This is a genomic window from Duganella levis (genome assembly GCF_009857605.1).
GTDB lineage: Bacteria > Pseudomonadota > Gammaproteobacteria > Burkholderiales > Burkholderiaceae_D > Rugamonas > Rugamonas levis.
Genome location: NZ_WWCT01000011.1, coordinates 1 through 112505, shown reverse-complemented (window position 1 = coordinate 112505; position 112505 = coordinate 1). Strand labels below are relative to the sequence as shown.

The window sequence follows — 112505 nt, the reverse complement described above, 5'->3', positions numbered from 1 at the left end:
CGCCGGTCTTGCGGTCGCGGCCTTCAAAGCTATCCGCCGCCGCCGAAGTGGCATTCCACACGGTGCCCATGTCGAGCAGGTTGACGAAGAAGTCGTTGCTCAGCACGCCGGGGTTGGCGGTGAACACGCCAGCCGCAGATGATGGCGCGTTGGCGCCGAGTACGCGCAGGCCGCCCACCAGCACCGTCATTTCCGGCGCGGTCAGCGTCAGCAGTTGTGCGCGCTCCACCAGCAAGGCTTCGGCCGGCACGGCGTAGCGGGTTTTCTGGAAATTGCGGAAACCATCGGCGTACGGCTCCAGGAACTCAAACGACGCCACGTCGGTTTGCTCCTGCGTGGCGTCCGTGCGGCCAGGCGTGAACGGCACCGTCAGCGTATGGCCGGCCGCCTTTTCAATGCCCACTGCGCCGCCCAGCACGATCAGGTCCGCCAGCGAAACTTGCTTGCCGCCCTGGTTGAAGGCGCTTTGCACTTCCTCCAGCTTGGCCAGCACCTTGCTCAACTGCTGCGGCTGATTGGCGGCCCAGTCCTTCTGCGGCGCCAGGCGAATGCGCGCGCCGTTGGCGCCGCCGCGCAGGTCGGATCCGCGATAGGTGGAGGCTGACGCCCAGGCGATGGTGACCAGTTCCGCCACGCTCAGGCCGGTGGCCTGGATGCTGGCCTTCAGCGCCGCGATGTCCGCTGCGTCGATCACGGGATGGGCTAGCGGCGGCACCGGGTCTTGCCAGATGAAATCTTCGGCCGGCACATCCGGACCCAGGTAGCGCGTTTTCGGTCCCATGTCGCGGTGGGTCAGCTTGAACCAGGCGCGCGCGAAGGCTTTGGTGAACTTGTCCGGATTGGCCAGGAAGTCACGCGAAATGCCTTCGTAGACGGGATCGACACGCAAGGCCAGATCGGTGGTCAGCATGCTCGGCCGCTGTTTTCCCGTACCTTGCGCGTGCGGAATGACGTCGCCCGCATCCTTGGCGAACCACTGGTGCGCGCCGGCCGGGCTCTTGCCGAGTTCCCATTCGTAACCGAACAGATGCTCGAAGAAATCATGGCTGAATTGAACCGGCGTCTTGGTCCAGGTCACTTCCAACCCGCTGCTGATGGTGTCGTTGCCGTGTCCGCTGCCGAACTTGTTGTGCCAGCCCAGGCCCGAGGCATCGATGCCGGCCGCTTCCGGCTCCGGGCCGACGTTGGTGGCCGGCGCAGCGCCGTGGGTTTTGCCAAAGCTGTGGCCGCCGGCGATCAGCGCCACGGTTTCCTCGTCGTCCATGCCCATGCGGCCGAAGACGTCGCGGATGTCGTAGGCGGCCTTTAACGGATCGGGATTGCCATCCGGGCCTTCCGGATTCACGTAGATCAGGCCCATCTGTACTGCTGCCAGCGGGTTTTCCAGAATGCGGCTGTGGATATCGCCGTCAGCCTTGTCGTCGGACACCAGCACGGCGCCTTCCTTCTCCACGCCGGGGCTGCCGTGGGCGTAGCGCAGGTCGCCGCCCAGCCAGGTCTTTTCACGGCCCCAGTAGACGTCCTGGTCCGGTTCCCAGGTATCGACGCGGCCGCCGCCGAAACCCAGCGTCTTGAAGCCCATGCTGTCCAGTGCGACCGTGCCGGTCAAAATGATCAGATCGGCCCACGAGATTTTGCGGCCGTATTTCTGCTTGATCGGCCAGATCAGGCGGCGTGCCTTGTCCAGGTTGACGTTGTCGGGCCAGCTGTTGAGCGGGGCGAAGCGTTGCTGGCCACGGCGCGCGCCGCCGCGGCCGTCACCACTGCGGTAGGTGCCGGCGCTGTGCCACGCCATGCGCACGAACAGGCCGCCGTAGTGGCCGAAATCGGCCGGCCACCAGTCCTGCGAGTCGGTCATCAATGCAGCCAGGTCGCGCTTGACGGCGGCCAGGTCGAGGCTGTTGAATTCCTTGGCATAGTCGAATGCCGTTCCCATCGGATCGGATTTGTCGGAGTGTTGATGCAACAGATCCAAGCGAAGTTGATCGGGCCACCAGTCACGGTTGGTGGTGCCGGCGCCGTTGGCCTGGGTGAACGGGCATTTGGCCGCACTGTCGTTGTTGCTCATCGCTTGCTCCTGGAAGTGGTAAGGGGAAACCCCCATGCTAACCAGTTCCGCAGCCTCGTCATACCCACTTAGGATGAGTACCCGACATACCCAATTAGGGGGCTAGCGCGCAAATCGCTGGAACAACAGCCGCACCGGTTCCAGCAGCGCCATGCCGAGGAATATGCCGGCCAGGCGCTCGATGCCCAGCGCCGCATCGGGGCCGCCGTCCGGCACCAGCACTACCAGGAAGGCCAGCGCGAACTGCGTGCCGGCGTAGGTGATCGGCAACTTGCCGTTTTCGATGTGGCGGCCGACCATGACGCCGATGCAGGCGGCCAGCGTCATGATCAGCGGCGACGCGTGGCTCAGCAGCAGCACGGCCGTGGCCAGCAGACCGCCGATGCCGGCGCCGACCAAGCGATGGCGCAGCCGGGTCGCCGCCGGCGCTGCCAGCGCGGCCAGGTCCGCCATCGGCACCATCATCACGGCCATGATGGTGATGCTGCTCTGGCTGAGCGCTTGCAGGTGGAAAACGCGCCATACCCACGGAATCAGCGCCAGCGCGACGCCACCTTGCAACGCATGCAGGAAAGCAGCTTGACGGCATTCCAGCGCGATAGGCTCCGGCGTTGGAGGTTGCGTTGTGCGCGGTAGCGCCAGCATGGCCAGCGCGCTGACCAGCACCGCCGCGCCAGTGCCAACGCAGACTTCCAGCAAACGCGCTTGCGCAAACTGGCCCAGCGACTGGTCCGGGTGCTGCATGCCGTCCACCAGCACCATGGCAAACGACAGCCCGGCGATCAGCCAGCCATACCCGCGCCGGTCCAGCAACGCCAGATACAACGTGATGGCGCCACCCAGCGCCAGCGCGATGCTGAGCAGGGCGGTGGCGCGCATCAGTTGCGGCGCCAGCAGCCAGGCCAATGCCACGCCAGCCGCCGTGCCCAGCACGCGCAGGCCGCCGCGCCACAGGCTGTCTGCGAACGAGGTACGGATCACCATGTAGGCGCTGAACGCGGCCCAGCCGACATTGCCAACGCCCAGCAGATGCGACCAGAAGATCGCCAGCAACACCGACGCCAGGCAGATGATTTCGTCGGCCAGGCGCAGACTCACCGCAGGCCATGGCGCGAAATCTCGCCACAGCTCGGCAAGCAGCGCGCGCGGGCCAGTGTCGGGCTGATGGCGGTGCGGATGGTGCGGCTGCATGCTGGCCTCGCTGTCAGTCGGCTGCGGCCATGCTGGCCGCCATGGCCGGCCAATCCGAATAACCGGTGGCGTCGCCGCCGTACCAGTATTGCTTGGGCGCTTCCGCCAGTGGCGCGCCGCTACCCAGGCGCTGGATCAGGTCTGGATTGGCGATGAACGGCCGGCCGATGCTGAACAGGTCGGCATCGCCCGCCGCCAGCGTCTGCTCGGCCAGCGCCAGCGTGTACTGGTTGTTGGCGATGTAGGCGCCGCTGAAGCGCTGGCGCAACTCCGCAAAGCTGATGCCGTCATCGGCTTCGCGGCTCAGCTGCGTAACGCCTTCGATGTCGTGGATGTACAGCAGCCCCAGCCCGGACAGCGCATCGACATAGGCGCCAAACGTGGCCATGGTGTCGCTGTCGAGCGGCGTATTGCCGGGCGTGGTGGTCACCGGCGAGATGCGGATGCCGACTCGCTCCGCACCCCAGACCTCGACCACGGCGCGCACCACCTCCAGCGGCAAGCGCAGGCGGTTTTCCAGCGAGCCGCCATATTGATCGGTGCGGTGGTTGGTACTGTCGCGAACGAATTGCTCCAGCAGATAGTTATTGGCCGAATGGATCTCGACACCGTCGAAACCGGCCGCCTTGGCGTTGACGGCGGCGTGGCGATAATCGTCCACGATACCGGCGATCTCGGCGGTTTCCAGCGCACGCGGCGTGACGAAATCCTTCATGCCGTCATGCACGCGGATCTGGCCTTCCGGCCGGATCGCCGACGGCGCCACCGGCAGCGCGCCGGCCAGCATGTCCGGGTGCGACATGCGACCGGTGTGCCACAGTTGCAGGAAGATCTTGCCGTCGCGGCGATGCACCGCTGCGGTCACGCGCTGCCATGCGGCCACTTGCGCATCGGTCCAGATGCCCGGCGTGCGCGGATAGCCGCGTGCCTGCGCCGAAATGTTGGTGGCTTCGGTGATGATCAAGCCGGCGTCGGCGCGCTGCGCGTAGTAATCGGCCGCGTAGTCGGGCGGCACGCCGGCCTCGTCGGCGCGGCTGCGCGTCATCGGCGCCATGACGATACGGTTTTTCAGGCGCAGGCCGCCAAGGGTGACGGGCTGAAGAATAGGACTGATGGTTTTCATGAGGTCTGCTCCTGTTCAATCGACGATCTTGGCCCACACGGCCTGGGCGTTGGTGAATTCACGCAAGCCGAAGTGCGACAGCTCGCGTCCATAACCGCTTTTCTTCACGCCGCCGACCGGAATGCGGGCATTGGTGGCGGGATAGCCGTTGATGAACACGCCACCGGTTTCCAAACGGCGGGCGATGCGCTGCGCGCGTGCCACATCGCTGGTCCACAGGCTGCCGCCGAGGCCGTAGTCGCTGGTGTTGGCCAGTTCGATCGCGTGTTCGGCATTGGCAGCGACGGTGATGGCGGCGACCGGGCCGAAGGTCTCTTCATCAAACGCGGCCATGCCGGGCTGTACATCGGTCAGCACGGTCGGCTGGTAGAAATTGCCGGGACCGTCAACGATGTTGCCACCCAGCGCCAGCTTGGCGCCGGCTGCGATGGTGCGTTCGACCTGCTGGTGCAGCTCGGCGCGCAGATCGTTGCGCGCCATCGGGCCGATGGTGCTGGCTGGATCGAGCGGATCGCCGGCTCTAATCATCTTGGCGGCGGCGATGAATTTGCGGGTGAACTCTTCCGCAATCGGCTCTTCGAGAATGAAGCGCTTGGCCGCCAGGCACACCTGGCCGGCGTTCTGGAAGCGTGCTTCGATACCGGCTTTGACGGCCAGATCGATATTGGCGTCGGCCAGCACGATAAAGGCATCGGCGCCGCCCAGTTCCAGCAGGCTGCGCTTGAGCGCCTTACCGGCGGTGGCGGCCACGGCGGAACCGGCGCGCATGCTGCCGGTCAACGTGACGCCGGCGATGCGGGGATCTTCAATCACGCGCGCCACCGTGTCGTTGTCGGCAACCAGATTCGCGAACAGGCCCGGCGGGAAGCCGGCATCGTCATACGCCTGTTGCAACGCGTAGGCCGAGCCCATGACGTTCGGCGCATGCTTGAGCAGGAAGCCGTTACCGGACAACATGATCGGGCCGGAGGCGCGCACTACTTGCCACAACGGGAAATTCCACGGCATCACGGCCAGCACGGTACCAATCGGCAGATAAGACACATGCACCTGATCGTCGCCCTCGACGGCGACCGGCTCGTCGGCCAGGATGGCCGGGCCGTTATCGGCGATCCAGTCAATGGTGGCGGCGCATTTCTCCACCTCGCCGCGCGCGGCGCCGATGGTCTTGCCCATTTCGGCGGTGGTGATGGCGGCCAGCACGTCCTTGCGCTCGCGCAACGTGGTCGCCAGGCGGCGGTAAGCGGCGACGCGCTCGCGCATCGGCGTGGCGCGCCACAGGCGGAAGGCGGCGGCGTTGGCGGTCAGCAGACGCTCGACTTCGCTGGCGGTCTGGTATGCGTAGGTGGCGATCAGTTCGCCGGTGGCCGGATTGCGCGAAGTGGCGACGGCTGGGATTTGTTGGTTGGACATCGTGACTACTCCTGACGGTTAGGGCAGCACAATTGCTGCGATGACAGTCAGTGTAGGCAGGTCCGACGGGGGCAAGAAGGCGTGTTGTTATCCTATGACTGCGGGTCACTGGCAGCGTGACGGGGGATGTAAGTCACCAGCGACAGGTCCGGCCGGCCCTCCGGCGTCAGCGCCACGTAGGTGAAATCGATGTGCCCGCTGGTAGGGTGCTTGAGGCGCTTGCTGCCCTCGTCGAAGCCCTTGACCTCGGTATCCGGCCACCAGGCGCGGAACTCCGGACTCAGCTCCGACAGCTCTTCGATCAGGCGGTCGAACGGCGCCTTGTCCTGCGCCTGCGCGCGGGAGGCGCGGAACGTGTGGATCATGCCGCGCGCCATCTGCTCCCAGTCGAGGATCAACGTGCGGTAGGGGATGTAGAGAAACAGCAGCCGCAGCGTATTGCGCTCATGCGGCTGCAAGGAGCCGTAATCGACAAACAATTCGGCAATCGCATCATTCCAGGCCAGGATGTCGAGCTGGGCATTACGGACGTAGGCTGGAATCGGATTGATGGCGCGCACCAGCATTTCCAGGCCGGGACTGATGCCAGCGGCGGGAGCGGCGGCAGGCATTTCCAGGCCGCACAGCGCATACAAATGGGCCGACTCCACCCGGTCCAGCTTGAGCACTTTGCTGATGCGCCGCAGCGCGTCGGCGGAAGGCTGAATGTCGCGGCCCTGTTCCAGCCAGGTATACCAGCTGACGCTGACGCCAGCCAGCACCGCCACCTCTTCGCGCCGCAAGCCCGGCGTGCGGCGCGGCCCCTCGGGAAGACCGAACTCCGCCGGCTGCAAGCGCGCGCGGCGGCTGGACAGGAAACTGCCAAATTCATGCCGCTGTTCAGATGTGGGTCTGCTGCTCATGCTAGCGAAACTCAGGCTTCCATTGCCGCGCTAAGCTCGGCGATGGTGGCGCGCAGCTGGTCGCGGAACCGCAGCATCGAGTCGTCTTGTTCTTCGTTGGTGTTGAAATTTGTCCACCAGTCTTCCTCGCGCGCGGCATCCGAGACCGCGTCGGCGTGACCGCTGTTACGCTTGAACTTTTCGTAATACTCGCGGCTCTGGCAGACATAGTGGTTGAAACGAAACTGCTCATAACTCGGCAGATTGTCCTTCAGATAACCCACATTGATCGGGCGCATCTGCTCATCAACCGTGCCATGCGGCGTCTTGAACACATTGCTGCAAAAGCTGACCGCGATTTTCTGCCGGCCCTTGACGATGCTTTTGACACGGCGGTGCGCCAGGAATCCTTCGATGTTGGCGCGGCGCGTGTAGTTTTCGGTGATCAGGCCTTCCGGTTCCGTCAGGTGGCCGGCGCTGCCGAAGTTGACGTTGTAGGCGGCGACGGCCGACATCGGCTGGTAGTTATAGGGCCACAGCGCTTCCTGCATGGTGTTGTGCTGGGTCGGGAAGATGAATTCGTCGCCATCAATGAAGGCCATCCAGTCGACGTCGTTCATGTAGTTGTCGCATGTGTGCTGGAACGCCATCAGCTGCACCCGATCGGCCTGGTCGTTGACCGCGACGGCGGTGATGTCGAGCCGCTTCTGGAGCTTGAGAATGATCTCCTCGGTGTTGTCGTCGCACAGATGGGCGTAGAAATAGAACTTGCGAAAGCCGATCATGTAGTGGAACGCAAACCATTCCAGCAACCAGGGACCGCGATTCCGCTGGATGCTTACCAAGCCCAATATCATTTGCGATTCCCTTGTCAACGTTACGGTGTAGTTGGGCAATTATAGTGGGAATCGCCTGTTCCAGGTATCAAGGCAACATCGCCTGTCACTTACTCCACCGTCACCGACTTGGCCAGGTTGCGCGGCTTGTCGACATCGGTGCCGCGTGCCACTGCTGTGTGGTAAGCCAGCAATTGCAGCGACACCACGTGCAGGATCGGCGACAGCAGGCCGTAGTGTTCCGGCAGGCGGATCACGTGGACGCCTTCGCCCGAGGTGATGCGCGAGTCGACGTCGGCGAAGACGTACAGCTGGCCGCCGCGCGCGCGCACTTCCTGCATGTTGGACTTCAGTTTTTCGATCAGCGCATCGTTCGGCGCCACCGTCACCACCGGCATTTCTTCCGTCACCAGCGCCAGCGGGCCATGCTTCAGTTCGCCCGCTGGATAGGCTTCGGCGTGGATGTAGGAAATCTCTTTCAGCTTGAGCGCGCCTTCCAGGGCGATCGGGTAGTGCATGCCGCGGCCGAGGAACAGGGCGTTTTCCTTGCGCGCGAAATCTTCGGCCCAGGCGATGATCTGCGGTTCCAGCGCCAGCACCGAGGCGATCGCCACTGGCAGGTGACGCATCGATTTCAGGTGCTCGGCTTCTTCGGCGTCGGTCAGGCGGCCGTTGATTTGCGCCAGCGCCAGCGTCAGCAGGAACAGGCCGGCCAGCTGGGTGGTGAAGGCTTTGGTCGAGGCCACGCCCACTTCAACGCCGGCGCGGGTGATGTAGGCCAGTTTGCATTCGCGCACCATGGCGCTGGTGGCGACGTTGCAGATGGTCAGCGTGTGTTCCATGCCCAGGCTGCGCGCGTGCTTGAGCGCGGCCAGGGTGTCGGCGGTTTCGCCGCTTTGCGAGATGGTGACCACCAGCGAGTTCGGGTGCGGCACGCTGTCGCGGTAGCGGTATTCCGAGGCGATTTCGACGTTGACCGGGATCCTGGCCACCGATTCGATCCAGTATTTGGCGGTCAGGCCCGAGTAGTAGCTGGTGCCGCAGGCCAGGATCAGCACGCGGTCGATCTGCTTGAAGACGTTGTAGGCGCCGTCGCCGAACAGCTCGGGCATGATGCCGGTGACGCCTTCCAGCGTGTCGCCGATGACGCGCGGCTGCTCGAAGATTTCTTTCTGCATGTAGTGACGGTACGGGCCCAGCTCGGCCGCGCCGGTGTGCGCCTGCACGGTTTTAACGTCGCGCTGCGCCGGCTTGCCGTTGCTGTCGACGATCCACACGCGGCCCAGTTGCAGGTCGACCACGTCGCCTTCTTCCAGGTAGATGATCTGGTCGGTGGTGCCGGCCAGCGCCATGGCGTCCGAGGCGACGAAGTTTTCGCCCTGGCCGACGCCGACGATTAGCGGCGAACCCTGGCGCGCGGCCACCACGCGGTGCGGTTCTTCGCGGTGGAACACGGCGATCGCATAGGCGCCGGTCAGGCGTTTGACGGCTTGCTGCACGGTGTCGAACAGGTCGCCGTTGTACATGTCGTCAACCAGGTGGGCGATGACTTCGGTGTCGGTCTGGCTCTGGAAGACGTAGCCGAGCGCGGTCAGTTCGGCGCGCAGTTCGTCGTGGTTTTCAATAATGCCGTTGTGGACCAGGGCGATGCGCGCCAGGTCGGCCGACGGCGAAAAGTGCGGGTGGGCATTGTGCGAAGCCGGCGCGCCGTGCGTGGCCCAGCGGGTGTGGGCGATGCCGGTGAAGCCTTTCAGGTGTGCTTCTTCGATTTGCTGTTCGAGGTCGGTCACGCGCGAGGTGCTGCGCGAGCGTTGCAACTGGCCATCCACGTGCAGGGCGACGCCGCAGGAATCGTAACCACGGTATTCCAGGCGCTTCAGGCCTTCCAGCAGGATGGGAGTGATATTACGTTGCGCTACCGCGCCGACGATGCCGCACATGGGGAACCTCTTCAATTAAGTCAGGAAACCATCGTAGAACAGCGGCGATGAAATAAGCTTTCTAATTACCGCCATATTTGGCATAAAATTTCATCGTCCACATTGAGTGAAATATTCTTTCAATAAATCATGATAGATGAAATAGATCGTCGCATTCTGAATGCGCTGCAAGTTGATGCTTCTCAAACCAACGCTGAATTAGCGGCGGCCGTGCACGTCTCGCCGCCTACCTGCTTGCGGCGGGTCAAGCAATTGCGCGAAGCGGGTGTGATCCAGCGCCAGGTGGCGATTGTGGCGCCGGAAAAAGTCGGCCCCAGCCTGACCGCGCTTGTGGAAATCTCATTAGATATCCAGGCTGCCCAGCGCATGGCGGAGTTTGAAGCGCTGGTCGCCGCCGAGGCGGCCGTGCTGCAATGCTACCGCGTGGCGCCGGGGCCGGATTTTGTGCTGGTGGTGCAGGTGGCGGATATGCCGGCGTATCACGCGCTGGCACACCGCCTGTTCGCCAGCCACGCCAATGTGCGGAATGTGAAGGCGTATTTCTCCACTTTCCGCAGCAAGTTCGAGACCCGCGTTGCCCTGTGAACAAAGTTATACAGGCTTATCCCAAGGATAAATACAGCCTATCCAAAGGCTTATACAGGGCTTTTCCTCAGCTTATGCACTCGCTTATCCATGGGCTGTTCACAGATTTAGTCACAAGCTTATCCACAGGTGTTTTCAGAACTTCGCCGTCAGCGAAAGGCTGATGTTGCGCGGTTCTCCCCAGAATACGCCGTCGTAAAAGCCGATGTTGCGGTAATACTTTTTGTCGGTCAGGTTGCTGATGTTCAGCTGGGCGTGCAGGTTGCGGTTGATTTCGTAGCCCGCCATCACGCTCAACAGCGCATAGCCGCCCTGAGTCAGGCGCGCCAGCGGTGCCCCGGCCGGCGCTTGTGGACGGCCGTACCAGGATTCGCTCCAGATCGCACTTTGCGCCTGCACGCTGCCGCCCACTTTCAGGCCGGGCAGCACGCTGTCCAGTTTGTAGGCGCTGGACAGGCGCAGCAGGTGACGCGGCTGGGTAGGCTCGCCGCGCAGGCCATCGGCCGTCGCTACGTCCAGGTAGGTGTAGCCGCCGCTCAGGTTCCAGTTGGCCGAGAGCTGGCCGGACAGGTCGAACTCGATGCCGCGCGCGGTCAGACCGTCGCCATCGGCCACGTAGGCCATGCTGCCGTCCGGCAGCAGGAAGCCGCTCGGCACGCTGCGGTCCAGCAGCGCCAGGTTTTTCTTCAGCGTACGGAACACGGCGGCCGAGGCGTTCAGGCGCTTGTCGAAGAATTCTCCCTTGATGCCGATTTCGCTGTTGGTACCGGTTTCCGGCGCCAGCAGGTGGTTGTTCTTGTCCTTGCGCGTTTGCGGGTTGAACAGCGACGTGTAGCTGGCGTACAGCGACAGCTGGTGATTCAGGTCGTAGACCAGGCCGGCATACGGCGTGGTTTCGTTCCTGGTTTCCTGCAGGTTGCTGCAGCCGGTGAATTTGCCGCTGGTGTCGAAGGCCGAGTCCTCGGTGCGGTAGTTGCTCAGGCGCGCGCCGGCGATCAAAGTCAGCGGCTCGGTCAGGCTGAAGCGGCCGGCGATGTAGGCGCCGCCCAGTTTGGTTTCGGTCTCGGTATGTGAGCCGTCCGGCGTGAAGGTCGGCTTGGGGATGTTGCCGGTCCAGCTGCGGTAGTCGGGAATCGCGGCTGGATACAGGACGTTGGCCGTGCCGCCCTGGCTGCTGCTGACCTGCTTGCCGCCGTTCCAGCCGGTGATCAGCGTGTGCTGGCGGCCCAACAGCGTGAACGGGCCGGTGGCGTACAGGTCGTAGTTGTCGTTGATGGCCTTGCCTTCGCCCCAGACGCCGCTCCACAAGCTCATGCCGCCGCCGGTGACGGTGTTGGGATGGCCGGAGCCGCCGTAGGCCACGGTGGTGTTGTTGCGGCTGTCGGTGCGAGCGTAGCCCAGGTGCAGTTTCCAGCCGGCGCCGAAGCGCTGGTCGAGCGAGGCGAAGGCGGTTTGCTGCTTGTTGGCCCAGGTGCTCCACGGCGTAGTCAGCGTGAAGTTGCGCGGCATATTGGCCAGCGTGCCATCGGCGTTCCAGTAGGGCACGGCACCCCAGGTGGCGCCGGTCGGCGTGTTGCGCTGGAAGTCGATGCCGGCGGTCAGCAGCGTGCCCGGCGTCAGATCGGCTTCGACGATCGCCATGCCGACGGTTTTGCGCTCGTGATACAGGTCGATGTAGGAATCGCGGTCTTCATGGGCGATGGCGACGCGGCCGCGCACCTTGCCGTCCGCGCTCAGTGGCGAGCTCAGGTCGACCTCGGCGCGTTGATCGTCCCAGCGGCGCAGGATGACGCTGGCGCTGCCTTGCAGCGTGCGGCCGGGGCGCTTGCGCACCATGTTGACGGCGGCCGACGGGTCGCCGGTGCCGCCCATCAGGCCGGTGGCGCCGCGCACCACTTCGATGCGGTCGTACAGGATGGTGTCCGACAGCGGCGAATTCGAGCCCATCGGCATGCCGTCCACCTGGATGTTGGTGATGCTGAAGCCGCGCGCGTAGAAGCTGGTGCGTTCGCTATCCTGCTGGCCGATCATGACGCCGGTGGTCAGGCCCAGCGCTTCGTCCAGGCGATTGATGCCGAAATCGTCCATCAGCGCGCGGCTGATCACGCTGACCGATTGCGGCGTGTCGCGGATCGACATTTCCATGCGGGTGGAAGTGTGGGCCGAGCCGGCCGAGTAGGAATCATCGCTGCTGTTCTGGCCTTTGACCTCGACTTTGGTGATCGGATCTTCTTCGGCGGCCAGCGCAGGGTAGGCGGCGCTCAGCGCCAGTGCCAGTGCGGTGATGTGCAACTTGTGATTCATCTTACATTCCCATTTTGTTGTGATTGGTACTAGTAAGACCGGCGATCACAAAAAAGGGGACACGCTTTATGCGGCCGCCATCAGGCATTGCATGAATGCCGCCGCCATGTAGCGCTTGACGGTGCGCACGGTGACGCCGAGGCGCTGGCCGATGTCGCTATAGCCCAGCCCTTCCAGCTGCGACAGCAGGAAGGCTTCGCGCGTCTTGGGCGGCAGGCCGTCCAGCATGCGGTCGATTTCGTGCAGGGATTCGAGGATCAGCAGCCGTTCTTCCGGCGACGGCGCCTGGCACGGCGGCAGCTGGACCAGCACTTCGAGATAGGCGCGTTCCAGCGACTGCCGTTCGGCGTAGTTGATCAGCAGGCGCTGCGCCACCGTGGCCAGATAAGCGCGCGGTTGGCGCATGCCGGTGCAGCAGTGCTCAGGCTGGCACAGGATGCGAACGAAGGTTTCCTGCGCCAGGTCGGCCGCGTAATCGGCGCCGTTGGCCTTGCGGCGCAGCCAGCCGAGCAGCCAGCGGTGGTGGTCTGCGTACAAATTGCCTACGTCGGAGCGGGGTGCGATCGGGTGCACAACGGCCTACATTGAATGAGAATTATTCTCATCGTAGCATTTTTAGTATGGTTTGGCCAACACGGCTGATTTATCCCATGGTTATCCGAGGGATATTCCATCTATTCTCCACAGCTTTATGCACAGCGATATTGCGTTGGAAAAAGTTATCCTGTACTTATCCGGGTCTTATCCAGCACTTGCTCCAGTGCTTACGCACAGAGTTATGCACATTTGCTGAAAAACCGGGCTGGGTGGTGGTGAGTACGGCAACATGCAAGCCTTGTATACCTCGCTTGCAAATAAATGGTGTACTTGCCCACCTGTTTTCCCGTGCTTAATCAGCCCTTACTCACAACGTTATCCACAATAAAAAACGGCGCCCGCAGGCGCCGCTTGGCATAACTGGGCTCAGCCCGCTTATTTTTTGATCTTGACCGGACGGGTCCAGTTTTCGATGGTCACCTGGCGCGGACGCGAGACCGTCAGCTTGCCGGCCGGCGCGTCCTTGGTCAGCGTGGTGCCGGCGCCGAGCGTCGCGCCTTTGCCGACGGTGACCGGGGCCACCAGCTGGCTGTCGCTGCCGATGAAGCAGTCGTCTTCGATGACGGTGCGGAATTTGTTGGCGCCGTCGTAGTTGCAGGTGATGACGCCGGCGCCGATGTTGACGCGCGAGCCGATGGTGGCGTCGCCGATGTAGGCCAGGTGGTTGGCCTTGCTGTGCGCGGCCACCTGGCCGTTTTTGATTTCGACGAAGTTACCCACATGCACGTCCTCGGCCAGCACGGTGCCGGGACGCAGGCGCGCATACGGACCGATCAGCGAGGCTTCGCCGACCACCGCTTCCTCGATGTGGCAGAACGGCTTGATCTGGGCGCCGGCCAGGATGCGGGCGTTGACCAGCACGCTGTGGGCGGCGATGTGCACGCCGTCGCCCAGCTCAACCTTGCCCTCGAACACGCAGCCGACGTCGATGGTGACATCGCGGCCGCAGATCAGCTCGCCACGCACATCGATGCGCGACGGGTCCATCAGCGTCACGCCCTGTTCCAACAGGCGGTTGGCGATGTTGCGCTGGTGGATGCGTTCCAGCTCGGCCAGCTGGACCTTGCTGTTGACGCCGGCGACTTCCCACTGCGCCGACGGCTGGGCCGATACCACCGGCACGCCATCCGCCACGGCCAGCGCGACGATGTCGGTCAGGTAATACTCGCCCTGGGCGTTTTCGTTCTTGATCGCGCCCAGCCATTTCTTCAGCAGTGGAGTAGGCGCGACCATGATGCCGCTGTTGATCTCTTTGATGGCACGTTCGGCCTCGTTGGCGTCTTTTTGCTCGACGATGCGCACTATGTGCCCATCCACACGGACGATTCTGCCCAAACCTGTAGGATCAGCTTGTTCAACCGTCAGAATACCAAGCTTGTCGTTACCGGCGGCGGACACCAGCGCCTGCAGCGAAGCGGTGGTGGTCAGCGGCACGTCGCCGTACAGGATCAGGGTTGGGACCTTGTCGTCCAGCTCCGGCAGCGCCTGGATCACGGCGTGGCCGGTGCCCAGTTGCTGCTCCTGCAACGCGGTGGCGATCTGCTCCGGCTGCTTGGCCAGCAGCGCCTGCACGGCTGCGCCGCCATGCCCGTAGATCACGCATAATCGGCTGGCGGACAGGCTGCGTGCCGTATCCAGCACGTGCTGCAACAGCGGCTTGCCCGCCAAAGGATGCAAAACTTTCGGCAGCGCGGATTGCATGCGCTTGCCCATGCCGGCGGCGAGGATAACGACGTTCATAGAGGTGCCAAATCGAGAGAGTGTCAAATGCAAAAGTCTAACATGCCCCTGCCGGCCCGCCGGACGCTATACAGCCTGTTCCTGATCGCGCTCATGGCCGCGCTGGCCGCCTGCAGTTCGCTGCGCCTGGCCTATAACAATGGCGACACGCTGCTGTACTGGTGGATCGACGGCTATGTCGACCTGACCTCGGAGCAGAAGAGCGCGGTCAAGGAAGATATCGACAAGCTGTTCCACTGGCATCGCAAGACCCAGCTGAACGACTACGCGCAGATCCTGCAAACCGCGCAGCGCCAGCTGGCCGCCGGCGCCACCCAGGCCGACTTGCAAACGGATTTCGACGACATCAAGAAACGCACCGAGGCGCTGCTGCTGAAGGCCACGCCGGAACTGGCCGAGCTGGCGCGCTCGCTGCAACCGGAACAGATCGCTACGCTGGAGCGCAAGTTCGCCGCCAACAATGCCGATTTCCGCAAGAAAAACATGCGCGGCGACCGCGAGGCGCAACAGCGCTTCCGCTACAAGAAATCGATGGAGCAGTTCGAGCTGTGGTTTGGCAGCTTTAGCTCCGAGCAGGAAGTGGCGATCCGCAAGGCGTCCGATGCGCGTCCACTCAACAATGAGATCTGGCTGGATGAACGCACCCGCCGTCAAAACAACATCCTGGCGGCGGTACGCAAGGTGCAGAGCGAGAAGCTGAGCCAGGAAGCCACGCAGACGCTGATCCAGGGCCTGATCAAGGATGGCTTCCAGCGCCTGGAAACCTCCGACCGCAAAGCCTTCTTCGACAGCTACGAGGCGGCCAACCTGCAACTGGTGCTGACGGTGATCAACCTGGCGACGCCGGCGCAGAAAGCCCATGCACAGCGCCGCATGCAGGGCTGGATCGACGACTTCCGGACCTTGGCGGCGGATCAGCGATAAGCGCTGCTGTGGTATCATGGCCTGTTGAATCAATGACTTAGAACAGCGTCACATGCCAAAGAAGCCCTCTAGCAAGCCCGCCAAACCAGCCAAGGTGCCGGTCCACGGTCCGCAGCACGCCAATCAAGTGCGCATTATCGGTGGCCAGTGGAAACGCACGCCGCTGCCAGTGCTCAGCGCGCTGGGCCTGCGGCCGACGCCTGACCGCGTGCGCGAAACCGCATTCAACTGGATCAACCACCAGCGCGACGCCAACTGGGCCAACGCGCAGGTGCTGGATCTGTTCGCCGGCAGCGGCGCTTTGGGCTTTGAGGCGGCCAGCCGTGGCGCGCAGTCCGTGACCATGATCGACAGCAATGCGCAAGTCACGCGCCAGCTGGAAGAAATCAAGCTGAAGCTGAAGGCCGAGAACGTGCAGATCATGCGCGGCGACGCGCTGTCGGTGGCGCAATCGGCCGCCGCGCGCGGTCAGCGCTACGATCTGATCTTCCTCGATCCGCCGTACCAGCAGAGCTTGCTGGAGAAAACCCTGCCGCTGTGCAGCAAACTGCTGAAAGAGGGCGGCCTGGTGTACGCCGAGTCCGGGCTGGCGCTGGAGTTCGCCGAAGGCGAGACGCCGGAGTGGCTGGCGGACTGGGAAATCATTCGGGCTGACAAAGCCGGAATGGTGTTCTATCATTTATTAAAATACAAATCCTAATCGGCTGTATTTCCTGCTAAAACCGCCCCAAATTAAGGCAATTTTAAGCAAAAGCCGATTTTCAGGCATAATGCGCGTTCTATATTGGTGCACTGCAGGGAGCCGCAATGGTAGTAGCTGTTTATCCAGGAACTTTCGATCCGCTGACCCGTGGTCACGAAGATCTGGTGCGTCGCGCATCCGGTCTGTTCGACACGCTGGTGGTTGGCGTGGCCGACAGCAAGAACAAGAAGCCTTTCTTCTCGCTGGATGAACGCCTGGAAATTGCCAATGAAGTGCTGGGCCATTATCCGAACGTGCGGGTGGAGAGTTTCTCCGGCCTGCTGAAAGATTTCGTGCGCGAGCACGATGCGCGCGTGATCGTGCGCGGCCTGCGCGCCGTGTCCGACTTCGAGTACGAGTTTCAAATGGCGGGCATGAACCGCTACCTGCTGCCGGACGTCGAGACCATGTTCCTGACGCCGTCCGACCAGTATCAATTCATCTCCGGCACCATCGTGCGCGAAATCGCCATGCTGGGCGGGGATGTCTCCAAGTTTGTATTCCCATCGGTGGACCGTTGGCTGAAGAAGAAAATCGCCGACAACCCCACCGACCAGGCAAAGTAAGCGAGTTCTGTCATGGCATTAATGATCACCGACGACTGTATTAATTGCGACGTATGCGAGCCCGAGTGCCCGAACGACGCCATTTACATGGGCGCGGAAATTTACGAAATCAATCCGGATAAATGCACCGAATGCGTCGGCCACTTCGATGAGCCGCAATGCCAGCAGGTGTGCCCGGTCAGCTGCATCCCGTTCAATCCGGATGTGCGCGAAACCAAAGACCAGCTGTTCGCCAAGTTCGAGCTGCTGCAGATCGCCAAGGCCTGAGAAGCCAAAAATCTACAAAAAGCATGACCGTGCGGCCAGACGCGCCGCCACGTCTCTACGGTGGTATAGTCCGATCACACCTATCACGGAGACATTCATGAACCGTAGAACCATTCTGCATACCCTGATGGCCGTTGCGATCGCTGCGGCGCTGCCTTCCTTCGCCTTTGCCGCCGTCGATGTGGCCGGCGTCAAATTCGACGACACCGTCACCGTGGCCGGCCAGCCGCTCAAGCTGAACGGCGCCGGCCTGCGCACCAAGGTCATCTTCAAGGTCTATGCGGCCGGTTTATATCTGACGGACAAGAAATCCACCGTGCCGGACGTGCTGGCCGTGCCGGGCCCGCGCCGGGTGGCCATCACCATGCTGCGCGAAGTCAGCTCGGAAGAGTTCGGCAAAGCCTTCACGGACGGCCTCAACGCCAATACCGGCAAGGATGAGCGCAACAAGATCCTGCCGCAAATCATGAAGTTTGGTGAAGTGTTCGCGCAGACGCCGGTGCTGAAGAAGGGCGACCAGCTGTCGCTGGACTGGACCCCGAACGAGGGCACCCAGTGCTATTTGAATGGCAAGAAAATCGGGGAGTTGATGCCGGACCTGGCGTTCTATAACGCCGTGCTGCGTATCTGGCTGGGTGATAAGCCGGTGGACAGTTCGTTGAAACCGGCGCTGCTCGGCGAAAAGTAATGCTGCGTCGCAGTATCAGGCACGCGTCGCCAGCTGGCGGCGCTGCAGGCGTTGTTCGCGCGTCAGCTTCGGCTTGACCACCAGCACGGCGGCGCGCGCGCAGCCCAGCAGCAGTGGCTTGAACAGCACCACCAGACCACCACTCACGGCGACCAGCAGCGCCAGCTTGATAGCTGCGAACAGAGAAAAATCTTGTATTGCGGAAATCATGATGGACACAGTTTGGCGGTAGCTTTAGAATCTGATGTAACTATAGTGCGCCGCAACATAGTTATCCAATTTCCTTTCGCGATAACAATTATTCGATTGGTGAATGGACTGTGCTATCGTTATTTCTCCAACATCTACTCCCCTGAGCCGCCATGAGCTTTCTGACGCTGGACCTGAACCTGCTGCGTGTTTTCGACGCCGTGATGACAGAGCAAAATCTGACACGCGCCGCCGGCCATCTGGCCATGACCCAGCCGGCGGTATCCAACGCCATCAAGCGCCTGCGCGAAAGCCTGGGCGATGAATTGCTGATCCGCACCGCCTACGGCGTCAAGCCGACGCCGCGCGCCGAAGCGCTGTGGCCGTCCGTGCGCGGCGCGCTGGCCAGCCTGGAAGCGGCGGTGGCGCCGGAGACCTTCGACGTCTCGGCCGCCCACGCTACTTTCCGTATGGCGATGGCCGATGCGACCGCCGCCATGTGGCTGCCGTCGCTGATGCGCTCGATCGAGAGCGAAGCGCCCGGCATCAACGTGCGCATGGTGCCGCTGACCACGCGCGAGCCGCGGCCGATGCTGCTGCGCGGCGATATCGACCTGGCGGTGGGCTTCTTCCCCGGCGTGGCGGCGCAGCTGTCGTATGAGACCGGTTCGCCGATCCGCCACGAGCGTCTGTATTCCGGTAAATATGTGTGCGTGATGCGGCGCGACCATCCGCTGGCCAAGGTCGAACTGAACCTGGACAACTATTGCGCCGCCAACCACTTGCTGGTGAGTTTCTCCGGCCGCGCGCATGGCCTGGTCGACGAAGCGCTGGCCCAGCTGCAACGCGAACGCCGCATCCTGCTGACGGTGAATCAGTTCTTCACCGCCGGCCGCGTGGTGGCCAATTCGGACCTGGTGACGGTGCTGCCGCGCCACCTGATCGCCGCCACCGGCATGACCGACGCGCTGGCGCACAAGGAATTGCCGTTCCAGTTGCCGGCGGTCCACCTGGACATGCTGTGGCACGAACGCGATGCGCGCAGCCCGGCGCACAAATGGCTGCGCACCCATCTGGAAAAGATGAACACCCAGACCCAGCGCGCGGTCAACACCCTGCCAACGCCAACCCAGGCGCCGGCTTCTTCCCGTTAATGACTGGAGCGGTATCCAATGCGGAAACCGCCCCAGTGCTTGCCATCCACATAAATCGGCGCCGACAGGTCATGCATGACCTCGCCGGTATCGCGCTTGTACGTCTGTAGCAGGAACGGCTTGGTATTCGAGCCGCAGCGCTTGCCCGTGCGGTCGCTGAAGATGCGTTTCGTCCGATTGTTGACGATGTCGATATCGTAGTTGCCGGTCAGTGGCTGCGAAAACTTCTTGTTATGGGTGGGGAAATAGCCGTTGTTATCCACAGTGCCGGCGTAGGCCAGTTGCGGCATGGCTTGCAGCAAGCCTTCCTGCAAGGACGGCAGCACGCGGTCAGTGAAATCGTCGAACTTGGTCTTGTGCTTGGGCGGATCGGTGTTCGGAATCGGCGTGTAGTGACGGTCCCACAGCGCCTCGCGCTTGATCTGGCCGCTGGCGATGGCGCGTTCGAAAATCTTGCCCACTTCCGCCGCCGCCCGCTGCGCCGCCTCGCGGATCGCATCGTGCGAGGTGACGATCGACGATTCACCCAGCGCGCCGGTGATGATTTCCGCCCGTTCCGCCAACGCCATGGCCGAGCTGGCCGCGCGCGGCAATTCCTTCTCGGTGGACAACAGGCTGTCGCGGATGCTGGCGATGGCGTGGGCGATTTCCTCGGTGGTCACAACGTGCTCACGCGACGCCCGGGCGATCTGGCCGATTTCATCTTCCGACACGCCCGACGACTGCTCGATATTGCCCAGCAGCCCGTGCACGGTTTCCACATTGCCGGCCGCCTCACTGACTTTGATCGCCAGCGAATTCATGCCGGTAGCGGCCTTTTCCGCCTGCTGGTTAATCTCGCGCACCATGGCGCTGATTTCATCGGTGGCTTCCTTGGTGCGCAGCGCCAGCTGGCGCACTTCGCTGGCCACCACAGCAAAGCCACGGCCCTGTTCGCCGGCGCGCGCAGCCTCGATGGCGGCATTCAGCGCCAGCAGGTTGGTGCGGGCGGAGATTTCGCTGATGGCCTCGGTAAAGCCGTAGATTTTGCGGGAATTGGATTGCAGCGCCGTCATCACGGCGGCGGCGGTTTGCGCGTCCTCGCGGGCGGTGCGGATGCGTTGCAGGCCATGGTCGGCCTCGGCGCGTCCGGCTACGGTTTCGCCGCGCACCTGGGCGGCGATTTTGGCGGCGCGCTCGGCGTTGGCGGCGATGCGCTCGGTGGTGTCGGCGTTCAGGCTGGAGCTTTGGACGATGCTGCCGGCGGTGCTGACGTCCAGTTCGATCTTCTTCTTGACCGAGTCGACGAAATACGAGGTTTCCGCCGCGCCGATCATGATGGCGTCGATTTCCTCGCCGACGGTCTGGGCGAAATGCCGCACGCCGCCCTCGTCGCTATTCTGGCGCGCGGCCCACCACGCGACGGCGGCCCCGCCCAGCGCGGCGGGAATGGCCGCCGTGATGGGGCCGGCGCCCGCCAGGTTGAACAAATAGGCGAGGCAGGTACCGCCTGCCGTCGCTCCCAAAATCCACAATCCACGTTGCACCAACTTATGCTGCAAAAGCTTCATCTGTCCCCCGTTGTTCAACAGGCGCCTTGGGCGTCTCCAAATTTTATTTCTTTGATGCTATTTTATGGGCAACTTGGTGGTATTCTTGACTTCTTCCATCACGGCGTAGGTGTGGGTTTCACGGACGCCTTTCTGGAGCAGGGTTTTACCCAGGAATTCGCGGTAGGCAGCCATGTCCTTGACGCGCGCTTTGACCAGGTAGTCGAAGCCGCCGGCAACCATGTGGCATTCCAGCACTTCCGGGATGACCTGCACGCTGTGTTTGAAGGCGTCGAAGACTTCGGGTGTGGTGCGGTCCAGCACGACCTCGATAAAGACCAGCAGGGAGACATCCAGCAGTTGCGGGTTTAACTGGGCGGTGTAGCCCATGATATACCCGGACTCGTGCAGCTTGCGCACACGTTCCAGGCAAGCGGCGGGAGACAGATTCACCCGCGCAGCCAGCTCCACATTGGAGATGCGACCGTCGCTCTGCAATTCCATCAAGATTTTTTTGCTGATCTTGTCTAACATTTCCGGGAACTCCCAAATAAATATTATTTGGTTAAATTGTCTCACTAAAAACAATCTATTGCTAGCCCCCCGCATTACCAGAATTAATCCAGAAGAATTACCACTACAATCGAATCATAAGCAGTTCACTTTAAATCACGCTCGCCGGCTTCGCTGACGGGCGTGTTTTTGTACGTGGACCGGCTCCCGATTCTTCTTCTGAGAGTACCCCATGCAAGCAGCAGTCTCCTCCGGTTTTACCCCGTTTGCCGCCCTCCAGGCCGAAATCCTGCGCGACCCGATTCCCCTGCGCGCCGCAGTGACGGCCGCCTATAGAAAAGACGAAATCAGCGCGGTTGAATGGCTGGTCGGCCAGCTCAGCAATCACGACGATATCAGCCTCCAGCAGGCGCAGCAATTGGCCCATAAACTGGTCAGTTCGGTGCGCGCGGAACGCACCCGCGCGTCGGGTGTGGACGCGCTGATGCACGAGTTTTCGCTGTCGTCGGACGAGGGTGTGGCGCTGATGTGTCTGGCTGAAGCACTGTTGCGTATTCCCGACAATGCCACCGCCGATCGCCTGATTGCCGACAAAATCAGCAAGGGCGACTGGCGCAAGCACCTGGGCGAGTCGCCGTCGCTGTTCGTCAACGCCGCCACCTGGGGTCTGCTGATTACCGGCAAGCTGGTCTCGACCAATAGCGAAACCGGCCTCGGCTCGGCGCTGACCAAGCTGATTTCCAAGGGCGGCGAGCCGCTAATCCGCAAAGGCGTGGATCTGGCGATGCGCATGCTGGGCAACCAGTTCGTCACCGGCCAGACCATCGACGAGGCGATCAAGAACGGCCAGGCCAACGAGGCGCGCGGCTACCGTTATTCCTACGACATGCTGGGCGAAGCCGCGCTGACCGAAGCCGACGCCAGGAATTACTATGCCTCCTACGAAACCGCGATCCACGCGATCGGCAAGGCCTCGAACGGCCGTGGCATCCGCAACGGTCCCGGCATTTCGGTGAAACTGTCGGCGCTGCACCCGCGCTACAGCCGTGCCCAGCACCAACGCGTGATGGAAGAACTGCTGCCGCGCGTACGCGCGCTGGTGCTGCTGGCCAAGCAATACAACATCGGCCTGAATATCGATGCGGAAGAGGCCGATCGCCTGGAATTGTCGCTGGATCTGATGGAAGCCCTGGCGCACGATCCGGACCTGGCCGGTTTCGAGGGCATCGGCTTCGTGGTGCAGGCGTACCAGAAGCGCTGCCCGTTCGTCATCGACTACCTGATCGACCTGGCCAAGCGCAGCGGCCGCAAATTCATGGTGCGCCTGGTCAAGGGCGCTTACTGGGATGCGGAAATCAAGCGCGCCCAGGTGGACGGCATGAGCGGCTATCCGGTCTACACCCGCAAGGTCTACACCGACGTCTCCTACTTGGTGTGCGCGCAGAAACTGCTCGGTGCACAAGGCCTGATCTATCCACAATTTGCTACCCACAACGCGCAAACCCTGTCGACCATCTACACCTGGGCCAAGCGCGACGGTGTGAACGACTATGAATTCCAGTGCCTGCACGGCATGGGCGAGTCGCTGTACGACCAGGTGGTGGGCAAGGACAACCTGGACAAGGCCTGCCGCATCTACGCGCCGGTCGGCACCCACGAAACGCTGCTGGCCTACCTGGTGCGCCGCCTGCTGGAAAACGGCGCCAACTCGTCGTTCGTCAACCAGATCGTCGACGAAGCGATCCCGATCGAGTCGCTGCTGCGCGATCCGGTTGCGGCCGCGCGCGAACAGGGCGGCCTGCCGCATCCTGGCATCGCCCTGCCGCTGGATATGTTTGGCGACCGCAAGAACTCGGCCGGTTTCGACCTGGCCAACGAAAACGTGCTGCGCGATATTTCGGCCGCGCTGGCCGAACCACGCAGCTGGCACGCCGCGCCGTTGCTGGCGGGTGGCGTCAGCGCCGGTCAGCCGGTGCAAAACATCACCAATCCCGCGCAACGTGGCGACATCGTCGGCCAACTGGTCGAAGCCAGCGCCACCGACGTGGAAGTCGCGCTGACCAGCGCCAGCAACTTCGCCATGGACTGGCAAACCACCGAACCGGCCGTGCGCGCCGCCGCGTTGCTGAACGCCGCCGACCTGTTCGAAGCCAATGCCGTCGAACTGATGACGCTGGCTATCCGCGAAGCCGGCAAATCGCTGCCGAACGCAATTGCCGAAATCCGCGAAGCGGTCGACTTTCTGCGCTACTACGCCGGCGAAGTCAGCGGCGCGACCAACACCCTGGCGCTGGGCCCAGTTACCTGCATCAGCCCGTGGAACTTCCCGCTGGCGATCTTCACCGGCCAGGTGGCGGCCTCGCTGGCGGCCGGTAACGTGGTGCTGGCCAAGCCGGCCGAGCAAACGCCGCTGATCGCCCACCGCGCAGTCGAGCTGCTGCACGAAGCCGGCATTCCGCGCGCCGCGCTGCAATTCCTGCCGGGCCGCGGCGAAGTGGTCGGCGCCGCGCTGACTGCCGACAGCCGCGTCAAGGGCGTGATCTTCACCGGCTCGACCGAAGTGGCGCAACTGATCAACCGCACGCTGGCCAAGCGCGCCACCGCTGAAAACGCCGATATCCCGCTGATCGCCGAAACCGGCGGCCAGAACGCCATGATCGTCGACTCGTCGGCGCTGCCGGAGCAGGTGGTGCAGGATGCGATCTCGTCGGCCTTCGACAGCGCAGGCCAGCGTTGCTCGGCGCTGCGTGTGCTGTTCCTGCAGGAAGATATTGCCGACAAGACCATCAAAATGCTCAAAGGCGCGATGCAAGAGCTGAAAGTCGGCTCGCCGGACCGCCTGGTGACCGATATCGGCCCGGTGATCGATGCCGAAGCACAGCACAACCTGCTGGCCCACATCAACAAGCTGAAAGCGACTGCAGTCGATTACTACTCGCTGGACTTGCCGTCGGAAGTGACCACGGCCGGCACCTTTGTGCCGCCAACCGTGCTGGAAATCCGCTCGCTGGCCGAGCTGACGCAGGAAGTGTTCGGCCCGGTCATGCACGTGATCCGCTACAAGCGTTCGGAATTGCCGAAAGTGGTCGAGCAAATCAACGCCAGCGGCTTCGGCTTGACCTTGGGCGTGCATTCGCGCATTGATGAAACCATCGACTACATCACCAGCCGCGCACACGTCGGCAATATCTACGTCAACCGCAACATCGTTGGCGCAGTGGTGGGTGTGCAGCCATTCGGCGGCGAAGGCAAATCGGGCACCGGCCCGAAAGCCGGCGGTCCGCTGTACCTGAAACGCCTGCAGCGCGGCGCCAGCACGGCGCCGGTGCATGCCCGCGTCGGCACGCCGGCGCTGGATGCGTTGGCAGGCTGGGCCAAGCAACACGGCTACGAGCGCGCTTCCAGCCTGGCGGAGCAATACAGCCGCTCGACCATGCTGGGCAGCCTGACCACGTTGCCTGGCCCGACTGGCGAGCGCAACACGCTGGCGCTGGTGTCCCGCGGCACGGTGGCCTGCATGGCCGGCACGCTGGAAGGCTTGCTGAACCAGCTGGCGGCAGTGCTGGCAACCGGCAACACTGCGGTGGTGTCGGGCGCTACCGCACATCTGGTGCCGGCGGACTTGCCGGTAGCCGTCAAAGACCGCATCCAGACCGTTACCGACCTGGAAAACTGCGATTTCCAGATCGCGCTGGTGGAATCGATGATGGCCAAGAGCCAGCACAACGCTTTGGCGGCCCGTAGCGGGGCGCTGGTGGGCCTGATCAGCACGAATGAGGAGAGCAGCATCCCTCTGTGGCGTTTGCTCGCTGAGCGCGCTCTGTGCGTGAATACGACGGCAGCCGGCGGCAATGCCAGCCTGATGACGCTCGAAACCGCGTAAAACGCCAAATTTGGGGTCAGTTCTGCCAAATGTACATGAGCTCGTGTGCACTTGGCAGAACTGACCCCGGGTTTTATGTCTTGCAGAAGTTCTGGATCACATCAAACGCGTAGCGCGAGGCGACGGTTTTGATGAAATGCATGAAATCTACCGCCGCGTCATCGTTGGCGTTGTCTGAGATCGTTCTGATCACGGCAAACGGTATTCCCAGCTCAAAACACACTTGGGCAACCGCTGCGCCTTCCATTTCCACTGCCAATAAATCAGGCAATGCTGCTTTCAGCGCCTGGATCTGACCCAATTTGCCTATAAATTGATCACCGCTGGCGATCAATCCGCGATGTACACGCGTGATTGTCGATGCAGCGCCAGCCAATCTGTCCGTCAAAGCGACGTCCGTGGCAAAGCTGGACAAGCCGGTCAGCGGAATTTCAAATCTTGGAAACAGCGGGCTGGCATCAAAATCGTGCTGGATCAAACTATCGGCCACCACGATATCGCCGACTTTCACGTTTTTATCCCCGCTTCCAGCGACGCCGGTGAAGACGATGTGCGTAACTCCGAACTTCTCCACAAGGATTGCAGCTGTCATTGCCGCAGCAACCTTGCCTATACGCGATAAAACGCACACAGCGTCGATTTCCCAGAGTTTCCCGGCCGTGTACTCCCTCATGCCGTGAACGTGCTTGGCGGGGCTCTGAAGGGCCTCTATCAGCCCCTGCTGTTCTTCAGCCAACGCACTGATGATGCCTAAACGCATGCTTTTCCTTCAAATTTTGAGTTATCGCTGTGGAGATCCAAGGCTTTTTCCACAACGCGTAGCGAAAAAAAGTGAATTTTAAGGCGTTTCTTGTGGTCTGTAGGGCTTTCAAACGTCAAACAGGCGTCCTATTCCGCCTGCGGCTTTTCCGACGTTATGCTTTTAGTTGTTTACAAAAGGTTTATATAAACATAGTGGTAGTAGTAAACGTGCATATAACTGTGGATAAGTCATGTATACGTTTACAAATCATCTGTTTACAGCGTAAACAACATGCTGCATAAGCGCTGTATCAGCTCAGGAACAGTTTTTGGATAAAATAGTGGCCTGTGGTTAAAAGAGGTGCTTAGCCACATCTCATCCTGTGGATATCCAATCACTTATACACAGTCTCGGTGGTTTTTTCGCCTGAATTGGCATAATTGCAGCGATTTCGGCCCTTTTGCTTGGCGCCATACATCGCTTTGTCCGCGCTTTTCATCAAACTGTCGGCATCCGCACCGTCATGCGGGTACAAAGCGATGCCGATGCTGCTCGAAATATGGGCAATGTCTTCGCCAAGCTGGAACGGCGTACTCATTTTCTTGAGAATTTCCTGCGCAGTGCGCTCGACGTCGGCCGGTTTGCGCAATTCGCTGAGAATCACGGTGAACTCATCCCCACCCAGCCTGGCCACGATATCGCTGGTGCGCACGCAGCTGAGCAGGCGATTTGCCACTTGTTTGAGCAGCACGTCGCCTTTGTCGTGGCCAAGCGTGTCGTTAATTTCCTTGAAGTAGTCGAGATCGACGAACACCAGCGCCATCGGCAGCTGCGAACGGTCGGTTTTTTTCATTTCCTGGCGTAGATGCTCGTACAGCATGTTCCGATTCGGCAAGCCGGTGAGGGTGTCGAAGTTGGCCTGGCGCCAGATCAGCTCCTCGGAAGCTTTTTTCTGCGTGATGTCGCTCAGCAAAGCAACATAGCGGAAGGGATTGCCTTGCTCATCGTAGACGGCGTTGACCACCATCGATGCTAGGAATTCTTCGCCGTCCTTGCTTTGTTGCCACAATTCACCGTTCCAGTGGCCGGTACTCCTCACACACGCAAAAATATCATCGAAAAACTCCTGGTCATGGCGATGAGAGGCTAGTTCGTAGGCACGATGACCGATTAATTTTTTCTCCGTGTACCCGCTCAGCAGCGAAAACGCCGGATTGATGGTCAGGATCTGGCCATTGGCGTCGACCACCATCATGCCTTCGCCGCTGTTTTGGAACAGTAGCGACGCCAGTTTCATCGATTCTTCGTTGACCAGCAGCTGGCGTTCCATTTCACGGCTGGCGCTGTACAGCGTGCGGTAGCGCAATTCGCGTTCTTCCTGGCGCCTGTAGGTGCGCAGTGAAAAATGGCCGGCACTGATCATCAGCAGTAGCAAAATCGCCAGTCCAGCACCGGCCGTGAGGTAGTTTTGTTGCAGTAGACGGTTGGTTTCCGAGTCATTGCTTCCCACCACGATGATCAACGGTAGGCCGTCAATCACGCGATAGCTGAAAATCCGGTTCAGATCGTCGATCACGCTGTGAGTTTTGTAGGTGCCAGCGTTAGCTTTACGAACACCCTCGAACAAGGCGGTCCCACTCAGATCCCGGCCGAACGCTTGGTCAAAATTGGGCACGCGGGCAATGACTTTGCCGCCAGCGTGAACCAGCGTGATCGAGATATCCGCATTGAAGCGCGAGTTTTCAAACACCTTGACGTAACGATCAACGTTGACTGGCGCTGCAACCACGCCCAGGAACTCGCCTGTGGCCGTTTCTACACGGCGACTCAGGAAAAACAGCCGTTTTTTGCTGATTTTGCCAACGGCAGGTCCGCCAATGAACAGCTTGTCCTTGTAGCTATTGCCCAAATGGATTTTGAAATAGTCGCGGTCTGCATATGAGGCGCCGATGACGCTGTTGCCAATCGAAGTGGCGATCGCGTTGCCTTTTGGATCGATAAAAGTGATCCAGTAATCGCTGTTGACACTGGCTCCACGTGAAGAAAGCAGGTCCGTCATTGTTTCTGGTGAACGACTTTGCTTTGCAGACAGCACTTTGATGGCGTTGGCAAAGCTGATCAGCGACAAATCCACCGATTGAATCGAGTACAGCACGTGCGCTTCCATCGCTTTGACGTAATGCTCGGTTTGGGTTCGGACGGCGAGTTCGCGTTCCAGGTAGGCAGTGCGGAATTGGCTGATGACCACAGCAATGGCAAGTGCTGCCATCGACAACAGGCCAGCGATCAGGCGTCGTCGAAATCGCAGATAAGCAGGCGACCTGGAGTTTGTGTGTGGTGAGAACAAAACATCTCCGATTGAAGCTGTTTGTTTGGCAAGTCCAGTATATCGGAGGTTTTATGGTTTACTCTAAAGATGTAATATAAAAATAGTGATAGTTGTTAACACCGACACTTTTCTGTGGATAACTGCTCATTTTGGATTAAAATCAGCCGTTTACGAGCTTTATAAACAGTCGCGTAAACCTTGTATGAGCGAAGAACTGTTTTGGGATAAAAAAAGTCGTCCAGAACATTCGTTTGTTTACTCACATTTGGCACCTGTGGATATCCATATGCTTATCCACAGCCGTAAACAGGGGAATTGATGTCATTAACATCTGTTTTTCCGCATCCGATCGTCCAGGGACCGACCGCTGGCGGTTTCAATACGCCCGCGCAGGTTGCCGCTGTCTCCAACGCCGGTGCGCTGGGTTCGCTGGCCTGTTCCTTGTTGTCGCCGGACGTGATTCGCGACCAAACTGCGCAGATCCGCGCGCTCACCGATCGGCCTTTTTGCCTGAATTTTTTTGTCCAGGAGACACCAAATCCATCTGCGGACGAGGTGGAACGGGCCAAAGAATGGCTGAAACCGGCCTGGTCTTCGCTGGGCTGGACGAAGTTGCCGACGCCTGCCAAATGGTGCGAGGATTTCGCGCCGCAATTTGAAATGCTGATCGCCTTGCGGCCGGCCGTGGCCAGTTTTACCTTCGGCATCCTGAGCGTGGAGCAAATCCAGCGCTTGCATGAGGCCGGCATTTTCGTGATCGGCACCGTGACGCACGTCGATGAAGCGCTGGCCTGGGAAAGCCGGGGCGCCGATGCGGTGATTGCGTCCGGCGTGGAGTCGGGCGGACATCGCGGCACCTTCATCGGCGCACAGGAAAATGCCACGCTAGGAACGTTTGAATTGCTGCCCGCCGTGGTGGCGGCCGTGAATATTCCGGTGATTGCCGCCGGCGGCATCATGGATGGCGCCGATATCCGCCGCGCGCTGGCGGCCGGCGCGCAAGCTGTGCAGATGGGAACGGCTTTCCTGATCTGTGACGAATCCTCGATCGGCGCGGCCTACAAGCAGCGCTTGCTCACGGCCGGCGACCACCCTACCAAATTGACGCGCACTTTTTCCGGCCGCTATGCACGCGGCCTGGAAAACCGCTTCATGCAGCAAATGGCAGTTAACGAACGTTTACTACCGTTATATCCTATTCAAAATGCATTAACGTCACCAATAAGAGCGGAAGCGGCCAGGCGTGGCGAGACCGAACTGATGTCGCTCTGGTGCGGCACTGGCGTATCCCGTGCGCGGGCCATGCCGGCGGCGAAACTGGTGGAAACTTTGCTGGCGGAGATCAGCGCGCAATAAAACGAGGAGACCGTTTTTGGAATCAGCAGGCAGCTACGATTACATCATCATCGGCGCTGGCTCGGCTGGCTGCGTTCTGGCCAACCGGCTCAGCGCAGACAAAGACACCGAAGTCCTGCTGATCGAGGCGGGCGGCCGTGACGATTATGTGTGGATCCACATTCCGGTCGGCTATTTGCATTGCATCGACAATCCCCGCACCGACTGGAAATTCCGCACCGAAGCCGATCCCGGCCTGGGCGGCCGCAGCCTGTTGTACCCGCGCGGCAAAGTGCTCGGCGGCAGCTCCTCGATCAACGGCATGATCTATATGCGTGGCCAGGCCAACGACTACGACCGCTGGGCCGCAATCACCGGCGACGCCAGCTGGCGCTGGGAGTCTGTGCTGCCGCTGTTCAAGAAGAGCGAGGATTACCACGGCGGCGCGTCGGAATTCCACGGCAAGGGCGGTTTGTGGCGCGTGGAAAAACAGCGTTTGTCCTGGCGGATACTGGACGCGTTTCGCGACGCCGCCGAACAGACAGGTATCCAGAAAGTCGACGATTTCAACCGAGGCGACAACGCCGGCTGCGGCTATTTCGACGTCAATCAAAAACGCGGCATCCGCTGGAACACCGCCAAAGCCTTCCTGAGGCCGGCGGCGCAGCGTCCCAATCTGACCATCATGACCGGGTGTCACGTGGAACGTTTGCAGATCGAAAACGGCGCCTGCACCGGCGTGATTTTTACCGGTGCCGGCACACAGTTTACTGCCGGCGCGCGCAAGGAAACCCTGCTGGCGGCTGGCGCCGTTGGCAGTCCGCAAATTTTGCAATGTTCCGGCATCGGTCCGGCGGCGCGCTTGCATGAGCTGGGCATTACGCCGCTGGTCGACCTGCCAGGCGTCGGCGAAAACCTGCAAGACCATCTGCAACTGCGGATGATTTACAAGCTGGGCGGCAGCGCGCGCACCTTGAATACCATGGCCTCCAACTGGTTCGGCAAGATGCGCATCGGCCTCGAATATGCGATGTTCCAGAGCGGGCCGATGTCGATGGCGCCGTCGCAGCTGGGGGCGTTTGCGCGTTCCAGCGCCAACGAGGCGACGCCGAATTTGCAGTACCACGTGCAGCCGCTGTCGCTGGAAAAGTTCGGCGATCCTCTGCACACTTTCCCTGCCTTCACGGCCAGCGTGTGCAATCTGCGGCCGACGTCGCGCGGCCATGTGCGGATCGCCAGCGCCGATCCGTATGCGCCGCCGAAGATTTCGCCGATGTATTTGAGCACGCCGGAAGACCGCAAGGTGGCGGCGGAGGCGCTCACGCTGACCCGCAAAATCGTCGCCGCGCCGGCGCTGAAACAGTACGCGCCGGAAGAGTACAAGCCCGGCATCCACTACCGCACCGAGCAAGAACTGGCCGAAGCCGCCAGTATCATCGGCACCACAATTTTCCATCCGGTCGGCAGCTGCAAGATGGGCCGCGCGGACGATCCGACAGCGGTGGTCGACAGTCAAATGCGCGTAAAAGGCGTCAGCGGATTGCGGGTTGTGGATGCGTCCGTCATGCCTTTCATCACCTCCGGAAACACCAATTCCCCGACGATCATGATTGCGGAAAAAGCTGCCCAGCTAATCCGCGCCGCCTGAATCTAGATCAAAAATTCATCGTATTTATACTGTATTGTTAGCTAATTTGTTACTGTGTATGATCTAGAAAAAATTGGTACTTTGAAAAGAATAACAGGGAGACAGGATGTCCGACGTTATCTTGGAAACAAAGCATTTGACCAAGGAATTCAAGGGTTTTACTGCGGTCAATGACGTCAATCTGAAGGTCCAGCGCGGCCACATCCACGCGCTGATTGGCCCTAACGGGGCAGGCAAAACCACATGCTTCAATTTGCTGACCAAGTTCCTGGTGCCGACCTCGGGCCAGATCCTGTTCAACGGCAATGACATCACGGCCGCCCGGCCGGCGCAGATCGCACGCATGGGCGTGATCCGTTCGTTCCAGATTTCCGCCGTGTTTCCGCACCTGACGGTGTTGCAGAATGTCCGCATAGGCTTGCAGCGCCAGCTCGGCACCAGCTTCTTTTTCTGGCAAAGCGAACGGGCGCTGGACCGGCTCAACGAGCGCGCCATGCAGCTGCTGGCGGAAGTCGATCTGACCGAGTTCGCCGACACCATCACGGTCGATATGCCTTACGGCCGCAAGCGCGCGCTGGAAATCGCCACTACGCTGGCGATGGAACCGGAGCTGATGCTGCTGGATGAGCCGACGCAGGGCATGGGCCATGAAGACGTTCACCGCGTTACCGAGCTGATCAAAAAAGTCTCGGCCGGCCGCACTATTTTGATGGTCGAACACAATATGAAAGTGGTGTCCGGCATCTGCGACAAGATCTCGGTATTGCAGCGCGGCGCCATGCTGGCGGAAGGCTCGTATGCCGAGGTGGCCAGCAACGCGCAGGTGATGGAAGCCTACATGGGCACGGAAGCCGCCGTGCTGGAAGGAGCGCACTGATGACGGCCGCTCTGGAAATCGCCAACCTGCAGGCCTGGTACGGCGAATCGCACATCCTGCACAACGTCAATATGTCGGTGCAGCCGGGTGAGGTGGTGACGCTGCTCGGCCGTAACGGCGCCGGCCGCACCACCACGCTGCGCGCCATCATGGGCCTGACCGGCGCGCGCAAAGGCTCGATCAAGGTCAACGGCGCGGAAGCGATCGGCTTGCAGACGCATAAGATTGCCCACCTCGGCATCGGCTATTGCCCGGAAGAGCGCGGCATTTTTTCGTCGCTGTCGACCGAGGAAAACCTGATGCTGCCGCCGCAGTTGAACGGCGCGGACAAGGGCATGTCGGTGGCGGAAATCTATGCCATGTTTCCCAATCTGGAGGAACGCAAACACAGCCAGGGCACGCGGCTTTCCGGCGGCGAGCAGCAGATGCTGGCCGTCGCCCGCATCCTGCGCACCGGCGCGCGCCTGCTGCTGCTGGATGAAATCTCGGAAGGCCTGGCGCCGGTGATTGTGCAGGGGCTGGCGCGCATGATTACCACGCTCAAATCCAAGGGCTACACGATCGTGATGGTGGAACAGAATTTCCGGTTTGCCGCACCGCTGGCGGACCGGTTTTATGTGATGGAACATGGGCAGATTGTGGAGACCTTTGTTGCATCGGAGTTGAACGCCAAGATGCCGGTGTTGAACGAGCTTCTCGGTGTTTAAAAATAACAACCACGGTAGGAGACGAACAATGAAAATCAAAGCCATCACCCTTGCAGCCGCCGCGTGCGTATCGTCCATCGCATGCTTCTCCGCCCAGGCGCAGATTTCCAATGACACCATCAAGATCGGCCTTATCACCGACATGTCCGGCCTGTACACCGACATCGACGGCGCCGGCGGCGCTGAAGCCATCAAGATGGCAATTGCCGATGCGGGCGGCAACATCAACGGCAAGAAGATCGAATTCATTTCTGCCGACCACCAGAACAAGGCCGACATTGCCGCCTCCAAGGCGCGCGAGTGGTTCGACCAGCAGGGCGTCGATATGCTGATCGGCGGCACCAATTCCGGCGCCAACCTGGCCATGGCCAAGGTGGCGGCCGAGAAGAAAAAAATCTTCATCTCGATCGGTGCCGGCTCGGCCCGCTTGACCAACGAAGAGTGCTCGCCGTACACGGTGCATTACGCCTACGACACCATCGCGCTGGCGCGCGGCACCGGCGGCGCCATCGTCAAGCAGGGTGGCAAGAACTGGTATTTCATGACCGCCGACTATGCCTTCGGCCAGTCGCTGGAAAAAGATACGTCCGAGGTGGTGAAGGCGGCCGGCGGCAAGGTGCTGGGCTCGGTCAAGCATCCGCTGTCGGCGTCGGACTTCTCGTCCTTCCTGTTGCAGGCGCAGTCGTCGGGCGCGCAGATTCTCGGCCTGGCCAATGCCGGCGGCGATGCGATCAATTCCATCAAGGCGGCCAACGAATTCGGCATCACCAAGAAGATGAAGCTGGCCGGCCTGCTGATCTTCATTAACGACGTGCACTCGCTGGGCCTGAACCTGACGCAGGGCATGTACCTGACCGACGGCTGGTACTGGGACCAGAATCCGGAAACGCGCGCCTGGTCCAAGCGTTACTTTGACAAGATGAAGAAGGAGCCGTCGATGCTGCAGGCCGCCGATTACTCGGCCGCCGGCAACTACCTGAAAGCGGTGAAGGCGGTCGGCACCGATGATTCGGACAAGGTGATGGCTTACCTGAAGGCGAACAAGATCAACGACATGTTCACCAAGAACGGCGTGATCCGTCCGGACGGCCGCATGGTGCACGATATGTACCTGATGGAAGTGAAGAAGCCGGCGGAATCGAAGTATCCATGGGATTACTACAAGGTCGTGGCCACCATTCCGGGCGACCAGGCGTACGCCACCAAGGCGGAGACCAAGTGCAGCCTGTGGAAATAAGCTGAGTTATCCACCTTCGCTCCCGCACTCGCGGGAGCCACTATTTTCAGGGTTCCCATGGAAATTTTAGGCCGTCCCTTGCCCGTGATTATGAGCCAGCTGTCGCTGGGCCTGGTCAACGGATCGTTCTACGCGATGCTGTCGCTTGGCCTGGCTGTCATCTTCGGCCTGCTCAATGTGATTAACTTTTCCCACGGCGCGCTGTACATGATGGGCGCGTTCCTGGCATGGATGGGCATTGAATACTGCGGGCTCAACTACTGGGCGGTGCTGGTGCTGGCGCCGCTACTGGTGGGCGTGTTCGGCATCGTCATCGAAAGGACCATGCTGCGTCATTTGTACCAGCTGGACCACCTGTATGGCCTGCTGCTGACCTTCGGTATCACGCTGCTGGTGGAAGGCGTGTTCCGCTCGTTCTACGGCGTCTCCGGCCAGCCGTTCCAGGTGCCGGAAGCGCTGGCCGGATCCACTGACCTCGGCTTCATGGCGATGCCGAATTACCGCAGCTGGGTGGTGGTGGCATCGCTGGTGGTGTGCCTGTCGACCTGGTTCGTGATCGAGAAGACCAAACTGGGTGCTTACCTGCGCGCCGGTACCGAGAATCCCAAGCTGGTGGAAGCGTTCGGCATCAACGTGCCGCTGATGGTGACGCTGACCTACGGCTTCGGCGTCGCTTTGGCGGGCTTTGCAGGCGTTCTGGCGGCCCCAATCATCCAGGTGCAGCCCCTGATGGGGCAGAACCTGATTATCGTCGTATTCGCCGTTGTAGTGATCGGCGGCATGGGGTCGATCATGGGCTCGATCCTGACCGGGCTTGGCCTGGGTGTTATCGAAGGCCTGACCAAAGTGTTCTATCCGGAGTTTTCATCCACGGTGGTGTTCCTGGTGATGGTGGTGGTATTGCTGCTGCGTCCAGCCGGCTTGTTCGGGAAGGAAAAATGATGAACAAGAAAATCGGCTACCTGATCGCCTTTGCGATCGCCGTGGCGGCGCCGTTTATCGGCTACCCGGTGTTCCTGTCCAAGCTGCTGTGCTTTGCGCTGTTTGCCTGCGCCTTCAACCTGCTGATCGGCTTTACCGGTTTGCTGTCGTTCGGCCACGCGGCTTTCTTCGGCGCCGCCGGCTACGTCGCCGGCAATGCGCTGAAGAACTGGGGCCTGCCGTTTGAGCTGGGCCTGCTGGCCGGCGTCGTGGCTGGCGCGCTGATCGGGCTGGTGATGGGCGCGCTGGCGATCCGCCGCCAAGGCATCTACTTCTCGATGATTACGCTGGCGCTGGCGCAGATGGTGTATTTCGGCGCGCTGCGGGCAGGGGAGTTCACCGGCGGCGAGGATGGCCTGCAAGGTGTTCCACGTGGACGATTCCTCGGCGTGCTCGACCTCGGCAACGACACCAACCTTTACTTCGTGGTGCTAGGCATCTGCGTGCTGGCGTTTGCGCTGATCCTGCGCACAGTGCATTCGCCGTTCGGTCAGGTGTTGAAGGCGATCAAGGAAAACGAGCCGCGCGCCATCTCGCTCGGCTACGACGTCGACAAGTACAAGCTGCTGGCCTTCGTGCTGTCGGCCGCGCTGGCGGGGCTGGCGGGCGCCACCAAGACGGTGGTGCTGGGCTTCGAAACCTTGACCGATGTCCATTGGACGATGTCTGGTTTGGTTATCCTGATGACGCTAGTCGGCGGCATGGGGACGCTGGCCGGTCCGATGCTCGGCGCGATCATCATCGTCATGCTGGAAAACAAACTGGGCGACTGGGGCACGCTGCTGGCCAACGTCACCGGCATCGAGTGGTTTAACACCATCGGCGAAGCGGTCAACATGGTGGTTGGCCTGATCTTCATTATTTGTGTGCTGTTGTTCCGGCGCGGGATTATTGGTGAGTTCATTGCGCTGGCCGGAAAGAAGAAACCAGTGTGAGGAAACCATGCAAAGCAAAACGATTGTGTTGGCGCTGGCCAGCATCGCAGTCACCGCCTGCGGTTCGCACCATCATCACGATGAGCGCGAAGACCTGAACACCAAGCCGAGTTATCTCGGCGCCATCAGCAGCATCAACTACGACGGCGTCAGCGACGATTTGCTGACCGCTGGCCTCGGCAAGACAGGATTGGCCGGCGCCACGCCGGCCTATGCCGACCCCAATAATCCCACCGCCCCGGAACTGCGCCGTAACGCCATCTACGCCAATTACCGGGCGGTGCTGGATATCGCCGCCAATAGCGGCTACGGCACGCTGTACGGCCCCAACGTCGACGCCAAGGGCGTGGTGGTGGGCGGCGAGGGCAAGGTCGCTGGTGCCGAATACATCGCCTACGCCGACGATGGCAGCGGCAACCAGAACGTGACCTTGATGGTGCAGGTGCCGGTGGGGTTCGATGTGAAAAATCCCTGCATCGTCACCGGCACATCGAGTGGCTCGCGCGGCATCTACGGCGCCATCGGCAGCTCGGGCGAGTGGGGGCTGAAGAACAACTGCGCCGTGGCCTATGCCGACAAGGGCAGCGGCACCGGCCTGTACACCTTCGACGACGACAGCGTGAACTTGCAGAACGGTGTGCGCGCCACACGCGCTGCGGCCGGCAAGAACGCCAGCTTCGCGCCGGTGCTGACGGATGCCGAGCGGGCGGCGTTTGCGGCGGCGTATCCGGGACGCGTGGCGTTCAAGCACGCGCACTCGCAGCAGAATCCGGAAAAGGACTGGGGCAAGTTCACCTTGCAGGCGGTGGAGTTTGCCTTCTACGTGCTCAACGAAAAGTACGGCGCGCTGGCGCGGGATAACACCAGCCATGTTGTGATGCTGACGCCGAAGAATACGATCACGATCGCCTCCAGCATTTCCAATGGGGCAGGCTCGGCGTTGCTGGCGGCGGAGCAGGACAGCAAGGGATTGATCACCGGCGTGGCCGCCAGCGAGCCGCAGATCCAGCCCAAGTCCGGCAGCGGCTACACGGTACGGCAGGGCGCTGCGGCGGTGACGGGGCAGGGCAAGGCGCTGTTCGATTACTCGACCTATGCCGCGCTGTACCAGCCCTGCATCGCCTCCACAGCGGCGGCGCCGGGACGCTGCACGGCCCTGGTGGCGCGCGGCCTGTTGAGCGGCGCCGATCTGACGGCGCAGCAGACCGACGCCAAGGCACGGCTTAAGGCGTATGGCTGGCTGCCGGATTCCGATGTGCTGCAAGCGGCGCATGCGGGTACTAACATCCTGGTGGCGGTGACCTACGCTTACGCCTACGGAAAATTTTCTGTGACGGATAAAGTCTGCGGTTTCACATTTGCGCCGACCGATGCGAGCGGCGTGCCGGTGGCTTTTACTGCAGCGCAGAAGGCCAGCAGTTTTGCCACGCAGAACGGAATCATCGGCAGCGTGGTGTATGAGGATTCGGTGGGCGGTGCGAAGGCGTATAACTTTGGCGTGTCGCCGGTGAGCGGGATTGCGGATCAGTCGCTGGATGGCTTCCTGTGTTTGCGTTCGCTGGCAACGGGGACGGATGCGGTGACCGGCGCGCCGCTGAGCGGGACGTTGGCGGCGCAGAGTACACGCGTGCGCGCTGGTGTGGCAGAGGTGGCCGCCAGCGGCAATCTGAAGGGCAAGCCGGCCATCATCGTGCAGGGACGCAGCGATACGCTGATACCGGTGAACTTCGCTTCACGTGCGTATGTGGGACTGAATGCGTCGGTGGAGGGCAGTGCGAGCAAGCTGCGCTATATCGAGGTGACCAATGCCAATCACTTCGATTCGTTTGCCAATGCGCTGCCGGCGAACATCGTGCCGCTGCATGTGTACCTGTTCCGGGCGCTGGATGCGATGCTGGCCAACTTGCGCAGCAGCGCGACGGCCTTGCCGCCATCGCAGGTGGTGCGGACGGTGACGCGGGCGGATAACACCACCGCGATTACCGTCGCCAATGTGCCGCCGTTCGCCGCAACCCCAACGGCGGCGAACTCGATCGCTATCAGTGGCACGACAATTACAGTGCCTGATTGAGCGGCGCAGCCGACCCCGGTAGGTCGGGGTCAGACCCCGTACGGGGTCTGACCCCTGCGGCTCGCCGTGCGGGGTAAATGTTACAGCGCCGATGCATAGATAGCGCGCGCATCCTCCCGCGTCATGAGGCGGGGGTTATTGCCGAGTAACCGGGTCTGAAGCATGGCGTCATCCGCCAGCCGATCCAGATCCGTTTCTTTGATGCCGACCTGTTGCAACGTCCGCTCAATTCCCGTCACGGTGGCGATTTGTTGCATAGCAACAGCCAGCGCCTCCGCCCTCGCCTCGGCCGAGCCGCTTGCCGCCGGCACCACAATCTCCGCCAGCTCCGCATATAGCCCGGCCGCCTCCGGCGCATTGAAGCGCAGCACATGAGGCAGCACCAGCGAATTCGACAGCCCGTGTGGCACGTGGAATATCCCGCCGATCGGATACGCCAGCGCGTGCACCGCCGCCACCGGCGCGTTGGAAAACGCCTGCCCCGCCAGCATCGCTCCCAGCAACATGGCCTGCCGCGCCGCCAGGTTCTTGCCGTCCTCGCACGCCGTAATCAGGTTGGCAGACAGCAGCCCCAGCGCCTTACGCGCCAGCACATCGGACAGCGGATTCTTTTTATGCCGGGTGGTGTATGCCTCGATGGCATGCACCATGGCATCAATGCCGGTGGCCGCAGTTACCTGCGGCGGCAGCCCCAGTGTCAGCTCCGCATCCAACAATGCCAAATCGGCATAGAGTTGCGGCGCGACTACGCCCATCTTTGTGGTAGCCCCGGTCGTCACAATCGCGATGTTGGTCACCTCCGAACCGGTGCCGGCGGTGGTGGGAATTTGCACCAGCGGCAGCCGTGTTCCCTTCACATTACCGATGCCGTAGATCGCCTCGATGGGCTGCTCGCTGTCGGTCAGCACCGCAATCAGCTTGGCTACGTCCATCGAACTGCCACCACCCAGGCCGATGACGATGTCAGCCCGGAACGCCCGTGCCGCGCCAACAGCCTCCAGCACCACCACCTCCGGTGGGTCCGCCACCACCTTGGAATACACCTCGACCGCCAGTCCAGCAGCCCGTAAGCTGGCCGCCGGTGCATCCACCAGCCCGGTCTTCAGGAAGCCCGGATCGGTGACCAGCAGCGCGCGCCGGGCGTCGGGAAAGCGCTGGGCGATGTGCTCGCCGAGGCGCGCAGCGGCGCCCAACTCGGAAACGATATGGGCCACGGTGCTGAAAGAAAAGGCAGGGAAATCAGTCATGACGGCGTCCGTTCAGTAGTGAATTCGTCGTCTAGCTTACTCCAAGCCATGCCGCATGCGCATAAGCTGGCGCAGATTTCTTCCGTACAATAGAGCCTTTGCACGTTACGGATGGCGGGATCATGGTGGACTTCTGGGTGTTAGGTATTGCTGCGTTTGGCGCAGGACTGGTCGATGCGGTGGTTGGGGGAGGCGGGCTGATCCAGCTGCCGACCATGTTCACGGTGTTCCCCAACATGGCGCCGGCCACGCTGATCGGCACCAACAAGCTGGCCAGCATCTTTGGCACCAGCGTGGCGGCGGTCAGCTATGCGCGCCGGGTGGCGATTGCCTGGTCGGTAGCGACGCCGGCCGCGATGGCGGCGCTGGTGTTTGCCTTCTTCGGCGCCTACACCGTTACCCATGTCTCGGCTGACTTCATGCGCACCGCGCTGCCGGTGGTACTGGTGCTGGTGGCGATCTACACCTTCGCCAAGAAAGACTTCGGCAGCGTGCACGCACCAATCCACTCGGGCGCCAAGGAACAGTCGTTGGCGCTGGTGGTCGGCGCCGCCATTGGTTTCTATGATGGCTTCTTCGGTCCGGGCACCGGCAGCTTCCTGGTGTTCCTGTTCGTGCGCGTGTTCGGCTTCGACTTCCTGGGTGCGTCCGCGGTAGCCAAGGTGGTTAATGTGGCGTGCAACTTCGCCGGCCTGGTGTGGTTCGGCTACGCCGGCCACCTGATCTGGCAACTGGGCTTGACCATGGCCGTGTGCCAGATTGCCGGTTCCCTGATCGGTTCGCGCATGGCGATGAAGCACGGCAGCGGCTTCGTCCGCAAGCTGTTCCTGGTGGTGGTATCGGTGCTGATTGTCAAAACTGGTTACGACGCATGGCTGCGGTGGTGATACCTTGGTGACACTGTTCCACGTGAAACAATAGAAAAAGGGCACTTGGCAACTCACCAAGTGCCCTTTTTTTATTGTTTCACGTGGAACACAGCCAACAATATTTTTGCCTAAAAAAGTCGCAGCACCAAAAAAACTCTATAATCTGACCTTGATCCCCTTCGCTTTAAATTCTCCACCATGCTATTTCCTACGAAATTCGACGTCATCGTTGTCGGCGGTGGTCATGCCGGTACCGAAGCTGCACTCGCTTCTGCCCGCATGGGCCAGAAGACGCTGCTGCTCACCCACAACATTGAGACGCTGGGTCAGATGTCGTGCAATCCCTCCATCGGCGGTATCGGCAAAGGCCATCTGGTCAAAGAAGTCGATGCGCTGGGCGGCGCCATGGCGATCGCTACCGATGAATCGGGTATCCAGTTCCGCATCTTGAATTCCTCCAAAGGTCCGGCCGTACGCGCCACGCGCGCGCAAGCCGACCGCATCCTGTACAAGGCCGCCATTCGTGAGCGCCTGGAAAACCAACCTAACCTGTGGCTGTTCCAGCAGGCGGTGGACGACCTGATCGTGGAAGGCGACCGCGTGGTCGGCGCCGTTACCCAGATCGGCCTGAAGTTCCTGGCGCCAGCCGTGGTGCTGACCGCCGGCACTTTCCTCGACGGTAAGATCCACGTTGGCCTCAACAGCTATTCGGGTGGCCGTGCCGGCGATCCGCCAGCCGTGTCGCTGTCCGCGCGGCTGAAAGAACTGAAGCTGCCGCAAGGCCGCCTGAAGACCGGCACGCCGCCGCGCATCGACGGCCGCAGCATCGACTTCACGCAGATGACCGAGCAGCCAGGCGACCTCGATCCAGTACCGGTGTTCTCGGTGATGGGCAATGCTGCCATGCACCCTGAGCAAATGCCGTGCTGGATCACGCACACCAACCAGCAAACCCACGACATCATCCGTGGCGGTCTGGACCGTAGCCCGATGTACACCGGCGTGATCGAAGGCGTCGGCCCGCGTTATTGCCCGTCGATCGAAGACAAGATTCACCGCTTCGCCTCCAAGGAATCGCACCAGATTTTCCTGGAGCCGGAAGGCCTGACCACGCACGAATTCTATCCAAACGGCATCTCAACCAGCCTGCCGTTCGACGTGCAGATCGCGCTGGTGCGCTCGATGAAAGGCCTGGAAAACGCCCATATCTTGCGTCCTGGCTATGCTATTGAGTACGATTATTTCGACCCGCGCGGCCTGAAAGCGTCGCTGGAAACCAAGGCCATCAACGGCCTGTTCTTCGCCGGCCAGATCAACGGCACCACCGGTTACGAAGAGGCGGCGGCGCAAGGGCTGCTGGCTGGCGTCAACGCCGCGCTGCAAACCCAGGGCCGTGAAGCCTGGACGCCAGCCCGTTCGGAAGCCTATCTGGGTGTGATGGTGGACGACCTCGTTACGCAAGGCGTGATGGAGCCGTACCGCATGTTCACCAGCCGTGCCGAGTATCGCCTGAGTCTGCGCGAAGACAACGCGGACATGCGCCTGACCGAAATCGGCCGCAAGCTGGGCGTGATCGGCGATGCGCAGTGGGAAGCCTTCGACCGCAAGCGCGAGTCGGTTGGCCGCGAACTGGAGCGGCTGCGCTCCACGTGGGTGAACCCGCGCATCCTGGAAGCGGCTGAGTCCGAGCGCGTGATTGGCCAGGCCATCGAGCGCGAGTATTCGCTGGCCGATTTGCTGCGCCGTCCGGGCGTTGCCTACGACACGCTGATGACGCTCAAAGGCATCGATGGCCGCGAGCTCGCAGGTCCGGGCGAGACCGATGCAGCAGTCAAGGAACAGATCGAAATCCAGCTTAAATATTCGGGCTATATCGACCGCCAGACCAAGGAAGTCGAGCGCCACGAGCACTACGAAAACCTGAAATTGCCGGAAGGTTTCAGCTACCTGGACATCACCGCGCTGTCGGTGGAAGTGCGCCAGAAGTTGCACGCGCAGCGTCCGGAAACGCTGGGTCAGGCATCGCGTATTTCCGGTGTGACGCCGGCGGCGATTTCGCTACTGCTGGTGCACCTGAAGAAGGCCGGTTTCGGCGGTTTTTTGAATAAAGAAGAGGCAGCTTAATGAAGGTGTTTGACCGCAACGTAGTAGCGGATGTTTTGAAACAAGGCATCAAACAGCTGCCCTTGCAGCTGAGCGAGGAACAGGTAGAAAAGCTGCTGGACTACCTGGCCCTGCTGAACAAGTGGAATTCGGTCTACAACCTGACCTCGGTGCGCGACCCCATGGAAATGGTCAAGCTGCACCTGCTGGACTCGCTGACGGCGGTATCGGCCTTTGCCGGCGCCGCCAACGTGCTGGACGTTGGGGCAGGGGGCGGCTTGCCGGGCATGGTGCTGGCGATCAGCCGTCCGGACATGAAAGTGTCGATGATCGACACGGTGCACAAGAAGACCGCCTTCCTCAATCAGGTGAAGGCGGAGCTGGAACTGGGCAATGTAACGGTGTACACCAAGAAGGTGCAGGAACTGGAAGTGAAGACCAAGTTCGACGTCATTACCTCCAGGGCCTTCGCAGACCTGTCGGACTTCGTCAACTGGTCCGGGCACCTGCTGGCGGAGGGCGGCCAATTCATCGCCTTGAAAGGCACGGCGCCGGCAGAGGAGCGAGAGCGACTGCCAGCACCATGGAAAGTGCAGAAACTGGAGCCTTTGGCCGTGCCGGGGCTGGACGCAGAACGCCACCTGGTATTCATCCAGGCTGATGAAAACGCAGAAACAGAGTAAACGGTTTATACGGTATAAATGGTTTATATCATATAAATAGTATAAATCGTTTATATCGTTTATACCGTATAAATCAAAGCAACAACACACATAAGAAATACATGGCAAAAATTTTTTGCGTAGCAAATCAAAAGGGCGGCGTAGGCAAGACCACCACCACAGTCAATCTGGCCGCCGGTTTGGCAAAACTGGATCAGCGCGTATTGCTGGTCGACCTAGACCCGCAGGGCAATGCCACCATGGGCGCCGGCATCAACAAGGCGGGCCTGCCTTCATCGACGTATGAAGTGTTGCTCGGCACCGCCGACGTGGCCACCGCGCGCCAGCGTTCGGAGCCGGGCCACTTCGACGTGCTGCCGTCCAACCGCGAGCTGGCCGGCGCCGAAGTCGAGATGGTGGAACTGGACAACCGCGAACGCCGCCTGAAGGAAGCGCTGGCGGCTGTGGATAAGGAGTACGATTTCATTCTGATCGACTGCCCGCCGGCGCTGTCGATGCTGACGCTGAACGGCCTGTGCGCCGCGCACGGCGTGATCATCCCGATGCAGTGCGAGTACTACGCGCTGGAAGGGCTGTCCGACCTGGTCAACACCATCAAGAAGGTGCACGCCAATCTGAACCCGGACCTGAAGATCATCGGCCTGCTGCGCGTGATGTTCGATCCGCGCATGACGCTGTCGCAGCAGGTGTCGGCGCAGCTGGAGCAGCACTTCGGCGACAAAGTCTTCAAGACCATCATCCCGCGCAACGTGCGTCTGGCGGAAGCGCCGTCTTACGGCGTACCGGGCGTCACCTTCGATCCGACCTCCAAGGGTGCGCAGGCGTATATCGCCTTCGGCGCCGAGATGGTCAAGCGCATCAAGAAAATGTAAGGCATAGGTAGGCACATACATGGCAACTAAAAAATTCAAAGGCCTGGGTCGCGGCCTGGACGCGCTGCTTGGCGGCGATAGCGACTTGACCACGGCGGACGCCAACACGCCGTCCGAACTGCCAGTGAGCAAAATGCAGGCTGGTAAATATCAGCCGCGTACCCGCATGGACGAAGGTGGCCTGCAGGAGCTGGCCGCCTCGATCAAAACCCAGGGCATCATGCAGCCTATCCTGGTGCGTCCGGTTGGCAAGGACAAATACGAGATCATCGCCGGCGAGCGCCGCTTCCGCGCCGCCCAGCTGGCCGGACTGGACATGCTGCCGGTCTTGGTGCGCGATGTCGACGACCAGGCCGCCGCCGCGATGGCGCTGATCGAGAACATGCAGCGCGAGGATCTGAATCCGCTGGAAGAGGCGCAGGGCATCCACCGCCTGATCACCGACTTCAGCTTCACCCACGAGCAGGCGGCCACGGCGGTCGGCCGCTCGCGCAGCGCGGTGTCCAACCTGCTGCGCCTGATGAACCTGGCGTCGCCGGTGCAAACCATGCTGATGGCCGGCGATATCGACATGGGCCATGCGCGCGCGCTGTTGTCGGTCGATGCTGCCACCCAGATCAACCTTGCCAACATGGTGGTTGCCAAAAGGTTATCGGTGCGCGAAACCGAGAAACTGGTGTCCAAAACCTTGGAAGAACTGCAAGCTTCGCCAAAAGAAGCGCGCGTCAAGGAAAAGTCCGGCGACATCTCGCGCCTGGAAGAAGAGCTGTCCGACAAGCTGGCCACGCCGGTGGTCTTCAAGATGGGCGCCAAAGGCCGCGGCCAGATGATCATCGACTTTGCCGATCTCGACATCCTCGACGGCGTGCTGGCCCGCCTGCGCGCCTAAGTCCACTCCGGGGTCAGGTCCGGCACTTGGACACGAGCTCATGTCCAAGTGCCGGACCTGACCCCGGAGTTCTAACTTGGTGCAATGACAGCGGAAATGTTTCTAAAAGCGTCTCATTCGTGCACTAAATGCTCTGCTGCGGTGCAGCATGTTTGACGCGATACATGAAAGACACATATAATCACGCGTCTTTGGGGTTTAATCGGTTTTTAAGGAGGCTCGCAGTGAGTAATTCGACGAGCATTTCCAAGCCGGTGTTCCGAGTCGTCGCCCTCCAGTTGGCTATCGCCACTGGATTCGCCTTGCTCACCTGGAATATAGGTGGCGTACACAAAGCTTGGTCGGCCGCCTATGGCGGAGCAATCGCAGTCATCGGGAGTCTGATGTACGCGATGATTGTTGCGGGCGGAACAAATGACGCCAAAAAAGCCTTCCGCGCGCATGTGCGCGCCGAAGTGACAAAGATTTTTATCACGGTAGTGCTGTTTATTGTCGCGCTAGCGTTGTTTCAGTCGGCCTCATGGTTATGGCTGATCTTGGGTTTCGCGGTGTCAACTTTCGCTTACTGGCTGGCATTGCTCGCAATTTAATCACCAAAATCTTATATTTTTTATGACCACTGAACACGTAGGGCACGAAGCGCCCACCAATATTGAGTACATTCAGCACCACTTGAGCCACCTGAAATCGGCCGATGGCACGTTTAACCTGGACACGTTCTGGGTTTCGGCCATTCTGGGTCTGGTTTTCCTGGGGGTGTTCTACATGGCTGGCCGCCGCGCCACCGCCGGGGTGCCGGGCAAGCTGCAAAACTTCGTCGAGGCCGTGATGGAACTGGTCAACGAAGTGGTCAACTCGGCCTTCCACGCCAAGAGCAAGGTCATCGCCCCGCTGGCGATCACCATCTTCTGCTGGGTTTGGCTGATGAACGCCATGGACTTCCTGCCGGTCGACCTGCTGCCTAAGCTGCTGTCGTTCGTCGGCGTCCACAAGCTGCGCGTCGTGCCTACCGCCGACGTCAACCACACCTTCGGCATGTCGTTCGGCGTCATGCTGTGCATTATTGGTTTCTCGATCAAATCCAAGGGCCTCGGCGGCTGGGGTAAAGAGCTGCTGACCGCGCCGTTCCACGCACATGGCTTCATGGCCGTGGTGCTGGCGCCGGTCAACCTGGCCTTCCAGTTGATCGAGTTGCTGGCCAAGCCACTGTCGCTGTCGCTGCGTTTGTTCGGCAATATGTATGCCGGCGAACTGCTGTTCATTCTGATCGCTCTGCTGCCATGGTGGGCACAGTGGCTGCTCGGTGGTCCGTGGGTGATCTTCCACATTCTGGTGGTGACCCTGCAAGCGTTTGTGTTCATGGCGCTGACGGTTGTGTATCTGGCCATTGCGGTTGAGAAGCACTAAATTTTCGTTTTTAACTTTTTAGTATCTGTAGTCTTTTTTAAATCTTAGGAGAAATTTCAATGCAAGCTCTGATCGCACAAGTACAAAGCATGACCGTTCTGGCAGCCGCTATCATCATCGGCCTGGCCGCTATCGGTACCGCTCTGGGTTTCGCCATTCTGGGCGGTAAATTCCTGGAAGCGTCGGCCCGTCAACCAGAACTGATGCCACAACTGCAAACCAAGCTGTTCGTTATCGCTGGTCTGCTGGATGCGATCTCGATGATCGGCGTTGGTGTTGCTCTGCTGTACACCTTCAGCAACCCATTCCTGGCCGCTCTGCAAACCGTCGCTCAGTAATCTGCTCCACCCTAGGAGAAACTTTTAGTTAGGAGCAAAGGTATGGACATCAATATGTCTCTCATCGGTCAGATGATCACCTTCGCGGTGCTGGTCTGGGTGTCGATGAAGTTCGTATTTCCATCGCTGAATGCAGCGTTGGATGAGCGTGCCAAGCGTATCGCTGATGGTCTGGCCGCTGCCGACCAAGGTCAGCAAGCAATGGTGGTCGCGGAAAAACGCGCTGCTGAAGCGCTGACCGGTGCACGCGAAGAAGCTTCGCAACGCGTTGCCGACGCTGAAAAGCGCGCGCAACTGGTAGCCGAAGAAATCAAAGCGAATGCACAAGCTGAAGCGGACCGCATCATTGCGCAAGCCAAGGCTGAAGCCGAGCAGCAACTGGCCAAGGCGCGCGAAGCGCTGCGCGCTCAGGTGGCTGACCTGGCTGTGAAGGGCGCCGAGCAAATCCTCAAGCGCGAAGTCAACGCCTCGGCTCACGCCGATCTGTTGTCGCGCCTGGCTGTCGAGCTGTAATCATGGCAGAAAACGCAACCGTCGCCCGTCCCTACGCGGAAGCTTTGTTCCGCGTAGCCCAAGCAGGTAAGGAATCGTTCAACCTCGCGGCGTGGGCCGAACTGGTGGCCGAACTGGCCCAGATCGCATCCCACCCCGAGGTGCAAGCATTCGCCCGCAACCCGAAAGCGTCGGACAGCGATATCGTCGCCGCCTTCAAGGCCCTGGTGAAAACCCCGGTCAACACGGAAGCCAGTAACTTCCTGACGATGCTGGTGGAAAATGGCCGTATCAGTCTGCTGCCGGAAATCGGCACGCAATTCCTGGCGTTGAAAAACGCCGCGGAAGGCGCCGCAGACGCCGAGATCACCAGCGCCTTCGAACTGGACGCCGCGCAAGTGAGCACGCTGATCGCAACGCTGGAAAAGAAATTCAGCCGCAAGCTGAACCCGGTCGTGACCGTGGACCCAGCCCTGATCGGCGGTGTACGCGTGGTGGTCGGTGACGAAGTGCTGGACACTTCGGTGCGCGCCAAGCTGCAGCAAATGCGTGTTGCACTGGTCGCTTGAGTTAACCCTCGGCGGCCGGCTTAGAACAGATTCTTCATCTCGCGCAAGCTGAGAGAAACACTTTTAGGAGTTAGTATGCAACTCAACCCATCTGAAATCAGCGAGCTGATCAAGAGCCGTATCGAAGGCCTTGATGGTGGCGCTGAAGTACGTAACCAAGGCACGGTTATTTCCGTCGCCGACGGTATCGTCCGTATCCACGGCCTGTCGGACGTGATGCAAGGCGAGATGCTGGAATTCCCAGGCAACACCTTCGGCCTGGCCATGAATCTGGAACGTGATTCGGTCGGTTCCGTGATCCTGGGTGCTTACGAGCACATCTCGGAAGGCGACACCGTCAAAACCACCGGCCGTATTCTGGAAGTGCCAGTCGGTCCGGAACTGCGTGGCCGCGTGGTCAACGCCCTGGGCCAGCCGATCGACGGCAAAGGCGCCGTTGGCGCCAAGCTGACCTCGCCAATCGAAAAGATTGCACCAGGCGTGATCGCCCGCGAGTCCGTCTCGCAGCCAATGCAGACCGGCCTGAAATCGATCGATGCGATGGTACCAATCGGCCGTGGCCAGCGCGAGCTGATCATTGGTGACCGCCAGACCGGTAAATCGGCTGTGGCGGTGGATGCGATCATCAACCAAAAAGGCCAGGGCATGACGTGTATCTACGTCGCCATCGGTCAAAAAGCCTCGACCATCAAGAACATCGTGCGCTCGCTGGAAGAGCACGGCGCGCTGGAGTACACCATCGTGGTGGCCGCTTCGGCATCGGAATCGGCTGCCATGCAGTACATTTCGGCCTACTCGGGTTGCACCATGGGCGAATACTTCCGCGACCGCGGTGAAGATGCGCTGATCGTCTACGATGACCTGTCGAAGCAAGCTGTTGCTTACCGTCAGATCTCGCTGCTGCTGCGCCGTCCACCAGGCCGCGAAGCCTACCCAGGCGACGTGTTCTACCTGCACAGCCGTCTGCTGGAACGCGCAGCCCGCGTCAACGCCGACTACGTCGAAGCCTTCACCAACGGTGAAGTCAAAGGCAAAACCGGTTCGCTGACCGCGCTGCCAATTATCGAAACCCAGGCGGGTGACGTGTCGGCCTTCGTGCCAACCAACGTGATTTCGATTACCGACGGCCAGATCTTCCTGGAAACCTCGCTGTTCAACGCCGGTATCCGTCCTGCGATTAACGCCGGTATCTCGGTGTCGCGCGTCGGTGGTGCTGCTCAGACCAAGGTCATCAAAAACCTGTCGGGCGGTATCCGTACCGACTTGGCCCAGTACCGTGAACTGGCTGCGTTCGCGCAGTTCGCTTCGGACCTGGATGAGTCGACCCGTAAGCAGCTGGACCGCGGTGCCCGCGTGACCGAACTGCTGAAACAGAAACAGTACTCGCCACTGTCGATCTCCCTGATGGCCGCTTCGCTGTTCGCAGTGAACAAGGGCTACCTGGATGATGTCGAAGTCAAGAAAGTGCTGTCGTTCGAAGCCGGCCTGCATGCGTACCTGAAGACCAAACAAGCTGACCTGCTGTCGAAGATTGAATCGTCGAAGCAACTGGACAAAGACGGCGAAGCAACGCTGTCGGCCGCCATTGCCGACTTCAAGAAATCCGGCGCATTTTAAGGTGCTTGGCGCTCCCCCGGGAGCGCCTTCAGCGCAGAAGGAGTAAGGACTCATGGCAGTAGGCAAAGAGATACGTGGCAAGATCAAAAGCGTAGAAAATACGAAGAAGATCACCAAGGCGATGGAAATGGTTGCCGCATCGAAAATGCGCAAAGCGCAGGATCGTATGCGCGCCGCCCGTCCCTACAGTGAGAAAGTTCGTAACATCGCTGCAAATCTGGCCAACGCAAACCCAGAGTACACGCACCCGTTCCTGGCCGATGAAGCCAAGGAAACGGCGAAGGCGATTGGTTTCATCGTGGTCACGACCGACAAAGGTCTGTGCGGCGGCATGAACACCAATATCCTGCGTCTGGTGACGAACAAATCGCGTGAGCTGGAAGCCGCTGGCAACAAGATTGCTGCAGTGGCGATTGGTAATAAAGGTTTGGGTTTCCTGAATCGCGTCGGCGTGCCGGTGGTTGCGCAAGTCACCCAGATCGGCGACACCCCGCACCTGGAAAAACTGATCGGCCCGGTAAAAGTCATGCTGGAGAAATTCCAGAATGGCGAGGTCGATGCGGTTTACCTGTGCTACACCAAGTTCATCAACACGATGAAACAGGAACCGGTGGTCCAGCAACTGCTGCCCCTGCCGGCTGCAACCAAGCAGGCTGACGAAGGTAATCACAACTGGGATTACATCTACGAGCCGGATGCAGCAACTGTGATCGACGAACTGCTGGAGCGCTATGTAGAAGCGCTGGTGTACCAGTCGGTGGCGGAAAACCTGGCGTCCGAGCAATCGGCGCGGATGGTGGCGATGAAGGCGGCCAGCGACAACGCGGGTAGCGTGATCGGCGAATTGAAGCTGATCTACAACAAGACCCGCCAGGCTGCAATTACCAAAGAACTCTCCGAAATCGTCGCCGGTGCGGCAGCGGTTTAAACGAATTTAACTATATTTGAAGGAACGAACATGGCTGATGGCAAAATCGTTCAGTGTATCGGCGCGGTGGTTGACGTTGAGTTTCCACGCAACGCAATGCCCAAGGTATTTGATGCCTTGAAGATGGAAGGCTCCGAGCTGACGCTGGAAGTACAACAACAACTGGGTGACGGCATCGTGCGTACCATTGCACTGGGTACGTCGGATGGTCTGCGTCGCGGCATGCAAATCCAGAACACCGGCAAACCAATCATGGTGCCAGTGGGTAAAGCGACCCTGGGTCGCATCATGGACGTGCTGGGTAACCCGATCGACGAATGCGGCCCGGTCGCGCACGACCAGATCGCCTCGATCCACCGCGCTCCTCCTGCCTACGACGAACTGTCGCCATCGCAGGACCTGCTGGAAACCGGTATTAAAGTGATTGACCTGGTCTGCCCGTTCGCCAAAGGCGGTAAGGTCGGTCTGTTCGGTGGCGCCGGCGTCGGCAAGACCGTGAACATGATGGAACTGATCAACAACATCGCTAAAGCACACTCGGGTCTGTCCGTGTTTGCTGGCGTGGGCGAGCGTACCCGCGAAGGTAACGACTTCTACCACGAGATGGCCGATGCGAAAGTGGTCGATCTGGAAAACCCAGAGAACTCCAAAGTCGCGATGGTCTACGGTCAGATGAATGAACCACCAGGCAACCGTCTGCGCGTCGCGCTGACCGGTCTGACCATGGCGGAAGCGTTCCGTGATGAAGGCAAGGACGTTCTGTTCTTCGTCGACAACATCTACCGCTTCACCCTGGCCGGTACCGAAGTATCCGCACTGCTGGGCCGTATGCCTTCCGCAGTGGGTTACCAGCCTACCCTGGCCGAAGAGATGGGCCGTCTGCAAGAGCGCATCACCTCGACCAAAACCGGTTCGATCACCTCGATCCAGGCCGTGTACGTTCCAGCGGATGACTTGACCGACCCGTCGCCAGCGACCACCTTCGGTCACCTGGATTCGACCGTGGTGCTGTCGCGTGACATCGCCTCGCTGGGTATCTACCCTGCGGTGGACCCACTGGATTCGACCTCGCGTCAGTTGGATCCGCTGGTTGTTGGCCAGGACCACTACGACACCGCCCGCGCCGTGCAGGGTACCCTGCAGCGCTACAAAGAACTGCGTGACATCATCGCGATTCTGGGTATGGACGAACTGGCGCCGGAAGACAAACTGCTGGTCTCGCGCGCACGTAAGATGCAGCGTTTCCTGTCGCAGCCGTTCCACGTTGCTGAAGTGTTTACCGGCGCGCCGGGTAAATACGTTTCGCTGAAAGACACGATCAAGGGCTTCAAAATGATCGCGTCGGGCGAACTCGATCACCTGCCAGAGCAAGCGTTCTACATGGTTGGCACGATCGAAGAAGCCATCGAAAAAGCCAAGAAACTCAACTAATTGTTTGAGTTGTTCGCCTCCGCTGTAAAGCGGGGGCGTTCTACCCGATAGGACACACATGGCAAACACTATTCACGTTGACGTGGTTTCGGCAGAGGAGTTGATCTACTCTGGCGAAGCCGAATTCGTCGCGTTGCCGGGTGAGCAGGGCGAGCTGGGTATCTACCCGAAGCACACGCCGCTGATTACCCGCATCCGTCCGGGCGCGGTGCGCATCCAGGTTCCAGGCCAGGCTGAAGAAGAATTCGTCTTCGTCGCCGGCGGCCTGCTGGAAGTGCAGCCTGGCGCGGTGACGGTGCTGGCGGATACCGCGATTCGCGGCAAGGATCTGGACGAAGCCAAAGCATCGGCCGCCAAGAAACGCGCCGAAGAAACGCTGGCCAACAACAGCTCCGGCATCGACTACGCGAAAGCGCAAGCCGAACTGGCAGCGGCCATCGGCCAGCTGGCAGCCATCGCCAAACTGCGCGCGAAGCACTAAGCAACGCAACCCAGCAGTATCAGTAACATCAGCAAAAAAGGCAGCCTCGGCTGCCTTTTTTTATACCTGGACGTGACGCCACCTCGTGACAATTGGTTAGTTTTATAAGCATGTCGATATGCAATAATTGCCGAAAATAATTAGTGTCTGCTGGAAATTTTGACTATTCTGAAATTTTCTTGCTGCAGAGCTGCATTTCGGAGAGTCTTCTTGTCCCATCGCCGTGTCGTTGTCTATCGTGCCTGCCTGGCCTTCCTGGTTTCGTTCACCGCGCTGATGTCCGCTTCCGTGCTGGCGCAAACCATCACCTTTGCCGGCTTTTCCTTTGCCGGCGACTACGCCACCGTGGCCGAACGCTTCCCCAACGCCGCCCGCATCGAACGCGCCATGAAGGCCGCCGATCCGGCGCAGTCGCTGTCGCGCATCGCCATCGATCGCGCTTACGCCGCCGATCACCCATCACTGGAGTACGCACCGCGTGACACGCTGGTCAACCTGAAAGGCGCCGACCAGGCGCTGATGGCGGTGCTGCTGCTGACCGGCGAAACCGTCTCTACCGAACATATCGGCAACTACTACAAGACCTTTGTCAGCCTGCGCGCCGACACCCTGATCTTCGACTACAAGAGCAAGAGCGTGGTGCGCAGCTACCCGGTCAGCGTGGTGATCTTCGACGCCACCGCCCAGCCGCCGACGCCGTCCATGATCGAGGCCTATGTCAAGGACTTGCTGGTGCGGACCGACAACGGCGGCCTGCTGACACAATTCACCCGCCGCCTGGCGGCGGCCAGCCTGCCGGCGCCCGGCACCAAGACGATCCAGGTGCGCCGCGCCAAGCTGACGCCGGAAGCGATGAGCGTGATGCCGGCCGCCATACGCGGCAACCCGGAGCTGGCCGGACAGATGGTGTCGGACGCCTTCGGTTCCATCCTGACGGCGCGCCTGGGCGTGTCGTTGCTGCCGACCGGCATGGGTCAGGCCCTTGGTTCCATGTCGTTCCGTCTCGATAACGGCGATGCGCTGGACTTGAAGGTCGGCGAAGGCGACTACCTGTTCGATGTCGCGCTGAACAAGTTCGCCAAAATCAAGACCGGCGAAAACAATGTCGGCGCGTCCTATGTCTATGGCGTGTACGGCAATATCCGCTTCTTCGAACCGGCGCTGAATACCGACTTCGTGCATTCCGATCTGAAAAACGGCGAGGTCAAAGTGGTGCCCGCCAACCAGCTCGACCTGGACGATTTTCCCGCATATGAAGCGGCACTGCGCGGCTTGTTCCTGAAGTTTTCCGACACACTTGGCCAGGGCGACCTGAAATGGATCACCACTGCGGCTGCCGCCAAGGACATTACCAAGCAAGTTGAAGCATCCCGTGCAATTTTGAAGGCTACCAAATAATGAAAAAAATTCTGCTGTTGCTGGTTACCGCGCTGTTGTCGGTCACCGCCTTGCCTTCGCTGGCACAAGTAGTCAACGCCAAGGGCGTGGGCACGGTCAGCTATGCCACCATCGTCAGCCAGGCCGACAAGGACCGCGCCTACCGCGCCGCGCAAGTGGCGTCGATCGAACGCTATTTTGCTGAAGCGGGCGAAGCCGAAGCGGAAAACTTCGACGCCATCCAGCCTAAGATCGAAGAAAACCTCGACAAGTTCATCATGAGCACCACGGTGCTCAACGAACAGGACCAGCCTGGCATGCGCAAATATTCGGTGGCGGTGCGTACCGAATTGAACGTGACCAAGTTGCGCATCGCGTTGCGTGGCGCCAGCAAGGCGGGTCAGGCGGGACCCGCCGGCAATTCGCCGATGGTGTACGTGTTCCTGGGGCGCGAGGTGGCAGCCGTCAAATCGTTCGATGACCGCGTGGTCAAACGCGCCGAGATGAAGCTCGACAGCGATGTCAAAGCCAGCGGCACCACGCGCGGTAGTGAAGGTGAAAATATCCAGGGCAATAACATCGCCACCACCGCATCGAAGCAGAAGACCAGCAAGGTCTCGGTCAACCAGAGCATCAATGTGGAGACCGGCGGCAGCACCAACCGCAAGTCGGATGAAACCTCGTACCGCATGTTGTCGATGGCCAGTCACAAGACGGCGGTGACCAGCGTGTTCTCGCAATCGGGCTTCCAGGTCGCCGATCCCGATTTCGTGCTGGCCGATGGCGACATGAAGTCGGTCAACGCCGACTTTTCCAAGGGCAGCGACCTGACGCCGTCGACCATGCGCGCGCTGGTGTTATCGCTGCGCAAGGCTGGCGTGCCGCTGTTCGTGGTGGCGACCTTTGACGTTGGCGTGGCGACGCAAGATCCCGCCAGCGGCCTGCAGCGCGTGGCGGTCACCGTGACCGGTCGCGTGCTCGATGTCAGCGGCGCGCTGCCGCGCGAGGTGGCCTCAGTACCGCCGGTGCAATATTTCGCCGTGGCGCCGGACAACGCTATTGCCACGACCAAGGCGCTCAAAGATGCCTCGCTGCTGGCCGCCAAGGAAATCGTCAGCCGTCTGAACGCCAGCGGCATTCACTAACTACTTACTGTTACGGGTCGCCGACCGTCGATACGTTACCCGCTCGTTTGATCGACATTATTCCTGATTAAAGAAAAGGCACTCGTTTATGAAAAGTTCTTACGTCAAAGCCATCGCTGGCGTTGCTCTGGTATTGGTATCCGGTATTGCATCGGCTCAACTGGGCGGCTTTGCCAAAAGTCTGACCGGCGGCGGCGGCAGTGTGACCGCGGAGCAGATCGTCGCCAAGTATGTTGGCGGCACCCAGAGCGTGATGCGCGCCGATGCCAACATGTTGGCGGCGGTCGGTCTGAAAGATGAAGCGGAAAAAGCTTCGGTGCAAGCGAAAAATTTGACTGAAGGCGCCACCAAGAACTCGTTGGAAGAGGCCGCTGCCGTGCAGACCGCCAGCAGCAAGGCGCTGGAAGAAAAACTGGCAGGCAAGAAAATCGAGATGGACGCCGCCAGCAAGAAGCAGTTTGCGGACGGTCTGATCGACTTGGGCAAAGGCATGGTGCAGTACGTCGGCATGAGCAAGGACGTCTCCGGCTTCAAGCCGGGCATGTCGTCGATCGGCAATGCGGCTGGTTCCGCGCTGTATGTCGCCAAAGGCCTGCCGGATTCGATCAAGGGTCTGGGCCATACGCTGAAAATGGCCATCGACTTTGCCAAAGCCAATAATATCCCGGTACCGAAAGAAGCCAACGACGCCACTGCGCTGCTGTAAGCGCAGGCCAGACGGGAGCAAGGCGCTTGCGTCTTGCTCCTTTTTTTTTGTTTTGAGAAAGCATACTGCCGATGAAAAAATTAGCGATGGTGAGCCTGTTGTGCCTGGGTCTGGTGGCATGCGGCAAAAAAGAAGAAGCAGCGCCGGTCAAGGAAACGCCGGCGGCCGGTCCCAACCTGACCCAGCAGCCGGACGTGGGCCAGGTCGAGCAGGTGGACGTCAGCGCCAGCGGCAGCGGCATGACGCCGGGTGCGGCGATCAACGATGCGCTGAAGACGGCGATCATGCAAGTCAACGGTACCAAGGTCAACGCCAGTTCGGCCAACCTGAATACCTTTTCGCAGGTGACTGCCAACCTGGACGTCGAGACCTCCGAGGGCAGCGACAGCCTGAAGGCCACGGCCACCGTGCAAGGCAGCCATTTTGCCGAGCAGATCGTGACGCAGTCGAAGGGCCTGGTATCGTCCTTCAAGGTGGTCAAGGTAACGGCGCCAGCCGGCAAGGGCGGGCTGTACATGGTGGATATCGCCGCCAAGATCGCCAAGTTCAAGGCGCCGGCCGATAGCGGCAAGATCAAGATCGTGGTGGCGCCGCTGCGTTCCGACCGCAGCAGCTTCGACATCGGCGGCCGCAATGTACCGGCGGCCGAAGTGCTGAATGGCCTGCGCCAGCAGATCATCGACTCGCTGTCGCAAAGCGGCCGCTTCACGGTGCTGGACCGCCAATTCGAGGGAGAGCTGCAAAACGAACTGGACATGATCAGCTCCGGCCAGACGGTGAATACCGATTTCGCCAAGCTGGGCCAGGCGCTGAGCGCGGACCTGGTGTGGATGGGCGTGGTGAACAACCTGAGCTACGAGAAGCATGCACGCAAGTTGCAGACGTCGGACCGCGAGCTGGTCAGCTATTCCGGTGGCTGGTCGGTATCGCAGCGCATGATCAACCTGGCCACGCGCCAGATTGTGCAATCGGCGACGCTGCAGGGAACGGCGCCATCGGTTGCGCCGACGACTTTGAGTCAAGGCATCGATGAAGGCGCGACCTTGCGCACTATGCAGGGCGAGATCGTGAAGCGTGCATCGGAGGCCATTCTGCTGCAGACTTTCCCGATCAGCGTGGTGCAACGTGACGGTATGGCTGTCGTGTTGAGTCAGGGTGGCAGTTCGGTGGTGGAAGGCGCGCGCTACAAGATCTACTTGCAGGGCAAGGAGATCAAAGATCCGCAGACCGGTCAATCGCTGGGTAATATGGAATCCGTCTGCTGCGAAGTGGTCATCAATCGCGTGACGCCGAAGCTGTCGTACGGCACCCTGGAAAACGTTACCGCCAAGCTGGACGGGGTAGTGCCGGGCGCCTTGCAATTGCGTGAAGCAGTCACGGCCAAACCGGCGCCAGCCAAGGATGAGGGCGCTACTGCAACGACAGCATCGGCGGCCGAAAAGCCAAAGGCCGAGCGCAAGGCCGCCGCCAAAGCCGCACCAGCGACCAGTGGCGAGCCGAAAAAAGAGGACTGGTAAGTTACCCCGTCGAATACGGCGGGGTTTATGTCAAAGCGGCATGCACTCCGACCTCAGCTGGCGTTGCAGCTGAGGCGGTAGTCGGAAGGCGGCTTGCCGACCAGTTTTTCGAAATCCGTGGTGAAATGCGCCTGGTCGTAATAGCCCAGTTGCTGGGCTAGCTCGGCCAGGCTGATGGCGCTGCCCTGGGCCAGCAGGTCGGCGGCGTCCAGCAGGCGCTTGCGGCGGATGATCCACTTGGGGCTGGCGCCAATGTAGTCCTTGAACAGCAGCTGCAGCTTGCGCACGCTGAGCCCAGTATGATCGGCCAGCTGCTGCACTTGCGTGATGTCGGCATTGCCATCGATCACCTGCAGGATGGCGGCGATGCGCTCCACCACCGGGTCCGGCGCCGGCAGCGCCCGGCGCAGGAAGGCGCTGGCGGCGGCGACCATGCCAGCATCGTCGGCCGCATCCAGCACGCTGCGCTCGGTCTGCGCGTCGTCGCACGCAAACACGGCGGACAACGGCAGCTGGCGATCGGTGATCGACTGCACCTCGGCTTGCAGGAAGGCGCGAAACGCGCCGGGCCGGAAGCTGATGCCCAACACCCGGCCGCTGCCTTGCAGCGTGTATTCAAACGATCCCGTCATCACGCCGAAGATCGCCGTGCGGCCCTCGTCAAACACCAGGTGGATGGCGTGGCGGGGAAGGGTGCGCTGCACGTGCGTCACGCCGTCCGGCAGCGTCCACGCCACCAGCCAGAAGTGTTCGACAAACGGCGCCAGCTCGGCGTCCGGCAGGTAGCGCTCCAGCCGGAAAACTTTTTCGCCGGCCGCCGGATTCACCACACCGCGGGTCGGACGCGGTACACTTTGCAGCGTTGTCATATTGCGTTCGCGTTTTTACAAGACCCCCATCTTAGCAAGAGTTATCGTGAGTTTTCACCCAACCGAAGGAGAAAATCATGGCACCGCAACTGACCCTGTACCACTGCCCGCAATCGCGCTCGACCGGCGTGCTGACCTTGCTGGAAGAACTGCACGCGCCGTACGAACTGCATGTGATGAACATGAAAAAGGGCGAGAACCGCGAAGCTGACTACCTGGCCATCAACCCCATGGGCAAGGTGCCGGCGATTCGCCATGGTGACGCCATCGTCACCGAACAGGTAGCGATCTACCTCTATCTGGCCGACTTGTTCCCGGACGCCAAACTGGCGCCGCCGCTGGGCGATCCGCTGCGCGGCCCCTACCTGCGCTGGATGGCGTTCTACGGCAGTTGCTTCGAGCCGGCGATTGTCGACCAGTGGCTGAAGAACAAGCCGGCTGACAAGCAAGCCTGCCACTACGGCGATTTCGACACCATGTTCAACACGCTGATCGAGCAACTGGGCAAAGGCCCGTACCTGCTGGGCGAACAATTCAGCGCGCTGGACGTGCTGTGGGGCACGGCCTTCGGCTGGATGGTGATGTTCGGCCTGGTGCCCAAGCTGCCCGTCATCGAACAGTACATCGCGCGCGTCAGCCAGCGTCCGGCTGCGCTGGCCGCGCGTGAAAAAGACGCGGCGCTGGTCGCCGAGCAAGCGGTGGCATGAGCGATCTCTCCGTCACCGCCATCATCGGCGTGGTGCTGGCGCTCGGCCTGCCGACGCTGTTCTCTTTCCTGTACTGCGACAGCCAGGGCCAGCCGATGAACATCCGGCGCCATCTGCTGACGACGTGGGGCTGTTGCCTGACCGTGCTGGCGTGGCTGCTGCTGTGGGAACAGCGTCCGCCGTCCAGCATCGGCCTCGTCTGGGGCAACTACCTGGCCTGGCTGATCGGCGCCGCGCTGGGGCTGACAGTATTGTCGACGTCGGTGATGTCGGTGATTCAGGCCAGCAAGGCTGGCAAGGCGGCGGTGCCGGAAGGCTCGGAAGCGGGATTGACGCGGCTGCTGTCGACGCCGGCGTGGTTCCGCTGGGCGGTGGTGATCACCGCCGGCGTCACCGAAGAAATCATGTTCCGCGGCTACCCGATCGAGCGTCTCCATGAAATGACCGGCAGCCTGTGGCCAGCGGCGCTGATACCGCTGGCGGTGTTCACGCTGGCACACCTGGGCGGCTGGTCGTGGAGCCATTTGGTTGGCGTGCTGTTCGGCGGCGGCCTGCTGACCGGTCTCTACCTGTGGCAGCGCGACCTGGTCGCCTGCATCATCGCCCACGCGCTGATCGATTCGCTGATTATCTTCCTGCCGGCGTTGCTGAAAAAACTGGCAGCGCGCCAGCCGGTACAGCCTACGTCATTGAACGCTGGATAGCTTGCACTTTGCGCGACTGCGGCTGCAGCGCATTTTCGATGAGAGCAAGCGCTAACTCCGGCTGCGCGCTGCCGCACATGAAGATGTCGGCGGCGGCGAAGCCGCATTCGGGCCAGGTGTGAATGGTGATGTGGGACTCGGCCAGCAGCACCACGCCGGTCACGCCCTGGCCGTCGCCGAAGGCGTGGAAGTGGCTGAACAGGATGTGCGCGCCGGCCGCTTCGGCAGCCTGGCGCAGCAGCGTTTCCAGCCCGGCGCAGTCGCTCAGTTTGTCGGCGGCGATGCCGTTCAGGTCGGCCAGCACGTGGGTGCCGGACGCCACGTGCGTCGCCGCCGGTAGCGCTTCGCGCTTCACTTGTGGCCTCCGCCGCCGGAACCGCCACCCCAGCTGCCGCCGCCACCGCCGGTATGCGAACTCCACGAGCTGCCGCCGGCGCTGCGGCCCGAACCACCGCTCACCATGCGCGTCCAGCTACTACCGGCGCTGAACAGCACGACGACGATCGCGTAGATAAAAAATTTGCTCATGTTTTCTCGTTATCGTCCAGGAAGACAGCAGGCAGGTAAATGGCGATCGCGGCGATCGCTGTCATGAACCAGGTGCCGGAGAAGTTGAACAGCAGCGGCACCGCATTCACCACCAGCATGAACCAGATGATGTACTTGGCCGTGGTGCGATAGCGGTTGTTGCCGAACGGCTTAGCCTTCGACGGCGCTTTCACCTTGCCCTTGAAGCCTGTGCCGAACCACATCGCCAGCTGGTCGGCCGACACCGGTGAAGAGCGCGACCACGTCATCTCGCTGTCGGTGGTTTCGGCGGCCAGCCGCAGCTGGCCGGCCTGGAACTCCGCCACCTGCGCCTTGTCGCCGACAGACACGCGCCAGTTGAAAGCGCCCACCGCATAAGTCACTTTCGCCTCGTAGCTGTACAAGGCGGAAAACTGCACCTTATCCACAGCCACATTGCCGGCGCCGGGCATGTACGACATCGGCCACGACGACAGCACATTGGCGCCGGACCAGCCGTCTTCCGTCAGCACCAACCACGAGAAGCCGGCGCGCGGGCCGTACATCAGGTATTCGTCCCATTCGCTGCCTTCATCGTCGGCGCGCCGCATCATGCCGATGATGGTGAAGTCCTGGTTGTTGATCTTGGCGGTGGCGCCCAGTTCCAGCATCAGCGGCACGGCTTCCACCCGTTCGCCGGCGGCTACCACCTGCGCTTTCGGACTGGAGGCGTCGATCTGCGTGGCGCAGGCCGGGCACACCAGGTTGGCGGTAATGCCGGGCAGATATTTGATCGGCGTGCCGCACGATGGGCAGTCCAGCGCCGTGAGCTTGCCGCGATAACGGCCGGCCGCGCGCTGGATGGTGTCGTCGTCGCGCAGTAGCTGGCATTGCAGGCTGTCCAGCGTGACGGCGAGGCCGGTGTAGACCACCGGCTGTGGCCCATCGGAGTAATCGAGCGTAATGAATTCCTGGCCGCGGCGGAAGTCGGCCACCTTGGCCTGGTAGCCGTCGCCTACCTTGAACGGTAGCTCGCCCTGGCCGCCGATGCAATCGGCCACGCGGATTTCGGCCGCCGTGTACAAGCCGCCGCCGATGCCGTAGGTACGGCCAGGCACCAGCTCCTCGAAAGCCTGTGTTTGCGTCTCGCCCTGGTATTCGGCGGTGATGGTGTACATGCCGGACGAATCGCCCAACCACGAGGTTTTGCCGTCGTCGAACAGCAGATACCACTCGTTCCACATGCCGGCCGAATAGCGCAGCTGGATGCGGCCGACCACGGTGAACGGCCGGCCACCGAGCACGCCGGCGGTGCCGATCTGGATCGGCGAGTAGTCCTCCAGCACGGACGACATCTTGCCCAGGTCTTTGACTGAGTCGGCGTCCTTGAGCACACGCGTGCTGCAATACTCGCAGACCGCCATGACCGAGGCGTGCGAGCGGAATTTAACTTCCGCGCCGCAGCTGGGACAGGAAACGATTTGCATGCAGTATTAGCCGATCAGTTTTTTCAGCAGCTCGGCCTTGGTGCTGTCGTAGTCGGCGGCCGAGATCAGGCCTTTGTCGAGCAGGCCCTTGAGCTTTCCCAGACGGTCTTCGATCGAGTCTTCGGCCGCAGCTGCCGGAGCCGCAGGTACAGCTGCCGCGGCTTGCGGCGCCAGCGTGCTGCCCATGGTCTGGCCGATCACCTGGCCCACCGACAGCCCGGCGCCGAGACCTGCGCCGATGCCGGCCAGGCCGCCCTCATTGCCGGCCGCCAGCGGAATCGAACTGGCCACCTGGTACTTGGTAAAGCCGGCCAGCTTGTCGGCGCTCATGCCGCCTTTCATGCCGGCCGAAATGCGTTCGTCCAGCGCCGCTTGCAGTTCTTCCGGCAGGCTGACGCTGGCCACGTTGAATTCATCCAGCGCGATGCCGTAGCGCGCAAACGCCGTGGTCAGGTCGCCCTTGACCTGCTGCGCCATCAGCGCCTGGTTGGCCGCCATGTCGAGGAACGGCACTTGCGACGCGCCGAGCGAACTGGCCATGCTGGCCATCAGGATGCCGCGCAGCTGGTCTTCCACCTCGTCGCGGGTGTACACCTCGCGGGTGCCGCTGATCTCCGAGAAGAAGGCGCGGGCGTTGGTCACGCGGTACGAGTACATGCCGAAGGCGCGCACGCGCACCATGTCGAAGTCCTTGTCGCGGATGGTGATCGGCTGCGGCGTGCCCCATTTGCGGCCGGTCTGCACCCGGGTGCTGAAGAAGTACACGTCCGACTTGAACGGCGACTCAAACAGCTTGTCCCAGTTTTTCAGGTTGGTCAGCACCGGCAGCGTGCGCGTGGTCAGCATGTGGGTGCCGGGACCGAAGACGTCGGCCACCTGGCCTTCGTTGACGAACACCGCCACCTGCGATTCGCGCACCACTAGCTGGCCGCCGTTTTGGATCTCCTGGTCGGCCATCGGATAACGCCACGCCAGCACGCCTTCGGTGTCCTCGTTCCATTGCAGTACATCGATAAACTGCTTCTTGATAAAGCTGCCGATACCCATGATGGTCCTCGCTTCGAAATTAGGAAATGCCGGCGCCGTTGATCACGCCGATGGAAATGGAAATCGCGCCGAGCAGGCCGCCGAACGCCGTGTTGTTCGCCTCAATCTGGTCTTTCGACATATTCAGCACCCGCGTGGTGATGGCGTAGGCCAGCATCTGGATCAGCATTGCGCCGAGGGCCCAGGCGAAAAACTGCTGGTAGTCGAGAGTATGCATCAGCGCCGAACCGATGGTGATTGAAAAACCGATCAGCGCCCCGCCCAGCGATAGCGCCGCCGCCTGATTGCCTTCGCGGATCAGCTTTACCTCGTCGAAAGGCGTCATCCAGGTGTAGGCCTTGAAGAACACAGCCAGCAGCAAAGCGGCCAGCAACAGGTGAATCAGATAGTTTAGGATGGCGGGCACGGCACACCTTCAGGTAAAGTATTACTTGATAATAATGCAAATGAGCAGAAATGACCAAAAAGATTCTGATTTTGTCCGTCTTCGTCGTTGCGTCCTGCGGGCTGGCGTATGAGCTGATTGCCGGTGCGCTGTCCAGTTATCTGCTGGGCGATTCGGTGTTGCAGTTCTCAACGATTATCGGATGCTACCTGTTTGCGATGGGCGTCGGCGCGCACTTCTCCAAGTACGTCAAAGACGAGGATGTGCTGGCGCGTTTTGTCGATATCGAGCTGGCGGTGGGACTGATCGGCGGCGTGTCGGCGGCGGTGCTGTTCCTGACCTTCTCGTGGATGGCGGCGCCGTTCCGCACGCTGTTGTACACCATGGTGTTTCTGGTCGGCGCGTTTGTCGGCATGGAGGTGCCGCTGGTGATGCGCGCGCTGAATGCGCGCCAGACTGAGTTCAATGAACTGGTCAGCCGCGTGCTGACCTTCGACTATCTGGGGGCGCTGGCGGTGTCGCTGCTGTTCCCGCTGGTGCTGGCGCCGTATCTGGGTCTGGTGCGCACCGGTTTCTTGTTCGGCATGCTGAATGTCGGCGTGGCCCTGTGGACAATCAAGGCGTTTTCCACAGAGCTGAAAAACGTCACCGGCCGTTTGCTGCGCGCCAGCGCGGTGTTGTGCGCTTTGGTATTCGGTTTTGCCTTCGCCGACAAGATGACCTACTGGGGTGAACATGGCCTGTTCGGCGACGAAATCGTGTTTGCCACCACCACGCCGTATCAGCGTCTGGTGATCACCAAGTGGAAGGACGATACGCGCCTGTACATCAACGGCAATCTGCAGTTCTCGTCGCGCGACGAATACCGTTATCACGAAGCGCTGGTGCATCCGGTGCTGCAACCGCTGCCGTGGGCCAGGCGCGTGCTGGTGCTGGGCGGCGGCGACGGCCTGGCGCTGCGCGAGATCCTGCGCTACCAGAACATTGAGCATGTGACGCTGGTCGACCTCGACCCGGCCATGACCGGCGCCTTCACGCACCGCGAGGAACTGGTCAAGCTCAATCACGCTTCCTTCAGCGACAAGCGCGTGAAGGTGGTAAATGCCGACGCGGCCATCTGGCTACAGCATAACGACGATATGTTCGACGCCGTGATCGTCGACTTCCCCGATCCCTCCAGCTTCGCGCTGGGCAAGCTATATTCGGTGCCGTTCTACGGCATGGTGCGCAAGCATCTGGCGGCCAATGGGCTGATGGTGGTGCAATCGACGTCGCCGTTCTTCGCGCCGCACGCTTACTGGACCATCGACTCGACGCTGCGTGAAGTGGGCCTGAAAACCTATCCGTATCACGCCTACGTGCCGTCGTTCGGCGAGTGGGGCTTCATCCTGGCGACGCCGCAGGCCAACTACACACCGCCCACCAGCTACCGCCTGCCGATGCGCTACCTGAACGCCGATACCACACGCGAGATGTTCATCTTCCCGCCCGATATGAAGCCGCTGCCGATGGAGCCAAATCGTCTCAACACCCAGTCGCTCGTGCATGAATTCGAGCAGGACTGGCGCCGGGTGATCCGCTGATGCAGCGTCGTTCTTTTCTCGTGTGGGCTGGCGCTTCCGGCCTGGCCGTCACCGGCAGCGGGCTGGCGTTCCAGCGCTGGCAGGAGATTACGCCGGCCGTGCATTACGTCGGCCGCGACGAGGGCCACTTCCTGCGCGACCGCCGCGCCATTCCGCCGCCCTCGCAAGTTATCCACACCGATGTGGTGATACTCGGCTCGGGCGTGTCTGGCCTGACCGCCGCGTGGAAGCTGAAAAAGCTCGGCAAGACCGATGTGCTGATGATCGACGGGCCGCAGCCCTACGGTAACGCGGCCGGCGGCGCGTTCGGCGAATACGAATATCCGACCGGTGCGCACTATCTGCCGCTGCCATCGCCGGAGTCCACGCACGTGCGCGAAATCCTGGCGGATCTCGGCATCATCCAGAAGGACGCCTTTGCGGAGAAGCCTTACTACGACGAGCGCTTCATCCTGCACGCGCCGGAAGAGCGCTTGCTGTTCAACGGCCACTGGCAGGACGGCTTCATTCCCACCGACGGCGTACCGAAGTGGGAACTGGATGAGCACAAGCGCTTCTTCGATGAAGTGCATCGGCTGCGCCAGCTGCATGGCGCCGATGGCCGCCGCGTGTTCGTGTTCCCGACCGTGATGTCGTCGGAAGATCCCGAGTGGCAGGCGCTGGACCGCATCTCGCTCAAGCAGTGGATGGAGCAGAACGGCTACAAGTCGCCGACGCTGCACTGGTATTTGAATTACTGCTGCCGCGACGATTACGGCACGCGCTATGACAAGGTATCGGCATGGGCCGGCCTGCATTACTACTGCAGCCGCTGGGGCCAGGCCGCCAATGCCGGCAACGGCGCGTGGCTGACATGGCCGGGCGGATTGCAGCCGCTGGTGTCCGGCATCGAGCGCGCGGCGGAGGTCAAGCGCATGGCGGGGACGGCGATATCGCTGAAGAAGACCGCCGATGGCGTCGAGGCCTTGTGCTTCAAGCTGGAAAACGGCCAGGCCACCAGTTATCTGGTGCGCGCGCGCAAAGCTATCTGCGCGATGCCGACCTATGTGGCGGCGCGGGTTGTGGATAACATCGGCGAATACGGTTTCGACGCGGCCAGGCATGTACCGGAATACGCGCCGTGGATGGTGGCGAACTTCCTGCTCAAGCGCTTTCCCGACGAACTCCAGGGCGGGCCAAACCCGCAACCGCTGTCCTGGGATAACGTGGTGTACAGCGAGCCGGGACTGGGCTTCGTGGTGTCCACCCACCAGGACATCCGCGTGCAGCCGCCGGAAAAAACCGTGTTCAGTTCCTATGTCGCGCTATCCGACCGCAAGGCCAGCACGGCGCGCCACTGGATGGCGTCGGCCACGCCGGAAGAGCTGCTGGCGCTGGCCAGCGCCGATCTCAAAACTGCCTACGGCGCGCAATTCGCCTCCTGTGTGGAGCGGGTCGATATCACCCTGAGGGGGCATGCGATGGCTGTGCCTTGGCCCGGTTTCCGCAACAACGCCGGCATGAGAGCATTGCGTGAAGTAGATGGTCCGATTTTATTTGCCCATGCCGACCTGTCAGGCTTTTCCGTTTTCGAGGAAGCCGCCTGGTGGGGATATCGCGCGGCACAGCTTGCCGCTAAATGATAAGCTCAATTCATGACACACAATGCCCGCCAGCGCTTTCGCGCACCGCCTAAATTCAAGCTTCGCGACGAAGACGCCGACGATGCCGCCTTCTCCAGCCGTGCCGCCAATCCCAAACTTGGCAAGTCCAAGGCCAAGGCGCTCGACCTGGAACGCACCGACGCGCTGATCGACCGCATCGCCGCATTGCAGGACAAGCTGTACGCGCAGCACAAGCAGAAAGTGCTGCTGGTCCTGCAAGGCACCGACACCGGCGGCAAGGACGGCACCGTGCGCGCACTGTTCAAGGGCATTAGCCCGATGGGCTTGCGCGCCGTGGCCTTCAAATCGCCGACCGACGCCGAACTGGCGCACGATTATCTGTGGCGCGTGCACCAGTACGTGCCGGGTAACGGCGAGATCGCCATCTTCAACCGCAGTCATTACGAAGATGTGCTGATCACCAGGGTGCAGGGCTGGATCGATGACGACGAGTGCAAGCGCCGCTACGCGCAGATTCGCGACTTCGAACGCATGCTGGCGGAAACGGGCACAGTGATCATCAAGGTATTCCTGCATATCTCGAAGGAAGAACAGCGCGAGCGTTTGCAGGAGCGCCTGGACGATCCGGACAAACAGTGGAAATTCAATCCGGAAGACATCAAGCAACGCGAAAAATGGGACGACTATCAGCGCGCGTACGAAAAGGCGATCCGCGAGACGGATGCCCCGCACGCGCCATGGTATGTGGTGCCGGCCAACTCCAAGACCCATCGCAACCTGGTGATCGCCAGCCTGCTGCTGGAAACGCTGGAAGGCATGGAGCTGAGTTATCCGCCACCGCATCCGGATCTGTCGTCTTTCACCGTGGAGTAAGGAGATGACTTATGCTGCAACTGAAAGATCCGAGCCTGCTGCGCCAGCAGGGCTACATTAACGGCGAGTGGACCGACGCTGACGGCGGCGCCACGCTGGCCGTCACTAATCCCGCCACCGGCGAGCAAATCGGCACCGTGCCGGTGATGGGCGCGGCCGAAACCAAACGCGCCATCGACGCCGCCAACGCTGCCTGGCCAGCGTGGCGCAAGAAACCCGCCGTGGAACGCGCGCGCATCCTGCGCAAGTGGAATGACCTGATCCTGGAAAACACCGATGACCTGGCGCTGCTGATGACGGCGGAGCAGGGCAAGCCGCTGTCCGAGTCGCGCGGCGAGGTGGCGTATGGCGCCTCGTTCATCGAATGGTTTGGCGAACAGGCCAAGCGCGTGGCCGGCGAGACGCTGGCGTCGCCTTGGCAGGATCGTCGCATCCTTGTCACCAAGGAGCCGATCGGCGTGTGCGCCGCCATCACGCCATGGAATTTTCCGATTGCGATGATTACCCGTAAAGCCGGACCCGCGCTGGCGGCCGGCTGCCCGATGGTGCTCAAGCCGGCCGAGTCGACGCCGTACAGCGCGCTGGCGCTGGCGGTATTGGCGGAACGGGCCGGCGTGCCGGCGGGCGTATTCAGCGTGTTGACCGGCAAATCGAAGGACATCGGCGGCGAGATGACCGCCAATCCGCTGGTGCGTAAATTGACCTTTACCGGTTCCACGCAAGTGGGCCGGCTGCTGATGGAGCAGAGCGCGCCGACCATCAAGAAACTGTCGCTGGAGTTGGGCGGCAATGCACCGTTCATCGTGTTTGATGACGCCGACCTGGACGCGGCGGTGGAAGGCGCCATCGCCTCCAAATACCGCAACGCCGGCCAGACCTGCGTGTGCGCCAACCGCATCTACGTGCAGGACGGCGTGTACGACGTGTTTGCGCAAAAGCTGGTGGCGGCGGTGGAAAAGCTCAAGGTCGGCAACGGTGTGGACGAGGGCGTGACGCAAGGTCCGCTGATCGATGAGAAGGCGGTGCAAAAGGTCGAGCAGCATGTGGCCGATGCGCTGGCCAAAGGCGGGCGTCTGCTGTTGGGCGGCAAGCGTCACGAACTGGGGCACAGCTTCTTCCAGCCGACCGTGATCGCCGATATCAGCGCCGACATGCTGGTGGCAAAGGAAGAGACCTTCGGTCCGCTGGCGCCGCTGTTCCGCTTCAAGACCGACGACGAAGCCATCGCACTGGCCAACGATACCGAGTTTGGCCTGGCCAGCTATTTCTACTCGCGCGACGTCGGCCGTATCTGGCGCGTGGTGGAGGGGCTGGAGAGCGGCATGGTGGGCGTCAACACCGGCCTGATTTCCACCGAGGCGGCGCCGTTTGGCGGCGTCAAGCAATCCGGCCTGGGACGCGAAGGTTCGCACCTCGGCATTGAGGATTACCTGGTGGTCAAGTACATCTGCCTCGGCGGCATATAAGCGCGATGGTGCTGCCGGCCAGCCGGTCCACCATGCGTTTGACGGCCGCCATCTGGCGGCCATTTTTTTGCGCGTAGCGCGTGTCGTCATAGGCCCACCAGTCCCAGCAGCTGTTGGGATTGGCGAAAGTGGCGACGGTTTGCGGATACAGGATCAGCATGCGGTTGGTGTCGGCCCAGGCGTTGTAGCCGGCGTGACGGATGAACAGCGTGCCGATGCTGTCCTGATTCTGCTGGCAGCCGTGGAACGCCACATGCAGCCGGCAGCCGCCGCTTTCGCACGACGCCGGCACGTACAGGTAGCCGGTGTCGGCCATGCCGTGCCAGGTGGGCAGGGCGATGAATTCCGACTGGTCGAAGGCGATGAAGCGGCCGGTCAGTGTGCCGTTGTTGCGCGGGGCCAGCGGGCCGTAGATCCAGTTGAGCAGCTCGCCGGCGGCGTCATCGTTGCAGTTGTTGATGTAGGGCGAGCCGAGCGTGGCACAGCTGTTGCCGTAGCTGTCGGTGGGCATCGCGTGTTCGGCGACCAGGTTGCGCTTGTAGGTGATGCGGTTGGCGTCGATGTAGTGGCGGTAGTAGGTCAGCAGGTCGTTCATCACCGCCTGCGGCACCACGGAGTCGAGGGTGCCGGACAACATCCAGACCCGGTGGCTGGCCAGCGCGCTGGTGGGATCAATGCTTTGAGAGGTGGCGAACCAGTCGGTGAGGGAGATCAGGTCCGCCACGCGGGTGCCGCCGGGACGCACGCGGCAGGAGAAGAATTCGTTGGTGCAGGTACAGGTAGTGGTGGCGGCGTAGACGCTGCCCTGCGCGCAGAAATACGGACCGCCGGCAATCACCCCGGCGCCGATCACGGTGCGCGAGAAGGCCACCTCGAACTGCACCGCCATAAACGCGCCCGACGACAGGCCGGAGACGCTGACCTGGCCGGCGTTCAACGCCGGCAATGACATCACCTGCGCCTGGGCGATACCAACCAGCCATAACAAACACCACAACAAGATACGCATAGTCCCTCCGCTGCGTTGGAGAGACGATATGCCGCTGCCCTGGGTTTTACTTAATCTGGATCAATCGTGCGACGGGCACCAATTTGGACTAGAATGATTTTTTTACCATCCTTTCCGGCCGACACCATGTCCAAGACTTTCGCCCAACTGTGCCTCGTTTCCTCGCTGACCATGCTGGCCAGCGCTTCCGCGTTTGCGCAAGCACCTGCCGCCGCAGCGGCAGCGCCGGCGGCGACTGCTCCCGCCAGCTGCCCGGCCATCCTCAAGCAATCCTTCAAGCGCCTGCAGGACGATTCGCCGCAGGACCTGTGTCAGTATTCCGGCAAGGTGATCCTGGTGGTCAACACCGCCAGCTATTGCGGCTTCACCAACCAGTATGAAGGCCTGGAAGGCCTATACGCCAAGTACGGCAGCAAAGGCCTGGTGGTACTGGGCTTTCCGTCGAACGATTTCGGCCAGCAGGAACCCGGCAGCAGCAAGGAAATCGCCGATTTCTGCTACAACACCTACGGCGTGAAATTCCCGATGTTTGCCAAGTCGGTGGTGTCGGGCAAGGAGCCGAATCCGCTGTTCGCCAACCTGATCAAAGCGACCGGCAAGGCGCCGGCCTGGAACTTCCACAAGTACCTGATCGACCGCAACGGCAATGTGGTCAACAACTTCGGCAGCAAGGTCACGCCGACCGACAAGCAGCTGGTTAGCGCAGTCGAAAAAGCGCTCGGCACCTGATCTAGGCGCTGGCCAGGGCGAAACCTTCGTCCAGCCAGCCGGTAATGCCGCCGGTCATCAGCTTGACCGGGCGGCCCAGTTGCGCCAGCCGCACGGCGGCGCGGGCCGCGCCGTTGCAGTGTGGGCCGGCGCAATAGACCACGAACAGCGTGTCGGCCGGGAATTCGGCGATCTTCGAGCCGATGATCTTGCGATGCGCCAGATCCAGCGCGCCGGGCACATGGCCGGCCGCGTACTTCTCCGTTCCCCTTACATCCAGCAGCACGAAGTCCGGCTGACCGCCGTCCAGCGCATCGTGCACGTCCCAGCAATCGGTTTCGTAGCGGAAGCTGGCTTCAAAGTGGGCCAGCGCGGCGGCGCTGTCGGCGGCGGGAATGGCGGTAACGTGGGACATCGGACTCTCCTGTGTAGATGAGCCTTCATTGTGCCGCCGCGCCGTTATGGCCAGAAGTGGCGCACAGGCCATTATCCGGTAAGATTACGCCATGAAGAAACATCTGGTGGTGGCGCTGGCGTACGATCGCCTGTGTACATTTGAGTTCGGCTGCACGGTCGAACTGTTTGCGCTGGAGCGTCCGGAACTGGACGTGGACTGGTACGAGTTTGCCGTTTGCGCCGTGGAACAGGGGCCGATCCGGGCAGCCGGCGGCATCACCGTGCAGGCGCCATACGCGCCGGAATTGCTGGCGCTGGCGGACACCATCATCATCCCCGGCTGGCGCGATGCCGACGAATTGCCGCCGGCGCAACTGCTGGACTGGCTGCGCGCCGCCCACGCGCGCGGCGCGCGTTTGTGTTCGATCTGTTCGGGCGTGTTCGTGCTGGCCGCCGCCGGCCTGCTGGACGGCCAGCGCGCCACGACTCACTGGCGCTATGCCGAGCGGCTGGCGCAACTTTATCCACTGATCGAAGTGCAGCCAGATCACCTGTATGTGGATAACGGCCAGGTTATCACCGCCGCCGGCTCGGCCGCCGGGCTGGACATGCTGCTGCATCTGGTGCGGCGCGACCATGGCGCCAAGGTCGGCAACCTGGTGGCGCAGCGGCTGGTGGTGGCGCCGCATCGCGAAGGCGGTCAGGCGCAGTTCCTGCCGCGTCCCATGGCGCAGGGGGAGCAGGGACGCTTGTCCAAACTGCTGGACTGGCTGCGCAGCCATCCATCGCAGCCGCACACGGTGGCCAGCATGGCCGAACGCGCGGCCATGAGTCCGCGCACCTTGCAGCGCCAGTTCCAGCAGGCTACCGGCCTCGGCCCGGTGGAATGGCTGATCCGCGAGCGCGTGGCCATCGTCAAGGAGATGCTGGAAGACCCCGATGTGCCGCTGACGCAGATTGCCGAACGCGCCGGCTTCGGCTCGGAAGAATCGTTGCGCCACCACTTCCGCCGTCTTGCCGCGACGACACCGGGCGCTTACCGCAAACGCTTCGTGCTACGCTAGCCGTCTCACTTTCTGGGAGACAGTCATGGCCTACGTAGACGGTTTTGTGATTCCGGTGCCCGAGGAAAAACTTGAGGCGTACAAGAAAATGTCGCGCGAATGCGGCGCCGTGTGGAAGGAATTCGGCGCGCTGGAATTCCGCGAAACGGTGGCCGACGATGCGCCACCCGGCAAGCTGACCTCCTTCCCACAAAGCGTGATGCTGGAAGAAGGCGAGCGCGTGGTGTTCTCGTGGATCGTTTACGAATCACGCGCCAAGCGCGACGAAATCAACGACAAGGTGATGAAAGATCCGCGCGTGGCCGCCTACATGGACCCGGCCAACATGCCGTTCGACGCCAAGCGCATGATCTACGGCGGCTTCGAGATGATGATCGATCTTTAGCGCGCGACCCGCAGCACGCCGCGCAGGGCGTTGCAGAGGATGATGTCGTCGGCGGCGTCCAGCATCGCGCGCGTGATCACGGCTTCGCTGGCCTGCCAGTCGGGATCGTCCAGCAGCACGCTGCGCATTACCCCTGGCAGTACGCCGGCGCTCAGTGGCGGCGTTAGCCAGCGGCCGTCGATACGGACAAAGACGTTGCTGCGACCGCCCTCGGTCAGTTCGCCGCGTTCGTTGAAGAACAGGGTGTCGAAAGCGCCTTGGGCTTCGGCGTCGCGCCAGGCGGCGTCGTAGCGTTGGCGGATGCTGGTTTTGTGGCGCAGGAAAAGATCGCTGCTGCTGGTGTTGTCTTCTGCCAGCAGCACGCGCACCGGTTCGGCCAGCGGCGACAGCGGCGCGTGCTGCACCGAGAAGGCGCCGGACGGGCCGAGCGCCAAGCGCAAGCGATAGGCCGCGTGTTGCGGCTCCAGCATGGCGCAGGCGGTGTCCAGGTAGGCATCCGCCGCCTTTACATCCCAAGGGAAGCCGAAGTAGGCGGCCGATGCGGCCAGCCGTTGCAGGTGGCGCTCGCGATGGCGCACGCCGCCGCCGGGCGTGGCGCGCATGGTTTCAAACATCTCGAAATCGTTTTGCAGGCCGGTGAGAAAGCGCGCCTTGAGTTTGCACTCGGCGTATTCGTCAGTGGCGTTGCTGTCGAACACGATGCCGGCGCCGACGCCCATTTCGCCGCGGCGCACGCCATCCGCGCCTTGCGGCTGCAAGGTCAGCGTGCGGATCGGCACCGACATGCAGAAGTCGCCGACCTTGCCGTCATCTCGCGGATCGAACCAGCCGATGGCGCCGGTGTAGATGCCACGCGCGTCCGGCTCCAGTTCACGGATGATTTCCATGGTGCGGCGCTTGGGCGCGCCGGTGATCGAGCCGCAGGGATACAGCGCATCAAAAATTTCGGGCAGCGTGGCGTCGTCGCGCAGCTGCGCGGTGATGGTGGAGGTCATCTGCAGCACGCTGGTGTAGCGCTGCACGTTGAACAGCGCCGGCACTTCCACGCTGCCGGTGACGGCCACGCGCGCGATGTCGTTGCGCAGCAGGTCGACGATCATCAGGTTCTCGGCGCGGTTCTTGGGATCGGCGGCGAGGTTGGTGGCACGCAGGATGTTTTCCGCCTGCTGCGCCGCTGGCGCGGCAGGCGCCGTGCCTTTCATCGGCCGCGCGGTCAGCACGCCGCCGCTGTGACGCACGAACAGTTCGGGCGACAGCGACAGCACGGCGCTGCCGTCGTCCAGCGCGATCAGTGCGCCGTAAGGGACGGGCTGGCGGCCGCGCAGGCGCGCGTACAGCGCGTGGATGCCGCCAAACGCGTCAAAACGCAGCCTGTACGTGTAATTGACCTGGTAGGTGTCGCCGGCCGCAATGTAGTCGTGAATGCGCGCCAGCGCCGCGCTAAAGGCTTGCTGATCGATGTTCGGCTGGATGTTGGCGATGCCGGCTGGCCGTTCGATCGGAAACGAGCGCGCCGCCAGCCAGTCGCCGACTTGCGCGGACGACAGCAGCGCGCAATCGGTGAACAACAGGATCTGCGCCAGCGGCGCGCCACGCGCGGCACGTGGCGGCGCGCCGTCCATGCGCAACGCCAGCAGCTCCTCGCCCAGTTCGTAGCTGCATACGGTGACCGCGTATTCGCCGCGCGCCAGCGCCGCCTGCATTTGCGTCAGCAGTTGCGGCCACTGGGCGATGTCGTCGCAGCGCAGCGTGGCGCGGTGGCCGGTGTACAGGCGCGAACGGCCGCCGGCCTGAATGGCTTCCGGGCTGGCGTCATCCAGCAGGGCGAATACTTCGGTGTTCATGCTTACGATAACAACAGTGTGATGTGCAGCGCCGCGTCCTGCGACGGATTGTTTTTGAAACCGCTCTTGGCGTAACGGTGCCAGCGGCCGATGACGAAGCTGGTCAGCATCGCCGCGCGCGCGGTGGCGTCGGCTTCGTGCGCCTGGCCTTCGCTGGCGGCGAGACGCAAGGCCTGCTTCAGCGCCAGCTCCACGCGGTCATAGAACTGGTTCATGCGCAGTTGCAGGCGCTCGTCTTCATTGACCAGTGCTTCGCCGATCAGCACCCGCGTCATGCCGGGATTCTGGCTGGCGAAGTTGAGCAGCATGGCGACGATGTCGCGCGCCTGCGCCATGCCGTCTTCCTGGCGCTCGGCGATCTGGTTAATCAGGCCGAACACGCTCGATTCGATGAACTCGATCAGTCCCTCGAACATCTGCGCCTTGCTGGCGAAATGCCGGTACAGGGCGGCTTCGGAAAACGCCAGCTTGCGCGCCAGCGCAGCGGTGGTGATCTTGTCGCCCTTGGGTTGTTCCAGCATCTCCGCCAGCGCCTGGAGAATTTGCAAACGGCGCTGGCCCGGCGGTGTGCTTGCCATATGATCTCGCGGGTTAAATAAAAGGGAGGGTCAGCGCAACTGGTGCAGGCGTGACGGCAGGTTCCTGACAGATTTTACTTTGACATCGACATAAGCGGGGCGAATCAGTCGTTTTTGTGGATGGGCCAGGCCTGCGGTGTCGCCGATGGTCAGGTATTGCGTGATCCACGCGGTGCGCATGCCCAACTGGCGCGCGCTGCGCAGGTTGGCCAGCGTGTCTTCCACCAGAATGCAGCGGCCCGGCGTGAGCTGATGGCGGCGCATCAGCCGTTGCAGCATCAGCTTCGACGGCTTGGGCCGCATGTGGCGATGCACCGTCATCGCTTCCACTGCGATGTGGTGCTGGAAGTGGCGCTGCAAGCCCAGATGGCGCAGCACTTGCGACGAGTAGCGGTGCGGCGCATTGGTCAGCAAGATTTTGCGGCCGGGCAGGCGGCGCAGCAGCTGGCGCAGTCCGCGCTCGGCACGGATCATCGCGTTGAGATCATCGAAGCGGTGGGTTTCTTCCAGAAAGTGCGCGGCCTTGACGCCATGGTGCTTGACCACGCCCAGCGTGGTGGCGCCGTAGCGCTGCCAGTAGCGGGTGCGGGTGGCGTTCACCAGCTCGTCGCTGGCGGGCGTGACGCCGTCGCCCAGCAGCCGCGCCAGATACGCGTTCATGCCCGCCATAATCGCCGGGAAGATGGCGTGCGAAGCGTTGTGCAGGGTGTTATCAAGATCAAACAGCCAGACGGGTGTGGAGCGAGTAATATTCACGTCATCTCTATCAGTAAAGGTCACGAATGCGCCGCCAGATTATAGTGTTGTTCTGTAGTTTGTTCTTGTTTGCCCTCGGTCCGGCGGTGGCGGCAGAGCAGGGCGCCACGCCGAACGTCACGCCCAACCGCGGCGCGCTGTTCAAGGTACAGCAGAACGGCCACACGCTGTATTTGTTCGGCACCATCCATGTCGGCGCCAGGGATTTTTATCCGCTGGAGCCGCGCCTGGCCGGCTTTTTGAAAAAAGCGCCGGTGCTGGCGCTGGAAATCGATCCGCTGGCCGATCAGCAAAAACTCGCGCGCGCGGTGCAGCAATACGGCATGAGCGTCAAAGGCAGCTCGGGCCTGACGCCGGAATGGCGCTCGCGTCTGGCCAAGCTGCTCAAGCAGTACAACATCGCGCCGGAAGCGGTGGCGTCGATGAAGCCGTGGCTGCTGGCCAGCGTGCTGACGGTCAGCGAGTTTGCCGCGCAGGGTTATGACGCGGCGCTGGCGGTGGATGCGCATCTGTCGCAGCAGGCGCACGAGGCGGGCCAGAAAGTGGTCGAGCTGGAATCGGCGGACAGCCAGATGTCGCTATTCGACAAGATGACGGCGGCTGAGCAGCTGGTGTTCCTGCAGGAGGCCATCGCCGGCATCGAGGACAAGGAGCAGGCCGACCAGGCGCGCGAGATCGCCGAGGCGTGGCGTCATGCCGATGTGAAGGCGCTCGATGCGCTGGCGCTGAAGGCGGAGCAGGACGATACCTTCTCGGGCCGCTTTGTGCAGAAGGAGTTGCTGGACGGTCGCAATCCAACGCTGGCCGACGGCATGGTCAAATTGATGGCGCGTGAAAACAACAGTGTGGTGGCGATTGGCGTGTTGCACCTGGTCGGCAAAGGAAGCGTGCCGGAATTGCTGCGCAAACGCGGATTGAGCGTGGAACGAATGTACTAGGAGGGAGCTAACTGCAGGGGGGAGGGTGCTGCGAGAAGTGGTGCCCTTTACGTGGATTGAACACGTGGCCTCTCCCTTACCAAGGGAGTGCTCTACCACTGAGCTAAAAGGGCATACAAATGTGGCGGTTTCACCGACTGCCGGCGAGACCGCCTTTTTTTCAGTGAGACCGGATCATAGTGCCAAATGCTTGTTCGGTCAAGACTTCGAGCAACAAAGAGTGCTCAATTCGTCCATCAATGATGTGCACGGTATTGACGCCGGACTTGGCCGCATCCAGGGCTGATGAAATTTTAGGCAGCATGCCGCCGGAAATCGTGCCATCGGCGAACATCTCGTCGATTTCGCGCGCCGACAGGTCGGTCACCAGGTTGCCCTGCTTGTCCTGCACGCCGGCGATGTTGGTCATCATGATCAGCTTTTCAGCTTTCAGGATTTCCGCGATCTTGCCGGCGACCACGTCGGCGTTGATGTTGTAGGCCTGGCCGTCCTGGCCGAAACCGATCGGCGAGATGATCGGGATGAAGGCGTCGTCCTGCAGCGCTTTCACGACAGCCGGGTTGATCGCTTCGATTTCGCCGACGAAGCCGATGTCCAGCGTCTGGCCTGGATTTTCCTTGTCCGGCATGGCCATCTTGCGAGCGCGGATCAGACCGCCATCCTTGCCGGTCAGGCCGACTGCCTGGCCACCGTAGTGATTAATCAACATCACGATATCCTGCTGGACTTCGCCGCCCAGCACCCACTCCACCACTTCCATGGTTTCTTCGTCGGTGATGCGCATGCCTTGCACGAAGGTGCCTTGCTTGCCGATTTTTTTCAGCGCGTTGTCGATTTGCGGACCGCCGCCGTGCACCACGACCGGATTCATGCCGACCAGTTTGAGCAAAATGACATCGCGGGCGAAGCCGTGTTTCAGGCGTTCGTCGGTCATGGCGTTGCCGCCGTATTTGATGACGATGGTTTTACCGTGGTAATTACGGATGTAAGGGAGAGCCTCAGCCAGAATTTGCGCCTTGATCCGTGGTTCAACAGCGGTCAGGTCGTCGGCGTCATTGCCTAGGTTCAGATTGGTCAGTTGGGTCATGGCGATTCCGGTAAGAAGAATTTGGGCGCAATTTTACAGCCTCTGGCTGCACTCAAGCACGCATTATAGGGCCATCCGGTTGTAATTTCCCGGAAGCTCCGATACGCTGAAGCCATGAGTACCTGTTCCCGCTGCGGCGCGCAGTTCTCCTGCGCCATGCAGGACGCCGATCCCGCCGTGCCCGCGCCACCGTGCTGGTGCACTTATCTGCCGGCCGCGCTGCCGGTGCCGTCGGTCGCCGGCGCCAGTTGCTGGTGCCCGGACTGCCTGCGCCAGCACATCATTGATCACCCTCAAACGCCCCCGGCAGCAGCACCAGACAATAGCGCATAACCCTCACCGGGAGCGCTGACATGAACCAGACCTCGCTTGACAACCCAGGTGGCGCGGCAGACGATGGCCACATCGCCCGCATCGTGCGGCTGGAGACCCAAATGGACAACGTCACCAGCGCGCTGGTGTCGTTGCAGCGCGCGCAGGAAGCCCATCATCAGGCCATGCTGGCCGGATTTGAGTCCTTGCGTGATAAGCTTGATGAGCTACGAGAAGACACAAATGTCCGTTTCGACGCCACAACGCAAAGATTCAATCGTTCGCTGACCGAGACAACTGAGCGATTCGATCGTTCGCTAGCCGAAACAGCGGAACGGTTTGACCGCTCACAGGCAGAGGCAGCAGCGCGCTTTGAGCGCTCGCAGGCTGCAGCCGTCGAACGCTTTGAGCGCTCGATAGACCGCCAGGATAAGCGAATCGACTATCTTGGCAATCGAATCGACCATCTGGAGAGTCGCATCGATTATCTGAGTCATCGCATCGACAGACTGGTGTATTGGATGGCCGGGCTGATGATTACCAATGTAGTGACGGTGGTCGGCTTGCTCCTGCGAGCCACCGGCACGATCTGATCAGGCCACTGTGCTGAAAAAGCGCAGCATTTCGCGGCTGGCGTCGGGGCCTTTGGCGTCGGTGTAGCTGCCCGAGGCGCTGCCGCCCGACCAGGCGTGGCCGGCGCCGTGGACTACCCAATGTTCGCCCAACGGCGTGCCGTCCGGCTTGGTGTGCGTGGTTTGCGTGTAGCGGTAGCCATTCGGCACCGCGCCCGATTGCACCGACGGCCGCGCGCCGCGATGGTGATGCAGCCGCTGTTCAATCACCTGCTCGCCATTGCGCGGATTGACGGTGGTGTCGCTATCGCCATGAAACACGATAATCGGCTGCGACCCATTGCCAGCCTTGCCCGCGCTCTTGGCGCCGCGCTTCATGGCCGACAGCGCCGACGGCAAATCCTGCGCCGATGCAAACGGCAAACCCGAATGCACACCCACCGCCGCAAACAATTCCGGATACAGCGTGCCGACGATTACCGCCATAGCGCCGCCGGCCGACAGGCCCGCCACATACACCTGGCGCTCGTTGACCGGGTACTCTTCGATGACCTGTCGCGCAATGCCGGCGATGATGGACGGCTCGCCCTGTCCGCGCTGCTGGTCGATGGCGTTGAACCAGTTCCAGCACTTGGAGTGGTTAGCATTGGCCGGCTGTTCGGGATAAGCCACGAAAAAGCCCATTTCCTCCGCCACCTGATTCATCTGCGTGCCGGCCGCGAAGTCGTCCGGATTCTGCGTGCAGCCGTGCAGCATCACCAGCAGCGGCATGGCCTGGCCGTGATAGCTCGACGGCACGTACAGCTTATAGTTGCGCATGCCGGCGTGGTTGCTGTAACTGCTGCGGATAAATTGCGCACCTTCCGGCAGCGGTTGCGCCGGCGCCGGATGCAGCAGCGAACCGACATCGATGGCCCGGTCCAGATTGGCTTGCAGATCGATCTTGATGCCCATGCGGTTCAGCATGTCCTGCGCGTACTCGGCCGGATGCGTGGCCGGATTCGGCTGCGCAGACGGTGGGTCCGGCAGCAAATCCGGCGCCACATGGGGTGTGGACGGCGCCGCGTTGGCCGGCGGCGGATTAATATCACGCATGGCCGGTTGGGCGGCCGGGCGGTGCAGATGCACGCTCTTATTGAGCATCTGCTGCGCAGCTTCGCGCATTTGCGTTAGAAAATTGAGTTTCATGGCACTCCTTAATGGATGCGCGGGGCCAGTGCAGCTTTGAGGACCGCGCTGGCGTGCAGCGAGCCGAGTACAAAAATGGATTCGATAGTCGCCAGCGCCAGTTCGACCGAAACGTCGCTGGCGATGCTGGCCAGGCCCAGTACCTGGATTTGCAGCCGTTGCCCGGCCGCCTGGATTGCTTCCAGGTCGGCGCGTGAGTAATGCTGCATGCCCAGTACCAGGCTCTTGCGCGCCACGGTCTGCTTGACCACCTCGGCGTGCTGGTTCAGCTGATTGCGGATTGCCGTGCGTATCAGATCGGTACGGTTCGAGTAAAACCCTTCTTGTACCAGCAGGTCAATCTGTCCTAAGTCGATCGGGCCCAGATTGATGGTGATTTTTTCTGATTCGGCAGTCTTCAGCTTGATTTCTTGCTTGGCCACAGTGTCTCCATCTGATTACCATCTATATGGATGGTAAGTCTACGCCGATGCGCGCCCAAGTCAAGCGGCTTCGCGGCATAATGGGGCCATGAGTGATGCAACTAACTTAATCCCCGCGCCGGTGCCGTCCCCGTGTGTCAGCCTGTGCAAGATGGACATGGAACGGCAATATTGCATGGGCTGCCTGCGGACCATCGAGGAAATCATCGCCTGGGGCAAGGCCGACGACGACTACAAACGCGCCGTGTGGGCAGAACTGCCGCTGCGGCGCCAAACCCTCCGTTTCGACGACGAGGAGCTATGAGCGTGCTGCCGGATTCGATACAGGTACTGGAACGGGGCTGGCTGTCGTCTAACAACATCATGTTGTTGGGCCGCCACGATACGGCGATTATCGATACGGGCTACGTCAGCCACGCGCCGCAGACGCTGGAACTGGTGCGCCACGTGCTGCGCGGACGCCATCTGGACCAGATTCTCAACACCCACCTGCATTCCGACCACTGTGGCGGCAACGCCATCCTGCAAGCTCACTTCGGCTGCAAGACCTCGATTCCGGTGGCGGAGGCCGACAAGGTGCGGCACTGGGACGTGGAGGCGCTGAGTTTCAAGGCCACCGGCCAGCGCTGCGACCGCTTCACCTTCGACGCCACCATCGCCCCCGGCGACGTGCTGACCCTGGCCGACATGGAATGGCAGGCGCTGGGCGCCCCCGGCCACGATCCGCATTCACTGATTTTTTACTGTCCGCAAGAAAAGGTGCTGGTATCCGCCGATGCGCTGTGGGAAAACGGCTTCGGCGTCATCTTTCCCGAGCTGGAAGGCGAATCGGGCTTTGCCGAAGAACGCGCCACGCTGGACCTGATCGCCGGGCTGGACGTGCGGGTGGCGATTCCTGGTCACGGCGCGCCGTTCACCGATGTGGCCGGCGCACTGGCGCGCGCGCGGTCGCGGCTGGAATACCTGGCCGCCGATCCGCTACGCAACGCGCAGAACGCGCTGAAGGTGCTGCTCAAGTTCCTGCTGCTGGAGCGCCAGCGGATTGCGCTGGCCGATGTGCCGGTGCTGCTGACCTCGATGCCGGTGTTTGCGGCCGCCAATAACAACTTCCTCAAGCAGACGCCGGAAGAACTCGGCCGCTGGGCTGTCAGTCAACTTGTACGCAGTGCTGCGGCACGTGTTGAGGGTGAGTACTTACTTAATGAATAAATGTAGAGGGGTGGATCTAGTTTCGGCACGGTCGTACTATTTCCGATCTATAATCGTCGGCACCGATTAACTCACGTCAGCGAGTACGCCATGACCTTGCCTGCAGTCCTGCAAAACCTCACCCTTCCCGTCATCGCATCCCCGATGTTCATCGCCAGTGGACCGGCGCTGGTGGCGGCCCAGTGCAAGGCCGGCATCGTCGGCTCGTTCCCGGCGCTCAACGCGCGTCCGGCCGAGATGCTGGATGTGTGGCTGACCGATCTGCAAAAAGAACTGGCTGAGTTCCAGGCCGCCAACCCGGACAAGCGCGTCGGCCCGATCGCCGTCAACCAGATCGTCCACCAGTCCAACGACCGTCTGGCGCATGACGTCGAAGTGTGTGTGAAGCACCAGATTCCTATCATCATCTCGTCGCTGCGCGCGCCGCCGAAAGAGATGCTGGATGCGATCCATAGCTACGGTGGCATCGTGCTGCACGACATCGTCTCGATCCGCCATGCTGAAAAAGCGCTGGAAGCGGGCGTCGATGGCCTGATCCTGGTGGCCAGCGGCGCCGGCGGCCATGCCGGCACGCTGTCGCCGTTTGCGCTGGTGGGTGAAGTGCGCAAGTTCTTCAAAGGTCCGATTGCGCTGTCCGGCTCGATCGCCACCGGCGACGCCATCCTGGCGGCCCAGGCCATGGGCGCTGACTTCGCCTATATCGGTTCGCGCTGGCTGGCGACCAAGGAATCCAACGTCAGCGACGGCTACCGCGAGGCGATTGTTGAATCGACGGCGGCAGATATCATCTATTCGAACCTGTTCACCGGCGTTCACGGTAATTATCTGAAAAAATCCATCGTCGCCGCCGGCCTCGATCCGGACGCGCTGCCAACGGCCGACAAGACCGCCATGAACTTCGGTTCCAGCAGTGCCAAAGCCTGGCGCGACATCTGGGGCGCCGGCCAGGGCGTGGGCCTGATGGACGACATCCCATCGGCCGGCGAAATGGTCGAACGCCTGAAGCGCGAGTACGACGCCGCGCGAGCTCGCCTGGCGCTGTAATTACTGGCCGACGGCGAGACTTTCGCGCGCCATCGGCTTGCCGCGCACCCAGACCGTGTCTACCGTATCGTAGGCACGGACGTCTTGCAGCGGCGATTCCTTCATTAGCACCAGATTGGCCACCTTGCCCGGCTCGATGCTGCCCAGGTCTTTTTCAAGATGGAAGGCGCGGGCATTGTTGATCGTGGCCGCCTTGAAAAGCTGCGCCAGCGACAGGCCGGCATTGCGCAAATCCTGCATCTCCAGATAGCCGTTCAGGCCCGGAATATTGCCGTAAGTGGGCGAAGAGGGTGTGTCGGTGGCAAACAGGAAATTCGCATTCTTGCTCGCTAAATAGGCAACCACCTGGCGTTGGCGGCGCAGCGGCGCTTCCATATTCTTGCGGACGGTCTCGTCGGTTTCGCCTTCTTCCGCTACTTCTTCCTTGAACCAGCTGCCTTCGGGCGTTTTCAGCCACGCCAGCATGGCGGGTGGCAGCAGCTTGGACAGCACCGGCGTGTTCAGATATTCCGGATCGACATAGGCACGCAGGCCGTACAGCACTTGCATGGTCGGCTGGTAGCCGATGTTGCGTTCGACGACTTTATCCAGCAATTGTTTGATTTCGTCTGGTAACTCCGGCGAATTGTTCAGCGCACCCCAGTGCCACATGCCATGGGCCAGCACGTCGACGCCGCCGTTGACGGCGAAGGTCTGCGCCTCGAAGGAATTCCCGTGCGTCACCAGCGTCAGGCTATCCTTGGTCGCCGCCGCGCGGACTTCGCCGTACACGGCCGGACTCATCACCGGCAGGTTGCGCTGGGCGCCGAAGCCGTGTTCGTAGTGGGTCTTGACGCAGATGGCGCCGTCCTTTTTGGCGCGTGCCACGCCTTTGGCCGGGGTGTAGTCCTCCGGTTTGTAGCGGGCGGGAATCTTGTCGGCCTGGGCGGGGTCGTAAATGAAATTGGAAAACACTTCAAAGCGGTAGGCCGGCGGCGTGTACGACGATGGATAACCGTTGGCGAACACCAGCGGCGGGCCGCAGTCGTAAATGTCCGGATGACGCGGCATGGCTTTGACGCGGTCGATGAATTCGCGGCTGCCGGCGGCGAGGTCGATCACGGTGGTATAGCCGTAGTAGAGGTAGGAGCGCGGCATTTGCGCGAAATACTCCTTGGCCATGGTTTGCATGTGGTCGGCCTGCTCGAAGCTCATGCCGGGCACGGCAAACAGGTGGACGTGGGAGTCGATCAGGCCGGGCATCAAATAGTAGCCTTTGCCGTCGACGCGGGTGGCGCGGGCTGGTGTATTGCCGCCAGAACCGCGCTCGACGCGGACGATGCGATCGTTATCGATCAGCACGCTGCCGCTTTCAATGCGATCCAGTTTTTCCGGCGAGATCAGTTTTACGTTGGTGATCCAGGTTTGACCGGCCATGGCCGGTGCGCAAATCATCAGGCTGGCGATCAGGTGAGGCAATTTCATGCTGGGCTCCTTGTTGTGATGCCCCAGTCTGCCGTGCCACGCCGCAGTTTTCGTCGCAAATGATGATTTGGCACGCGCTAGGCGGCGGTTTTGGCCTGGTCGCGGAATTCGCCGGGCGTGACGCCGGTGAATTTTTTAAATGTCCGGTTCATCGCGCTTTTACTGTTAAATCCGGCAATTATCGACAAGTCGAGGATGCTGGTGCCGGCCAGTTGCGGGTCGTGCAGCGCGGTTTTGAGAGCCTCAACGCGGTAGCGGTTGAGGTAATCGGCGAAATTGGCGCCGCAATGTTCATTAATCAGCTGGGAAAGTTCGTGCGGCGTCATCGCTACCTGCGCGGCCAGGTCTTCCAGCTTCAGTTCGCCGTTGCGGTAGGGCTGATCCTGTTCCATGCAGGTTTGCAGGCGGGCCAGAAAGGCGTCGCGATCGGCTGTGGATAACTGTTTGTCGGCGTAGCGCGGTTTAGGCGCAGGAACCGGTGCGGGCGGCAGCGTGCGTGGACGGTAGCCGAGCGGCAAGCGCATCGCCGTGTAGGCGGTGGCGAAGACGAACACAATCAGGGCGCCGCCGTCCACCATTTCCACCGACAACGGCAAGTCGATATCGAGCGCGGCCATTGCCACCGCGATCACGCTCAGCGCTCCACTCGCCAGCCACAAGCGCATGAGCCGGCGCAAGTCGCCTACAAGATCCGAATCGGCCGGCACCCGCCGCACCAGGCGGACACTGGCGCGCAGGTAGGCGAGCAGGATGACCAGCTTGGCCACCGCCGCCAGTCCCAGATACCAGGGCCAGCCGTGCCATTGGCGCATCCAGGCCAGTTTTTCGTCAGCCGACCGCAAGTAGAAGGGCAGCATGGCGAGCGTGGCGACCGCAAACGGGACGAAATGCAGCCAGGCGCGGCGGCCCAGCGGCTGGTCGGACAGCATGGCGTGCAGGTAAAGATACAGCAGCGGCCCCACCGCTAACCCCAGTGTGACGATGGCCAGCGCGCTGTGCGGGTAGACGCGGTACAGCTGATTCAGCCCCAGCCACGCATGGCCGATGATTGCTGAAAAAATCAGCAGCAGCGCCGACAGCAGCCGGTTCGCCGTGCGCATTTCGGGTTGGCGCGGGTTGAGCAGCGCGATGCTGAGAAAAACCGCCTGGGCAATGGCGGCTAGGAACAGCCAGGAAGCAATTGTATTCACCATGATACAAATCCTGACATTTTTAACAATCCAAAGCAATTACAATTCACTCAATATTGTGGAGGATAACGATGAAAACTGTACGTGCAGCATCTCTGTTGTTGGCGCTGGTGTGCGCCACCGGCCACGCATCCGTGAAGCCGAACGCGGCTGCGGCGCCGTTGCAGCAGGAAGGAAAGTCGTTGTTCGCGCAGGGCAAATACAAGGACGCCATCGCCAAGTTCCAGGAGGCGGCCAAGGCTGACCCTGCCGCATCGGAACCATTGTCGGCGATTGCCAACGTGCTGATGGCGGCGGCGTCGCAGGCACAGGGTGATGCCAAGGTCCGGCTACGCCAGCAGTCCGAGTCGGTGGCGCGCCAGGCGCTGACGCTGGGCCCGGATGATCCGCTGGCGCAGGAAGTGCTGCGCAACCTGTTGGACGAGACGCCGCCGCCGCTGCATCTTGCGACGCCGGCCGCATGGAAGGCCATGCAGGAAGGGGAGGTGCTGTTCCAGTCCGGCAAGCCGGCTGAAGCGCTGGTCAAGTACGACGAGGCGGCGCGGCTGGACCCGTTGTATTCCAGCGCCGAGGTGTACGCCGGCGATTGCTACTTTGCGCAGAAAAAATGGCCGGAGGCCGAGGAGCGCTTCCGCAAGGCGACCGAGATCGAGCCGCTGAACGGGCAGGCCTGGCGCTTCCTGTCGGATGCGTTGCAGTGGCAGCAAAAGTTGAACGCAGCGGAGGCGGCGCTGTTCGGCGGCATCGCGGCTCAGCCGAGCCAGTTGCCGACCTGGGACAAGCTGGCAGCGTTGCGCAACAAGGTGGGCTACCCGATGACCGCGCTGCACCTCCAGCGCAAGGCCAGCGTGAAGCTGGATGCCAACGGCAAGTTCGTCATCAACCTGGATTCCGAATTCAGTGGCAACAACGGCAAAATGGTTGCCGATGGCGCGATGTGGCTTGCGTACGCCACGTTTGAAGTGAACGCGCGCCAGAAGAACCTGCAGGACAAAGTCGCCGACCAGCCGTTTGCGATTGAAGTGGCGTCGTGGCGTTCGGCGTTGCAGGTGATTGACGAAGTGGTGGCCAACGGCGGCGCGGATATCCAGGATCCCGCGCTGCTGAACATCCGCATGCTGGCCAAGGCCAACCAGCTGGAAACAGGACTGATGCTGTTGCAATACCGGGAGTCCTGGCGCGCTGAATTCGAAGCGTGGAAAAAAGCCAACCCGAACGGCATCCGCAAATTCGTTAACACCTACGCCTTGCGTCCTTAAACCGACTGCACCAGGTAGTCGATCAGCGCGCGCACTTTGAGCGCAAGGTGGCGGCCGGGTGTGTAGACGGCGTGAATGCTGCCGGTGTAGGGAGCGTCGAATTCCCAATCCGGCAGCAGTTGTTGCAGGCGTCCGGCATCCAGCGCCGCGCGCGCGGCAAAATCCGGCACCAGGCCGATCGCGCCGCCAGCTTCGGCCAGCGTGACGATGGCGGCGCTGTTGTTGATGGTCAGGCGTGAGGCGACGCGGATGTCGACGCAGTCAGCGCCGCGTTCCAAGCGCCAGTCGGGGCCGAAGCTGCCGTAACCCAGATAACAGCAGGCGTGCGACGGCAAATCATCCGGCGCCGCAGGAGTTCCATGCCTGGCGAGATACGCCGGCGACGCCACCAGCACATAGCGCATCGCACACAGCGGCCGCGCGGCCAGCCCCGGCGACAAGTCGCGGGCGATGCGGATGGCGAGATCGACGCCGTCTTCGGCCAGATCCACCGTCCGATCGATCAGCGTCAGGCGCACATCCACTTCAGGATATTTGGCCAGAAAATCCGGCAGGCGTGGCGCCAGCCAGGTCTGGCCGAAGACCACCGGTGCGCTGACGCGGATTACGCCATTCGGCCGCGCACTGTAGCTGCCGGCCATGGCGTGCACCTCGCGCGCCGTGCTCAGCATGCGCGCGCAGGCGACGTGCACCTGCTCCCCCAGTTCCGTCAGCGACAAGGCACGCGTAGTGCGTAACAGCAGCCGGCCGCCGAGATGGGCTTCCAGCCGCGCCACATGGCGGCTCACGGCCGATGTGGTCACGCCCAGGTGCCGCGCCGCCGCCGAAAAGCCGCCTGAGTCCACCACCTGGGCGAAGATCGCCATTTCTTTCAGCATGTCCATTGCGTATCCCGTTCGTTGCGCCTGCATCAACAAGCCTTTGCATTTTAAGCGGATTGTGGATTTTTTAGCGCAGACCGATACTGGGATTTTTAGGAGACGTGATGGACTACACCACTTACCGTACCGACGGACAGGGCGGCCTGCGCCGGGAACAGACTGCGGCAGCACCGCTGCCAGCGGCTGGCGTACGCGTAGCCGTGCGCGCTGTCGGCGTGAATTTTCGCGATGTCTACGTCGTCCGGGGCAACCGCTACCGCGCGCCGGCCGTGGACCAGGTGCCGATGACCGACGCCGCCGGCGTGGTGGCGGAAGTGGGCAGCGGCGTCACGCGCTTCAAGGTCGGCGACCGTGTGTGCTCGACCGTGCTGCCGAACTGGATCGACGGGCCGCTGACCGCCCACGGCATGGCGCGCTCCACTGAGGTATTGGCCGAATACTTCGATGCGGGTGAAAACGATCTGGTGGCCGCGCCGCCGCATCTGAGCGATATCGAAGCCGCCACCTTGCCGGTCGCAGCGCTGACTGCGTGGCACGCGGTAACGGAACTGGGCGTGGTCGGCGCGGGTGACACAGTGGTGGTGCAAACTACCGGTGGCGTGGCGGTGTTTGCGATGCAGTTCGCGCAAGCGCTGGGCGCGCGCGTGATAGTCGTCTCGCGTTCACCGGAAAAGCTGCAACGCACCGGCGCCTGGGCCACCATCAATACCGAAATCACGCCGGAGTGGGACCAGCAAGTGCTGGCGCTGACCGGCGGAATAGGCGCACGCCTGGTGCTCGACATGGGCCTGGACGATTCGCTGCGCCGTTCCGCGCGCGCCGCCGCATACGAAGGCACGGTCGCCATCATCGGCGTGGTGCAGCAGCAGACCAATCCGCTCGATATCTATACGGTGATGAACAAGAACCTGAACGTGCGCGGTGTGGAAACCGGTTCACGCGCCATGTTCGGGCGCATGAACCGCTTTATGACGGAACATGGACTGCGGCCGCACATCGACAGCGTGCACGATGACGTGGATGCGGCGCTGGACCGGATCGCGTCCAGCCCTTACGGCAAAGTGGTGCTCAGCCTTCGTTATTGATCGCCCACAGGCCGGGCAGGTTGCGCCAGTAGCCGTAAGCGTCCATCCCGAAGCCGACCACGAAGCGGTTAGGAATGGTGATGCCGACGATGTCGGCCTGCACCGGCTTGGTCTTGCCGATGGCTTTGTCGGCAAACACCGCCAGGATCACTTCCTTGGCGCCCATGTCCAGCAGGCGCTGTTTGACGTGGGCCAGCGTTTCGCCTTCGTCCAGAATATCGTCCAGCACGATCACGGTGCGGCCGCTGACGTTCGAGCGCGGCACCACTTTCCAGACTACTTCGCCGCCCTTGTCTTCGTCGCCGTAGCGGCTGACGTGGATGTAGTCGAATTCGAGCGGGAAGGTCAGCTGCGGCAGCAGGTTGCCGGTGAAGACCACGGCGCCGCCCATCACGCCCAGCACCAGCGGGAATTCTTCGCTGTCGGGACGGTCGTAGCGGGCGTTAAGCGTATCGGCCATCGCGGTGACGGCGGTGTCGACGTCGTGCTTGGAGTACAGTTCTTCGGCGCTCTCCATCAGGGCACGGGCGCGGTTGTGGTGGAAGTCTTGCATGGTCTTTTTATTAAACAAACGTGTGAAGGACGATATTTTACTGGTAATCGCGGACGTCTGCGATTACCTTGCCGTCATTGGGCAGGCTGCCGACGGCGACAAACCGCACCTCGCCACGCAGTTTGGTCAGCTTGCGGATCGATTCGATGATGGCGCTGCTGCTGGCGCTGGCGGGATCGGCCACCTCGCAGTGCAGCGTCATCGCCTCCTGCGCAATGTGGCCGGAGACCACCAGCCGCGCCTTCACAATCTCCGGATGATGGCGCGCGATGTCATGCACCTGCGACGGATGCACGAACATGCCGCGGATCTTGGTGGTCTGGTCGGCGCGTCCCAGCCAGCCCTTGATGCGGGTGTTGGTGCGGCCGCAAGGCGACGGCGGCGCATCGGTCAGGATGGCCGACAGGTCGCCGGTGGCGAAGCGGATCAGCGGGTAGTCCGGGTTGAATACGGTGACCACCACCTCGCCCACTTCGCCCGCAGGTACAGGCTCGCCGCTGCCGGGGCGAACGATTTCCAGGATCACGTCTTCATCCAGCACCATGCCGGGATCGCGCGTGGCGCCGCTGTGCGTTTCGTAGGCGATGCTGCCGATGTCGGCGGAGGCGTACATCTGCAGCACGCGCGGCACGCCATGTTCGCCGAACCAGGTGCGCAGCGATTCGGGCAGCGCCTCCGCGCCGACCATGGCCTGCTTGATGCTGCTGATGTCCACGCCCATCTCGTGCGCTTTCTCGATGATGATTTTCAGGAAGGACGGCGTGCCGACGTAGGTGCCCGGCCGCAGCGCGTGGATGGCTTGCACCTGCATCTCGGTCTGGCCGCTGCCGGCCGGGATCACCGCGCAGCCAAGCCGCGCGGCGCCGCCTTCGACCATGAAGGCCGCAGGCGTGAAGTGATAGGCAAAGCAGTTCTGCAGCAGGCCGCCGGCGCGCACACCCGCCGCGTACATCGGCCGCGCGAAACGCCACCAGTCCTGGCCGCGTCCTTCCGGATCGAAGATGGGACCGGGCGAGATGTACACGCGAGCCAGCTGGCCCACCGGCGTGGTATTCAAGCCGCCGAACGGCGCATGCTGCGTTTGCAGGTCGTGCAGCTCGGACTTGCGCGTGACCGGCAGCGTGGCCAGCGCCGCGCGGCTGTTGATGTCCACGGCGTTGACGTCCTTCAGGATGCGCGACCATCCCGCCGCCGCTTTGGCGCGCGCCACCAGTTGCGGCAGGCGTGCCATCAGATCGCGTTCGCGCTGTTCGGGCGGGCGGGCTTCCAGGCTGTCGAGCGTATCGGTCATAACCATCCTTATGCCAACCAGCGCTTGCGGCGCCGGTAAAATTTCATGTCGCGGAAGCTCTTGCGACCGGCGCCGGAGACGCCGAGGTAGAACTCTTTCACGTCTTCGTTGCAGGACAGGTCGGCGGCCGCGCCTTCCATCACCACGCGGCCGTTTTCCAGGATGTAGCCAAAGTCGGCGTAGCGCAAGGCGATGCTGGTGTTCTGTTCGGCCAGCAGGAAGGAGACGTTTTCCTTGCTGTTCAAATCCTTGACGATGCCGAAGATCTCTTCGACGATTTGCGGTGCGATGCCCATCGATGGCTCGTCCAGCAAAATCATGGAAGGCTTGGCCATCAGCGCGCGGCCGATGGCGCACATCTGCTGTTCGCCGCCGGAGGTGTAGCCGGCCTGGCTGCTGCGGCGCTCGCGCAAGCGCGGGAAGTAGTGATAAACCTTTTCCAGCGATGCCTTCAGTTCTGAACGGGACGTGCTGCGCGTGTAGGCGCCGGTCAGCAGGTTTTCTTCGATGGTCAAGTGACCGAAGCAGTGGCGGCCTTCCATCACTTGCGACAGGCCGCGCCGGACCAGTTCATTGGGCGTCAGCTGGTCGATGCGTTCGCCCTTGAACTGGACTTCGCCTTTGGTGACGTCACCGCGTTCGCCGCGCAGCAGGGTGGAGATGGTTTTCAGCGTGGTGGACTTGCCGGCGCCGTTGGCACCCAGCAGGGCGACGATCTTCCCCTGCGGGACTTGCAGCGACACGCCTTTCAGCACCAGGATGACGTGGTCGTAGATAACTTCGACGTTATTCACAGACAGATAAGGTGCAGCGGTCGTCATTTCGCGCACGCCGGTGTGATTTTCTTCTCGGCCGCGTAGGCTGCGGAGCTTTCTTCCAGCAGCTTGCGGGTCAGCGCCTTGTCGCCGACGATCCAGTTCGGCGTGATGGCGTTCCACTTCTTGCCGTCCCATTGCTGCACTTTCACCGCGCCGGAGCCTTCATGATCGTCGCAGCTGGTCTTCACTACCGGCAGCATGCCGAAGACGCCGATGGCTTTTTGACGCGACTCGTCCACATTCAGGTTCTCCAGGCCCCAGCGCATTTGCTCGCCGGTGATGCGTTTACCCTTGCCGAATTTTTCCTGCGCGGTGCGCATCGCCTCCACCCACAGGATCGCCGCGCTGACGCCGCGCATGTGGTACACGCTGCCGATGCGTGCGGGATCGGCCATATTGCCCTTACCGGCGTCGTAGAGCTTTTTGCGGATCTCGTCCATCACAGGATAGTTGCCCGGCGTGTTGAAGGTCATCGCGCTGTAGCCTTTGGCCGCATCGCCTGTCGGTACCGTATCTTCTTCCGAGCCAGCCCACCACACGCCGAGAATTTTCTCGCGCGGGAAGCCATTGCGTTGCGCGGTCTTGATGGCCACCGCATTCATCGAGCCCCAGCCCCACAGGATCACATGGTCCGGCTTCGCCTGGCGGATTTGCAGCCATTGCGATTGCTGCTCGCTGCCGGGCGGCGTGACGGGAATCTTGATCAGTTCAAAGCCGTACTGCTTGGACAAGGCCTCCAGCACCGGCAAGGGTTCCTTGCCGAATGCCGAATCGTGGTACAGGTGAACTATCTTTTTGCCTTTCAGCTTGGCCATGCCGCCTTCCTTGTCGCCGAGGTACTTGATCATGGCGGCGGCCTGGTTCCAGTAGCTGGTAATCAGCGGGAAGACGTAGGGGAAGACTTTGCCGTTGGCGGCATCCGAACGGCCGTAGCCGATCATCGTCATCGGGATTTTATCGACGGCGAGGCGGTCAAGAATGCCGTAAGCGACGCCGGTGGACAACGGCTCGACCAGCGTTGCGCCACCGTTCTTGGTCTTTAAACGTTCGTAGCATTCCACGCCGCGCGACGGGTTGTATTCAGTCTCGCACTCTTCCCATGAGATCTTCACGCCATTGACGCCGCCGGACAGATTGACCAGATTAAAGTAGTCGATAATACCGCCATAAAAGCCCGAACCGCCCGCCGCATAAGGGCCTACGCGGTAGGAGGGCAGGGCGATGTACTGTTCCGCAGGCTGCGCGATGGCCGCGCCGCTGGCGGCCAGTAGAACCACGGCGATGATGGATGCAAAGCGTTTCATAGACTTGTCTCCTGTATTTTTTTAGTGAGGGAACGGCCACAGACGCAATTTCTCTTTACCTATCTGCCACAAACGCGCCAAGCCATGCGGCTCGACGATCAAGAAGAAAATAATCAGCGCACCAAACACCATCAGCTCCAGGTTGGAGGCCACGCTGGTCGGCAGAGTAAGACTGTGCGCGACCACGTTCAGCAGCACCGGCAGCAGCACGATAAACGCTGCGCCGAGGAAGGAACCGAGCACCGATCCGACGCCGCCGATGATGATCATGAACAGGATGCGGAACGACAGATCGAGGTTGTAGGCTTCCGGCTCCACCGTGCCGAGATAGGCGTACGCATACAGCGCGCCGGCCACGCCGCAGTAGAAGGAGCTGACGGCGAACGCCAGCAGCTTGGTGCGCATCAGGCGGAAGCCGATCACCTCGGCCGCTACGTCCATGTCGCGCACCGCCATCCATGAGCGGCCGACGTTGGAGCGGATCATATTCTTGGCCAGCAGCGCCATCACCGCCACCACGGCCAGCACCAGCAGGTATTTGCGGTCCGGCGTGTCGAAGTTGTAGCCGAATATGACGATGGGCTGCGCGGTGATGACGCCGGAGGTGCTGTAGTTGGTCAGGTAGGGAATCTTGGTCAGGCACCAGACTACGAAGAACTGCGTGGCCAGCGTGGCGGCGGCCAGATAAAAACCGCGTATGCGCAGCGACGGCAAGCCGAAGGCAATGCCCACCAGCGCTGCGCTCAAGCCGCCCAGCACAAACGCCACCAGCACCGGCAAGCCGGGAATGCGCAGAATGAAGTTATATGACGCGAACGCGCCGACCGCCATGAAGGCCGCCGTGCCAAGCGATAGCTGGCCTGCATAGCCGGTCAGAATATTGAGGCCAATCGCGGCCAGCGAGAAAATCAAAAACGGGATCAATATCGCCGACAGCACATACGGTGACGCCAGTAGCGGCACAAACACGATGGCGACAGCCAGCAATGCCAGCAGCGCAATGCGGTCCTGCATGATGGGGAAGATCTGGCCGTCGGCCTGATAGCTGGTCTTGAACTGTCCTGCTTCGCGGTAAAGCATCGCTCAGATCCTCCGGATGATTTTTTCGCCGAACAGCCCTTCCGGCCGCACCAGCAGGAACAACAGGGCCAGCACGTAAGGGAACCAGCCCTCGATGCCGCCGCCGACCATCGGGCCGATGTACACCTCGGCCAGTTTTTCGGAAGCGCCGATAATCAGGCCACCGACGATCGCGCCGGGCATGGAGGTAAATCCGCCCAGGATCAGCACGGGCAGCGCCTTTAGCGCCACAAACGTCAATGCGAACTGCACGCCATTGCGCGCGCCCCACAGCAGGCCCGCCACCAGCGCCACGATGCCGGCCACCGCCCACAGCACGGCCCAGATGCGCTGCAGCGGAATGCCGACCGCCAGCGCGGCCTGGTGATCGTCCGCCACCGCGCGCAGTGCGCGGCCTATTTTGGTTTTCGAGAACAGCAAGGCCAGCGACGTCACCAGCAGGCCGCATACGGCAGCGGCCATGATGTCGAATTGCGAAACGAGGATGTTGTAATGGTCCATCAGATACTGCCACGGCACGTCTTCTATCGGCAGCTCCAGCTTGCGCACCTGCGCGCCGAACATCAGCTGCGCCAGCCCTTCGATAAAGAAGGCCAGGCCGATGGTCGCCATGAACAGCGTGATTTCCGGCTGGTTGACCAGCGGCCGCAGCACCACGCGTTCTATCGCCAGCCCAAGCACGATCATCACCGCCACGGTGATCGGCAATGCGATCCACAGCGATACACCCAGCTTGTCCATCACGCCGACGCAGGTCAGCGCGGCGAAATATACCATCGCACCCTGCGCAAAATTGAACACGCCGGAGGCTTTGTAGATCAGCACAAAGCCTATCGCCACCAGCGCGTACATCACGCCGGAGAGCAGGCCACCAATCAGCACCTCGAAGAAGAAGTTCATGAACAGGCCACTCCGAGGTAAGCGTTGATCACGTCCTGATTGCAGCGCACTTCGTCCGGCGTGCCGTCGCCGATTTTCTTTCCGTAGTCGAGCACCACTACGCGGTCGGAGATATCCATCACTACGCCCATGTCATGCTCGATCAATACGATGGTGGTGCCGAATTGGTCGTTGACGTCGAGGATGAAGCGGCACATATCCTGTTTTTCTTCGACATTCATGCCGGCCATTGGTTCGTCCAGCAGCAGGATTTCCGGCTCGGCGGCCAGCGCGCGGCCCAGTTCCACTCGCTTTTGCAGGCCGTAGGGCAGGCGGCCGACCGGCGTCTTGCGGATGGCTTGAATCTCCAGAAAATCGATGATCTCTTCGGCCTTGATACGGTGGGCGATTTCCTCGCGCCGCGCCGGTCCCCAGTACAGCGCCTGCATCAGGAAGTTGGATTTCATCTTGAGGTTACGGCCGGTCATGATGTTATCCAACACTGTCATGCCCTTGAACAGCGCGATATTCTGGAAGGTGCGGGCGATGCCGGATTTGGCGGCGGCGTGGCAGTCCATATTCTTGCGCACCTCGCCGCGATAGGTGATCTGTCCTTGCTGCGGGCGATACACGCCGTTGATCACGTTGAGCATCGAGCTTTTGCCGGCGCCGTTCGGGCCGATGATGGCGCGGATTTCGTGCTGGCGCACGTCGAAGGAAATGTCGGTCAGCGCACGCACGCCGCCGAAGGACAGCGAGATGTTTTTCAGGTCGAGGATCACCGGCCCGGTTTCCCGCCGTGCTGCGCTTGCGTCTGCGCCGAAGTGTGCCTCTGGCTCGTTCATTTGCATCTGGGCCTCCGTCATGCCGCTGCCTGTACGGCAGGGTAGGTCTTGCACGCTTCGATCTTCAGGTCCGCCGCCACCACGCCGGTGCGGCCATCTTCAAACTTAACTTGCGTCTCGATGTACTGCGAGGTCTGTTCGCTGTAGAGCGCCTCGATCAGCACCGCGTACTTCTCGGCGATGAACTTGCGGCGTACCTTGCGCGTGCGCGTCAGCTCATCGTCGTCGGGATCGAGTTCCTTGTGCAGCACAAGGTAGCGGTGGATCTGCGTGTCGCCCATCGCCGGCTCGGCGGCCAGGTCGGCATTGACCTGTTCGATGCAGTCGCGCACCAGCCCATACACGGCGGGGTGCGCAGCCAGGTCGGTGTAGCCGGAATAGGCGATGCTGCGGCGTTCCGCCCAGTTACCCACAGCCTCGATGTCGATGTTGATGAAGGCGCAGACCTCGTCGCGCTGGTGGCCGAACACCACCGCCTCTTTGATAAACGGGAAGAACTTGAGTTTGTTCTCGACGTAGTTGGGGGCGAAGATGGCGCCGCTGTTCATGCGACCCACGTCGGCGGCACGGTCGATGATTTTCAGGTGGCCGTCGGCGTCGAACAGGCCGGCGTCGCCGGTGTGGAAGTAGCCCTGGGCGTCGATCGCTTCGCTGGTGGCGTCGGGACGCTTGTAGTAGCAGTCCATCAAGGTTGGCGACTTGACCAGCACTTCGCCGTTGTCAGCCAGTTTGACCTCGACCCCTGGCGCCGGCAGGCCGACGCTGTCGAATTTAATCTGACCGTCCGGCTGCAAACAAATGTAGGCGCAGGTTTCGGTGGAGCCGTAGAACTGTTTCAGATTGACGCCGATGGAGCGGTAGAAGCGGAACAAATCCGGCCCGATCGCCGCACCGGCGGTGTAGGCGACGCGGATGCGCGACATGCCGAGCACATTTTTCAGTGGGCCGTAGACCAGCAGCTTGCCGGCGGCGTAGCGCAGGCGGTCGGCCAGCGGCACCGGCTTGTTGTCTAATATTTGAGCACCGCAGCGCCGTGCCACACTCATAAAGTAGTGGAACATGCGGCGTTTGATGGCGCCGGCGTCCTCCATTCGTATCATCACGGTGGTCAGCATGTTCTCGAACACGCGCGGCGGGGCGAAGTAATAGGTCGGGCCGATTTCGCGCATGTCGGTCATCACGGTCTCGCCGGATTCCGGGCAGTTGACGGTGAAGCCGGCGCTCATCGCCTGCGCGAAGGAGAACAGGCAGTCGCCCACCCACGCCATCGGCAGGTAGGAAAGGATATCTTCGGCGTCGGACAGTTTTTCGAAACCGACGCCGCCGGTGCCGGCCGCCGTCAGCGCGGCGTGGGTCTGGCACACGCCTTTCGGCTTGCCGGTGGTGCCGGAGGTGTAGAGGATGATGGCGTTGTCGCTGCCGCGGCCCTCGGCCACCTGGGCGTCAAAAAAGCCGGGATGGGCCAGATCCCAGGCACGTCCCATCTCTTGCAGGCGGGCGAAGGACAGCAGGCCGGCTTGGCGATAGTGGCGCATGCCGCGTTCGTCGTCGTAGGCGATGTGGCGGATGTGCGGGTACAGGGATTGTAATTCCAGTAATTTATCGACCTGTTCCTGGTCTTCGACGATGGCGTAGTGGATGTCGGCGTTGTCCAGCACATAGGCCATGTCGGCGGCGGGGGCATCCTGGTACAGCGGCACCGGCACGCCGCCCAGGCATTGGGCGGCCAGCATCGCCCAATATAAACGTGGGCGGTTGTCGCCGACGATGGCCAGGTTCATGCCGCGCTGGAAGCCGAGTGCGGCCAGACCGCAGGCGAGGGCGCGCACTTCGTCGTTGACCTGGGACCAGTTCCAGCTCTGCCAGATGCCCAGATGCTTTTCGCGAAACGCGGGTTTCCCCGGCCGCTCCTGGCCGTGCGCGAGCAGGCGCCGAGGGAAGGTCTCGTGTTCTTTTTGCACCAGTGTCTCCTGTTGCTGTTTTGTTTTTTTGTGTGATGATATTAACTTGCCACGGGTAGGCAAGTTGTCTTTTCGACGACAATTCACAGACTTTTCTATGGTGCATCGCAAAAATGTCTGATCGAGATCAAATGAGTTTGCAAGCGGCGTTGCGTTCGGCGATCTGGGCTAAAGGACTGACGCCGGAACAAATGGCGCGCGTTGAGGCCGATACGTTTGAAACGTTTGTGCCGAAAGGTGGTTATGTGTGTCGTAAAGGGGAAATGGTCGAGAATTGGCTGGGTATTATCGACGGTCTGGTCAAGATGAATAATTTCTCTTCTACTGGTAAAAGCGTGACGTTTACCGGTGTGCCGCCGGGTGGCTGGTTTGGCGAGGGTACGGTTTTAAAAAACGAGATGCTTAAATATGATGCGATGGCGTTGCGCGATAGCCGCATCGCGCGCATGCCGGCGGCGACGTTTATGTGGTTGCTGGATAATAGCTTGCCGTTTAGCCGGTTCTTGCTGATGCAGTTAAATGAACGGCTCGGCCAGTTTATCGGCACGGTGGAAAATGACCGGTTATTAGATCCGGATACGCGGGTGGCGCGGTGTCTGGCATCTTTATACCATGCGCATTTATATCCGAGCCTGGAAAAGATCGTACATATATCGCAGGAGGAGTTGGGATTATTATCCGGCGCCTCGCGGCAGCGTGCGAATCAGGCTTTGCAGCTGTTGGAGAAGCAGGGATTGCTTAGCCTGGATTATGGCGGTATCCGCATTCTGGATTTGGAGGGATTACGGCGTTATGAGGCTTAGCGGCTTTTTTTTCGCCCAGCTTATGCCAATTATTAGCGCGTACTTGCCAAATCCCGGCACGACGGCTCCCTCAAGCCGCATTGCGCAGCCGCTCCTGCCAGCGATCTTGCATCTCCTGAAGCCGAATCCAACTGCCCATCGATCTGCCGACAACTTTAGAAAGACGCTCAGCCATTGCGGGCGTGATGCGGGTCTGGCCATTTAAAAGCCGATTAACCGTGGAGGCAGATACGCCTAATTTTTCTGCAAACTGTCGCCCACTTACTTTATTAGGTTCCAAATACCATAATTTAATAAATTCTCCAGGCGGCATGGGGTTGTACATTTCCATTAGTGATAATCCTCGTGGTCGATAACAACAGCATTTCCTTGGTCGAATTTAAATGTCAGCCGCCAGTTTGCATTAACTTTAACAGACCAGCGTGGAATTTTAGTGCTTGATAAAAGATGCAAGTGGAAACCAGATTCATTCATCTCTTCGCCTTGATTGGCAGAATCCAGTGCTGTTAGTAAATATTGCAGCCGTGCTGCGTGATGCGGCTGTATTCCCGCGAGCGAACCGGTCTCGTAAAACTGCGTAATCCCTTGTGACGGAATGAGGCGATCATGATCAATATAGACCCGCGTTGTTAACACAACAAGCTGAGCCATTTGAACATTCCGCTACCACAGTCGTTTAGCGACAGATCATGTAATCGCGGTATCATGGGACCAACTATTTAGGCCTTTCCCATGAATACTCCAGACCCCTCCCAAGTCGCCGAGCGCCTGGCGCTGTTGCGGGCGGCGATGCGTCAGGCGCAGATCGATGCGTTGATGATCCCGTCTGCCGATCCGCATCTGTCCGAATATCTGCCCGAGCGCTGGCAGGGCCGTGAATGGGCCTCCGGATTTACCGGCTCGGTCGGCACCTTGATTATCACGCCGGAATTCGCCGGCCTGTGGACCGACGCCCGCTACTGGACCCAGGCCGAACAGCAACTGGCCGAAACCGGCATCCAGTTGATGAAGCTGACCTCCGGCGCCAGCGTGCAATATGTTGACTGGCTGGCAAGTCATCTGAAGTCCGGGCAGACCCTCGCGGTCGACGGCGCCGTGCTCGGCCTGGCCATCGCCCGCCTGCTGCAAACCGCGCTGGACGCCAAAGACGTCACCCTGCGCACCGACCTCGATCTGCTGCAACAAGTGTGGCAGGACCGCCCGGCGCTGCCGGCGGCGCCGGTTTTCGAGCACCTGCCGCCGTACGCATCGAAAAGCCGTAGCGGCAAATTGGCCGATTTGCGCGGCGCCATGCAGCAGGCCGGCGCCAACCGCCACCTGATTTCGACGCTGGACGATATTGCCTATTTGTTCAACTTGCGCGGCGCCGACGTCAACTTCAACCCGATTTTCCTGTCGCACGCCCTGGTGACACCCACCCGCGCCACGCTGTACATCGCCGACGGCAAAGTCTCGCCCGAGCTGCGCACCGCGCTGGCCGATGAAGGCATCGACGTCGCACCGTACGAATCGGCCGCCACGGCCCTGGCCGCGCTGCCGGCCGACAGCACGCTGCTGCTCGATCCGCGCCGCGTCACCCACGGCACCCGCCAGTGGATTCCGGCCAAGGTCAAAGTGATCGAGGCGATCAACCCGACCACGCTGGCCAAGTCGCGCAAGAGCGAACAGGACGCCATCCACGTGCGCGCCACCATGGAGCAGGACGGCGCCGCGCTGTGCGAATTCTTCACCTGGCTGGATCAGACGCTGGCCAATCCGGACCGCGCGCCGCTGACCGAAGTCGCTATCGACCAGCAGATCACCGCCGCCCGCGCGCGCCGTCCCGGCTTCGTCAGCCCCAGTTTTGCCACCATCGCCGGTTTCGGCGCCAACGGCGCGATCATGCATTACCGCGCCACCGCCGCCCGCCACGCCACCATCGAAGGCAACGGCCTGCTGCTGATCGACTCCGGCGGCCAGTATTTGGGCGGCACCACCGACATCACCCGCGTGGTGGCGGTCGGCCGCATCGGCGATGAGCATCGCCGCGATTTCACGCTGGTGTTGAAGGCGATGATCGCCTTGTCGGCCGCCCGCTTCCCGCGCGGCACCAGGTCGCCGATGCTGGACGCCATCGCCCGCGCGCCGCTGTGGGCCGAAGGCCTGGACTTCGGTCATGGCACCGGTCACGGTGTCGGCTACTTCCTGAATGTGCACGAAGGGCCGCAATCGATTTCGCCATCGACCATGCCGGAGCCACAGACAGCGATGGAGCCGGGTATGATCACGTCCATTGAACCGGGCTTGTACCGGCCGGGCCGCTGGGGCATCCGCATCGAGAACCTGGTGCTGAACCGCAGCGCCGGCCAGACCGAGTTCGGCGAGTTCCTCAATTTTGAGACGCTGACCCTGTGTCCGATCGATACGCGTTGCATCGAACCTACGCTGCTGCGCGACGACGAAAAGCGCTGGCTGAACGATTACCATGCGACGGTGCGCAAGCGCCTGTCGCCACTGCTGTCCGGCGACGCGCTGGCATGGCTTGAACAACGAACGGAGACTTTATGAGCGCACGCGCTACCCGCGCCACCACGGCAGTCGATCGGCTGAAACGCCGCAGCGGCAATGAAAAATATTCGATGTCGGTGACCGGCAGCGGCCACTTTTTCCTGTCCGACGGCGCCGGCAATCCGCCGCTGTGCCCACCGATGGAGCTGGACGACTTCGTGGCCTTCGTCAAGACCATCTCCCCGGAAGCGCCCAAGCGCATGAGCAAACTGGATATCGCCTTCGAAAAGCAGCTGGTTAAAAAATAAAATAACTTAAGGCTTCCCATGCCCGCATTCGATTTTCTGTCCGCTTACTGGTCGCATTCCGAACTGGCCACCAATGCGGTGATTTTGCTGAATTTGCTGGGCGCGTTGACACTGGGGCTGATGGTGGGCTACGAGCGCTCGTACCACGGCCGCGCCGCCGGCATGCGCACCTATGGCCTGGTGTGCATGGCGTCGGCCGGCCTGACGGTGATCGGCGGCTATCCGGCGCACTGGTTCGGCGGCCACGTGTCGCAGTACCTGATCAGCTCCGATCCGACCCGCATCGTGCAGGGCATCGTCACCGGCATCGGCTTCCTCGGCGCCGGCGTGATCATGCGCGAAGGCTTCAACATCAGCGGCCTGACCACGGCGGCGTCGATCTGGGCGTCGTCTGTCATCGGGGTGATGGTGGGGGTGGGTTTTTATGCCGGCGCTATCGGCCTTGCCTTGCTGTGCGCCGGTTCGATGATCTTCCTGACGCGGCTGGAGGCCTGGCTGCCGTCGCGTCACGCCATCGCCATCACCATGCGCTTCAAGGCCGGCTACAAGCCGCAGGAGCCGGCGCTAAGAGCCATGGCGGGGCAGCGCGGCTACGAAATCGCCGGCGGCTCGCTGATGATCGGCAGCGATGGTGGCATGCAGGAGTGGCGCTTTGTCGCCATCGCCTTCAGCAAGCGCAGTGGCGCGCCGATGGCGGTGCTGTCGGCGGAACTGGCGGAATTCGAAGGTATCCATAGCTATCAACTGACTCACGCACGTAACTGATATGAACGCACAAGCACGGGCAATATTCGATTTCTGGTTCACCGGCGATTTGCCACGCAAAGCGTGGTTTCAAAAGGACGAGGCCTTCGACCGCGAGATCGCCCAGCGCTTCGGCGCCGAGATCGAGCAGGCGCTGGAAGGCGGCCTGCATCACTGGGACGCCGAGGGACCACAGGCGGCGCTGGCGCGCATCCTGGTGCTGGACCAGTTCTGCCGCAATGTGTATCGCGGCACGTCGCTGGCTTTCGCCGGTGATCATCAGGCCTTGCAGGCGGCGCTGGACATGATCGACGCCGGCGAGGACCAGGCGCTGGCGCCGTTCGAGCGCGCCTTTGTCTACCTGCCGCTGGAGCATGCCGAGGATATCGCCATGCAGGAGCAGGCCGTGGCGCTGTTCACGCGGCTGGCCGAGGCGCAGCCGGGCAATCAGGGCATCGCCGGCATGCTGGATTACGCGGTGCGCCACAAGCGGGTGGTCCGGCGTTTTGGACGCTTCCCACATCGTAACGAGATCCTGCAGCGCGCGTCGACGCCGGCCGAATTGGAGTTTCTCAAGCAGCCGGGATCGAGCTTCTGATGGCGCCTGTATTGAATCTGATCGGCGCCGGCCATGTGGGCCGCGTGTTCGGACGTTTGTGGGCACAGCAGGGCATCTTCCATATCCAGCAGGTGCTGACGCGGTCCGCAGCGTCGGCGCAGCAGGCGGTCGACTTCATCGGCGCTGGTAGCGTGGCGACGGCTTACGCGCAGTTGCAGCCGGCGACGGTGCATGTGCTGGCAGTTGGCGACGACCAGATCGTCGCCGCCAGCGAGGCGCTGGCGCGCGCCGTGCCGCTCAAGGACAGCATCGTGTTCCATTGCAGCGGTGCGCTGGCATCCGACCAGTTGCGCGCCGCGCGCGAAGCCGGCGCACTGGTGGCCAGCGTGCATCCGATCCGCAGCTTTGCCGATCCGGCGGCGGTGGCTGCCCAATTTTCAGGCACTTTCTGTGGCATTGAAGGCGATGACGGCGCGCTGGCGGTGCTGACGCCCGCCTTGCAGGCGATCGGCGCGCAGCCGGTGACGATCAACGCGTCGGCTAAAACCGTGTATCACGCGGCGGCCGTGTTTGCGAGTAATTACCTGGTGACGGTGCTGGACGCGGCGTTGCGCGCGTATCAGGCGGCCGGCATTCCGGAACCGGTGGCGCGCCAGCTGGCGCAGCCGCTGGCCAGCGAATCGATGGCGAATGTGTTCCGGCTGGGCGCGGCGGCGGCTTTGAGCGGGCCGATCGCGCGCGGCGATCTGGCGACCGTGGCCCGTCAGCAGCACGCCGTCAGCCAGTGGGACGCGGACACGGGAGCGTTGTATCAGTCTCTTGTCGGTCCGACCACAGCATTGGCGGCCAGAAAGCCGCAGAAATAGGGCTTCCTCGCGTATCTTCTTGCAAATTACTACTTAACAACTATATTTCAACTAGTTACTCCGCTTGTCCGGGACAAGCTAGTTGCAGTTGTAATGACACGAATTCACAAATAAGTACCGGGATCAGTCGACAAACGGCACGATTAGCAATAAGCTTGTTTCTTAGAATGTTTTCTACAAGAATCAATCTGCAAGCTAACCGGCGCCAATTTGGATAGTAGGGGTAAGAACATGTTATTTCTGAAAAGTACGACCGTCACGAAAGCGCCTGGCATTTACGACGTAGACATTGCCGCAAAACCGCCTGGCAAGACCTTCGGCGTGTTCCTGGCAACCGATCCGGACAATGCTCCTGCCGAAGTGCTGGCCCAGCTGGCCGCGCTCGGCTTCAAGCAAACCTACAGCGGCGGCTATACCCACAAGGACCGCGGCAAGGTATTGGACCTGCACTTCCAGAAAGCCGGCACCGACCTGTTCGAAGGCTGGAAGGCTGACGAACTGGAAGCCAATATGGCTGCCATCACCGCGCTGTTCGGCGGCATCGGCATCACCATCGCGCCACGCGTAATGAGCCTGGCCGAAGCTTACGCCTAAAGGCTGCTTTTAGGCCTGCACATCGATGTGATACAAGCCCCAAGGGCACAAGCCAAACCGTTCAGTTAGCGGTTTGGCGGCCATCTCGGCCACCTTGTCCGCATCGTACACCGCCCACAGCGGTCCCAGCCCGCCCAGCGCCATTGGCGCGCCATCCAGATGGGTGGCGACGATGTAGCGCTGCGCCGTGGCCTGGGCCACCGTCACCGTCACCGCAAAACCATCCACCGCCCGCAGCACCAGCCTGGTCGTGCCATTCAGATTGGCGCCGGCCGCCTTCATCACGTCCACCAGCAGCGGACCGCTCAAGCCGTGCGCCTTGGCGTCGTATTCCAGCGTCGGCTTGATGGCGATGGACGGCAGCGCGCTCAGCGCCGCGTAGTCGAAGCCATGCGCGCGCTCGAAGCTGAGCTTTTGCTTGTACATCATCTGATCGCGCACCGGATCGAGCTTGCCCCGGTTGGGCTTGCTGATCGCGCCAGTCACGGTCAGCAGGGTGGGGCCATTGTCGACAGCGGCGCGCGCCGGCAAGCTGATGCTGGCGGACACGCCGGCCAGCGCGGCGGTGCCCAGGAACTGGCGTTTGTTCATGCGGAAGACTCCTTGATTGCGTGGTGCCGGTATCATACCGCGCATGGACTTATTTGCCGACGACACTGCCCTCACGCCCATCCCCATCGAAGATGGCGAACTGTGGTTCCAGCAGCGCTTGGCGCTGGACCTGGCGCCGGACGAGGTGATGCGCCGCCTGCTGGCCGAAACCGACTGGCGCGCGGAGCAGATCAAGGTCTGGGGCAAGCTGCACATGCAGCCGCGTCTGTCGGCCTGGCATGGCGAGGCCAGCTACCGCTATTCGGGCAAGACCTTCCATCCGCAACCGTTCACGGCGCTCCAGCTGCACATCAAACAGGTGGTCGAGCAGGTTACCGGCCGGCGCTTCAACAGCCTGCTGCTCAATTACTACCGCGATGAGCGCGACAGCATGGGCTTCCACGCCGACGACGAACGCGAACTCGGTCCCGAGCCGGCCATCGCCTCGGTCAGCTTTGGCGCGCCGCGCACCTTCATCCTCAAGCACCGCACGCTGCCGAAGACCGTCAAACTGGCGCTGGGCGACGGTTGTCTGCTGTTGATGGCGGGCGTATTGCAACAACACTGGATGCATGGAATTAATAAGGAACGCACGCCGCGCGGACCGCGCATCAACCTGACTTTTCGCCTGATCAATTCTTCCATTGGTTAGTAGACAACGGATCCGTGAAAATTTTAAGCTATCCTTAAGTTTGGCAGACCTTGAAATTTGCCAATGATAGTATGGCTTACATCTCGTCACACTTCTTACTAATTCGGCCGTGACGTTGGTTGGCTGGAGTGCTATCTTGGATACATCGCAATTCAATAGCAACTGCGATCCCAAGCAAGTCCCGCTTCAACCATTTTGCTGAAAGATCAAAATCATGAAAAAAATTATCTTTGCTTTAGTCGCTTCCGCAGCCGCTCTGAGTGGCACCGCAGCTTATGCCCAATCCAACACCCAGGATGCAGCCGGTACCGCTTACATCGGTGCAGGCGTGGTTGGCAGCCGTTATGACTTCGGCGACTCCGTCGGCGCAGGCGCCGTCAGTGGCGATAACCACAGCGGTACCAAGGCAGCTGGCAAGATCTATGGTGGCTATAACATCGACAACACCTGGGCAGTGGAAGCCGGTTACACCGACTTCGGCAAACGCAGCTATAACTACACGCAGAACGGCGCTGCCGGCGGCATCAACACCGACGCGCACTCGTTCTACGTTGCAGGTAAAGGCACCTGGCCAGTGGCCCGTGACTTCGCCGTATTCGGCAAGCTGGGCGTAGCGCAAAACCACAACGAAGTGACCACCTCGGGCATCGCCTCGTTGAATGGCAGCAACAACAAAACCGCGCTGTACGCTTCGGTCGGTGGCGAATACGCCATCAACAAGAACGTCAAAGTCTCGCTGGAATATGAAAACTACGGCAAGAGCGACATCGACACCGGCCGTAAAGCCGGCGCCGTTACCGCCGGCCTGCGCTACAACTTCTAAGCGCACCGCAGTATAAAAAAGCCGGGCCTGCTCACGCAGGTCCGGCTTTTTGTTGTGCAGCAGACCTCAGCCAGGCTGATTAGTTGGTCAGCGGCTTGTAGCGGATGCGTTTTGGCTTGGCGCCTTCTTCACCCAGGCGTTTCTTCTTGTCGGCTTCGTACTCCTGGTAGTTGCCGTCGAAGAAGGTGACTTGCGAGTTGCCTTCGAACGCCAGGATGTGGGTGGCGATACGGTCCAGGAACCAGCGATCGTGCGAGATCACCATCACGGAACCGGCGAATTCCAGCAGCGCATCTTCCAGCGCGCGCAGGGTTTCGATGTCCAGATCGTTTGACGGTTCATCCAGCAGCAATACGTTGCCGCCCTTGAGCAGCGTCTTGGCCAGGTGCAGACGGCCGCGCTCACCACCGGACAGGTTGCCGACAATCTTCTGCTGGTCGCCGCCCTTGAAGTTGAAGCGGCCCAGGTAGGCGCGCGACGGCATTTCGAAGCGGCCCACGCTCAGCACGTCGGCGCCGCCGGACACGTCTTCAAACACGGTCTTGGCGTCTTGCAGCTTGTCGCGGTTCTGGTCGACCAGCGACACGCGCGCGGTCTGGCCGATCACCACTTCACCGCTATCCGGTTGATCCAGGCCGGCGATCATCTTGAACAGCGTCGATTTACCGGCGCCGTTCGGACCGATGATGCCGACGATGGCGCCCGGCGGAATCGTGAACGAGACGTTGTCCAGCAACAGGCGGTCGCCGAAGCCCTTCGACACGTTCTTGAATTCGATCACTTCATTGCCCAGACGCTCGGCCACAGGGATGAAAATCTCCTGGGTCTCGTTGCGCTTCTGGTATTCGTACTCGCTCAGCTCGTTGAAGCGGGCCAGACGGGCTTTCGACTTGGCCTGGCGCGCCTTCGGATTCTGACGCGACCATTCCAGTTCTTTTTGCAGCGCGCGCTGGCGGGCCGATTCGGTGGCTTCTTCCTGCTTCAGGCGGTCTTGCTTCTGATCCAGCCACGACGAGTAGTTGCCCTTCCATGGAATGCCATGGCCACGGTCCAGTTCCAGAATCCACTCAGCGGCGTTGTCGAGGAAGTAGCGATCGTGGGTGATGCCGACCACGGTGCCCGGGAAGCGCAGCAGGAACTGCTCCAGCCATTCGACCGATTCCGCATCCAGGTGATTGGTTGGTTCGTCGAGCAGCAGCATGTCCGGTTTGGACAGCAGCAGCTTGCACAGCGCCACGCGGCGCTTTTCACCACCGGACAGGATGCCGACCTTGGCGTCCCATGGCGGCAGGCGCAGCGCGTCGGCGGCCATTTCCAGTTGCAGATTCAGGTTACCGCCGTCGGACGACGAAATGATCGCTTCCAGGCGCGCCTGCTCGGCGGCCAGCGCGTCGAAGTCGGCGTCTTCCTCGGCGTAGGCGGCGTACACGGCGTCCAGCTTGGCTTGCGCCTCAAACGCTTCGCCCAGGCCGGATTCCACTTCCTGACGCACGGTTTTTTCCGGGTCCAGTTGCGGTTCCTGTGGCAGGTAGCCGATGTTCAGGCCCGGCATCGGACGCGCTTCGCCCTGGATGTCGGTGTCGATGCCTGCCATAATTTTCAGCAGGGTGGACTTGCCGGAGCCGTTCAGGCCCAACACGCCGATCTTGGCGCCCGGGAAGAAGGACAGCGAGATATCTTTCAGGATCTGGCGTTTAGGCGGGACGATTTTGCCCACGCGATTCATGGTGTAGACGTAATTGGCCATTACTGAGGCTTTCTAAAAAAATAAACAATGCTGATTGTACAGGCGATGGCGTGCATTATAGGCGCGCCGCCGGCCAGGCGGCACGCGCGCGCCATCGCCGCAGCGCTTTATTTCAGCGCGGTGCTGGCCGGCACGACCGGCAGCAGGACCGAGCTGGCGCCGGCCGCGCCGCGCTGCACCGAGATTGTCGCTTTCTGGAAATCTTCCGGTTTGGCGAAGAAGATATTCGGCACAAAGGTCTGCGGATTGCGGTCATACAGCGGGAACTGCGACGACTGGATCTGCACCATGATGCGGTGGCCCGGCTTGAACACGTAATTCACAGTCGGCAGGCGGAATTTGTATTCCTGCACCACGCCGGCCGGAATCGCCGTTGGATGCTCGAAACTCTGGCGGTAACGGCCGCGGAAGATGTCCTGGCTGATCGCCAGCTGGTAGCCGCCCATCTCCGGCTGCTCGGCAACAAACGGCGGGAACACGTCGATCAGCTTGACGACGAAGTCGCCGTCGGTGCCGGTGGTCTTGGCAAAGATATCGGCCATCGGCGCGCCTTGCAGCGTGACCGGCGCGGTCAGCACCGGCGTCTTGTACGACAGCACATCGGTGCGGGTGGCCACTGCGCGCTGGTCCTGCAGCAGCCAGGTGGTCCAGCGGTCGTGATCGGCAAAGCTGACCGGCGGCGCCAGGAACGGCACCGGCTTGGCCGGATCGGAGACATAGCTGTCCTCGCCGGCCGGCGCCACCTGGAAGGCCAGGCCGCTATCGGCTTGCAGGTACAGCGGCGTCAGCTGGGTGGTGCCCGGCCAGTCGGCGAACTTGTCCCATTGCTTGTTGGCGGCGTTGAAGATCATCACCGGCGCCAGCGGTTCGGCCGGCTTGCGGTCCTTCAGGTAGGTGTTGAAGAACGGGATCAGCACGTCGCGGCGGAAATCGGCGGCGGTGTCGCCATTCCACTTGAGCGGACCCAGGCGCTCGGCGGCGCGGTTGATCTGGCTGTGATACCACGGCCCCATCACCAGATGGTTGTTGCCGGCCTTGCCCTTGGCCTTCAGCGCTTCCCAGGCCGTGATGGCGCCGTACATATCTTCCTGATCCCACAGGCCTTGCAGCCACATGGTCGGCACGTTGGACGGCTTGGCGGTCATCATCTTGTCTACCGCTTGCAGTTGCCAGAAGGCGTCGTAGGACGGATGGGCCGCCAGACGGTTCCAGAAGCCCAGCTGGTCGAAGCCGTGCTGTTTGGCCCAGTTACCGGCGGTGCCGGCGTCGAGGAAGGTCTGGTAATCGTCGGCGCCGGGACGCGGCACATTGCTGCCTTTGCCGGTTTTGCTGGTCTGGCCGGAGAAATAATCGAGGTTGACCTGGCGGAAGGCGCCGTAGTGGAACCAGTCGTCGCCCATCCAGCCGTCGACCATCGGGCTTTCCGGCGCCGCCACCTTCAGCGCCGGATGCGGGTCGCGCAGCGCCATGGTGACGGTCCAGCCATCGTAGGACGAGCCGATCATGCCGACCCGCTGGTTGCCTTCCTTGACGTTCTTCACCAGCCAGTCGATGGTGTCCCAGGCGTCGGTGGTGTCATCGGTCTTGGTGGAATTGAGCGGACCGATCGGCGGCCGCGTCATCACATACTTGCCTTCCGAGCCGTATTTGCCGCGGATGTCCTGGTACACCAGGATATAGCCGTCGTCGACCCATTCGCGGTTGGCCGAGCGCACTGCGTCGCGCAAGCCCAACGGGCCTTTCTGCGCAAAGCCATCGGCATCGTAGGGCGTGCGTTCCAGCAGCATCGGCAGCTCGCGCGCGCCGTTCGGCACCATGATCACGGTATGCAGCTTGACGCCGTCGCGCATCGGTATCATCACCTCGCGCCGCACGTAGTTGTAGGCTTCCTCCGGGGCTTTCCATTTGGCCGGGATATCGCTGCCAAGCTGGATCATGGACGCGTCCGGCGTCTGCGCCAGCGCCGCATTGGCGGCCAGTGCCGTGGTGAGGAGGAGGGGGAGAAGATGTTTACGCATGCCGCAGGCCCTTTAAGTACTGTGTGGAAAGTCATTCAATTGTAGACCAGGCAGCCTGCGTTGGCGTCAGGCGGGCGCGCTATTTCGCCGGCTCACCCACAGCCCCTCCAGCACGTACAGGATCAGGGCTGTCCAGATGACCAGGAAGCCGGCCAGCCGGGCGGCCGGGAAGGCTTCGTGGAACACCCACACGCCCAGCAGCGCCTGCATGGTCGGCGACAAATACTGGATCAGCCCCAGCACCGCCATCGGAATCTTGCGCGCGCCGGCGGCAAACAGCAGCAGCGGAATCGCGGTGATCGGCCCGGCGGCGGCCAGCAGCCAGCGGGTGCTGTCGTGGGGCGTATTCAGGAAGGCGTTGTGGCCGTGCCAGCTGAGCCACAGCACATACACCAGCGCCAGCGGGAACAGAATCATGGTTTCCAGCGACAAGCCCTCCAGCGCCGCCAGCGCGGCGGTTTTGCGCAGCAGGCCGTAGCCGCCGAAGGTGATGCCTAAAATTAAGGCAATCCATGGCAGTTCGCCGGCCTGCCAGGTCAGCCAGGCCACGCCGCTGGCGGCCACCGCCATGGCGATCCACTGGCCACGGCGCAATTTCTCCTTCAGCACCACCAGCCCCAGCAGCACGTTGATCAGCGGATTGATGAAATAGCCGAGGCTGGCGTCGATGACGTGGCCGTTGTTGACCGACCAGATGTAGATAAACCAGTTGGCGGTCAGCAGCAGCGCGCTGGCGACAAAGCTGACCAGGATGCGCGGTTGGCGCAACACCTTGGGCAACCATTTCCATTGCTGGCGCACGGTCAGCACGATCACCAGGAACAACAGCGACCACAGCATGCGATGGGCGAGGATTTCCTGCGGCGGCACCTCGTCGAGGGCATGGAAATACAACGGGAACAGGCCCCAGCAAAAGAACGCGAGCGTGGCGTACAAAATACCTAAGTTCATGGGGCGGACCGGCTAAAAGGTGTGGACAGTCTGACATTATCCGCCATCTGTGTCCGCTCCGCTGGCGGCCGCACTCGCGCTAGCGTCCGTGGCGGCGTACACTCACGGTATTGACCGTTTTGAACGATTTCTTATGCCAAAATCTCCTTGCCTTTTGCAAAGTCTTGACCTATTGTGCAATGCACCAAAACAACAACAGGTGCAATCTTGACCGAGCAACACAAGAAAAGCAGTCTCGCGGCACTCACGCTGGCGGCTGTCGGCATCGTTTATGGCGACATCGGTACCAGTCCCCTCTACACCCTCAAAACCATCTTCGATCCCGAGCACGGCCTGGCGCTGAGCGAAGGCAATCTGCTGGGCATCATTTCGCTGATTTTCTGGGGCCTGACGCTGATCGTGTCGCTGAAATACGTGACGCTGGTGCTGCGCGCCGATAACCGTGGCGAAGGCGGCATCATGGCGCTGATGGCATTGGCGCTGAATTCCGTCACCAAGGCGGCGCCGCGCTGGCACTATCCGCTGATGCTGCTGGGCGTGTTCGGCGCCACCATGTTCTACGGCGACTCGGTGATCACCCCGGCCATTTCGGTGCTGGGCGCGATCGAGGGTCTGGAAGTGGCGGCGACCGGACTGGAACAGTACATCGTGCCGCTCACCATCATCGTGCTGATCACGCTGTACGCCATGCAGCGACACGGCACCGCCGGCATCGGCCGCTTCTTCGGCCCGATCATGGTGGTGTGGTTCGCCGCGCTGTCCATCATGGGACTGGTGAACATTGTCGAAGCACCGCAGATCCTGTACGCGCTCAATCCCTATCACGCGCTGCGCTTCATGTACGAAAACCGCATGATCGCCTTCGTCGCGCTGGGCGCGGTGGTGCTGTCGCTGACCGGCGCCGAGGCGCTGTATGCGGACATGGGCCACTTCGGCAAGAAACCGATCCGCGCCGCCTGGTTCCTGATCGTGTTCCCGGCGCTGGCGCTGAACTACCTGGGCCAGGGCGCGCTGCTGCTGACCCATCCGGACGCCATTTCCAATCCCTTCTTCCAGCAGCTGGGCGCGTGGAGCGTCTACCCGCTGGTGGTGCTGTCGACGCTGGCGGCGGTGATCGCCTCGCAGGCCACCATTTCCGGCACCTTCTCGATGACCAAACAGGCCATCGCACTGGGCCTGCTGCCGCGCATGCGCATCTTGCATACCTCGGCCAGCGAGATCGGCCAGATCTACATCCCGGCCGTCAACTGGCTGCAACTGGCGGTGGTGCTGCTGGCGGTGGTGGGCTTCGGCTCCTCGGACAAGCTGGCCGGCGCCTATGGCATTGCGGTCACCGCCACCATGCTGGCCACCACCTTCCTGACCTTCTTCGTGATCCGCTACCGCTGGCATTTGCCGCTGGCGCTGTGCTTCGCCGCCACCGGCTTCTTCATCGCGATCGACATCGCGCTGTTCTCGGCCAGCACGCTGAAACTGTTCCACGGCGGCTGGTTCCCGCTGCTGCTGGGCGTGATCCTGTTCACCGTGATGCTGACCTGGAAGCGCGGCCGTGAGCTGGTGTTCGAGAATCTGCAGAAGCACGCGATTCCGCTGGAAGACTTCCTGTCCTCGCTGTTTGTGGCGCCGCCGACCCGTGTCTACGGCACTGCCATCTTCCTGCGCGGCGAGAGCGACGGCGTGCCGCACGCGCTGCTTCACAACCTGTCGCACAACAAGGTGCTGCATGAACGGGTGGTGTTCTTCACCGTGCACGTGGTGGAAGAGCCGTGGGTGCCGGAGGATGAACAGGTCAGGGTGACGGACCTGGGCCACCAGTGCTACCAGCTGAGCGTCTACTACGGCTTCAAGGACGAACCAGATATTCCGAAAGTGCTGGCGCTGTGCGAATGCCTTGGCCTGCCGTTCGAGATGATGGAGACTTCGTTCTTCATCGCCCGCCAGACGGTGATTTCGACGCCCGGCTCCGGCATGGCGACCTGGCGCGAGCACTTGTTCGTGGCGATGTCGCGCAATGCGCGCGGCGCCGCCGACTACTACCAGATTCCACCCAACCGCGTGATTGAACTTGGCACGCAAGTGGAAATTTGAATACAAAATAATGTAACTGAATGTAGTGCCGGGAGTGTAAGTGCCGTCGTCTGATAAACTTCTGCGCCGGGACCTACCGACTATACGAATTCGATCAAAGGTAAATATGAAAGCGATGTTGAAATTATTCGCCGTTGCGGTGTGCGCAGCGGTATTGGCCGCCTGCGGTGGTGGCGGCGACAAGACTCCGAAGGTCCCTGTGGTGGTCCAGCCGGCGTACAAGATGACGGAAACCGCCGTCGGCACCGGCCGCGCGGCCGCGTCGGGCGATCTGGTCACCTTCACCTATGTCGGTTACCTGTATGACGCCAACCAGGCCGCCAACGGCTATCGCGGCGAAAAAATCGAAAGTTCGGTCGACATCGGCACCACCTTCACCGCCACCGTTGGCGTGGGCGCGATGCTGACCGGTTGGGACCAGACGCTGATCGGCATGCAGGCGGGCGGCAAACGCACCGCCATCCTGCCGGCCAACCTGGCTTATGGCGCCAATACTCGCGACGCGCAAATCGTCAACGGCATCAAGTACGCCGCCATCACGCCCAATGCGCCGCTGGTGTATGACTTCGTGATGGTCAACGTCAGCCCGCAGGTTGTCATTCCTAACGTGCCGGCGACCGAACTGAAAACCATTGACGTCACCACCGGCACCGGCACGGCGGTTGTCAGCGGCCAGACCGTCAGCGTGCGCTACACCGGCTGGCTGTATGACGGCACCCGCAGCACCTTCAAAGGCGCCAAGTTCGACGACAACACGGCGACTGGCGATGCGCTGCTGAAATTCGTCACGGGCAGCACGGACGTTATCTCCGGCTTCAGCACCGGTGTGATCGGCATGCAGCTGAACGGTACGCGTACCATCATCATCCCGGCCAACCTGGCCTACGGCGCTACCGCGAAAGCCGGAAATGCACGCTATGGCGTGGCGATTCCGGCCAATTCGGCACTGGTATTCGACGTCACGCTGGTTTCGTCGCCATAAGCGTACTAAGCATTTAAAAAAGGGCAGCCAGTGGCTGCCCTTTTTTTATTGGCGCAGCGCCTGCGCGGGCGCGATGCGCATTGCCGACCAGGTATGGCGGGCGGTGGCTGCCGCCACCACGATCAGCACCAGGACCAGCGCCACCAGCGGCGCCCATCCACCCAGCGGCGAGCGTTCGGCAAACGGCGCCAGATAGCGCGCAATCGCCAGCCAGGCCGGCGGCAGCGCGATCAGCGCCGCCACCGCCGTCAGCAGCGCAAACTCGCGGCCCA

110 protein-coding genes and 1 tRNA gene (1 of these 111 running past the window's edge) are annotated in these 112505 nt (G+C 61.5%); 62 read left to right on the top strand and 49 right to left on the bottom strand.

Translation table 11 applies throughout. The features are described from left to right. The 7 genes from katG to glmS all read right to left on the bottom strand — a co-directional run. Positions 1 to 2068 carry the 5' portion of a catalase/peroxidase HPI gene (gene katG, locus GTP69_RS15055; RefSeq protein WP_161055632.1) on the bottom strand. 155 nt of this gene lie to the left of the window's left edge, so the window shows 2068 of its 2223 coding nt (coding positions 1-2068); its start codon is at positions 2066 to 2068; the stop codon falls past the left edge of the window. Positions 2069 to 2170: 102 nt separating this feature from the next. Beyond that, the gene (locus GTP69_RS15050; protein ID WP_161055631.1) at positions 2171 to 3259 is read right to left on the bottom strand and encodes an FUSC family protein; all 1089 of its coding nucleotides are present in this window, start codon (positions 3257 to 3259) and stop codon (positions 2171 to 2173) included. A 13-nt stretch (positions 3260 to 3272) separates the two neighbouring features. Further along, entirely contained in the window at positions 3273 to 4382 is a 1110-nt protein-coding gene (locus GTP69_RS15045; protein ID WP_161055630.1) for an alkene reductase, read from the bottom strand. A 15-nt stretch (positions 4383 to 4397) separates the two neighbouring features. Continuing rightward, positions 4398 to 5795 (bottom strand): NAD-dependent succinate-semialdehyde dehydrogenase, encoded by a 1398-nt coding sequence (locus GTP69_RS15040; RefSeq protein ID WP_161055629.1) that lies wholly within the window; start codon positions 5793 to 5795, stop codon positions 4398 to 4400. Positions 5796 to 5887: 92 nt separating this feature from the next. Beyond that, complete coding sequence (locus GTP69_RS15035) at positions 5888 to 6697, bottom strand: helix-turn-helix transcriptional regulator (protein ID WP_161055628.1); 810 nt, start codon at positions 6695 to 6697, stop codon at positions 5888 to 5890. Between the two features lie 11 nt (positions 6698 to 6708). Next, positions 6709 to 7533, bottom strand: coding sequence for a glycosyltransferase family 92 protein (locus tag GTP69_RS15030; RefSeq protein ID WP_161055627.1), 825 nt, complete (start codon positions 7531 to 7533; stop codon positions 6709 to 6711). An 89-nt stretch (positions 7534 to 7622) separates the two neighbouring features. Then, the gene (glmS, locus tag GTP69_RS15025; RefSeq protein ID WP_161055626.1) at positions 7623 to 9452 is read right to left on the bottom strand and encodes a glutamine--fructose-6-phosphate transaminase (isomerizing); all 1830 of its coding nucleotides are present in this window, start codon (positions 9450 to 9452) and stop codon (positions 7623 to 7625) included. Positions 9453 to 9581: 129 nt separating this feature from the next. Between glmS and GTP69_RS15020 the strand changes: the two genes are divergently transcribed. After that, positions 9582 to 10037 carry an Lrp/AsnC family transcriptional regulator gene (locus GTP69_RS15020; protein ID WP_161055625.1) on the top strand — a complete coding sequence of 152 codons (456 nt, stop codon included), beginning with the start codon at positions 9582 to 9584 and terminating at the stop codon, positions 10035 to 10037. Positions 10038 to 10172: 135 nt separating this feature from the next. Here GTP69_RS15020 and GTP69_RS15015 read toward each other — a convergent pair whose 3' ends face one another. The 3 genes from GTP69_RS15015 to glmU all read right to left on the bottom strand — a co-directional run bounded on the left by GTP69_RS15015 (position 10173) and on the right by glmU (position 14678). Continuing rightward, on the bottom strand, positions 10173 to 12341 hold the full coding sequence (locus tag GTP69_RS15015; RefSeq protein WP_161055624.1) for a TonB-dependent siderophore receptor: 2169 nt from the start codon (positions 12339 to 12341) through the stop codon (positions 10173 to 10175). Between the two features lie 66 nt (positions 12342 to 12407). Beyond that, positions 12408 to 12905, bottom strand: coding sequence for a sigma-70 family RNA polymerase sigma factor (locus GTP69_RS15010; RefSeq protein ID WP_371867954.1), 498 nt, complete (start codon positions 12903 to 12905; stop codon positions 12408 to 12410). 408 nt (positions 12906 to 13313) lie between these two features. After that, positions 13314 to 14678 (bottom strand): bifunctional UDP-N-acetylglucosamine diphosphorylase/glucosamine-1-phosphate N-acetyltransferase GlmU, encoded by a 1365-nt coding sequence (glmU, locus tag GTP69_RS15005; RefSeq protein WP_161055622.1) that lies wholly within the window; start codon positions 14676 to 14678, stop codon positions 13314 to 13316. 27 nt (positions 14679 to 14705) lie between these two features. Here glmU and GTP69_RS15000 point away from each other — a divergent pair, with 27 nt between their 5' ends. The 5 genes from GTP69_RS15000 to GTP69_RS14980 all read left to right on the top strand — a co-directional run bounded on the left by GTP69_RS15000 (position 14706) and on the right by GTP69_RS14980 (position 17865). Further along, positions 14706 to 15602, top strand: coding sequence for a DUF6279 family lipoprotein (locus tag GTP69_RS15000; RefSeq protein ID WP_229260957.1), 897 nt, complete (start codon positions 14706 to 14708; stop codon positions 15600 to 15602). Between the two features lie 52 nt (positions 15603 to 15654). After that, positions 15655 to 16302 carry a 16S rRNA (guanine(966)-N(2))-methyltransferase RsmD gene (gene rsmD / locus GTP69_RS14995; protein WP_161055621.1) on the top strand — a complete coding sequence of 216 codons (648 nt, stop codon included), beginning with the start codon at positions 15655 to 15657 and terminating at the stop codon, positions 16300 to 16302. A 107-nt stretch (positions 16303 to 16409) separates the two neighbouring features. Next, a complete protein-coding gene (gene coaD, locus GTP69_RS14990) occupies positions 16410 to 16910 on the top strand; it encodes a pantetheine-phosphate adenylyltransferase (protein ID WP_161055620.1) in 501 nt (166 codons plus the stop codon). Between the two features lie 12 nt (positions 16911 to 16922). After that, on the top strand, positions 16923 to 17177 hold the full coding sequence (locus GTP69_RS14985; RefSeq protein WP_110846032.1) for a YfhL family 4Fe-4S dicluster ferredoxin: 255 nt from the start codon (positions 16923 to 16925) through the stop codon (positions 17175 to 17177). Positions 17178 to 17274: 97 nt separating this feature from the next. Continuing rightward, positions 17275 to 17865, top strand: coding sequence for a chalcone isomerase family protein (locus tag GTP69_RS14980; RefSeq protein ID WP_161055619.1), 591 nt, complete (start codon positions 17275 to 17277; stop codon positions 17863 to 17865). Positions 17866 to 17880: 15 nt separating this feature from the next. On the opposite strand, the gene GTP69_RS14975 is transcribed toward GTP69_RS14980, so the two are convergent. Beyond that, positions 17881 to 18075, bottom strand: coding sequence for a hypothetical protein (locus tag GTP69_RS14975; protein ID WP_161055618.1), 195 nt, complete (start codon positions 18073 to 18075; stop codon positions 17881 to 17883). A gap of 152 nt (positions 18076 to 18227) precedes the next feature. Between GTP69_RS14975 and GTP69_RS14970 the strand changes: the two genes are divergently transcribed. Continuing rightward, positions 18228 to 19208 carry a LysR family transcriptional regulator gene (locus tag GTP69_RS14970; RefSeq protein WP_161055617.1) on the top strand — a complete coding sequence of 327 codons (981 nt, stop codon included), beginning with the start codon at positions 18228 to 18230 and terminating at the stop codon, positions 19206 to 19208. Here the strand turns inward: GTP69_RS14970 and GTP69_RS14965 are convergent. Beyond that, on the bottom strand, positions 19205 to 20758 hold the full coding sequence (locus GTP69_RS14965) for a methyl-accepting chemotaxis protein (RefSeq protein WP_161055616.1): 1554 nt from the start codon (positions 20756 to 20758) through the stop codon (positions 19205 to 19207). The two genes, GTP69_RS14970 and GTP69_RS14965, sit on opposite strands and share 4 nt — an antisense overlap. A gap of 57 nt (positions 20759 to 20815) precedes the next feature. Then, positions 20816 to 21271 carry an Lrp/AsnC ligand binding domain-containing protein gene (locus tag GTP69_RS14960; protein ID WP_008443393.1) on the bottom strand — a complete coding sequence of 152 codons (456 nt, stop codon included), beginning with the start codon at positions 21269 to 21271 and terminating at the stop codon, positions 20816 to 20818. A gap of 211 nt (positions 21272 to 21482) precedes the next feature. Between GTP69_RS14960 and putA the strand changes: the two genes are divergently transcribed. After that, positions 21483 to 25133, top strand: coding sequence for a trifunctional transcriptional regulator/proline dehydrogenase/L-glutamate gamma-semialdehyde dehydrogenase (gene putA / locus GTP69_RS14955; RefSeq protein WP_161055615.1), 3651 nt, complete (start codon positions 21483 to 21485; stop codon positions 25131 to 25133). 73 nt (positions 25134 to 25206) lie between these two features. On the opposite strand, the gene GTP69_RS14950 is transcribed toward putA, so the two are convergent. Next, on the bottom strand, positions 25207 to 25893 hold the full coding sequence (locus GTP69_RS14950) for a 5'-methylthioadenosine/adenosylhomocysteine nucleosidase (RefSeq protein WP_161055614.1): 687 nt from the start codon (positions 25891 to 25893) through the stop codon (positions 25207 to 25209). A 376-nt stretch (positions 25894 to 26269) separates the two neighbouring features. Further along, on the bottom strand, positions 26270 to 28144 hold the full coding sequence (locus GTP69_RS14945; RefSeq protein WP_161055613.1) for a bifunctional diguanylate cyclase/phosphodiesterase: 1875 nt from the start codon (positions 28142 to 28144) through the stop codon (positions 26270 to 26272). 378 nt (positions 28145 to 28522) lie between these two features. Here GTP69_RS14945 and GTP69_RS14940 point away from each other — a divergent pair, with 378 nt between their 5' ends. The 8 genes from GTP69_RS14940 (at position 28523) to GTP69_RS14905 (ending at position 37995) form a co-directional block, all read left to right on the top strand. Then, complete coding sequence (locus tag GTP69_RS14940; protein ID WP_161055612.1) at positions 28523 to 29560, top strand: NAD(P)H-dependent flavin oxidoreductase; 1038 nt, start codon at positions 28523 to 28525, stop codon at positions 29558 to 29560. A gap of 16 nt (positions 29561 to 29576) precedes the next feature. Further along, positions 29577 to 31187, top strand: a complete 1611-nt coding sequence (locus tag GTP69_RS14935) for a GMC family oxidoreductase (RefSeq protein ID WP_161055611.1) — start codon at positions 29577 to 29579, stop codon at positions 31185 to 31187. A gap of 106 nt (positions 31188 to 31293) precedes the next feature. Beyond that, positions 31294 to 32064, top strand: coding sequence for an ABC transporter ATP-binding protein (locus GTP69_RS14930; protein WP_161055610.1), 771 nt, complete (start codon positions 31294 to 31296; stop codon positions 32062 to 32064). Beyond that, the gene (locus tag GTP69_RS14925; RefSeq protein ID WP_161055609.1) at positions 32064 to 32771 is read left to right on the top strand and encodes an ABC transporter ATP-binding protein; all 708 of its coding nucleotides are present in this window, start codon (positions 32064 to 32066) and stop codon (positions 32769 to 32771) included. Before GTP69_RS14930 ends, GTP69_RS14925 begins: the two co-directional genes overlap by 1 nt. Before the next feature lie 28 nt (positions 32772 to 32799). Continuing rightward, positions 32800 to 34008: an ABC transporter substrate-binding protein gene (locus GTP69_RS14920; protein ID WP_161055608.1), complete on the top strand. Its 1209-nt coding sequence runs from the start codon at positions 32800 to 32802 to the stop codon at positions 34006 to 34008. Positions 34009 to 34065: 57 nt separating this feature from the next. Then, complete coding sequence (locus GTP69_RS14915) at positions 34066 to 34950, top strand: branched-chain amino acid ABC transporter permease (protein ID WP_161055607.1); 885 nt, start codon at positions 34066 to 34068, stop codon at positions 34948 to 34950. After that, positions 34950 to 35924 (top strand): branched-chain amino acid ABC transporter permease, encoded by a 975-nt coding sequence (locus tag GTP69_RS14910; RefSeq protein WP_110846046.1) that lies wholly within the window; start codon positions 34950 to 34952, stop codon positions 35922 to 35924. The genes GTP69_RS14915 and GTP69_RS14910 overlap by 1 nt, the downstream gene beginning before the upstream one ends. Before the next feature lie 7 nt (positions 35925 to 35931). After that, the gene (locus GTP69_RS14905) at positions 35932 to 37995 is read left to right on the top strand and encodes a 3-hydroxybutyrate oligomer hydrolase family protein (RefSeq protein ID WP_161055606.1); all 2064 of its coding nucleotides are present in this window, start codon (positions 35932 to 35934) and stop codon (positions 37993 to 37995) included. Positions 37996 to 38075: 80 nt separating this feature from the next. Here the strand turns inward: GTP69_RS14905 and GTP69_RS14900 are convergent, their stop codons facing one another. Continuing rightward, entirely contained in the window at positions 38076 to 39242 is a 1167-nt protein-coding gene (locus GTP69_RS14900) for an iron-containing alcohol dehydrogenase (RefSeq protein ID WP_161055605.1), read from the bottom strand. 122 nt (positions 39243 to 39364) lie between these two features. Here GTP69_RS14900 and GTP69_RS14895 point away from each other — a divergent pair, with 122 nt between their 5' ends. From GTP69_RS14895 to GTP69_RS14810, 18 genes are all read left to right on the top strand, one after another. Then, positions 39365 to 40129, top strand: a complete 765-nt coding sequence (locus GTP69_RS14895) for a sulfite exporter TauE/SafE family protein (RefSeq protein ID WP_161055604.1) — start codon at positions 39365 to 39367, stop codon at positions 40127 to 40129. Between the two features lie 180 nt (positions 40130 to 40309). Beyond that, positions 40310 to 42235 carry a tRNA uridine-5-carboxymethylaminomethyl(34) synthesis enzyme MnmG gene (gene mnmG, locus GTP69_RS14890; protein WP_161055603.1) on the top strand — a complete coding sequence of 642 codons (1926 nt, stop codon included), beginning with the start codon at positions 40310 to 40312 and terminating at the stop codon, positions 42233 to 42235. Continuing rightward, positions 42235 to 42897 carry a 16S rRNA (guanine(527)-N(7))-methyltransferase RsmG gene (gene rsmG / locus GTP69_RS14885; RefSeq protein WP_161055602.1) on the top strand — a complete coding sequence of 221 codons (663 nt, stop codon included), beginning with the start codon at positions 42235 to 42237 and terminating at the stop codon, positions 42895 to 42897. The genes mnmG and rsmG overlap by 1 nt, the downstream gene beginning before the upstream one ends. Before the next feature lie 101 nt (positions 42898 to 42998). Next, positions 42999 to 43769: a ParA family protein gene (locus tag GTP69_RS14880; RefSeq protein ID WP_161055601.1), complete on the top strand. Its 771-nt coding sequence runs from the start codon at positions 42999 to 43001 to the stop codon at positions 43767 to 43769. Positions 43770 to 43788: 19 nt separating this feature from the next. Further along, a complete protein-coding gene (locus GTP69_RS14875) occupies positions 43789 to 44658 on the top strand; it encodes a ParB/RepB/Spo0J family partition protein (RefSeq protein WP_110846053.1) in 870 nt (289 codons plus the stop codon). A gap of 224 nt (positions 44659 to 44882) precedes the next feature. Next, complete coding sequence (locus tag GTP69_RS14870) at positions 44883 to 45248, top strand: ATP synthase subunit I (protein WP_371867943.1); 366 nt, start codon at positions 44883 to 44885, stop codon at positions 45246 to 45248. Positions 45249 to 45270: 22 nt separating this feature from the next. Further along, the gene (gene atpB, locus GTP69_RS14865; RefSeq protein WP_161055600.1) at positions 45271 to 46065 is read left to right on the top strand and encodes a F0F1 ATP synthase subunit A; all 795 of its coding nucleotides are present in this window, start codon (positions 45271 to 45273) and stop codon (positions 46063 to 46065) included. Positions 46066 to 46124: 59 nt separating this feature from the next. Continuing rightward, complete coding sequence (gene atpE / locus GTP69_RS14860) at positions 46125 to 46403, top strand: F0F1 ATP synthase subunit C (protein WP_072782978.1); 279 nt, start codon at positions 46125 to 46127, stop codon at positions 46401 to 46403. 42 nt (positions 46404 to 46445) lie between these two features. Further along, complete coding sequence (locus GTP69_RS14855) at positions 46446 to 46916, top strand: F0F1 ATP synthase subunit B (RefSeq protein WP_161055599.1); 471 nt, start codon at positions 46446 to 46448, stop codon at positions 46914 to 46916. A 2-nt stretch (positions 46917 to 46918) separates the two neighbouring features. Next, on the top strand, positions 46919 to 47464 hold the full coding sequence (locus GTP69_RS14850; RefSeq protein WP_161055598.1) for a F0F1 ATP synthase subunit delta: 546 nt from the start codon (positions 46919 to 46921) through the stop codon (positions 47462 to 47464). Between the two features lie 75 nt (positions 47465 to 47539). Further along, a complete protein-coding gene (atpA, locus tag GTP69_RS14845) occupies positions 47540 to 49081 on the top strand; it encodes a F0F1 ATP synthase subunit alpha (protein ID WP_161055597.1) in 1542 nt (513 codons plus the stop codon). Between the two features lie 52 nt (positions 49082 to 49133). Continuing rightward, positions 49134 to 50009, top strand: coding sequence for a F0F1 ATP synthase subunit gamma (gene atpG / locus GTP69_RS14840; RefSeq protein ID WP_161055596.1), 876 nt, complete (start codon positions 49134 to 49136; stop codon positions 50007 to 50009). Positions 50010 to 50039: 30 nt separating this feature from the next. After that, complete coding sequence (gene atpD, locus GTP69_RS14835; protein ID WP_161055595.1) at positions 50040 to 51440, top strand: F0F1 ATP synthase subunit beta; 1401 nt, start codon at positions 50040 to 50042, stop codon at positions 51438 to 51440. 58 nt (positions 51441 to 51498) lie between these two features. Next, on the top strand, positions 51499 to 51921 hold the full coding sequence (locus GTP69_RS14830; RefSeq protein WP_110846061.1) for a F0F1 ATP synthase subunit epsilon: 423 nt from the start codon (positions 51499 to 51501) through the stop codon (positions 51919 to 51921). 210 nt (positions 51922 to 52131) lie between these two features. Then, the gene (locus GTP69_RS14825; protein ID WP_161055594.1) at positions 52132 to 53319 is read left to right on the top strand and encodes a hypothetical protein; all 1188 of its coding nucleotides are present in this window, start codon (positions 52132 to 52134) and stop codon (positions 53317 to 53319) included. Beyond that, on the top strand, positions 53319 to 54443 hold the full coding sequence (locus tag GTP69_RS14820; protein WP_161055593.1) for a hypothetical protein: 1125 nt from the start codon (positions 53319 to 53321) through the stop codon (positions 54441 to 54443). The genes GTP69_RS14825 and GTP69_RS14820 overlap by 1 nt, the downstream gene beginning before the upstream one ends. Before the next feature lie 88 nt (positions 54444 to 54531). Continuing rightward, entirely contained in the window at positions 54532 to 55149 is a 618-nt protein-coding gene (locus GTP69_RS14815) for a hypothetical protein (RefSeq protein WP_161055592.1), read from the top strand. A gap of 71 nt (positions 55150 to 55220) precedes the next feature. Continuing rightward, positions 55221 to 56666, top strand: a complete 1446-nt coding sequence (locus tag GTP69_RS14810) for a CsgG/HfaB family protein (protein WP_161055591.1) — start codon at positions 55221 to 55223, stop codon at positions 56664 to 56666. A 53-nt stretch (positions 56667 to 56719) separates the two neighbouring features. Here the strand turns inward: GTP69_RS14810 and GTP69_RS14805 are convergent, their stop codons facing one another. Next, positions 56720 to 57535, bottom strand: coding sequence for an AraC family transcriptional regulator (locus GTP69_RS14805; protein WP_161055590.1), 816 nt, complete (start codon positions 57533 to 57535; stop codon positions 56720 to 56722). Between the two features lie 77 nt (positions 57536 to 57612). Between GTP69_RS14805 and GTP69_RS14800 the strand changes: the two genes are divergently transcribed. Beyond that, the gene (locus tag GTP69_RS14800) at positions 57613 to 58242 is read left to right on the top strand and encodes a glutathione S-transferase family protein (RefSeq protein ID WP_161055589.1); all 630 of its coding nucleotides are present in this window, start codon (positions 57613 to 57615) and stop codon (positions 58240 to 58242) included. Continuing rightward, on the top strand, positions 58239 to 58946 hold the full coding sequence (locus tag GTP69_RS14795) for a CPBP family intramembrane glutamic endopeptidase (RefSeq protein ID WP_161055588.1): 708 nt from the start codon (positions 58239 to 58241) through the stop codon (positions 58944 to 58946). The genes GTP69_RS14800 and GTP69_RS14795 overlap by 4 nt, the downstream gene beginning before the upstream one ends. Here GTP69_RS14795 and speD read toward each other — a convergent pair. The 5 genes from speD to GTP69_RS14775 are packed head-to-tail and all read right to left on the bottom strand — an operon-like array spanning position 58924 to position 62393. Continuing rightward, positions 58924 to 59301 carry an adenosylmethionine decarboxylase gene (speD, locus tag GTP69_RS14790; RefSeq protein WP_161055587.1) on the bottom strand — a complete coding sequence of 126 codons (378 nt, stop codon included), beginning with the start codon at positions 59299 to 59301 and terminating at the stop codon, positions 58924 to 58926. The two genes, GTP69_RS14795 and speD, sit on opposite strands and share 23 nt — an antisense overlap. After that, on the bottom strand, positions 59298 to 59474 hold the full coding sequence (locus tag GTP69_RS31090; protein WP_169112324.1) for a hypothetical protein: 177 nt from the start codon (positions 59472 to 59474) through the stop codon (positions 59298 to 59300). Before GTP69_RS31090 ends, speD begins: the two co-directional genes overlap by 4 nt. Beyond that, on the bottom strand, positions 59471 to 60940 hold the full coding sequence (locus tag GTP69_RS14785) for a DUF4178 domain-containing protein (protein WP_161055586.1): 1470 nt from the start codon (positions 60938 to 60940) through the stop codon (positions 59471 to 59473). Before GTP69_RS14785 ends, GTP69_RS31090 begins: the two co-directional genes overlap by 4 nt. 6 nt (positions 60941 to 60946) lie before the next feature. Then, the gene (locus tag GTP69_RS14780) at positions 60947 to 61987 is read right to left on the bottom strand and encodes an SPFH domain-containing protein (protein ID WP_161055585.1); all 1041 of its coding nucleotides are present in this window, start codon (positions 61985 to 61987) and stop codon (positions 60947 to 60949) included. A gap of 19 nt (positions 61988 to 62006) precedes the next feature. Further along, positions 62007 to 62393, bottom strand: coding sequence for a DUF350 domain-containing protein (locus tag GTP69_RS14775; RefSeq protein ID WP_371867941.1), 387 nt, complete (start codon positions 62391 to 62393; stop codon positions 62007 to 62009). Positions 62394 to 62443: 50 nt separating this feature from the next. Here GTP69_RS14775 and GTP69_RS14770 point away from each other — a divergent pair, with 50 nt between their 5' ends. From GTP69_RS14770 to GTP69_RS14755, 4 genes are read left to right on the top strand one after another with little or no spacing between them, the layout of a single operon-like run. Then, positions 62444 to 63955, top strand: coding sequence for a polyamine aminopropyltransferase (locus GTP69_RS14770; protein WP_161055584.1), 1512 nt, complete (start codon positions 62444 to 62446; stop codon positions 63953 to 63955). Continuing rightward, positions 63955 to 65577: an NAD(P)-binding protein gene (locus GTP69_RS14765; protein WP_161055583.1), complete on the top strand. Its 1623-nt coding sequence runs from the start codon at positions 63955 to 63957 to the stop codon at positions 65575 to 65577. Before GTP69_RS14770 ends, GTP69_RS14765 begins: the two co-directional genes overlap by 1 nt. A 12-nt stretch (positions 65578 to 65589) precedes the next feature. Next, positions 65590 to 66432 (top strand): PPK2 family polyphosphate kinase, encoded by an 843-nt coding sequence (locus GTP69_RS14760; protein WP_161055582.1) that lies wholly within the window; start codon positions 65590 to 65592, stop codon positions 66430 to 66432. Between the two features lie 11 nt (positions 66433 to 66443). Continuing rightward, positions 66444 to 67898 (top strand): NAD-dependent succinate-semialdehyde dehydrogenase, encoded by a 1455-nt coding sequence (locus GTP69_RS14755; RefSeq protein WP_161055581.1) that lies wholly within the window; start codon positions 66444 to 66446, stop codon positions 67896 to 67898. Here the strand turns inward: GTP69_RS14755 and GTP69_RS14750 are convergent. After that, positions 67870 to 68907 carry an extracellular catalytic domain type 2 short-chain-length polyhydroxyalkanoate depolymerase gene (locus GTP69_RS14750; RefSeq protein WP_229260956.1) on the bottom strand — a complete coding sequence of 346 codons (1038 nt, stop codon included), beginning with the start codon at positions 68905 to 68907 and terminating at the stop codon, positions 67870 to 67872. The two genes, GTP69_RS14755 and GTP69_RS14750, sit on opposite strands and share 29 nt — an antisense overlap. Positions 68908 to 69033: 126 nt before the next feature. On the opposite strand from GTP69_RS14750, the gene GTP69_RS14745 reads away from it, so the two are divergent. Beyond that, complete coding sequence (locus tag GTP69_RS14745; RefSeq protein WP_161055580.1) at positions 69034 to 69636, top strand: glutathione peroxidase; 603 nt, start codon at positions 69034 to 69036, stop codon at positions 69634 to 69636. A gap of 1 nt (position 69637) precedes the next feature. On the opposite strand, the gene GTP69_RS14740 is transcribed toward GTP69_RS14745, so the two are convergent. Beyond that, positions 69638 to 70030: a rhodanese-like domain-containing protein gene (locus GTP69_RS14740; RefSeq protein ID WP_161055579.1), complete on the bottom strand. Its 393-nt coding sequence runs from the start codon at positions 70028 to 70030 to the stop codon at positions 69638 to 69640. 91 nt (positions 70031 to 70121) lie between these two features. Between GTP69_RS14740 and ftrA the strand changes: the two genes are divergently transcribed. Together ftrA and GTP69_RS14730 are read left to right on the top strand one after the other, a co-directional pair. Continuing rightward, positions 70122 to 71075 carry a transcriptional regulator FtrA gene (gene ftrA, locus GTP69_RS14735; RefSeq protein ID WP_161055578.1) on the top strand — a complete coding sequence of 318 codons (954 nt, stop codon included), beginning with the start codon at positions 70122 to 70124 and terminating at the stop codon, positions 71073 to 71075. A 25-nt stretch (positions 71076 to 71100) separates the two neighbouring features. Further along, positions 71101 to 71460: a DUF1428 domain-containing protein gene (locus GTP69_RS14730; RefSeq protein WP_161055577.1), complete on the top strand. Its 360-nt coding sequence runs from the start codon at positions 71101 to 71103 to the stop codon at positions 71458 to 71460. Here GTP69_RS14730 and pabB read toward each other — a convergent pair. Genes pabB through GTP69_RS14715 form a run of 3 tightly spaced genes read right to left on the bottom strand, consistent with a single transcriptional unit; the run spans position 71457 to position 74638 of the window. Further along, positions 71457 to 73304: an aminodeoxychorismate synthase component I gene (gene pabB, locus GTP69_RS14725; RefSeq protein WP_161055576.1), complete on the bottom strand. Its 1848-nt coding sequence runs from the start codon at positions 73302 to 73304 to the stop codon at positions 71457 to 71459. The two genes, GTP69_RS14730 and pabB, sit on opposite strands and share 4 nt — an antisense overlap. A gap of 2 nt (positions 73305 to 73306) precedes the next feature. Continuing rightward, positions 73307 to 73882 carry a nucleoid occlusion factor SlmA gene (gene slmA, locus GTP69_RS14720; protein WP_161055575.1) on the bottom strand — a complete coding sequence of 192 codons (576 nt, stop codon included), beginning with the start codon at positions 73880 to 73882 and terminating at the stop codon, positions 73307 to 73309. Between the two features lie 30 nt (positions 73883 to 73912). Continuing rightward, the gene (locus tag GTP69_RS14715; protein WP_161055574.1) at positions 73913 to 74638 is read right to left on the bottom strand and encodes an HAD-IA family hydrolase; all 726 of its coding nucleotides are present in this window, start codon (positions 74636 to 74638) and stop codon (positions 73913 to 73915) included. 65 nt (positions 74639 to 74703) lie between these two features. Between GTP69_RS14715 and GTP69_RS14710 the strand changes: the two genes are divergently transcribed. Further along, positions 74704 to 75576, top strand: a complete 873-nt coding sequence (locus tag GTP69_RS14710; RefSeq protein ID WP_229260955.1) for a TraB/GumN family protein — start codon at positions 74704 to 74706, stop codon at positions 75574 to 75576. A 38-nt stretch (positions 75577 to 75614) separates the two neighbouring features. On the opposite strand, the gene GTP69_RS14705 is transcribed toward GTP69_RS14710, so the two are convergent. Both GTP69_RS14705 and argB read right to left on the bottom strand, forming a co-directional pair. Then, a tRNA-Thr gene (locus tag GTP69_RS14705) sits at positions 75615 to 75689 on the bottom strand. Positions 75690 to 75736: 47 nt separating this feature from the next. Beyond that, positions 75737 to 76663: an acetylglutamate kinase gene (argB, locus tag GTP69_RS14700; RefSeq protein ID WP_110846081.1), complete on the bottom strand. Its 927-nt coding sequence runs from the start codon at positions 76661 to 76663 to the stop codon at positions 75737 to 75739. Positions 76664 to 76777: 114 nt separating this feature from the next. On the opposite strand from argB, the gene GTP69_RS14695 reads away from it, so the two are divergent. Both GTP69_RS14695 and GTP69_RS14690 read left to right on the top strand, forming a co-directional pair. Continuing rightward, a complete protein-coding gene (locus GTP69_RS14695) occupies positions 76778 to 76996 on the top strand; it encodes a cysteine-rich CWC family protein (protein ID WP_161055572.1) in 219 nt (72 codons plus the stop codon). Between the two features lie 20 nt (positions 76997 to 77016). Further along, complete coding sequence (locus GTP69_RS14690) at positions 77017 to 77568, top strand: hypothetical protein (protein WP_161055571.1); 552 nt, start codon at positions 77017 to 77019, stop codon at positions 77566 to 77568. Here the strand turns inward: GTP69_RS14690 and GTP69_RS14685 are convergent, their stop codons facing one another. Both GTP69_RS14685 and GTP69_RS14680 read right to left on the bottom strand, forming a co-directional pair. Beyond that, a complete protein-coding gene (locus GTP69_RS14685) occupies positions 77569 to 78735 on the bottom strand; it encodes an extracellular catalytic domain type 1 short-chain-length polyhydroxyalkanoate depolymerase (protein ID WP_229260954.1) in 1167 nt (388 codons plus the stop codon). Positions 78736 to 78743: 8 nt separating this feature from the next. Continuing rightward, on the bottom strand, positions 78744 to 79157 hold the full coding sequence (locus GTP69_RS14680) for a ribbon-helix-helix domain-containing protein (protein WP_161055570.1): 414 nt from the start codon (positions 79155 to 79157) through the stop codon (positions 78744 to 78746). A 157-nt stretch (positions 79158 to 79314) separates the two neighbouring features. Between GTP69_RS14680 and GTP69_RS14675 the strand changes: the two genes are divergently transcribed. The 3 genes from GTP69_RS14675 (at position 79315) to GTP69_RS14665 (ending at position 81410) form a co-directional block, all read left to right on the top strand. Continuing rightward, positions 79315 to 79461, top strand: a complete 147-nt coding sequence (locus GTP69_RS14675; RefSeq protein ID WP_229260953.1) for a DUF1289 domain-containing protein — start codon at positions 79315 to 79317, stop codon at positions 79459 to 79461. After that, positions 79458 to 80366 (top strand): MBL fold metallo-hydrolase, encoded by a 909-nt coding sequence (locus tag GTP69_RS14670; protein WP_161055568.1) that lies wholly within the window; start codon positions 79458 to 79460, stop codon positions 80364 to 80366. Before GTP69_RS14675 ends, GTP69_RS14670 begins: the two co-directional genes overlap by 4 nt. Before the next feature lie 90 nt (positions 80367 to 80456). Continuing rightward, entirely contained in the window at positions 80457 to 81410 is a 954-nt protein-coding gene (locus GTP69_RS14665) for an NAD(P)H-dependent flavin oxidoreductase (protein WP_161055567.1), read from the top strand. Here GTP69_RS14665 and GTP69_RS14660 read toward each other — a convergent pair whose 3' ends face one another. Further along, positions 81411 to 82874, bottom strand: coding sequence for an amidohydrolase family protein (locus GTP69_RS14660; RefSeq protein ID WP_161055566.1), 1464 nt, complete (start codon positions 82872 to 82874; stop codon positions 81411 to 81413). It abuts the gene before it with no gap. A 77-nt stretch (positions 82875 to 82951) separates the two neighbouring features. Continuing rightward, positions 82952 to 84067: a helix-turn-helix domain-containing protein gene (locus tag GTP69_RS14655; RefSeq protein WP_161055565.1), complete on the bottom strand. Its 1116-nt coding sequence runs from the start codon at positions 84065 to 84067 to the stop codon at positions 82952 to 82954. Positions 84068 to 84135: 68 nt separating this feature from the next. On the opposite strand from GTP69_RS14655, the gene GTP69_RS14650 reads away from it, so the two are divergent. Beyond that, positions 84136 to 85323 carry a tetratricopeptide repeat protein gene (locus GTP69_RS14650; protein WP_161055564.1) on the top strand — a complete coding sequence of 396 codons (1188 nt, stop codon included), beginning with the start codon at positions 84136 to 84138 and terminating at the stop codon, positions 85321 to 85323. Here GTP69_RS14650 and GTP69_RS14645 read toward each other — a convergent pair. Continuing rightward, positions 85320 to 86207, bottom strand: coding sequence for a LysR family transcriptional regulator (locus GTP69_RS14645; protein ID WP_229260952.1), 888 nt, complete (start codon positions 86205 to 86207; stop codon positions 85320 to 85322). The genes GTP69_RS14650 and GTP69_RS14645 overlap by 4 nt on opposite strands. Positions 86208 to 86308: 101 nt before the next feature. Between GTP69_RS14645 and GTP69_RS14640 the strand changes: the two genes are divergently transcribed. Further along, entirely contained in the window at positions 86309 to 87289 is a 981-nt protein-coding gene (locus GTP69_RS14640; protein ID WP_161055563.1) for a zinc-dependent alcohol dehydrogenase family protein, read from the top strand. On the opposite strand, the gene GTP69_RS14635 is transcribed toward GTP69_RS14640, so the two are convergent. The 8 genes from GTP69_RS14635 to GTP69_RS14600 are packed head-to-tail and all read right to left on the bottom strand — an operon-like array spanning position 87273 to position 96023. Continuing rightward, positions 87273 to 87842 (bottom strand): hypoxanthine-guanine phosphoribosyltransferase, encoded by a 570-nt coding sequence (locus tag GTP69_RS14635; protein ID WP_161055562.1) that lies wholly within the window; start codon positions 87840 to 87842, stop codon positions 87273 to 87275. The two genes, GTP69_RS14640 and GTP69_RS14635, sit on opposite strands and share 17 nt — an antisense overlap. A 37-nt stretch (positions 87843 to 87879) precedes the next feature. Further along, positions 87880 to 89133, bottom strand: a complete 1254-nt coding sequence (locus tag GTP69_RS14630) for a phenylacetate--CoA ligase family protein (RefSeq protein ID WP_161055561.1) — start codon at positions 89131 to 89133, stop codon at positions 87880 to 87882. Between the two features lie 8 nt (positions 89134 to 89141). Then, positions 89142 to 89954 carry an ABC transporter ATP-binding protein gene (locus GTP69_RS14625; protein ID WP_161055560.1) on the bottom strand — a complete coding sequence of 271 codons (813 nt, stop codon included), beginning with the start codon at positions 89952 to 89954 and terminating at the stop codon, positions 89142 to 89144. Further along, complete coding sequence (locus GTP69_RS14620) at positions 89951 to 91255, bottom strand: ABC transporter substrate-binding protein (RefSeq protein ID WP_161055559.1); 1305 nt, start codon at positions 91253 to 91255, stop codon at positions 89951 to 89953. Before GTP69_RS14620 ends, GTP69_RS14625 begins: the two co-directional genes overlap by 4 nt. A 21-nt stretch (positions 91256 to 91276) precedes the next feature. After that, positions 91277 to 92335, bottom strand: coding sequence for a branched-chain amino acid ABC transporter permease (locus tag GTP69_RS14615; protein ID WP_161055558.1), 1059 nt, complete (start codon positions 92333 to 92335; stop codon positions 91277 to 91279). A gap of 3 nt (positions 92336 to 92338) precedes the next feature. Continuing rightward, positions 92339 to 93235, bottom strand: coding sequence for a branched-chain amino acid ABC transporter permease (locus GTP69_RS14610; RefSeq protein WP_202424425.1), 897 nt, complete (start codon positions 93233 to 93235; stop codon positions 92339 to 92341). Then, entirely contained in the window at positions 93232 to 94065 is an 834-nt protein-coding gene (locus GTP69_RS14605; RefSeq protein WP_371867939.1) for an ABC transporter ATP-binding protein, read from the bottom strand. Before GTP69_RS14605 ends, GTP69_RS14610 begins: the two co-directional genes overlap by 4 nt. 11 nt (positions 94066 to 94076) lie before the next feature. Then, entirely contained in the window at positions 94077 to 96023 is a 1947-nt protein-coding gene (locus GTP69_RS14600; protein ID WP_202424433.1) for an AMP-binding protein, read from the bottom strand. A 128-nt stretch (positions 96024 to 96151) separates the two neighbouring features. Here GTP69_RS14600 and GTP69_RS14595 point away from each other — a divergent pair, with 128 nt between their 5' ends. Continuing rightward, entirely contained in the window at positions 96152 to 96823 is a 672-nt protein-coding gene (locus tag GTP69_RS14595) for a Crp/Fnr family transcriptional regulator (RefSeq protein WP_371867938.1), read from the top strand. A 70-nt stretch (positions 96824 to 96893) separates the two neighbouring features. On the opposite strand, the gene GTP69_RS14590 is transcribed toward GTP69_RS14595, so the two are convergent. Both GTP69_RS14590 and GTP69_RS14585 read right to left on the bottom strand, forming a co-directional pair. Continuing rightward, positions 96894 to 97154, bottom strand: coding sequence for a HigA family addiction module antitoxin (locus GTP69_RS14590; RefSeq protein ID WP_161055554.1), 261 nt, complete (start codon positions 97152 to 97154; stop codon positions 96894 to 96896). Further along, positions 97154 to 97474, bottom strand: coding sequence for a type II toxin-antitoxin system RelE/ParE family toxin (locus GTP69_RS14585; RefSeq protein WP_229260951.1), 321 nt, complete (start codon positions 97472 to 97474; stop codon positions 97154 to 97156). Before GTP69_RS14585 ends, GTP69_RS14590 begins: the two co-directional genes overlap by 1 nt. A gap of 81 nt (positions 97475 to 97555) precedes the next feature. Here GTP69_RS14585 and GTP69_RS14580 point away from each other — a divergent pair, with 81 nt between their 5' ends. From GTP69_RS14580 to GTP69_RS14555, 6 genes are all read left to right on the top strand, one after another. Continuing rightward, positions 97556 to 99370 (top strand): aminopeptidase P family protein, encoded by a 1815-nt coding sequence (locus tag GTP69_RS14580; protein WP_161055553.1) that lies wholly within the window; start codon positions 97556 to 97558, stop codon positions 99368 to 99370. Beyond that, positions 99367 to 99618, top strand: coding sequence for a hypothetical protein (locus GTP69_RS14575; protein WP_110846104.1), 252 nt, complete (start codon positions 99367 to 99369; stop codon positions 99616 to 99618). The genes GTP69_RS14580 and GTP69_RS14575 overlap by 4 nt, the downstream gene beginning before the upstream one ends. Before the next feature lie 18 nt (positions 99619 to 99636). Further along, complete coding sequence (locus GTP69_RS14570; protein ID WP_161055552.1) at positions 99637 to 100383, top strand: MgtC/SapB family protein; 747 nt, start codon at positions 99637 to 99639, stop codon at positions 100381 to 100383. 1 nt (position 100384) lies between these two features. Continuing rightward, positions 100385 to 100960, top strand: coding sequence for a DUF924 family protein (locus tag GTP69_RS14565; protein WP_161055551.1), 576 nt, complete (start codon positions 100385 to 100387; stop codon positions 100958 to 100960). Next, positions 100960 to 101787: a Rossmann-like and DUF2520 domain-containing protein gene (locus GTP69_RS14560; RefSeq protein ID WP_161055550.1), complete on the top strand. Its 828-nt coding sequence runs from the start codon at positions 100960 to 100962 to the stop codon at positions 101785 to 101787. Before GTP69_RS14565 ends, GTP69_RS14560 begins: the two co-directional genes overlap by 1 nt. A 231-nt stretch (positions 101788 to 102018) precedes the next feature. Then, complete coding sequence (locus GTP69_RS14555) at positions 102019 to 102381, top strand: hypothetical protein (RefSeq protein WP_161055549.1); 363 nt, start codon at positions 102019 to 102021, stop codon at positions 102379 to 102381. A 9-nt stretch (positions 102382 to 102390) separates the two neighbouring features. On the opposite strand, the gene GTP69_RS14550 is transcribed toward GTP69_RS14555, so the two are convergent. Continuing rightward, a complete protein-coding gene (locus GTP69_RS14550; RefSeq protein WP_161055548.1) occupies positions 102391 to 102972 on the bottom strand; it encodes a putative pterin-binding protein in 582 nt (193 codons plus the stop codon). Between the two features lie 43 nt (positions 102973 to 103015). On the opposite strand from GTP69_RS14550, the gene GTP69_RS14545 reads away from it, so the two are divergent. Further along, entirely contained in the window at positions 103016 to 103624 is a 609-nt protein-coding gene (locus GTP69_RS14545; RefSeq protein ID WP_161055547.1) for an alpha-ketoglutarate-dependent dioxygenase AlkB family protein, read from the top strand. 214 nt (positions 103625 to 103838) lie between these two features. Beyond that, complete coding sequence (locus tag GTP69_RS14540; RefSeq protein ID WP_161055546.1) at positions 103839 to 104447, top strand: outer membrane beta-barrel protein; 609 nt, start codon at positions 103839 to 103841, stop codon at positions 104445 to 104447. 79 nt (positions 104448 to 104526) lie between these two features. Here GTP69_RS14540 and ettA read toward each other — a convergent pair whose 3' ends face one another. The 3 genes from ettA to rarD form a co-directional block, all read right to left on the bottom strand. Next, positions 104527 to 106194, bottom strand: coding sequence for an energy-dependent translational throttle protein EttA (gene ettA / locus GTP69_RS14535; RefSeq protein WP_161055545.1), 1668 nt, complete (start codon positions 106192 to 106194; stop codon positions 104527 to 104529). Positions 106195 to 106301: 107 nt separating this feature from the next. After that, positions 106302 to 108212 (bottom strand): CocE/NonD family hydrolase, encoded by a 1911-nt coding sequence (locus GTP69_RS14530; RefSeq protein ID WP_161055544.1) that lies wholly within the window; start codon positions 108210 to 108212, stop codon positions 106302 to 106304. 66 nt (positions 108213 to 108278) lie between these two features. After that, a complete protein-coding gene (gene rarD, locus GTP69_RS14525; protein ID WP_161055543.1) occupies positions 108279 to 109163 on the bottom strand; it encodes an EamA family transporter RarD in 885 nt (294 codons plus the stop codon). 207 nt (positions 109164 to 109370) lie between these two features. Here rarD and GTP69_RS14520 point away from each other — a divergent pair, with 207 nt between their 5' ends. Further along, complete coding sequence (locus GTP69_RS14520; RefSeq protein WP_161055542.1) at positions 109371 to 111251, top strand: potassium transporter Kup; 1881 nt, start codon at positions 109371 to 109373, stop codon at positions 111249 to 111251. A gap of 115 nt (positions 111252 to 111366) precedes the next feature. Beyond that, positions 111367 to 112233: an FKBP-type peptidyl-prolyl cis-trans isomerase gene (locus tag GTP69_RS14515; RefSeq protein WP_229260950.1), complete on the top strand. Its 867-nt coding sequence runs from the start codon at positions 111367 to 111369 to the stop codon at positions 112231 to 112233. A 45-nt stretch (positions 112234 to 112278) separates the two neighbouring features. On the opposite strand, the gene GTP69_RS14510 is transcribed toward GTP69_RS14515, so the two are convergent. Then, positions 112279 to 112505: hypothetical protein (locus GTP69_RS14510; RefSeq protein WP_161055540.1), on the bottom strand; the 227-nt coding region annotated here is incomplete at its 5' end.

Bases quoted from the DNA above. Each gene is read 5' to 3' on its own strand.
- GTP69_RS15050 (WP_161055631.1), bottom strand. From the start codon at position 3,259: ATGCAGCCGCACCATCCGCACCGCCATCAGCCCGACACTGGCCCGCGC.
- GTP69_RS15045 (WP_161055630.1), bottom strand. From the start codon at position 4,382: ATGAAAACCATCAGTCCTATTCTTCAGCCCGTCACCCTTGGCGGCCTG.
- GTP69_RS15040 (WP_161055629.1), bottom strand. From the start codon at position 5,795: ATGTCCAACCAACAAATCCCAGCCGTCGCCACTTCGCGCAATCCGGCC.
- GTP69_RS15035 (WP_161055628.1), bottom strand. From the start codon at position 6,697: ATGAGCAGCAGACCCACATCTGAACAGCGGCATGAATTTGGCAGTTTC.
- GTP69_RS15030 (WP_161055627.1), bottom strand. From the start codon at position 7,533: ATGATATTGGGCTTGGTAAGCATCCAGCGGAATCGCGGTCCCTGGTTG.
- glmS (WP_161055626.1), bottom strand. From the start codon at position 9,452: ATGTGCGGCATCGTCGGCGCGGTAGCGCAACGTAATATCACTCCCATC.
- GTP69_RS15020 (WP_161055625.1), top strand. From the start codon at position 9,582: ATGATAGATGAAATAGATCGTCGCATTCTGAATGCGCTGCAAGTTGAT.
- GTP69_RS15015 (WP_161055624.1), bottom strand. From the start codon at position 12,341: ATGAATCACAAGTTGCACATCACCGCACTGGCACTGGCGCTGAGCGCC.
- glmU (WP_161055622.1), bottom strand. From the start codon at position 14,678: ATGAACGTCGTTATCCTCGCCGCCGGCATGGGCAAGCGCATGCAATCC.
- GTP69_RS15000 (WP_229260957.1), top strand. From the start codon at position 14,706: ATGCAAAAGTCTAACATGCCCCTGCCGGCCCGCCGGACGCTATACAGC.
- rsmD (WP_161055621.1), top strand. From the start codon at position 15,655: ATGCCAAAGAAGCCCTCTAGCAAGCCCGCCAAACCAGCCAAGGTGCCG.
- coaD (WP_161055620.1), top strand. From the start codon at position 16,410: ATGGTAGTAGCTGTTTATCCAGGAACTTTCGATCCGCTGACCCGTGGT.
- GTP69_RS14985 (WP_110846032.1), top strand. From the start codon at position 16,923: ATGGCATTAATGATCACCGACGACTGTATTAATTGCGACGTATGCGAG.
- GTP69_RS14980 (WP_161055619.1), top strand. From the start codon at position 17,275: ATGAACCGTAGAACCATTCTGCATACCCTGATGGCCGTTGCGATCGCT.
- GTP69_RS14975 (WP_161055618.1), bottom strand. From the start codon at position 18,075: ATGATTTCCGCAATACAAGATTTTTCTCTGTTCGCAGCTATCAAGCTG.
- GTP69_RS14970 (WP_161055617.1), top strand. From the start codon at position 18,228: ATGAGCTTTCTGACGCTGGACCTGAACCTGCTGCGTGTTTTCGACGCC.
- GTP69_RS14965 (WP_161055616.1), bottom strand. From the start codon at position 20,758: ATGAAGCTTTTGCAGCATAAGTTGGTGCAACGTGGATTGTGGATTTTG.
- GTP69_RS14960 (WP_008443393.1), bottom strand. From the start codon at position 21,271: ATGTTAGACAAGATCAGCAAAAAAATCTTGATGGAATTGCAGAGCGAC.
- putA (WP_161055615.1), top strand. From the start codon at position 21,483: ATGCAAGCAGCAGTCTCCTCCGGTTTTACCCCGTTTGCCGCCCTCCAG.
- GTP69_RS14950 (WP_161055614.1), bottom strand. From the start codon at position 25,893: ATGCGTTTAGGCATCATCAGTGCGTTGGCTGAAGAACAGCAGGGGCTG.
- GTP69_RS14945 (WP_161055613.1), bottom strand. From the start codon at position 28,144: ATGGCAGCACTTGCCATTGCTGTGGTCATCAGCCAATTCCGCACTGCC.
- GTP69_RS14940 (WP_161055612.1), top strand. From the start codon at position 28,523: ATGTCATTAACATCTGTTTTTCCGCATCCGATCGTCCAGGGACCGACC.
- GTP69_RS14930 (WP_161055610.1), top strand. From the start codon at position 31,294: ATGTCCGACGTTATCTTGGAAACAAAGCATTTGACCAAGGAATTCAAG.
- GTP69_RS14925 (WP_161055609.1), top strand. From the start codon at position 32,064: ATGACGGCCGCTCTGGAAATCGCCAACCTGCAGGCCTGGTACGGCGAA.
- GTP69_RS14920 (WP_161055608.1), top strand. From the start codon at position 32,800: ATGAAAATCAAAGCCATCACCCTTGCAGCCGCCGCGTGCGTATCGTCC.
- GTP69_RS14915 (WP_161055607.1), top strand. From the start codon at position 34,066: ATGGAAATTTTAGGCCGTCCCTTGCCCGTGATTATGAGCCAGCTGTCG.
- GTP69_RS14910 (WP_110846046.1), top strand. From the start codon at position 34,950: ATGAACAAGAAAATCGGCTACCTGATCGCCTTTGCGATCGCCGTGGCG.
- GTP69_RS14905 (WP_161055606.1), top strand. From the start codon at position 35,932: ATGCAAAGCAAAACGATTGTGTTGGCGCTGGCCAGCATCGCAGTCACC.
- GTP69_RS14900 (WP_161055605.1), bottom strand. From the start codon at position 39,242: ATGACTGATTTCCCTGCCTTTTCTTTCAGCACCGTGGCCCATATCGTT.
- GTP69_RS14895 (WP_161055604.1), top strand. From the start codon at position 39,365: ATGGTGGACTTCTGGGTGTTAGGTATTGCTGCGTTTGGCGCAGGACTG.
- mnmG (WP_161055603.1), top strand. From the start codon at position 40,310: ATGCTATTTCCTACGAAATTCGACGTCATCGTTGTCGGCGGTGGTCAT.
- rsmG (WP_161055602.1), top strand. From the start codon at position 42,235: ATGAAGGTGTTTGACCGCAACGTAGTAGCGGATGTTTTGAAACAAGGC.
- GTP69_RS14880 (WP_161055601.1), top strand. From the start codon at position 42,999: ATGGCAAAAATTTTTTGCGTAGCAAATCAAAAGGGCGGCGTAGGCAAG.
- GTP69_RS14875 (WP_110846053.1), top strand. From the start codon at position 43,789: ATGGCAACTAAAAAATTCAAAGGCCTGGGTCGCGGCCTGGACGCGCTG.
- atpB (WP_161055600.1), top strand. From the start codon at position 45,271: ATGACCACTGAACACGTAGGGCACGAAGCGCCCACCAATATTGAGTAC.
- atpE (WP_072782978.1), top strand. From the start codon at position 46,125: ATGCAAGCTCTGATCGCACAAGTACAAAGCATGACCGTTCTGGCAGCC.
- GTP69_RS14855 (WP_161055599.1), top strand. From the start codon at position 46,446: ATGGACATCAATATGTCTCTCATCGGTCAGATGATCACCTTCGCGGTG.
- GTP69_RS14850 (WP_161055598.1), top strand. From the start codon at position 46,919: ATGGCAGAAAACGCAACCGTCGCCCGTCCCTACGCGGAAGCTTTGTTC.
- atpA (WP_161055597.1), top strand. From the start codon at position 47,540: ATGCAACTCAACCCATCTGAAATCAGCGAGCTGATCAAGAGCCGTATC.
- atpG (WP_161055596.1), top strand. From the start codon at position 49,134: ATGGCAGTAGGCAAAGAGATACGTGGCAAGATCAAAAGCGTAGAAAAT.
- atpD (WP_161055595.1), top strand. From the start codon at position 50,040: ATGGCTGATGGCAAAATCGTTCAGTGTATCGGCGCGGTGGTTGACGTT.
- GTP69_RS14830 (WP_110846061.1), top strand. From the start codon at position 51,499: ATGGCAAACACTATTCACGTTGACGTGGTTTCGGCAGAGGAGTTGATC.
- GTP69_RS14820 (WP_161055593.1), top strand. From the start codon at position 53,319: ATGAAAAAAATTCTGCTGTTGCTGGTTACCGCGCTGTTGTCGGTCACC.
- GTP69_RS14815 (WP_161055592.1), top strand. From the start codon at position 54,532: ATGAAAAGTTCTTACGTCAAAGCCATCGCTGGCGTTGCTCTGGTATTG.
- GTP69_RS14810 (WP_161055591.1), top strand. From the start codon at position 55,221: ATGAAAAAATTAGCGATGGTGAGCCTGTTGTGCCTGGGTCTGGTGGCA.
- GTP69_RS14805 (WP_161055590.1), bottom strand. From the start codon at position 57,535: ATGACAACGCTGCAAAGTGTACCGCGTCCGACCCGCGGTGTGGTGAAT.
- GTP69_RS14800 (WP_161055589.1), top strand. From the start codon at position 57,613: ATGGCACCGCAACTGACCCTGTACCACTGCCCGCAATCGCGCTCGACC.
- GTP69_RS14795 (WP_161055588.1), top strand. From the start codon at position 58,239: ATGAGCGATCTCTCCGTCACCGCCATCATCGGCGTGGTGCTGGCGCTC.
- GTP69_RS31090 (WP_169112324.1), bottom strand. From the start codon at position 59,474: ATGAGCAAATTTTTTATCTACGCGATCGTCGTCGTGCTGTTCAGCGCC.
- GTP69_RS14785 (WP_161055586.1), bottom strand. From the start codon at position 60,940: ATGCAAATCGTTTCCTGTCCCAGCTGCGGCGCGGAAGTTAAATTCCGC.
- GTP69_RS14780 (WP_161055585.1), bottom strand. From the start codon at position 61,987: ATGGGTATCGGCAGCTTTATCAAGAAGCAGTTTATCGATGTACTGCAA.
- GTP69_RS14770 (WP_161055584.1), top strand. From the start codon at position 62,444: ATGACCAAAAAGATTCTGATTTTGTCCGTCTTCGTCGTTGCGTCCTGC.
- GTP69_RS14765 (WP_161055583.1), top strand. From the start codon at position 63,955: ATGCAGCGTCGTTCTTTTCTCGTGTGGGCTGGCGCTTCCGGCCTGGCC.
- GTP69_RS14760 (WP_161055582.1), top strand. From the start codon at position 65,590: ATGACACACAATGCCCGCCAGCGCTTTCGCGCACCGCCTAAATTCAAG.
- GTP69_RS14755 (WP_161055581.1), top strand. From the start codon at position 66,444: ATGCTGCAACTGAAAGATCCGAGCCTGCTGCGCCAGCAGGGCTACATT.
- GTP69_RS14750 (WP_229260956.1), bottom strand. From the start codon at position 68,907: ATGCGTATCTTGTTGTGGTGTTTGTTATGGCTGGTTGGTATCGCCCAG.
- GTP69_RS14745 (WP_161055580.1), top strand. From the start codon at position 69,034: ATGTCCAAGACTTTCGCCCAACTGTGCCTCGTTTCCTCGCTGACCATG.
- GTP69_RS14740 (WP_161055579.1), bottom strand. From the start codon at position 70,030: ATGTCCCACGTTACCGCCATTCCCGCCGCCGACAGCGCCGCCGCGCTG.
- ftrA (WP_161055578.1), top strand. From the start codon at position 70,122: ATGAAGAAACATCTGGTGGTGGCGCTGGCGTACGATCGCCTGTGTACA.
- GTP69_RS14730 (WP_161055577.1), top strand. From the start codon at position 71,101: ATGGCCTACGTAGACGGTTTTGTGATTCCGGTGCCCGAGGAAAAACTT.
- pabB (WP_161055576.1), bottom strand. From the start codon at position 73,304: ATGAACACCGAAGTATTCGCCCTGCTGGATGACGCCAGCCCGGAAGCC.
- slmA (WP_161055575.1), bottom strand. From the start codon at position 73,882: ATGGCAAGCACACCGCCGGGCCAGCGCCGTTTGCAAATTCTCCAGGCG.
- argB (WP_110846081.1), bottom strand. From the start codon at position 76,663: ATGACCCAACTGACCAATCTGAACCTAGGCAATGACGCCGACGACCTG.
- GTP69_RS14695 (WP_161055572.1), top strand. From the start codon at position 76,778: ATGAGTACCTGTTCCCGCTGCGGCGCGCAGTTCTCCTGCGCCATGCAG.
- GTP69_RS14690 (WP_161055571.1), top strand. From the start codon at position 77,017: ATGAACCAGACCTCGCTTGACAACCCAGGTGGCGCGGCAGACGATGGC.
- GTP69_RS14685 (WP_229260954.1), bottom strand. From the start codon at position 78,735: ATGAAACTCAATTTTCTAACGCAAATGCGCGAAGCTGCGCAGCAGATG.
- GTP69_RS14675 (WP_229260953.1), top strand. From the start codon at position 79,315: ATGGAACGGCAATATTGCATGGGCTGCCTGCGGACCATCGAGGAAATC.
- GTP69_RS14670 (WP_161055568.1), top strand. From the start codon at position 79,458: ATGAGCGTGCTGCCGGATTCGATACAGGTACTGGAACGGGGCTGGCTG.
- GTP69_RS14665 (WP_161055567.1), top strand. From the start codon at position 80,457: ATGACCTTGCCTGCAGTCCTGCAAAACCTCACCCTTCCCGTCATCGCA.
- GTP69_RS14660 (WP_161055566.1), bottom strand. From the start codon at position 82,874: ATGAAATTGCCTCACCTGATCGCCAGCCTGATGATTTGCGCACCGGCC.
- GTP69_RS14655 (WP_161055565.1), bottom strand. From the start codon at position 84,067: ATGGTGAATACAATTGCTTCCTGGCTGTTCCTAGCCGCCATTGCCCAG.
- GTP69_RS14650 (WP_161055564.1), top strand. From the start codon at position 84,136: ATGAAAACTGTACGTGCAGCATCTCTGTTGTTGGCGCTGGTGTGCGCC.
- GTP69_RS14645 (WP_229260952.1), bottom strand. From the start codon at position 86,207: ATGGACATGCTGAAAGAAATGGCGATCTTCGCCCAGGTGGTGGACTCA.
- GTP69_RS14640 (WP_161055563.1), top strand. From the start codon at position 86,309: ATGGACTACACCACTTACCGTACCGACGGACAGGGCGGCCTGCGCCGG.
- GTP69_RS14635 (WP_161055562.1), bottom strand. From the start codon at position 87,842: ATGCAAGACTTCCACCACAACCGCGCCCGTGCCCTGATGGAGAGCGCC.
- GTP69_RS14630 (WP_161055561.1), bottom strand. From the start codon at position 89,133: ATGACCGATACGCTCGACAGCCTGGAAGCCCGCCCGCCCGAACAGCGC.
- GTP69_RS14625 (WP_161055560.1), bottom strand. From the start codon at position 89,954: ATGACGACCGCTGCACCTTATCTGTCTGTGAATAACGTCGAAGTTATC.
- GTP69_RS14620 (WP_161055559.1), bottom strand. From the start codon at position 91,255: ATGAAACGCTTTGCATCCATCATCGCCGTGGTTCTACTGGCCGCCAGC.
- GTP69_RS14615 (WP_161055558.1), bottom strand. From the start codon at position 92,335: ATGCTTTACCGCGAAGCAGGACAGTTCAAGACCAGCTATCAGGCCGAC.
- GTP69_RS14610 (WP_202424425.1), bottom strand. From the start codon at position 93,235: ATGAACTTCTTCTTCGAGGTGCTGATTGGTGGCCTGCTCTCCGGCGTG.
- GTP69_RS14605 (WP_371867939.1), bottom strand. From the start codon at position 94,065: ATGCAAATGAACGAGCCAGAGGCACACTTCGGCGCAGACGCAAGCGCA.
- GTP69_RS14595 (WP_371867938.1), top strand. From the start codon at position 96,152: ATGAGTTTGCAAGCGGCGTTGCGTTCGGCGATCTGGGCTAAAGGACTG.
- GTP69_RS14590 (WP_161055554.1), bottom strand. From the start codon at position 97,154: ATGGAAATGTACAACCCCATGCCGCCTGGAGAATTTATTAAATTATGG.
- GTP69_RS14585 (WP_229260951.1), bottom strand. From the start codon at position 97,474: ATGGCTCAGCTTGTTGTGTTAACAACGCGGGTCTATATTGATCATGAT.
- GTP69_RS14580 (WP_161055553.1), top strand. From the start codon at position 97,556: ATGAATACTCCAGACCCCTCCCAAGTCGCCGAGCGCCTGGCGCTGTTG.
- GTP69_RS14575 (WP_110846104.1), top strand. From the start codon at position 99,367: ATGAGCGCACGCGCTACCCGCGCCACCACGGCAGTCGATCGGCTGAAA.
- GTP69_RS14570 (WP_161055552.1), top strand. From the start codon at position 99,637: ATGCCCGCATTCGATTTTCTGTCCGCTTACTGGTCGCATTCCGAACTG.
- GTP69_RS14565 (WP_161055551.1), top strand. From the start codon at position 100,385: ATGAACGCACAAGCACGGGCAATATTCGATTTCTGGTTCACCGGCGAT.
- GTP69_RS14560 (WP_161055550.1), top strand. From the start codon at position 100,960: ATGGCGCCTGTATTGAATCTGATCGGCGCCGGCCATGTGGGCCGCGTG.
- GTP69_RS14555 (WP_161055549.1), top strand. From the start codon at position 102,019: ATGTTATTTCTGAAAAGTACGACCGTCACGAAAGCGCCTGGCATTTAC.
- GTP69_RS14550 (WP_161055548.1), bottom strand. From the start codon at position 102,972: ATGAACAAACGCCAGTTCCTGGGCACCGCCGCGCTGGCCGGCGTGTCC.
- GTP69_RS14545 (WP_161055547.1), top strand. From the start codon at position 103,016: ATGGACTTATTTGCCGACGACACTGCCCTCACGCCCATCCCCATCGAA.
- GTP69_RS14540 (WP_161055546.1), top strand. From the start codon at position 103,839: ATGAAAAAAATTATCTTTGCTTTAGTCGCTTCCGCAGCCGCTCTGAGT.
- ettA (WP_161055545.1), bottom strand. From the start codon at position 106,194: ATGGCCAATTACGTCTACACCATGAATCGCGTGGGCAAAATCGTCCCG.
- GTP69_RS14530 (WP_161055544.1), bottom strand. From the start codon at position 108,212: ATGCGTAAACATCTTCTCCCCCTCCTCCTCACCACGGCACTGGCCGCC.
- rarD (WP_161055543.1), bottom strand. From the start codon at position 109,163: ATGAACTTAGGTATTTTGTACGCCACGCTCGCGTTCTTTTGCTGGGGC.
- GTP69_RS14515 (WP_229260950.1), top strand. From the start codon at position 111,367: ATGTTGAAATTATTCGCCGTTGCGGTGTGCGCAGCGGTATTGGCCGCC.